Origin of the sequence: Sphingobacterium sp. LRF_L2 (assembly GCF_965644235.1) — a bacterium.
GTDB lineage: Bacteria > Bacteroidota > Bacteroidia > Sphingobacteriales > Sphingobacteriaceae > Sphingobacterium.
The window spans coordinates 57,672-173,014 of the sequence record NZ_CBFFRI010000003.1 but is presented as its reverse complement, the minus strand read 5'-3'; the positions used below and the strand labels follow the sequence as shown (position 1 = coordinate 173,014).

General features: G+C 42.4%; 70 protein-coding genes (2 of these 70 cut by a window edge). 55 read left to right on the top strand and 15 right to left on the bottom strand.

The window, feature by feature from the left end; genetic code table 11:
- The 4 genes in view from ACSZOX_RS06745 to ACSZOX_RS06730 are tightly spaced (at most 4 nt apart) and all read left to right on the top strand, a layout consistent with a single transcriptional unit that may run on beyond the window.
- Positions 1-1,130, top strand: partial view of an MGH1-like glycoside hydrolase domain-containing protein gene (locus ACSZOX_RS06745; RefSeq protein ID WP_437919093.1) — the 3' portion only. Its footprint begins 403 nt before the window's first position; 1,130 of the gene's 1,533 nt are visible here — the last part of the coding sequence; its start codon lies off the left edge, out of view; the stop codon is at positions 1,128-1,130.
- Complete coding sequence (locus ACSZOX_RS06740) at positions 1,127-2,698, top strand: glycoside hydrolase family 28 protein (protein WP_437919092.1); 1,572 nt, start codon at positions 1,127-1,129, stop codon at positions 2,696-2,698. The genes ACSZOX_RS06745 and ACSZOX_RS06740 overlap by 4 nt, the downstream gene beginning before the upstream one ends.
- 4 nt (positions 2,699-2,702) lie before the next feature.
- The gene (locus ACSZOX_RS06735) at positions 2,703-5,492 is read left to right on the top strand and encodes a glycosyl hydrolase family 95 catalytic domain-containing protein (RefSeq protein WP_437919090.1); all 2,790 of its coding nucleotides are present in this window, start codon (positions 2,703-2,705) and stop codon (positions 5,490-5,492) included.
- Positions 5,492-8,983, top strand: coding sequence for a malectin domain-containing carbohydrate-binding protein (locus tag ACSZOX_RS06730; protein ID WP_437919088.1), 3,492 nt, complete (start codon positions 5,492-5,494; stop codon positions 8,981-8,983). Before ACSZOX_RS06735 ends, ACSZOX_RS06730 begins: the two co-directional genes overlap by 1 nt.
- A 48-nt stretch (positions 8,984-9,031) precedes the next feature.
- On the opposite strand, the gene ACSZOX_RS06725 is transcribed toward ACSZOX_RS06730, so the two are convergent.
- Entirely contained in the window at positions 9,032-9,907 is an 876-nt protein-coding gene (locus ACSZOX_RS06725) for an AraC family transcriptional regulator (protein WP_437919086.1), read from the bottom strand.
- 396 nt (positions 9,908-10,303) lie between these two features.
- Here ACSZOX_RS06725 and ACSZOX_RS06720 point away from each other — a divergent pair, with 396 nt between their 5' ends.
- The 31 genes from ACSZOX_RS06720 to ACSZOX_RS06570 all read left to right on the top strand — a co-directional run bounded on the left by ACSZOX_RS06720 (position 10,304) and on the right by ACSZOX_RS06570 (position 68,353).
- Positions 10,304-13,378, top strand: coding sequence for a SusC/RagA family TonB-linked outer membrane protein (locus ACSZOX_RS06720; protein ID WP_437919084.1), 3,075 nt, complete (start codon positions 10,304-10,306; stop codon positions 13,376-13,378).
- A 12-nt stretch (positions 13,379-13,390) separates the two neighbouring features.
- On the top strand, positions 13,391-15,169 hold the full coding sequence (locus ACSZOX_RS06715) for a RagB/SusD family nutrient uptake outer membrane protein (protein WP_437919082.1): 1,779 nt from the start codon (positions 13,391-13,393) through the stop codon (positions 15,167-15,169).
- A gap of 504 nt (positions 15,170-15,673) precedes the next feature.
- On the top strand, positions 15,674-16,333 hold the full coding sequence (locus tag ACSZOX_RS06710) for a DUF3826 domain-containing protein (RefSeq protein WP_437919080.1): 660 nt from the start codon (positions 15,674-15,676) through the stop codon (positions 16,331-16,333).
- A 463-nt stretch (positions 16,334-16,796) separates the two neighbouring features.
- Positions 16,797-18,434 (top strand): DUF4957 domain-containing protein, encoded by a 1,638-nt coding sequence (locus ACSZOX_RS06705; RefSeq protein WP_437919079.1) that lies wholly within the window; start codon positions 16,797-16,799, stop codon positions 18,432-18,434.
- 49 nt (positions 18,435-18,483) lie between these two features.
- Positions 18,484-21,693, top strand: a complete 3,210-nt coding sequence (locus ACSZOX_RS06700) for a SusC/RagA family TonB-linked outer membrane protein (protein ID WP_437919077.1) — start codon at positions 18,484-18,486, stop codon at positions 21,691-21,693.
- 11 nt (positions 21,694-21,704) lie between these two features.
- Positions 21,705-23,561 carry a RagB/SusD family nutrient uptake outer membrane protein gene (locus ACSZOX_RS06695; RefSeq protein ID WP_437919075.1) on the top strand — a complete coding sequence of 619 codons (1,857 nt, stop codon included), beginning with the start codon at positions 21,705-21,707 and terminating at the stop codon, positions 23,559-23,561.
- Between the two features lie 31 nt (positions 23,562-23,592).
- Positions 23,593-24,555, top strand: a complete 963-nt coding sequence (locus ACSZOX_RS06690) for a hypothetical protein (protein ID WP_437919073.1) — start codon at positions 23,593-23,595, stop codon at positions 24,553-24,555.
- Positions 24,556-24,850: 295 nt separating this feature from the next.
- Positions 24,851-26,488, top strand: coding sequence for a polysaccharide lyase (locus ACSZOX_RS06685; protein ID WP_437919071.1), 1,638 nt, complete (start codon positions 24,851-24,853; stop codon positions 26,486-26,488).
- A gap of 1 nt (position 26,489) precedes the next feature.
- Positions 26,490-28,103, top strand: coding sequence for a polysaccharide lyase (locus tag ACSZOX_RS06680; RefSeq protein WP_437919069.1), 1,614 nt, complete (start codon positions 26,490-26,492; stop codon positions 28,101-28,103).
- A gap of 541 nt (positions 28,104-28,644) precedes the next feature.
- Entirely contained in the window at positions 28,645-32,049 is a 3,405-nt protein-coding gene (locus tag ACSZOX_RS06675; RefSeq protein ID WP_437919068.1) for a SusC/RagA family TonB-linked outer membrane protein, read from the top strand.
- 31 nt (positions 32,050-32,080) lie between these two features.
- Positions 32,081-34,042 carry a RagB/SusD family nutrient uptake outer membrane protein gene (locus ACSZOX_RS06670; protein WP_437919066.1) on the top strand — a complete coding sequence of 654 codons (1,962 nt, stop codon included), beginning with the start codon at positions 32,081-32,083 and terminating at the stop codon, positions 34,040-34,042.
- A gap of 688 nt (positions 34,043-34,730) precedes the next feature.
- Entirely contained in the window at positions 34,731-37,904 is a 3,174-nt protein-coding gene (locus ACSZOX_RS06665) for a SusC/RagA family TonB-linked outer membrane protein (protein ID WP_437919065.1), read from the top strand.
- An 11-nt stretch (positions 37,905-37,915) separates the two neighbouring features.
- Positions 37,916-39,712, top strand: a complete 1,797-nt coding sequence (locus tag ACSZOX_RS06660) for a RagB/SusD family nutrient uptake outer membrane protein (RefSeq protein ID WP_437919064.1) — start codon at positions 37,916-37,918, stop codon at positions 39,710-39,712.
- Positions 39,713-39,742: 30 nt separating this feature from the next.
- Entirely contained in the window at positions 39,743-41,353 is a 1,611-nt protein-coding gene (locus ACSZOX_RS06655; RefSeq protein WP_437919063.1) for a DUF5123 domain-containing protein, read from the top strand.
- A 184-nt stretch (positions 41,354-41,537) separates the two neighbouring features.
- A complete protein-coding gene (locus tag ACSZOX_RS06650) occupies positions 41,538-42,974 on the top strand; it encodes a pectate lyase family protein (RefSeq protein WP_437919062.1) in 1,437 nt (478 codons plus the stop codon).
- Positions 42,975-43,258: 284 nt separating this feature from the next.
- A complete protein-coding gene (locus ACSZOX_RS06645) occupies positions 43,259-46,393 on the top strand; it encodes a DUF6298 domain-containing protein (protein ID WP_437919061.1) in 3,135 nt (1,044 codons plus the stop codon).
- 3 nt (positions 46,394-46,396) lie between these two features.
- Positions 46,397-47,797: a glycoside hydrolase family 140 protein gene (locus ACSZOX_RS06640; protein ID WP_437919060.1), complete on the top strand. Its 1,401-nt coding sequence runs from the start codon at positions 46,397-46,399 to the stop codon at positions 47,795-47,797.
- The gene (locus tag ACSZOX_RS06635; protein WP_437919058.1) at positions 47,797-48,732 is read left to right on the top strand and encodes a glycoside hydrolase family 43 protein; all 936 of its coding nucleotides are present in this window, start codon (positions 47,797-47,799) and stop codon (positions 48,730-48,732) included. Before ACSZOX_RS06640 ends, ACSZOX_RS06635 begins: the two co-directional genes overlap by 1 nt.
- A 16-nt stretch (positions 48,733-48,748) precedes the next feature.
- Entirely contained in the window at positions 48,749-50,572 is a 1,824-nt protein-coding gene (locus tag ACSZOX_RS06630) for a six-hairpin glycosidase (protein WP_437919057.1), read from the top strand.
- Position 50,573: 1 nt separating this feature from the next.
- Complete coding sequence (locus tag ACSZOX_RS06625; protein ID WP_437919056.1) at positions 50,574-52,007, top strand: sialate O-acetylesterase; 1,434 nt, start codon at positions 50,574-50,576, stop codon at positions 52,005-52,007.
- 11 nt (positions 52,008-52,018) lie between these two features.
- Positions 52,019-54,796: a glycoside hydrolase family 2 TIM barrel-domain containing protein gene (locus ACSZOX_RS06620; protein ID WP_437919055.1), complete on the top strand. Its 2,778-nt coding sequence runs from the start codon at positions 52,019-52,021 to the stop codon at positions 54,794-54,796.
- A 6-nt stretch (positions 54,797-54,802) separates the two neighbouring features.
- Positions 54,803-57,541, top strand: coding sequence for a family 78 glycoside hydrolase catalytic domain (locus ACSZOX_RS06615; protein WP_437919054.1), 2,739 nt, complete (start codon positions 54,803-54,805; stop codon positions 57,539-57,541).
- A 9-nt stretch (positions 57,542-57,550) separates the two neighbouring features.
- Complete coding sequence (locus tag ACSZOX_RS06610; RefSeq protein WP_437919053.1) at positions 57,551-58,702, top strand: sialidase family protein; 1,152 nt, start codon at positions 57,551-57,553, stop codon at positions 58,700-58,702.
- Between the two features lie 96 nt (positions 58,703-58,798).
- Positions 58,799-59,950 carry an iron-containing alcohol dehydrogenase gene (locus ACSZOX_RS06605; RefSeq protein WP_437919052.1) on the top strand — a complete coding sequence of 384 codons (1,152 nt, stop codon included), beginning with the start codon at positions 58,799-58,801 and terminating at the stop codon, positions 59,948-59,950.
- Between the two features lies 1 nt (position 59,951).
- A complete protein-coding gene (locus ACSZOX_RS06600) occupies positions 59,952-60,890 on the top strand; it encodes a dihydrodipicolinate synthase family protein (RefSeq protein WP_437919051.1) in 939 nt (312 codons plus the stop codon).
- Positions 60,883-61,908, top strand: coding sequence for a 4-hydroxythreonine-4-phosphate dehydrogenase PdxA (pdxA, locus tag ACSZOX_RS06595; RefSeq protein ID WP_437919050.1), 1,026 nt, complete (start codon positions 60,883-60,885; stop codon positions 61,906-61,908). The genes ACSZOX_RS06600 and pdxA overlap by 8 nt, the downstream gene beginning before the upstream one ends.
- 6 nt (positions 61,909-61,914) lie before the next feature.
- Positions 61,915-63,024 carry a four-carbon acid sugar kinase family protein gene (locus ACSZOX_RS06590; RefSeq protein ID WP_437919049.1) on the top strand — a complete coding sequence of 370 codons (1,110 nt, stop codon included), beginning with the start codon at positions 61,915-61,917 and terminating at the stop codon, positions 63,022-63,024.
- A gap of 22 nt (positions 63,025-63,046) precedes the next feature.
- On the top strand, positions 63,047-64,627 hold the full coding sequence (locus ACSZOX_RS06585; protein WP_437919048.1) for a sodium:solute symporter: 1,581 nt from the start codon (positions 63,047-63,049) through the stop codon (positions 64,625-64,627).
- Positions 64,620-66,005, top strand: a complete 1,386-nt coding sequence (locus tag ACSZOX_RS06580) for an alpha/beta hydrolase family protein (RefSeq protein ID WP_437919047.1) — start codon at positions 64,620-64,622, stop codon at positions 66,003-66,005. The genes ACSZOX_RS06585 and ACSZOX_RS06580 overlap by 8 nt, the downstream gene beginning before the upstream one ends.
- A 3-nt stretch (positions 66,006-66,008) precedes the next feature.
- On the top strand, positions 66,009-66,902 hold the full coding sequence (locus tag ACSZOX_RS06575) for a sugar phosphate isomerase/epimerase family protein (protein ID WP_437919046.1): 894 nt from the start codon (positions 66,009-66,011) through the stop codon (positions 66,900-66,902).
- The gene (locus ACSZOX_RS06570) at positions 66,899-68,353 is read left to right on the top strand and encodes a glycoside hydrolase family 28 protein (RefSeq protein ID WP_437919045.1); all 1,455 of its coding nucleotides are present in this window, start codon (positions 66,899-66,901) and stop codon (positions 68,351-68,353) included. Before ACSZOX_RS06575 ends, ACSZOX_RS06570 begins: the two co-directional genes overlap by 4 nt.
- 31 nt (positions 68,354-68,384) lie before the next feature.
- On the opposite strand, the gene ACSZOX_RS06565 is transcribed toward ACSZOX_RS06570, so the two are convergent.
- The 14 genes from ACSZOX_RS06565 to ACSZOX_RS06500 all read right to left on the bottom strand — a co-directional run bounded on the left by ACSZOX_RS06565 (position 68,385) and on the right by ACSZOX_RS06500 (position 81,492).
- Complete coding sequence (locus tag ACSZOX_RS06565) at positions 68,385-68,768, bottom strand: DUF2750 domain-containing protein (RefSeq protein ID WP_437919044.1); 384 nt, start codon at positions 68,766-68,768, stop codon at positions 68,385-68,387.
- A 76-nt stretch (positions 68,769-68,844) separates the two neighbouring features.
- The gene (locus ACSZOX_RS06560) at positions 68,845-69,153 is read right to left on the bottom strand and encodes a DUF1493 family protein (RefSeq protein WP_437919043.1); all 309 of its coding nucleotides are present in this window, start codon (positions 69,151-69,153) and stop codon (positions 68,845-68,847) included.
- Complete coding sequence (locus ACSZOX_RS06555; protein ID WP_437919042.1) at positions 69,150-69,845, bottom strand: hypothetical protein; 696 nt, start codon at positions 69,843-69,845, stop codon at positions 69,150-69,152. Before ACSZOX_RS06555 ends, ACSZOX_RS06560 begins: the two co-directional genes overlap by 4 nt.
- The gene (locus tag ACSZOX_RS06550; protein ID WP_437919041.1) at positions 69,814-70,011 is read right to left on the bottom strand and encodes a hypothetical protein; all 198 of its coding nucleotides are present in this window, start codon (positions 70,009-70,011) and stop codon (positions 69,814-69,816) included. The genes ACSZOX_RS06555 and ACSZOX_RS06550 overlap by 32 nt, the downstream gene beginning before the upstream one ends.
- A 9-nt stretch (positions 70,012-70,020) precedes the next feature.
- Positions 70,021-70,560, bottom strand: a complete 540-nt coding sequence (locus ACSZOX_RS06545; RefSeq protein ID WP_437919040.1) for an STM3941 family protein — start codon at positions 70,558-70,560, stop codon at positions 70,021-70,023.
- Between the two features lie 6 nt (positions 70,561-70,566).
- The gene (locus ACSZOX_RS06540; RefSeq protein ID WP_437919039.1) at positions 70,567-71,403 is read right to left on the bottom strand and encodes a hypothetical protein; all 837 of its coding nucleotides are present in this window, start codon (positions 71,401-71,403) and stop codon (positions 70,567-70,569) included.
- A gap of 53 nt (positions 71,404-71,456) precedes the next feature.
- Complete coding sequence (locus tag ACSZOX_RS06535; protein ID WP_437919038.1) at positions 71,457-71,828, bottom strand: hypothetical protein; 372 nt, start codon at positions 71,826-71,828, stop codon at positions 71,457-71,459.
- A 167-nt stretch (positions 71,829-71,995) separates the two neighbouring features.
- A complete protein-coding gene (locus ACSZOX_RS06530; RefSeq protein ID WP_437919037.1) occupies positions 71,996-72,448 on the bottom strand; it encodes a hypothetical protein in 453 nt (150 codons plus the stop codon).
- Complete coding sequence (locus tag ACSZOX_RS06525; protein WP_437919036.1) at positions 72,433-72,993, bottom strand: hypothetical protein; 561 nt, start codon at positions 72,991-72,993, stop codon at positions 72,433-72,435. Before ACSZOX_RS06525 ends, ACSZOX_RS06530 begins: the two co-directional genes overlap by 16 nt.
- Positions 72,994-73,022: 29 nt before the next feature.
- The gene (locus tag ACSZOX_RS06520; protein ID WP_437919035.1) at positions 73,023-73,631 is read right to left on the bottom strand and encodes a hypothetical protein; all 609 of its coding nucleotides are present in this window, start codon (positions 73,629-73,631) and stop codon (positions 73,023-73,025) included.
- A 2-nt stretch (positions 73,632-73,633) separates the two neighbouring features.
- Complete coding sequence (locus tag ACSZOX_RS06515; protein WP_437919034.1) at positions 73,634-76,996, bottom strand: DUF6443 domain-containing protein; 3,363 nt, start codon at positions 76,994-76,996, stop codon at positions 73,634-73,636.
- Positions 76,997-77,031: 35 nt separating this feature from the next.
- A complete protein-coding gene (locus ACSZOX_RS06510) occupies positions 77,032-79,044 on the bottom strand; it encodes an RHS repeat domain-containing protein (RefSeq protein ID WP_437919033.1) in 2,013 nt (670 codons plus the stop codon).
- A gap of 102 nt (positions 79,045-79,146) precedes the next feature.
- Positions 79,147-80,472, bottom strand: a complete 1,326-nt coding sequence (locus ACSZOX_RS06505) for a hypothetical protein (RefSeq protein ID WP_437919032.1) — start codon at positions 80,470-80,472, stop codon at positions 79,147-79,149.
- Positions 80,473-81,216: 744 nt separating this feature from the next.
- Positions 81,217-81,492, bottom strand: coding sequence for a hypothetical protein (locus ACSZOX_RS06500; RefSeq protein WP_437919031.1), 276 nt, complete (start codon positions 81,490-81,492; stop codon positions 81,217-81,219).
- Between the two features lie 171 nt (positions 81,493-81,663).
- On the opposite strand from ACSZOX_RS06500, the gene ACSZOX_RS06495 reads away from it, so the two are divergent.
- From ACSZOX_RS06495 to ACSZOX_RS06400, 20 genes are all read left to right on the top strand, one after another.
- Complete coding sequence (locus ACSZOX_RS06495) at positions 81,664-84,426, top strand: family 78 glycoside hydrolase catalytic domain (RefSeq protein WP_437919030.1); 2,763 nt, start codon at positions 81,664-81,666, stop codon at positions 84,424-84,426.
- A gap of 11 nt (positions 84,427-84,437) precedes the next feature.
- A complete protein-coding gene (locus ACSZOX_RS06490; RefSeq protein WP_437919029.1) occupies positions 84,438-85,538 on the top strand; it encodes a glycosylase in 1,101 nt (366 codons plus the stop codon).
- Between the two features lie 22 nt (positions 85,539-85,560).
- Positions 85,561-87,954, top strand: coding sequence for a glycoside hydrolase family 2 TIM barrel-domain containing protein (locus tag ACSZOX_RS06485; protein WP_437919028.1), 2,394 nt, complete (start codon positions 85,561-85,563; stop codon positions 87,952-87,954).
- A 4-nt stretch (positions 87,955-87,958) separates the two neighbouring features.
- On the top strand, positions 87,959-90,463 hold the full coding sequence (locus tag ACSZOX_RS06480) for an L-rhamnose mutarotase (protein ID WP_437919027.1): 2,505 nt from the start codon (positions 87,959-87,961) through the stop codon (positions 90,461-90,463).
- A gap of 1 nt (position 90,464) precedes the next feature.
- Complete coding sequence (locus ACSZOX_RS06475; RefSeq protein WP_437919026.1) at positions 90,465-91,559, top strand: Gfo/Idh/MocA family protein; 1,095 nt, start codon at positions 90,465-90,467, stop codon at positions 91,557-91,559.
- Complete coding sequence (locus ACSZOX_RS06470) at positions 91,556-93,136, top strand: sodium:solute symporter family transporter (protein ID WP_437919025.1); 1,581 nt, start codon at positions 91,556-91,558, stop codon at positions 93,134-93,136. Before ACSZOX_RS06475 ends, ACSZOX_RS06470 begins: the two co-directional genes overlap by 4 nt.
- A gap of 37 nt (positions 93,137-93,173) precedes the next feature.
- A complete protein-coding gene (locus tag ACSZOX_RS06465) occupies positions 93,174-94,340 on the top strand; it encodes an ABC transporter substrate-binding protein (protein ID WP_437919023.1) in 1,167 nt (388 codons plus the stop codon).
- Complete coding sequence (locus ACSZOX_RS06460; protein ID WP_437919022.1) at positions 94,333-95,484, top strand: CaiB/BaiF CoA transferase family protein; 1,152 nt, start codon at positions 94,333-94,335, stop codon at positions 95,482-95,484. Before ACSZOX_RS06465 ends, ACSZOX_RS06460 begins: the two co-directional genes overlap by 8 nt.
- Position 95,485: 1 nt before the next feature.
- On the top strand, positions 95,486-96,628 hold the full coding sequence (locus ACSZOX_RS06455) for a CaiB/BaiF CoA transferase family protein (protein ID WP_437919021.1): 1,143 nt from the start codon (positions 95,486-95,488) through the stop codon (positions 96,626-96,628).
- Positions 96,621-97,844 (top strand): extracellular solute-binding protein, encoded by a 1,224-nt coding sequence (locus tag ACSZOX_RS06450; protein ID WP_437919020.1) that lies wholly within the window; start codon positions 96,621-96,623, stop codon positions 97,842-97,844. Before ACSZOX_RS06455 ends, ACSZOX_RS06450 begins: the two co-directional genes overlap by 8 nt.
- Positions 97,841-98,914 (top strand): Gfo/Idh/MocA family protein, encoded by a 1,074-nt coding sequence (locus ACSZOX_RS06445; RefSeq protein WP_437919019.1) that lies wholly within the window; start codon positions 97,841-97,843, stop codon positions 98,912-98,914. The genes ACSZOX_RS06450 and ACSZOX_RS06445 overlap by 4 nt, the downstream gene beginning before the upstream one ends.
- Before the next feature lie 45 nt (positions 98,915-98,959).
- Entirely contained in the window at positions 98,960-99,412 is a 453-nt protein-coding gene (locus ACSZOX_RS06440; RefSeq protein ID WP_437919018.1) for a MaoC family dehydratase, read from the top strand.
- Positions 99,413-99,445: 33 nt separating this feature from the next.
- Positions 99,446-100,744: an L-fucose:H+ symporter permease gene (gene fucP / locus ACSZOX_RS06435; protein WP_437919017.1), complete on the top strand. Its 1,299-nt coding sequence runs from the start codon at positions 99,446-99,448 to the stop codon at positions 100,742-100,744.
- Positions 100,745-101,353: 609 nt separating this feature from the next.
- Complete coding sequence (locus tag ACSZOX_RS06430) at positions 101,354-103,513, top strand: trehalase family glycosidase (RefSeq protein ID WP_437919016.1); 2,160 nt, start codon at positions 101,354-101,356, stop codon at positions 103,511-103,513.
- On the top strand, positions 103,491-106,781 hold the full coding sequence (locus ACSZOX_RS06425; protein ID WP_437919015.1) for a glycoside hydrolase family 2 TIM barrel-domain containing protein: 3,291 nt from the start codon (positions 103,491-103,493) through the stop codon (positions 106,779-106,781). Before ACSZOX_RS06430 ends, ACSZOX_RS06425 begins: the two co-directional genes overlap by 23 nt.
- Positions 106,782-106,817: 36 nt before the next feature.
- Positions 106,818-110,228: a glycosyl hydrolase gene (locus ACSZOX_RS06420; protein WP_437919014.1), complete on the top strand. Its 3,411-nt coding sequence runs from the start codon at positions 106,818-106,820 to the stop codon at positions 110,226-110,228.
- A complete protein-coding gene (locus ACSZOX_RS06415) occupies positions 110,194-112,236 on the top strand; it encodes an aceric acid hydrolase (RefSeq protein WP_437919012.1) in 2,043 nt (680 codons plus the stop codon). Before ACSZOX_RS06420 ends, ACSZOX_RS06415 begins: the two co-directional genes overlap by 35 nt.
- A gap of 11 nt (positions 112,237-112,247) precedes the next feature.
- Positions 112,248-113,666 carry a sialate O-acetylesterase gene (locus tag ACSZOX_RS06410; protein ID WP_437919011.1) on the top strand — a complete coding sequence of 473 codons (1,419 nt, stop codon included), beginning with the start codon at positions 112,248-112,250 and terminating at the stop codon, positions 113,664-113,666.
- Positions 113,667-113,671: 5 nt separating this feature from the next.
- On the top strand, positions 113,672-113,794 hold the full coding sequence (locus tag ACSZOX_RS06405; protein WP_437919010.1) for a hypothetical protein: 123 nt from the start codon (positions 113,672-113,674) through the stop codon (positions 113,792-113,794).
- 13 nt (positions 113,795-113,807) lie between these two features.
- Positions 113,808-115,343, top strand: partial view of a DUF5703 domain-containing protein gene (locus ACSZOX_RS06400; protein ID WP_437919009.1) — the 5' portion only. Its footprint extends 804 nt past the window's final position; the window shows 1,536 of its 2,340 coding nt (coding positions 1-1,536); it begins with the start codon at positions 113,808-113,810; its stop codon lies beyond the right edge, outside the window.

The window sequence follows — 115,343 nt, the reverse complement described above, 5'->3', positions numbered from 1 at the left end:
GGCTTTACCATGCCGATAAAGGACAAACAAAACCACGGTTTCATCAATTTAGCTCTTGGCTTCCAGACGCACTTTTAGCCTATTATATGGTTACAGGTGATAAACCATATTTGCTCAGTCGCGTAGACGATCTTGATAAAGATTATAAGGTGTGGGAAAAGGAAAGGCAGCTGAAAAATGGTCTTTTTTGGCAACATGATGTCAAAGATGGTATGGAAGAGTCTGTTTCAGGAGGACGACGAGAAGAAAATATGCGTCCGACGATTAACAGCTATATGTATGGCAATGCAAAAGCACTGGCCACGATGGCACAGTTAGCCAATCGACCAGAGATGAAACGTACCTATGATCTTAAAGCGGAGCATTTGCAAGCGTTACTGCTCGATTCCCTCTGGGATACGGATGCCCAATTCTTCAAGACACGTCTACACAAAGGTGGGCTTCACCCTGCCCGGGAGGCTATCGGCTTTATTCCTTGGTATTTTCATGCAGTACCTGACCATGCGAACTATGCTAAAGCCTGGTCGCAGGTAACGGACAGCGCAGGATTTAAAGCACCTTGGGGTTTGACGACTGCTGAGCGTCGGGAGCCGAGCTTCCGTACACGGGGCACGGGACATAGTTGTGAGTGGGATGGTGCAATTTGGCCTTTCGCTAGTTCGCAAACTTTGCGTGGGATGGCGAATCTGCTTGTGGATTACAAGAAAAAAGGCGGCCTTGTTCCTGCAGACTTCTATGAGGAGGTTGCACAGTATGCAAAATCTCATGTGATGTATGGAAAACCCTATATCGGCGAGTATCAGGATGAACGTACAGGCGATTGGTTGAAGGGCGACGATCCGCGCAGTAAGTTCTACAATCATTCTACGTTTGCGGATGTAATTATTCAAGATCTTATCGGATTTAAACCAATGCTTGGTAACCAATTTTCGATAAAGCCATTGGTTCCGACAGGTAAATGGTCTTATTTTGCATTACAACAGCTCTCTTACAAAGGAAAACAGATCGACATCTTTTGGGATGAAACAGGCGATCGTTATCAGCAAGGAAAAGGACTGCGAGTATATGTAGATGGCAAATGTGTGGCACAGTCAAAAAAAATGAAATCTTTAACAGTTAACTTAAAATGATAGGAAAGAAATTAGTCGCCTTAATTGCATTTATAGGCGTAGTTACGCTCTCGCAGGCACAGCCATTTTATAACGTGTTGAGCTATGGTGGAAAAAACGATAGTACAGGGACGAATACGAAGGCTATTGCACGGGCTATAGAGGCTGCTGCTAAAAAAGGAGGCGGTACAGTATATTTCCCTGCCGGAAAATACATAACAGGGCCCATACATTTTAAAAGCAATATCACCTTATTTATAGATGCTGGTGCGGAATTGCATTTTAGCGATAATTTTGACGACTATCTCCCTATGGTAGAGTCGCGTTGGGAGGGTACTGCAGTAACGAACTTTTCCCCCTTATTTTATGGCGCCGACTTGGAGAACATCGCTATTGTTGGTCGTGGAATAATTGACGGACACGGAAAAAAATGGTGGGGCTACTCGGAGGTAGAGGTTAAAAAGCAAAAAGAAGATAGTAAATGGCAAAAAGAATTTAAACGGTTAAATGCCAATGTACTTGCGCCAGATTTACCCGGTTGGATCGAACGCGGTTTCCTTCGCCCACCCTTTATACAGTTCCTCCGTTGTAAAAATATACAAATTAAGGATGTCAAAATTCAAAATTCACCATTTTGGACCATCAATCCTCAATACTGCGATAATGTGACTGTAGATGGTATAACGATTGATAACCCACCGTCGCCAAATACGGACGGCATAAACCCCGAGTCGTGCAGTAATGTCCGTATTGCAAATTGCCACATCAGCGTGGGGGATGACTGTATCACGATTAAATCCGGTAAGGATCGTTCTGGACGCCAGGTAAATATCCCTGCGGAGAATTATACTATTACGAACTGCACGATGCTACGTGGACATGGAGGAGTTGTCATCGGTAGTGAAATGTCAGGAGGGGTGAAAAATATTGTCATCTCCAACTGCATATTTGACGGTACAGACCGCGGCATCCGATTGAAGACCGCACGAGGCCGTGGAGGAATTGTTGAAAATATCCGCGTAAGCAATATTGTGATGCGTGATATTCGTGACCAAGCTATTGTTATGGATATGCAATATGCTAAAACGGATGTGGAAGCTGTGAGTGAGCGGACTCCCCTTTTTAGAAATATCTTCATCAGTGATATGACAGGTACAGCCAATCGCGTAGGTCTTTTACGAGGTCTGGATGAAATGCCAATTGAGAATGTGAGTTTCAATAATATTAATATGCAAGCCAAAGCTGGGTTTTCATTGGAAAATGCAAATAAAGTGCTGTTTAGTAATGTACAGGTGGATGTTGCAAACGAACCTTTTATTAAAGCCAAGCGTGTGGAACAATTGGAAATTCAAGGTATTCAAAATTACACACCTGTTGTAAATCGGCCCTTGTTGGTGTTTGAAGACGTAAAGAAAGTAAACATTCAAAATAATTCGCCAAGTGCAGGAACCGGTACTTTTTTAGCTCTTGAAGGAAGTGAGAATTTAGATGTGGTTATCCATGGGAATAATTTTAGTGAAGTGGCTAAAATTGTAGAAGGAGATGATAAGGCCGTCATCTTACGCTATAATATAGAACCAAAAAAATAAGACTATGCCGTTGAGACTCTTTCTTTTTTCGGTAGGCCTATTGTGCGTTGTGGTAACACACGCACAATCGCGTTTATGGTATAAGCAACCCGCTTTGTCCTGGGAGGAAGCACTTCCTATCGGAAATGGGAAATTAGGAGCTATGATTTTTGGTGGTGATCAGGAGGAAGAGGTGCAGTTCAACGAAGAAACATTATGGACGGGAGAACCTCGAGCATATAGCCGCGCCGGGGCACACCAGTATTTAGCGCCTATTCGAAGCTTGTTGGACGAGGGGAAGCAAGCGGAAGCCGAAGCTTTAGCTATGGAGCAGTTCATGGGACTTAAAAGTCTCTCTGAAGATAATAAAGCTTGGTTGCACCAAATCGAAAAAGAACGCGTCAATCCTAAGGGGCCCATTTCATATGATTTTGACGACGGAGGATGGAAATCTATTCCTGTTCCTTCATATGAGGGCTGGGAGGAAGTTGGGTTGGAAGGTGTTGATGGAGCGGTTTGGTTCAGAAACTCTTTTGAACTTACTGCTCAAGATATTCAAGAAGACTGGATACTGGATCTCAACAAAATACGGGAACAGGATTTTACCTATATCAATGGGAAATGGGTCGGTCATACAGAAGGAGATCAAGCCAAGCGTCTGTATAAAGTTCCAAAGGAAATATTGCAGGTTGGTCGAAATGTCATCGCTATACAGGTTATTAATCTCACAGGAAAAGGAGGTATTGCGGGATACAAAGACCCAAAGGAGACCATAGCATTGCGCAATGTGAAGCGTGGTTTTATTAGCCTGGCGGGTTTGTGGAAATATTGGATACAAGACGCCGATGTCCCCAAAGTAGGGACTTATCAGGCTTCTTACCAACCATTTGGCTCCTTGCGTTTTTCGTTTCCTGATGGGAAGACCGAAGATTATCAACGTAGTCTCGATTTAGATCGTGGTTTAGTTGAAGTGCATTATAAACAAGGAGATGTTTCGTTTTCAAGATCCTATTTTGCTAGCTATCCCGATAACCTTATTGGGATTCGATTGACAGCGGATAAACCCAAGCAAGTTTATTTCTCCGTTACGCTAGCTAGTAAACATGCGAACAAACGCTTGTGGCAGATTGATAAGCACAGCTTAGCACTGCAGGTGAAGGTCAAGGGAGGAGTGTTAGAGGCGACATCTTTTGTAACCTTGAAATTGAAAGGTGGAAAGCTCTACGAGCAAGACGGGATTCTGCATGTAGAAGCTGCTGATTGCGTCGACGTATTATTGACGGGAGCAACAAACTATAGTGACTACCTACATGTTCAGCCCGCTTATTTTGATAGCGCAGAAAAGCATCACCAAGAGGTTTGCCGCCAGTCTTTTGATCGTCTGTTTACCAGGCATCAAAAAGATTATCAACGTTTGTATAGTCAATTTGCTATTCAGATGGGGGATCAAGAGAACGATGTTCTACCGACTGACGAGCGCCTACAGCGTTTTACATCTCTAGCTGATCCAGGGCTGATTGCATTGTATGTTCAGTATGGACGTTATCTACAGATCGCGAGTTCTCGAAAGGGAACACAGCCCTCCAATCTGCAGGGGATTTGGAATCATTTGTTGGAACCCTCTTGGGGCAGTAAGTACACTACGAATATCAATCTGGAAATGAATTACTGGCCAACGGAAATGTTCAATCTGAGTGAGTTACATACTCCCCTTTTTCAAATGATACGTGAATTGAGTAAAGCGGGCGAAGAGACGGCAAAAGCATACTATAATGCAAGAGGATGGGTTTTACACCATAATACAGATATATGGCGAGGTACATCACCTATTAATAACTCCAATCACGGTATATGGCCAACGGGAGGAGCTTGGTTGGTGACCCACCTTTGGGAACATTATCGCTATAATCAAGATCCACAATTTATAAAGGAATATTATGATGTGATTAAGGGAGCAACATTGTTCTTCAAGGATGTGTTGGTGAAAGATACGCAGACAGGCTGGTATGTAAGTACACCTTCAAACTCTCCCGAACATGGTGGTTTGGTGAAAGGGCCAACCATGGATCATCAGATTATACGTGCACTGTTTTCCGTGTTTGTAGCATCCTCCCAATTAGTGGGAAGCGACAAGGAACTTCAAGATTCTATTGCAGCGATGATTCCACAGATTGCGCCGAATCAAATTGGTAAGTATGGTCAACTCCAAGAATGGTTGGAAGATAAGGACGATCCAGATAATAAACATCGGCATGTTTCCCATCTTTGGGGGCTGCATCCTGGGAATGAAATCAACCTAGATAAAACGCCCGGTTTGCTACAGGCCGCCAAGCAGTCGCTTCTGATGCGCGGTGACGATGGTACCGGTTGGAGTTTAGCCTGGAAGATCAATTTTTGGGCGCGGCTACAGGATGCGGAACATACTTATGCCATGATCAAGATGTTGCTCAGGCCTGCAGGCAAGTCTGGAGGTTCTTATCCAAATCTTTTTGACGCACATCCTCCTTTTCAAATTGACGGAAATTTTGGCGGAGCTGCTGGAATAGGTGAGCTGCTTCTCCAAAGTCAAGGAGATTACATCGATCTTCTGCCTGCTTTGCCTCGCGAGTTGCCTGACGGTAATGTGAAGGGCTTTAGAGCGCGGGGAGGATTTACCGTAGATTTCCAGTGGAAAGACCATGAGTTGACATCCGTATGTGTTCATTCCCTTGTCGGAAATCATTTGGCATTGCGCTACAAAGGAAAGACGGTCCAAATTCCAACAAAGAAAAATAAACTATACCGCTTCGATCCGGAGCTCAATTTACACAACTAATGCAAAAGCTCATTTTTCTCTTCATATTCTTTTTTTACGGGATATTATTTGCTCAATCGCAAGAACCTCGGCAAATGGTGAAGCTTGATGAAGGTTGGCGTACCACAATGAATGGTATAGACTCACTACACTATGCGGGATTTGAAAAACAAGATTTTCAGGAAGATGGGACATGGAAATCAGTAAACGTACCTCACAATTGGGATAGTTATGATGGATATCGCCGGTTGATCCATGGAAATTTACATGGTTATGCATGGTATAGAAAAACATTTACGATCATTAAAAAAAATAAACAGCAGCAATTTTATTTGTTCTTTGAAGGTGTAAGTTCCTATGCAACAGTGTGGCTCAACGGGAAACAAGTCGGGTATCATGCCGGAGGACGTACCACTTTTACCATCGACGTCACGAACTTTATTTACACAGATGGACGGTTGAACCTGTTGGCTGTCCGGGCGGATCATCCCGCGGAAATACGTGATTTGCCTTGGGTCGATGGTGGCTGTTCAACCGAGCGTGGCTTTTCGGAAGGATCTCAGCCTATGGGAATTTTTCGTCCGGTTAGCTTGCTCGTGAAGAATGAAGTAAACATAGCTCCTTTTGGTGTACATTATTGGAATGATGAAACAGCAACCGAAAAATCCGCTACCATACATCAGACCGTAGAGTTGCGTAATTCTTCGGGTAAAATGCGCAAATTGACGGTGGAAACGCATGTTTTAGAAGCCTCTGGAAAAAGAATAGGAAGCAGTTTCGACAAATTGGAGATCAGTGCGCTATCCACAAAGGTATTTGCATTATCGGCATTATACTTAAAAAATCTACACCTATGGCAGCCGAAGGAGGGATATCTTTATACATTAGAAACGGTTATCCGCGACGGAAGTCGTATACTGGATGTGGAACGTACCCCTTATGGGGTGAGGAGTATTCGTTGGCCTAAGGGATTAAAGCCTATGGGAACGAATCAACTGCTGGTTAATGGAAAACCAGTATTCATTCATGGTATCGCTGAGTATGAGCATAAGCTTGGAAATTCACATGCTTTTGCTGAAGAGGAAATAAGTGCGCGCGTGCGCGAAATGAAAGCCATGGGATTTAATTCTTTCCGGGATGCGCATCAACCTCATAATCTTCGTTATCAGCAATTTTGGGATGCAAACGGTATTTTGCTATGGACGCAAATGGCTGCCCATATCTGGTTTGATAGGGAAGATTTTCGAAATAATTTTAAACAACTATTGCGTGAATGGGTAAAAGAGCGACGAAATAGCCCTTCTGTTTTTCTATGGGGATTGGAGAATGAGAGCACTTTGCCGGCTGATTTTGCACAGGAATGTACCGATATTATTCGTTCGATGGACCCTACGGCATCGGTACAACGGTTGGTTACGACCTGCAATGGCGGGAGTGGAACAGACTGGGATGTGCCACAGAATTGGACGGGCACCTACGGAGGGGATCATCATACCTATGGAGAAGATTTAAAAAAACAATTACTGGTTGGAGAATACGGTGCTTGGCGAACACTCGAACTGCATAGTGAGGCCCCTTATTTACCTAATCATGTTGTGTATAGTGAAGATCGTTTTACATCGATATTAGAAACCAAGCTTCGTTTGGCTGATTCGGTGAAAAATGAAGCTATAGGTCATTATCTCTGGTTGTGGAATTCGCACGATAATCCGGGAAGGGTGCAGGGGGGGGAGGCACTCCGTGATCTGGATAAGGTTGGGCCAGTGAATTACAAGGGTTTGTTAACCCCTTGGGGAGAACCTACCGATGCTTATTTTATGTATCGGGCACATTATGGAGAAAGCGATCCGATGTTGTATATCGCTTCACACACTTGGCCAAACCGTTGGGAGGGGCCGGGAATAAAGAATGACATCCGTATTTATTCCAATTGTGAAGAGGTGGAACTATTTAATGATGTGCAACAGCATTCGTTGGGCATTCAGAAGAGTCCAGGTTTCGGTAGGCCTTTTGTTTTTGATGGTGCAGATGTGCGTTATAATGTGTTGTATGCTGAGGGACGAATTAATGGAAAAACGGTGGTTCGGGATACGATTGTGTTATTCAACTTGCCACCAAGTCCGAATTTTGATCGCATGGTAGATCACTCTTCTACGTTGTTGAAGGGAGATCAACACCTGACATATCTTTTTCGTGTGAATTGTGGTGGGGAGCGATATGTCGATCATTTTGGTCAGGAATGGGCAAGTGATCAACCTTATCAGGAGACCTCGGACTGGGGAAGTGCATCTTGGACAGATGCTTATGAAGGAGGGATTCAACCTTTCTTTGCTAGCCAAAGACGTGTATTTGATCCCATCAAGGGAGTTGCAGATTGGCCTTTATTGCAATCGTTCCGTTATGGACAAAATCAATTAAGCTACAGGTTTGATGTGCCAGATGGAAACTACCGGGTAGAGCTTTATTTCGCGGAGCCATGGATAGGAACCGGGGGAGGTGAAAATGCAGCAGGTAGACGACTTTTTGATATTGCAATTAATGAGGATATCGTCGAACGAAAGTTGGATATATGGAAGGAAGTTGGACATGATACGGCACTAAAACGTGTATATAATGTGCAGGTGAAAGGGGGCAAGTTATTGATTCATTTTCCTAACGTTGCTGCGGGACAGGCATTGATTCAGGCCATTGCGGTGGCTTCTACATCGGCTAATGGTCAAATTAAGGTTGTTGATAGACATTATAACTTACGCTTGTTAAAAGACAGTATTCCCGCTATTCGATCCTGGATGGACATCGGGCAACAGTATGATGCCGAAAATAAATATACGTTTCAGCATCTGCCTGGTATGCTTTATGGAGCCGATTTCTTTCCGGGTATGGTACGTGACGCCGTAGTTTCTTTCCGTTATCCTACCAATTTATATATTTTGGGGACGGCAAAGTCCGACTTTGCGGGATTTGAAACAACTGGCGATTCTGTTCGGAATAATGAGGGAAAGGTGTATCAGGTGTATCGTAAAGTGATGGCTAAAGAGGAAGAATTTGTTCTTCCTAAACTGCCTAAGGATGATTTTTTTGCTTTTCAGATTCAAAGTGGACTACAGCCTGCTTATGATTTAAAGAAGACAGATACGTATAAAGCGAATATGGTGACAACGTATACAGGCATGCATAAAGTCGATTTTCTGAAACAAGAACGGTTACAATTTCAGGAAAAAGATGGCCGCTTGGTCTTTGAAGTCAAAGTAGGTGTCGCAGATGTGTATTCGTTAACCTTAAAATACCATAACCCGTTTTCTGAAAGCAGGTCGCTACGCGTTGAGGTGCAGATGCCAGATGGAAAAGTCCTAAAGCCGGCCGAAGAATTGCAGTTGGATCCTACACGTGAGGGGAAATGGAATTATGTTAACACCAACACAGGGACGATGATTAATGCCGGAACATACTATGTGATTTTGCATGCTGTAGATGCAGAGGGGGTATATATTGATGGATTGGACGTTCAATAGATAAGCTTGTTAAGAAACTTATCTATTGACAACGGTTGTTTTTGTGTGTTAATTTCTGCTTAGGTATCTTTTTTTGTATTCTAGTGGCGTCAATCCCATAACCTTTTTGAAATGTCGATAGAAATTAGAGACATTATTAAATCCGCATTCAAAACAGATGACCTCCGTAGGAAGCTTATTCTCTACCAAAAGGCGGCAGGCGTGACTTATACGGATTTCTACTAAAAAGTCATAGTAGGTTTTTCGTGTCATCATTTTAAAGTAACGACAAAAAGAAGTGATACTTAGGTTTGCAATGCTTGCGACCTCTTCCAATGTGATATCGTCTTTATAATGCGCATGTGTGTAGTTGAAGATGTTGTTTAGACGGATATTGTCGGCTTCGTTGGATTGATGGAAGGTAGTCTGCGTCTTGACAATCGTTTCGCATTCTTCGCTTTCTGCCAACGTTTTAAGGATTTGTAGTAGAGAGATAATCTTGCCTAAGCCGGTTTCATTGACGCAGTCATACATCAACTGTGCGACTTGATGTTTGGTCTCGCCTTTTACGATGATGCCACTTTTCGCTTTTTCAAATAGTTTGGGAATTAGATAAGATTCAGGAAGTTGTAAAAGTTGTTTTCCCAAACAATCGGGCAAAAATTGTAAAACAATGGCTTCTATATTATATTCCGGATTGTTCTGGTAGTATTCATCTTTGCAACGCCAAGCATGTGACAACTTTTCGCCCACTAAAATAATTTCTCCTGGAGCAAAGGAGCTGATATTATCACCAATAAAACGTACACCTTCTCCTCGAATGGTATAGTGTAATTCAATTTCCTCATGATAGTGCCATACGTTGCCGAAATTAGGCATGACATCATGCCTTGCAGAGAAAGAATTCTCTAATTTAGCCGGAAGTTTTCTATATAAAGGTTTCATATGTCTATAATTACTTATCTGTATAGGATCTCATCCGTAATGCTGAGATCTTTACACTTGGTTTGCTTTTTAGCTTTTATATATCGAATATTCTTATAGGTCTGTTATTAGAAGCATGAGTATTCATATCGTGTGAAAGCGTTGTTTAGCAAATGGTTTACAATATTGATATCGGTCCGCTAATATACGTTTTTTATCTTTTTCAGATGCTAATATGCTATAATGAGTGGATAATGTTACATTGGAATGTCTTGTTAAGAATATGTTACTTTGAGGTCTACATCAATCTATGTTCTTCAAATTGTGCAGCAATATCCTAAGCGGAGTGTTGTGCTAATTTGTTGATTACGTGTAGGGAAGAGACTACGATAAACTATTTAAACCATGAATCACACTATGCTATTCAAGAGAAAATTGCTGAAGGGCGGTTTGCCGGCATTGCTTGTTCTCGCCATTTCTATTCCCGTGGCAGGAACTTCTGCTATAAGGATATCCCCCGAATTCATTGCGTCTAAGGAAACAATAATAGATGTTAAAGGTCGGGTTATAGATGCAGCTGGGCTTCCAATACAGGGAGCAACGGTACTGATCAAAGGGCAGAATGGAAATACGGGCACGCAAACGGGCAGCGATGGAACATTCAGCTTAAGTTTAAACGACGGCAATGAAATTCTTGTCGTCTCGTTTGTAGGCTATAAAACGCAGGAAATTGCAGTTGCTGGGCGTACGGCGTTTGATATAACGTTAGAACCAATAGATGTCTTAGAAGAAGTGGTTGTTGTGGGGTATGGCACGGTGAAGAAACGTGATCTTACGGGAGCCGTAGCTTCGGTGAAGCCAGAGGAGATTATGCGAACTCCAACTGCCAATGTGATGGAGGCCTTGCAGGGTAAAGTATCCGGTATGGATATTATGAAATCTTCGGGAAGGGCTGGGGCCAATGTAAATGTTACATTGAGAGGTAGCCGATCTATTTATGGAGATAACAATCCGTTGTATATCATTGATGGGATTCCTGGCGACTTCTCCCAATTGAATCCCAGCGATATTGAGTCGATTGACGTTTTGAAAGATGCATCATCGACAGCTGTTTATGGCTCAGCAGGGTCCAATGGTGTTGTAATCATCACAACAAGACAGGGTAAAGCTGGGCGGACCACCGTGGCATTTGATTCGTATTTTGGTTATAATGGATTTCCTAAATATCCACATGGTTTGACGGGCGATGCCTATCTTAAACTGAAGAGAGAGGCCTATCGTGGCGAACATGGGAATTACCCGGAGTTTATGAACAATATATTGACTAACCCAGCGCATCTGGCGGCTTATGAAGAAGGCAGATGGATAGATTGGGTTGATCTGATATTAGATGATGGTATTCAACAGAACTATAGTTTTTCAGTAAATGGAGGTGGCGAAAAAACTAATGCCTATTTATCGTTAAATTACAATAATGAACAAGGGATGATCAAAAATGATCAGTTCAAGAAATATGCCGTTCGTGCAAATATAGATCATAAGTTATCTAAGCTTTTTAAAGTGGGAACGAATCTGCAGCTAACCTATTCAGATAATGATCAGGCAGCACAAAATATCTTTGGAAATGCGCTCACATTTCTTCCTTTAGGAGATGCTTTTGATGCAGAAGGGAACATTCAGCATGTTCCTGTAGACGGGGTGACAAATCCGCTGTCTGATCAAATCAAGGATCAGTATGTGAATAATACTTTACGTACCTATTTTACAGGAAATGGGTATTTTGAATTTAGGCCGATAGAAGGTTTATCGTTTCGATCTGTACTTGGCGTCACGTTAAATTCCTCAAGGAATGGAAAATACTTTGGTACACAATCTATTGCGAATCCTGAGGCAGGTTTTTCTGTTCCGGCAGCAGTGATTATTAATGATAGGGAGTATAACTACCGCTGGGAAAATATTTTAAGCTATGAGTTTAATTTACTTGACGATCATCATTTTACCTTAACTGGAGTAACATCTTGGGCAAAAAATCAATCGGAACAGGCTTATGCAGGCGGTTCGGGTTTTGACTTGGATTCTTATTCCTTTTACAACTTGAGTGCGGCGACGAAATCCATTATACGATCTTCTTATGTCGGTAGTCAATCCATGTCTTATGTCGGTCGATTGAATTACAATTATAAAGGAAAATACCTACTATCATTGTCAAGTCGTTGGGACGGAGTTTCTCGTTTGTCAGCAGGAAATCGTTGGGACGTTTTTCCTGCGGGAGCTGTGGCATGGCGAATCAGTGATGAATCATTTTTTCAGCCCTTAGCGTCTAGCGTTTCTAGCCTTAAACTGCGTGTTGGTTATGGTATAACGGGGAACTCGGGAGGCGTTGGAGCTTACGGGACGCAAGCTGGAGGATATAATGCACCCAAACCTGTTGGATTTGGAGACAATGCAGGAGCCGCATTTATTCTAAACCAACAGTTAGCAAATGCCGATTTAGGATGGGAAAAATCGTATACCACGAATGTGGGGCTCGATGCAGAGTTCTTAAAAGGACGGATTAATTTAACTGCAGATTGGTATAATGCTGATACCAAAGATCTCTTGTATTTACGTGACATGCCAGCATCATTGGGTGGGTCTTGGGGATCTCCATTTAAGATGTGGCAAAATGTAGGTGCTACCAATAACAAGGGAATTGAGATTCTACTAAACACAAAAAATATAGAACGAGATAATTTTTCTTGGCAGACGACAATTACTTTTGCAGCGAATAAAGAGCGTATAGTTTCGTTACCAGGGAACAAGGATCTTATTTCGACTAATTTATTCTTAAACCATCCGATAGAAACGTTCTTTGATTACAAGTACTTAGGTATTTGGCAGGAAAGTGAAGCAAGCGAAGCCGCCAAGTATAACGCTTTGCCTGGCGATATTAAATTAGCTACAAATGGTATTTTTAATGAAGATGGAATACATGCTTATGGTGCCAATGATAAAGTCATTCTTGGATCAGCAGTCCCGAATTGGACAGGAGGTCTACAGAATAATGTTACTTATAAGGATTTCGATGCAAGTATCTTTGTAACGGCTCGTTGGGGGCAAATGATATCGAGTAACCTAATCACGCGATATAATCCAACAACTTCAGAAGCAAATAGTCCAGACGACATCGATTACTGGACTCCTGAAAATCCAAATGCCTATTTACCTAGACCTGGATTACATTCTACCACAAGTGGATATATTGGATTTGATGCGCTGAAATATGTTGACGGATCTTATTTTAAAATTAGGAATATCACATTAGGTTATAGTTTGCCGAAAGGATTGACAAAAAGGTTAGCCATGCAGCGATTCCGCATATATGCTACAGCTAATAATCCATTTATTTTTACAAAAAGCGACTTGTTGAAGTATCAGGATCCCGAATCGAATGGTTCGGATAACTTTCCATTGACAAAACAGTTTGTTTTGGGCCTAAACATCACTTTTTAAATTATGTTACACATGAAAAAGAAATTTTTATTTGGGAATATATTGTTTATTAGTCTATTTTTTGTCTCGTGTTCTTTGGAGGAAATTAATCCGTCCGGAGTAACGGTAGATAAAATAGCGACAACGAAAGAAGGGTATCTTAAATTAATCAACAGCTGTTATTTTGATTTGCCTCGATATTTTTATGGACGGAATTTGTTGCTCGTTACGGAAGGGGGGACAGATATTTGGACCGCGGATTTAAATTCGAATAATAACCAAAATTATATGAAGTATGCATCTGGCGGAGCGATGTCTATCGATATGGCAAAAGATTATTGGAATGGGGCTTATGATGCGATTAATTACTGTAATTTAGTTATAGATCGTGTAGATCAGGTCACGGATTTTAATAGTGATGAAGAAAAAGCGCAACGCGTAGCTGAAGCTTATTTTTTAAGAGCTCTTTATTATTTTCATTTGGTTGAACAGTTTGGTGCTTGCCCCTTAACGCTTCACGAAACAACTGCCGCGAATACGGAGTCGGTAAAGAGTCTTCCCTTAGAGATCTACGAATCAGCCATTATTCCGGATTTGCGTTTTGCGGTGGAAAACCTACCCGTCTCGGCCTTGGAAATAGGACGACCTTCGAAAAAATCAGCCTTGGGTCTTCTTGCTAAAGTTTGTCTCCAAACAAAAGAATATGGAAGTGACTCTTATTTGGAAGAGGCTTTAACTGTTGCAAAAGAGTTAATTGAAAATCCTGGAACTTATGGCACACAATTATACGACGATTTCACATTTAATTTTGACGAAACGCATAATAAGAATAACAGCGAGGCCCTGTATCAGATTACGTATTCGCAGAATTATGGGTCAACGAATGTCTACGATCACAATAATGATTTTAAACGTTTTTACGCTACACCAACGGCTTTTGGAGCTATTTTGTTGGCAGGTTATCAGTTGGAGATCGGAAGATGGTCGGGAGGAAATTTTATGCCTACAAAATATTTGATGGATGTTTTTAGAAATGCTGATGGATCATTGGATCCGCGCTATAAGATGTCATTTCAAACCAGTTGGACAGCGAATACTACATATAATTGGACGAGAGATGCAATCGTGCAATATGACCGCTCAGGTAACGCTGTACCTGAAGGAACGAATCTCGCCAATAGTGCTTTGGCGATAAAAATAATGCGGTCAGAAGAGGAATTATATGAAGCAGAGCGAGCGGACAAACTTTCGCAGAAATACTTGTGGGTTGATCTTGCGGATATTTATAGTGATGATAAAAGAGTAAAGATGAAATACACACGCGTCAATCAACAACCCGGAGAAGTGGATAATCCGTTTATACGGTTTTATCCTTCACTCACAAAGTTCAATTCGGGATCCCTTATCAGCCCGCGGACGAATAGCTATACAAGTGATGCTTATGCCACTGTTATGCGTTTGGCCGAGGTTTATTTAATTGCTGCGGAAGCAGAGTTTTATTTGCGTGGTTCGAATACAATTGCGGCATCTTATATCAATGTGCTAAGAAACCGCGTTGGTGGTCAGCAGATTTCTGCGACCGATATTAGTCTACAGTTTCTGTTGGACGAACGTGCTCGGGAGCTCTGCGGAGAATATGGCCGGTGGTATGATTTAAAAAGAGTAGGTAAATTGACAAAAGCTTATCTCACCGAAAAAAATCCTGATGTAGGACAATATTTTGTGGATGGAGTACATCAGGTACGGCCGATACCACAGGGACAAATTGATGCGATAAGTAACCCAGAAGGTTATCAAAATAATGGATATTAGTCGAAATTCAATAATAGCATCATAAACATCAGATTTGCGCCTAAAAGACCTTTGGCGCAAATCTGATGTTGTTTTAGTTGAAAACTTAATTTTTAACTGATGAATTTACAGTTTGTTTGATATGCTTGTCGGCGATTTCGGTGAAGTTCTCTTTTTCACCTGTATACCCTATATTTTGCTTGACTTGAATGAAATTTCATTCCGTGAAAATTACAGTAAGTAGAGCCAAAGGATTTTGTATTCTAAATTAGGTTTTGTGTTTAAGCTAATGGATTGGTATTCAGTTTGGTTTGTTATGTGTATCTGTGTTTTTCTGCTGATAATATCGTACAATAAATAGATAATCACTTATAAAGTTCCCATGTAAAGAATGCGTTACTTTGAATTAATCAATTATAGGTATAAACGGATTTGAAATTGTTTTGCAGAATTTATCCGCTATATTCTAAAAAGGCTAAGTGTGATATCCTATGGGATCTTAAATAAGAGATAAATTAAAGAGAGATGAAAAAAATACAAATTGTTTACTTTCTTTTTCTGGTAATGATCGGAAACGTGTCTATAGCACAAAATGCGAGACAAGAGTATCTAAAGGTAATTACAGAACGGGCAGATAAAATAGTGGCAACATTGGGCATATCTGATAGTGTGCAGTATTACAAGGTTCGAGGATTGGTTGTTAATGACTATGATCATGTCAATACGCATCACGAATCTAAACAGGAGAAAATCCAAGCTGTTAAGCAGAAATTTTCATCTGACAAAGAAACGCAACAAGCTAAAATTGCCAAAATAGAAGAAACAGAAGCAAAGAAATTGCAAAAGCTGAATGCTAAATATGTGCGCAGTCTTTCCAAGATATTGACAAAAGAGCAAGTTGATGGCGTGAAGAATGGAATGACCTATGGTGTATTACCAAAGACTTATGTTGCTTTTCAAGAAATGATCCCTAGCCTTACTGTTGTGCAGAAGGAATACATCTTGACAAATCTGACAGAGGCACGTGAATTGGCCATGGCGCAACCAGGATCAAAAGAAAAACACGCTGTGTTCGGGAAGTACAAAGGGAGAATAAATAATTACCTGGCGAAGGAAGGGTATGATTTAAAGGAGGAGGGAAAGCGATGGGAAGAGCGAATTAAAAATCAAAAAAGAGTACTTTAGGAGGCGTATTAGCGGAGTGATGTTTGTGTACGTTTGTAGCTAACCAACGTTCGTACACCGTGTCATCATAAACCTGTTTGTCGATATACGATTGATTAACCTGAAATCAGATATGTATCTGATGAGAATATTTGATTTCAGCTGTTTGTATAAATAAAAATTAATTAAGTAACCTATTATTATGATGTTTCAAAAAAATAATAAGCACTTGCTGTTTAGGACGTAGGGCAATGACAGATGTAAACGTCAGAGGCGCCTTTCGTGTGCCCTTAAAATACCAATGTTCAAGTACGATTTTTAACTAACCCTTGGTTCGTACATGAAAAAATGTATAAACCTGTTTGTCTATATACGGCTAATAAACCTTTATTCTTTTCTTATTTACTAAGAGTAAATCAGGTTCTTTCAGTTGTTTGGATAAACAAAAATTATAAATGCAAATTAATTAAATAACCTAATTATCATGAGATTTCAAAAGATTAATCCAATGAGGCTATTTTATGGGGCGTTGTTCTTGGCTTTTTTGGTCGTGAGCTTTAGCGCGTGTAACAAGGAGGCGACTTTAGGCCCGCCTACAAGCTTGACGGAGATGGGGAGCGGTATTACTATAAATCATGCAGATACGTCACTCGTATTGTCATGGAGTTCAGGGTTTGCGGCTTGGGAAGGCAAAGACCGTCCGACAGTGAATTTGTCGTATGAGGTTCAGATCTCTACGGATGAGACGTTTAAAGATGATAGTCAAACCGCATTAAATTTGGTGATCGACTCTACTTCTTTGTTTCTGAATGATGAACAGCTTACGCCATTGCAAAATTATTATGCTCGAGTGCGTACAGTGGCGAGTACAGGTACAGGCTCTTCGGATTGGGCGACAGCAGCGAGCTTCCAGCTTAGACCTATTGATATGTTTCGGGCTATAAAAGTGTGGAACCGGACGGACAAAGCCGTTATATTGGGCTGGGGCAGACACGGTGAGATGACGACCTTGGAGCTAGAAACAGCAGAGGGGACAGATAAACAGGAATTTAATATAAAAGATACTACCGTAATTTCCAAGCTAGTGGAAGGTTTGACACCAGGGAAGCAATACGTGGCCAAGTTGTTACGGTATGATGGCCGATCATTGGGCGTATTGGAATTCACCACTAAACCGGATGTGACGGGTGCGGGGTATTTAGATTTGCGTGCGTCTGCCGATCCGACGATTTTGCAGACAACCTTAAATACGGTGCCAGCGGGGAGTATCATTGTATTGAAGAGAGGGATGACCTATACGATCACAACGGCATTTCAGCTAAACCGTGATGTAACCATCATGAGTGAGCCGGGATTTGGTGCTCAGGCACTGATACAGATGTCATCCTCTTTTGGTGTTGCAGAAGCATCGCAAATTAGCCTCCTTAAATTCGAAGATGTGGAAATAAAAGGAGCTATTGGAAGCACTTACGTCCTCAATTTATCGCCTGCGGCAACCTTTGAAAAGATAGAATTTGAAGCATGTCGGATATCCGATCATGTTGGTGTATTGCGTTTGCAAAGTGCGGGCATAAAATCGGTGAAAGATTATGTGGTTAATAACTCTATTGTGCAGAATATAGGTGCGCAAGGAGTGCTACAGGTAGACCATGTGGATGCTGTTGTAAATAATGTTCACCTAACAAACTCTACGTTTATCAATGCGGCGTGGATTGTTCGATACAATAGTTCAGCCGTTAATCATTTGAATGCGATGAATATTGAAAGCTCTACCTTCTTTCAGGCGCCAAACGATAACAGATATATTCTCGACATGGCACGGACCGGAAGTACGATAGGTAGCTTTAATGTCAGGAATACACTATTTGGCTATACTGCAGGTGCGCGTTCGTTTAATACGCGGACCCCGACTTCAATTTCCGCAACGAATACTGTTGCTACGTCTGATGCAACATGGGGCACGTCAGCGACTCAGGGATTGGCAGCAGCAGGTATTGTACGTTCTTCGTTGTCTTCGGAACTAGTTTTTAAAGCACCGGATAAAACCAATTTCGCGAACAGTGACTTGACCATTATCAATGCAACACTGTTTACTGCCGGCGATCCAAAATGGAGACCATAGGTTTTTGGAGTGTATTTATCATCTTATTCATGTGTAAACTAAATTAATAATGCTAAATAACAATATAAATTTGCCAACTCCTTTTCGGAAATTGGTTAAGGGATTAGCGTTGGCATGTGTGCTTTCCACACCGGTAGCTGGAATCGCGGCGAGCAATACGTTGGGCGGTTATACGTCGAGAGCAGAGGCGTTGGTTAACGTTACGGGAAAGGTTGTGGATGCAAATGGCATCCCTATGGCTGGTGTTACTGTACTCGTCAAAGGGTCTAAGGCAGGGGTGCGAACAGATCAGAATGGGGTCTTTCGTATCAATGTTCCTGCAGAAAATCCTGTTATAATTGTCAGCTATGTCGGCTATAACGTAAAGGAAGTAAATGTTGCCGGTCAACAGGAGATCACCATAACATTAGAGGAATCAAATGCGGCAATCGATGAGGTTATCGTCACAGGATACGGGACGCAGAAGCGTTCGGAGATTGTTGGATCTGTCGCTACAATAAAAGGGGAAGAACTCATGGATATCCCTGCGCCGAATATTGCCGCCGCATTACGCAACCGTATTGCAGGACTTGGCGTTTCGGAAGCTTCGGGGCGTCCAGGTGCACAGATTACGTTGAATGTACGTAATTCCACAACCAGTACAGCCGGTCAAAGTATCGGATCAACCAGTGAACCTCTGTATATCATTGACGGTATTACCGTGGAAAGTGAGGTTTTCGATAATCTTGACGCTTCTATGGTGGAGAACATTACGGTGCTGAAGGATGCTTCCGCAGCTATTTATGGGGCTTCAGGTGCAAAAGGGGTTATCTTGGTCACGACCAAACGTGGTAAAGTGGGTAAACCCAGTATTTCCTATAATGGCTATGCAGGGGTTACAGATGCCGCTAGAAAACCGGATATGTTGTCGGCCTACGAGTTAGGCGTGATGTTGAACGAGGGCTATAGAATGAATAATGCCTCGTCTGAGAAATACTTCAGTGATGCGGATTTGGCATACTTAAAGGGCTTGAATGTGGATAGCTGGTACGACCAACTGTGGAAAGCTTCACTGACACAGAGACACAATTTGAGTCTATCGGGTGGTTCAGAAAAAGTAACCTTTTTTGTGGGTGGCGGTTATCAAAATGAGAATGGCAATTACGCCGGTACCAAGCAAGATAAGTACACGCTACGTAGCGGTTTACAGACTACCATTATTGATGGTTTAAAAGCGGATATTAATTTTAATATTGATAACCGTATCCGGAAGAGCAAAAATGGCTTGGGTAACGATACGGATCAGACGTTTTTTGAAACCGTGATTTCCACGCCAGACTGGATTCCAATGGAAATTAATGGTTTACCGGTCAACTTTGTCCGTACAGGAACACGCAATCCCTTGGGTTTGATAAACTCGGGTTACTATGATGAGCGTAATTTACAGGGCTATCGGGTGAATGCAAGCGTATCGTATGAACCTAAATTTTTGAAAGGATTGACGGCCAAATTACAGGTTTCAACGGGAGGCGATGCGAATAATAATACAACGTATTCGCCGCCGTATAACTTGTACACATTTGCGACTATGGGTAATAACGACCAGTTTTACTCTACGCAGTTAACTTCGAGCCCCGAATATGCAGCAGTGTCTGCAACAAGCTCGACTTTACAAACATCGGTGTCACGATTGAATAGTTCGCAAGGATTCTTGACCTTGTCATATGCGAATACCTTTGGCAAGCACAGTATTGATGCTGTTGTGGGGGCTGAGCAAACGAAGGCATACGGTGAGACTTTGGCATCGACATACAGTAATCAGCTGATATCGGGTTCGGACGAATATTGGGCTTTCGATATCAATACCCAACGTACGATTCGGACGATTACAGAACGAACAAAACGGTCCTTCTTCGGCCGATTCGCATATGATTATGACAAGAAGTACCTCTTGCAGATTGTGTCTCGTTTGGATGCCTCATCGAACTTTGCGACCGGTGAGCGTTGGGGATTGTCTCCAAGCATCGGTTTGGGATGGGTGGTAAGTCAGGAGAAATTTTTTCAAGAGTATGTGCCTTTCGTTAATTTCTTGAAATTAAAGGCTAACGTTGGTATCGCTGGAGATGACCGTGTTGACGAAAGGTTGTGGCAGGATCGCTACGCCATAGATGCCGACAACGGTTATCTTTTCGGAACCGAATATGGTGTTGGGCTTAATCCAACTGCTTATCCAAACCCATCCATAACCTGGGAAAAGAAACGTACTGTCAATGTTGGTGTCGAAACGACCTTGTTAAATAACAAGCTAAATATTAATGCCGAGTTTTTCCAGAATAAAGTTTTTGATGGTTTTGACCAAGGGGCAACCCTCATGAATCCCTTGTATTCCGGTATTATTGCGCCTCCTGTTAACTACAGGGAAGCATACAATTGGGGTTCTGAGTTTTCTGTGGGTTACAACACGCGTATTGGCAAAGATTTTAGAATCGGAGCGAGTATGAACTTTGGCTGGGGGAATTCTATTGTAACAAAAATGATCTACCCAACCGCTAATTTTCTCGAGACCGATCGCTCGGACGGTAAATGGTTAGCGAATCAATTCGGTACAGATCCGCGCACGTATAACAGCAGTAACGTGGGCTATAAAGTGTTGGGTATGTTCCGCACGCAAGAACAAGTGGATGCTTTTTTATCTGAAAATCCAAATTATCGTATTGGCGGACAGGTACCTCAGCCAGGTTGGTTAATCTATGAGGATACTAATGGTGATGGTTTAATAACGACATTGGATCAGACGTATTTGTTTGATAAGACGAATTCGTTTTTTTCTACAGGGATTACACTTAACCTAGGGTATAAAGCGTTGAGTTTGAGTACCAATATTTACGCTAGATTTGGAGGAAAGGTGTTTATTGATGGTAGTTCCAGAGCCGCTCCTACAACAACAAAAAATGTGATGGCTTTTTGGAGAGATCGATGGACACCGGATAATCCGATGGAAGGAACTTTCCCTCGTGCAGATGATCCACTTGTTGGTGCAAATGCAGATTTCTGGGCTTTAGATGCAACAACTATACGGATCAATAATATGACCTTGAAGTATGCTGTTCCTGCTGCTGCAGCTAAACGCCTCGGTTTATCCAATGCAAGTATCTTGTTGACAGGTAACAATCTTTGGACTTTGGTAAACCCTTTTTCCTATAAAGATCCCTATACGAATAATGCGTATTACTACCCAACGGTACGGACAATATCAATTGGTTTAAGTGCTGGTTTATAAATGAAATTGTGATGAAAAAAAATATAAAGGCAATATTAAAAAAAGGCTTCGGTATCCTGTTGGTTTCAGGTGTACTCACAGCCTGTAATGATGATAAATTTTTTCTGTTAGAGGATCGTAATGGATTGGGGAGTGAAGTGGTTTGGAATTCTGAAGGATCTATTGATTTTCATTTGAATAAAACATACGAACTGATTATTCCGAAGTGGCCACATCAGGTGATTCCAAATCGTTGGGAGATCCATTTGGCAAATGATGAATGTTATTTTGCCTCTGAAGCCGGCCATGCTGCACGTGCTATGGGGATTAATGGAGACGCGTTGACGAATCACGATGTGTTTTATGTTGGAAACTTGTATACCTTGAATTATGGGAGCAACCGCTATTTGGATATCGCACGTTGTAATAACGCGATCAAATATATCCCGGAGAGTACCATAAGTGAGGAGGCTAAGCGTCGCTTTTTAGGGCAGTACCATGCTATGCGTGCCATGGTCTATCTGGAGTTGGTAAAAGTCTATGGAGGAACTACTTTAGTGTTGGAGCCTCAGGATCCAGACAATTTGCAGGTTAAAGGACGGGCAAGTGCACGCGAATGCTTTAATGTAATTATCGATGATCTGACGAAAGCGGTGGATTACTTGGATGGTGTAACGCATAGTGATTGGGGACGCATTACACAGGAGGCGGCAGCATCATTGAAAGCAAAAGCATTATTGTATTGGGCTAGTCCGCAATTTAATCCAACCAGCGACCCGAAACATCCCTACGATGCGTCAAGGTGGCAGGCTGCCTTAGAAGCCAACAAAGCAGCGTATGATCTATGTATTGCGAAGGGACATAGCTTGGTAGAAAATTATGGACAAATTTGGCAAACCAAAGGATCGGCGAACAAAGAAACCATTATTTCCAGATCGTATTCCACTACATTGGCGAAAAGAGGGCATAACGAAGAACGAAAAAATCGGCCACAGACCGAGGGAGGTTCTCCAGACAAGGCCTACAGAGCAACATGGAAGCTCCTTCAGGCTTATCCGATGAAAGATGGTAATCGCATCGATCAAGCAGGCAATTATACCTATGATGCGGTCATGTTCTGGCAAAATCGCGATCCGCGTTTTACGGCAACATTTGCCTACAATGGCAGTGTTTATCCGTTAAGTGGCAATACGAGTCGAAGACAGTGGACCTACGTAGGTGCTAAAGTTGGTGATGTCGCTGAAGGAGCCAACTGGGGGGTATACACCAAAAAGTTTACCACACCTACTTTGGCAGCAACGAGTGTGCCGGTAACGAACGATATTGGCGGAAGTGGTATGGATTGGATTGAGATGCGCTTGGCGGAGGTGATGTTGAATTATGCAGACTGTGCCAATGAAACGGGTGATATGGCCACGGCAAAAAACATGGTGCGTACTATTCGACAACGAGCCGGTATAGAACAAGGAAGCAATGATTATGGACTAGGATCCATTGCAGGTATAGCGGATATGCGTGATCTGATTTTGAATGAACGTATGATTGAGTTCGCTTTTGAAAACAAACGTAATTCTGATTTACGCAGGATGCGCAGATGGCATCTGTTATCAGGTGAATCATTAGAAACGATTCGCATTGAATTACAAACTGATGTGAGTGTTGATAATTTGAATAAGGGAGATCGGGACACAATAAGTATCGAGAAGAAGCCGAACTATCAGAAGTATTTTAGAATGTCTATTCAAGCACAGAATACGGGCTTTGGGGCAATAAATATTCCGGAATATCACAATTTTTATACCTTCCATAATGATTATGTCTGGAGAGGGGTAGATATCTATCCAACGATCGGCTGGTCAGGTGGCACATTTGATCCTCTAGATAATTAATACGGTGTTCAAGAAAATTTAATCAGGAATTATGACAACGAGAAAAATATTAGCGTTTTTGACTGTCCTCGCCTTAGCGACGCTGGGGTCATGTAGCGTGGAGTCGGAGAATATCTTTAACATGTTTGAGGATGTCAAAATAACTTTTCACGACGATAGTGACTATACGGTTACCGATTATAGAAAATACAATGACGGGGATAGTGTACATATTAGTTTTACCATTACATCGGCCAATAAAGATATGATAAAATTGGTCGTAGATAGTACGATTGGAACCGGTGCAACAAATGGAAAAAGAGAATTTGCACTTAAAGAAAGTGAGCGAAGATCTTATACTGGGCGAATCCGTTTTAAAATCCAACGCGACGGTAAAGCTACGTTCCGCATTTATGCGTTGGATGATATGAATGTGTATATGGGGGATGGCTACAAATCGGTAACAGTAGAAGGGGCTCCAAGTTATACGCTTTTAGCAGATAGAAAGGTTTACCGACCAAATCCGGATAAGCCAGAATTGCCGACTTTTTATTCTATTGCCAAAGGAAAAGCATATACCTATGCAGAGGGCTTAGCCAATGCTGCAGATATTGATTTTGGAATTTATTATGGAGTAGACACGACGATATCGAATTTAGGTCGTGTCGTGTATAATTTGTATTCTACGACTACAGAACCAAATCCTTACCCAGCTTTTGATATCTCGAATTGGGAAAAGCGACCAACCTTGTTTAGTGCCATGATAGAAAGTAGTGCTGCATCAATATTTAATAATTCTCTTATTTCTTCCAGTAGAATAGAGGAGGAGGCCAAAAAGCAAGTGATTGATCAGACACATACAGATTTTGACACATATGCTAAAGCGATAAAAGCTGATCGGATGTTTTATTTCTTAACACCTGAGGGGAAATACGGTGCGTTGTATATTAAGCAAAATACGATTGATGCGAATGGGGATGATTATCTTAGTATTCTAACGAAGATTCAAAACTAAGTATGTGCATTGTCTCTTAGTAGAGGAAATTCCTTCATTATTCGAATCCCTATCAGTAATCGAGCTGATAGGGATTTTTTGTTTGTAACAATAATGTATTATCTTGTTTGTTTTAACCGATATATTTGGTTTATCATGCTAATATGGTAGAATAAAATGATAACCATAGCTATTGTACGCGGCAAAAATCTGCGTTACTTTGGTTATACCATTTATAAATGAGGCCCTGTTTATGATCCTCAATTGATTGGTGCGTAGGAAAGAAATAATGTCAAATTTTAATTAGAATTCGAAAATGAGATTTTTAGTAGCTCCATTTATGTTAATGGTGTTTGCTTGTTTAGTGACGTTCGAGGCAAGTGCACAATACCCTAAAATTCCAGCAGAAGTCAAGAAGGCCTCTGATGATATGATGAGCGCTGCAAGAAAGCAGTCTGATGAAGCATGGGCAAAGGCATTGCCTGTTATTGAAGAATATGCAAAACAAGGAAAGCCTTATATTCCTTGGGCGGGTCGCCCTACTGATCTTCCGCAAGCGGAGATTGCTGCCTTTCCAGGTGCTGAGGGCGGGGGCAAATATGCTTTCGGCGGTAGGGGCGGCCGTGTTATCGTTGTGACAAGTTTGGAAGACAATGGGCCGGGGACGTTACGTGAAGCTTGTGAACAAGGCGGTCCACGGATTATTGTTTTTAATGTGGCTGGTATTATCCGCTTAAAAACCCCGTTAATGATCCGCGCACCATACATCACGATAGCTGGTCAGTCGGCTCCAGGCGATGGAGTATGTGTGGCAGGAGAATCGGTTTGGATTGATACGCACGATGTCATTATACGTTATATGCGTTTCCGTCGTGGAGAAACTTTTGTAGGACGCCGTGACGATGCCATTGGTGGAAACCCTGTTGGTAATATTATGGTTGATCATGTTTCGGCGAGTTGGGGATTGGATGAAAATATGTCTATGTATCGTCATATGTACAACGATAGTACCGGAAAACAAGAAGAAAAACGCGGAACAGTTAATATTACGATTCAGAATTCCATTTTTTCGGAAGCTTTGGATACTTGGAATCATGCGTTTGGTAGTACCCTCGGTGGCGAGAACTGTACCTTTATGCGTAATCTTTGGGCAAATAATGCCGCGAGAAATCCGTCTATAGGATGGAATGGGATATTCAATTTTGCGAATAATGTTATTTACAACTGGGTACATCGTGCTATCGACGGTGGCGACTACCAGGCGACGTACAATATTTTTAACAATTATTTTAAACCGGGGCCGGCAACACCGAAAGATCAAGCTATTGCTTACCGTATTTTGAAGCCAGAATCGGGAAGAAGTAAATTGCCTTATGTGGTTTTTGGTCGTGCATACGTGGCTGGTAATGTTGTTGAAGGCAACGAGAAAGTAACTGCAGATAACTGGAATGGTGGCGTTCAATTGGAGAATAAAGCCGGTAATGGTATGACCTTCGATGAAGCTACACCGTATTTTGCAGCCATGAAAGCAGCCAAGCCTTTTCCTCATGCCGAATTCAAGGTGATGACAGCTGAGGAGTCGTACGATTATGTATTGGCTAATGCGGGTGCCACTTTGCCTAAGCGGGATCCTGTTGATCTACGGATCGCTAAAGAAGTGCGGGAGGGAAAACCCACACCTCTGAAAAATGTAACACTTCCTGAAAAAGACTTTGAACATAGAAGATTGCCAAAAGATTCCTATAAAATGGGTATTATAACTGATATTTCCCAGGTGGGAGGTTATCCTGTTTACAAAGGTAAGCCATACAAAGATTCGGACAACGACGGTATTCCAGACGATGTGGAAGTGAAAATGGGGTTAAACCCAAAAGATGGCAGTGACGCCGCGAAAATCACCGCTTCGGGTTATGCCAATATTGAAGTTTATTTGAACGAGTTGGCTGTTAAATAAGATGATGCGCTTTTCAATAAAATATGGACTTCCGTTGCTACTTGCTTACTTGCCAACCGTTCTCTGTGCACAATATCCTGTCATACCTGATTCGTTAAAGGCCGTCGCTGCGCAACGGGAGCAATTAGAACAACTCCGTGCAGATAAGATTTGGGAACAAGCACAAGCTATGATGAAAGAGGAAGGCAAGCCTTATATCCCCGATGCTGCAAAGCCGGAAGATTTGCCCCAAGCGAAGATACCAGCTTTCCCTGGCGCCGAAGGTGGCGGTGCATACACCGCGGGTGGACGAGGCGGACGCGTATTGGTTGTTACGAGTTTGGCAGACAGTGGACCAGGTACATTGCGTGAAGCTTGTGAAAGCGGCGGTGCTAGGATCATTGTTTTTAATGTCGCAGGCATCATTCAGTTAGAAACCCCCATTACGGTGCGTGCACCGTATATCACGATAGCAGGTCAGACGGCACCAGGCGATGGTATCTGTGTGGCTGGTGAATCTTTTCTGATCGATACGCACGATGTTGTTGTTCGGTTTATGCGTTTCAGAAGAGGTACAACAGAAGTTACACGTCGAGACGATGCGCTTGGGGGTAATGGCGTCGGCAATATCATGATTGATCATGTGTCTGCCAGCTGGGGATTGGATGAGAATATGTCGATGTATCGACATGTTTACGATCGGGAAGGAAAGAATCTAAAACTACCGACCGTTAATATTACGATTCAGAATTCCATTTTTTCGGAGGCATTAGATACCTATAATCATGCTTTTGGCAGTACGATTGGAGGTTTGAATAGTACTTTTATGCGAAATCTGTGGGCGTCCAATATTAGCAGAAACCCTTCGGTGGGCATGTATGGCGATTTTGGTTTTGTGAATAATGTCGTATGGAACTGGTGGAACCGTACAGCGGATGGAGGAGATCACCGTTCGTTATATAACTTTATCAATAATTACTATAAACCTGGACCGATTACACCTGTTGGTGAACCGATTTCTTACCGTATCCTTAAGCCTGAATCGGGAAGGGAAAAGGAATTTGTAAATACCTTCGGTAAGGCATATGTACATGGCAATGTGGTTGCTGGAAACGAGAAGGTTACAAAAGACAATTGGGACGGAGGAGTGCAGCCAGAGGGTGATAAATCGATCTTAACGAAAATAAAAGTAGATAAACCGTTTCCCTTGGCGGCATTTGGTAAGATACTTTCTGCACATGACGCTTACGATTATGTGCTGGCAAATGTTGGTGCAATTTTACCAAAACGGGATGCAGTCGATGAACGAATTGTGAAACAAGTAAAAACAGGAAAAGTCTTTTATTCCGCTGCAGCGGCACAATCGAAGCCATCACCTTATGTGAAGAGACGTTTGCCAATAGATTCTTACAAAAAGGGGATTATTACGGATATAAGCCAAGTTGGTGGTTATCCAATGTATAAAGGAAAACCTTACAAGGATACCGATAACGACGGGCTTCCCGATGCGTACGAACGCAAGATAGGCTTGAACCCCAATGATCCGCATGATTCTGCTCAGATTAGTGATAACGGGTATGCACATATAGAAAATTATTTGAATAGTGTTGTCCCATTAAGACAAGTTAAACCTTAACAAGGTATTCCGAATAGAAAGAGGCTGTATACATCAATACAGCCTCTTTTTTTGTGTAGTAAAAATAGAGTACGGGACTTTTTATTGCCTGTTATACGTCATGTTTATCTATTTTATGTGAAAAAATAAATGTGTGTTTTCGAGATTAAATGCATTGTAATATTCTTGTGGTTAGCTGATAATATTTTATAGTAAATGGATAATGCACTATAATATCTACCCTTTTGTTTTCTGTTACTTTGTTTGCGAAGAATTGTTGGTTGTTTAAAGTATTTTCTTGATTTCGATTTTTTTAGTTGAATTGAGGCTTTTTTTGATAAGACTAATCAATTTTATTGTTGAGCAAACTAAATGGTTTTTCTAAAATTATTTTTATATCAATACTATTTATCTATATGAATTATACATTATTGTCATTTTATGAAGGCCTGTTTCCTTTTAAACAATTTCTGAGAAGGCGTAGATCTAGACCATAGCGTGTACAGTAATTTTTTATTTAAACGATTTTTTAAACCTATTAGATAAACACAATTTAGAACCAATGAATTACAAAGCTTTTTTTAAGAAGAGGCTTCTACGAAGAAGTTTACAGTATCTGTGTTCGCTTGTAGCCTTGTCTTCCGTGACTTTACAGGCTTCGAAGCTCCATGCAGAACCGTCTTTGCATGCCATGAATTTGGTAGGTATAACAGGTAAAGTACTTGGCCCTGATGGTAAGCCTATTGCGGGAGCGACTGTAATGGTAAAAGGGAGTAAAGCCGGCGTGAAAACCGATGAGCAAGGAGCTTTTAATATTAATGTTCCACAGGGCAACAGTATGCTCGTAATAAGCTATGTTGGATTTAAGGTACAGGAGGTGAATGTTGCGGGTCAATCGACGGTTACAGTGATTTTAGAGTCATTAGAAGCCTTGGATGAAGTAGTCGTGATAGGTTACGGCACACAGCGCGCGAAGGATATTACTGGATCTATTGTTTCTGTAGACATGAAAAAAATGGAAGATATTCCTGTGGCTTCAGTTTCTGAGGCCTTGCGTGGGCAAGTTCCTGGGCTGAATGTTACAGGAGGGAGTACGAGGCCAGGGGCGATGGCGTCGCTGAGCATTCGCCAGCAGTTCAACTGGGGAAAAGATGGAGGAACAGAAACGCCACTTATAATCATTGACGATGTGATTCAGGTGGATCCCCAAAACGGCCAATCAACCTTAGAGCGCTTTAATATGTTGGATCAGTCGGAGATCGAAAGTATTACGGTGCTACGTGATGCCAGTGCTGCTATATATGGTGCACGTGCTTCTCAGGGAGCTATCGTGGTTAAAACGAAAAGAGGACAAGCAGGAGCTCCGCGTATTTCCTACAGTGCAAAATTCCAAACCAATGATGCGGTGAGCCACGGGAAAGTGATGAATGCCCGACAATACGGTGAATTCGCGAACAGCTTTGGGCGCGCGCTTGGATGGAATGATAATTTCTACTATTCCGATACAGAGTTAACCCGGATGGATTCGCTCAATTACGATTGGTTGGCAAATGACTGGCGCGCTGCAAGTGCGATGCAGCATTCCTTAAATGTGAGTGGTGGTTCGGAAAAAGCAACATATTTCACCGGCGCATCTTTCTACACACAAAGTCCTAATCTTGGTCGTCAAGATTTCGACCGATGGACCTTTCGTGCAGGTTCAGAAGTGAAAGTAGCTAGCAATTTGAAGCTAGGAGCAACCATTGCAGCAGCCAATACCAGCGTAGAAAAATCCTTTACGAAGATCAATATCAATGATGGTTCTTATGCTATAGGAGGCGAACAGAATGACTATAATATTTTGCTGCACATGCCGAAGTATATTCCTTGGATGTATACAATAAACGGTGTGGATCAATATGTATCGCCTGCGTTAGGACCAAATAAGCTTGGCAATGTTTCGGGTAATAACTCCTTGAGTAACTGGAATTATTATGATTTATTGAATAATGGATCAAAAACAACGGATAAAGATTTTAATTACAACGCCAATTTCTCGTTGGATTACGAGGTCCCTTACATAACAGGGCTGTCCCTTAAATTGAATTACGGTATCACCCAGTCTGCAAGTAATACGGAACAGGTGATGATGCCCTTGTTGCTTGCCCGAGCAAATAATATAAACACTTTAGGGAATCATTTGTATGGAAATACCACAACCTGGGATCCAGCAACCTTAAATAAATCGAATTCGCGTGTAACCTACGACAATACAACTTCGAAAAGTGATCAGCTTAACTTTTTTGCAAATTATAGCAGAAAATTTGGTAATCATGATATAGGTGCAATGTTTAGTGTAGAAAAAACCACTTCAAATTGGGAAGATCGTTATCAGATATACGATAACCCAACTCGAGGAGTATATAATGGTACTTCTATATCTGCAGGAACCTTAAATGCATCCAACTCTATCACTTATCGTACGGTTAGCGGAACGTTGTCTTATTTAGGAAGATTAAGTTACAACTATAAAAGTAAATATCTTTTACAGTTTGTTTTTCGTAGTGACGCTTCCACAAAGTTTGCTCCTGAGAACTATTGGGGCTTTTTTCCCGGAGTCTCTGCTGGTTGGGTTATTTCCGATGAAGAATGGTTTCAGGAAAACCTCAATTGGATGAGTTATTTGAAATTGAGAGGGTCGTTGGGAATAACAGGAAACGCTAATGTTAAGCCTTGGAAATGGACGCGCCTGTATACCGCGGCTACCGATAAAGGGATGGCATTTGGGTCTAACGGTGGGCAATACACCATCGGTATTACACCGGATGCCGATCCAAATAGACTCTTAAGTTGGGATCGCACGGTGCAGCGCAATCTTGGATTGGATATGTCGTTCTTGAAATCGCAATTGAGTGTTACCTTAGATGGGTACTACAACACAACATCCGATATGTTAACAGATATGTCCGGTGCTATCGACGTGCCGATCTCCGTTGGGGGAGCCTTTGCCGAACAAAATTATGCGGGTATTAAAACTTGGGGAGGCGAGATTGCTGTTACGTGGAAGAGTAATGTCAACGAATTAAAATATTCCGTGGGAATGAATTTTGGTATTGGGAACTACAAAACCACGCGTTACTTTGATCAACCCTTTGATTATCCTTCTGAAATGACCACTAGACGCGCTGTTGGGAATACAGGCGTTAATAATCCGATTTGGGGATATCGTACCTGGAAGCAAACCTCTGGGGGCGACGGAATGCTTCGTACCGACGAAGATATTGATAAATACTGGGCTTACCTTTCCGAAAACGCCGCCAGTTCGGGTGTAGATGGAGCAATGCCTAGTTTTCTTGGTATTACCGATAAATCACAGATGAAAAAAGGGATGCTCGTATACGAAGACGTACGTGGAGCACTGGACGCTGATACTAAAACATACGGTCGTCCCAATGGTATGATTGAAAAAGGAACCGGACAGGATTTGGATATCTTGAAAAAATCAGACTTAACTTATGGAATTACAACCAACTTAAATGCAGAGTGGAAAGGGATCTCGTTGCAAGCACAGATAAGTACAAGCTGGGGAGGTGCAAATTATATCGACTATATTAAACAAGGCACAAGCAGTACCCATAGTTTATGGTCGCAACCGATTTACCTGACGGATATGTATGATGCGGATACGAACCCGAATGGTGCTTATCCTAATTTGGCCTACTATGATCAATTTGGAGGCGTAAATTCTGATTTCTTTTTGCTTCCTACATTTAGAATGTTTGTACGAAGCTTAAGTGTTGGCTATTCTTTGCCCAAAGCATGGGTAACAAAAGCTAAAGTGCAGAATGCACGAGTATTTATTTCTGGAAACAACCTGTGGGATTTCTATAATCCCTATCCAAATAAGTACCGCAATATGTACGATAACCCGCAAACCGGCTATCCTACGTTGAGGACTTGGTCGCTGGGTGTTAACTTAGGATTGTAATCAGATGGTATATAGTATAAAAAGTATGATCATGAAAAAAAAGATAGTGTTTCTTGCAACTTTTATAGCTACAGTTTTCGCAGGTTGCAAAACAGATTTTCTGGAAGAGATGAAAAGCTTCGATAAATACGATGACAGTATTTTTGAAAATGAACTTCAAACCGGCTGGTATATTGATCGGATGTACAACTATTTTTTTGTGAACTACAGAAACCCACAACAGTCGGTTGTTGGCCTTTACAACGATAATAGGGCCAAGATGACGGAAGAAATCGGTGGTACGGTGACGAACTATACCAATCCGACCACAACATTGCAACAAGCCTCGCAAGCGGATGGTTATTATGGAAGTTCGGTGACAGCCAGCGTACAGAACAACCCCTATACGCGTATACGCTTTGCTAATTTTCTTATCGGAAGAATTGACATCGCAGGTCCTGGACTTTCGGAATCGTTCAAAAATACAGCGAAAGGACAAATGTATTTTTTACGCGCTTTGCAATATTTTGATCTTGTCCGTGTGTATGGTGGCGTGCCCTTGGTAACTACGGTACAAGAAAATAGCGCTACCGATGAAACAATCCGCCAGCCGCGGGCAACTTCTTCAGCTTGTTTTGAGCAAATTGTAAGTGACTTAGATTCGGCGGCTTTATTGCTACCTATGCAATGGGAATCCGCTGCAAGCAATTATGGTCGATTGACAGCAGCAGGAGCACTGGCTATGAAAAGTAGAGTGCTGTTAACCGCCGCTAGTCCTTTATTTAACAAAGACTGGGATAATTCGGGAAGCCAGAAATGGCAAAAAGCCTTGGCCGCAGGACTTGAGGCGGAATCTAAGCTAACAGCTGCTGGTTATGGTCTATTTGGCTCAAACGCGAAAGATTGGGCGGAAATGACATTTAGAAACGATAATGCTTTTAACACAGAGGCCTTGATGGTGTTTTTATTGTCAACGAACTCGACAAGTTCTGCTGGTTATAACAACGGTTGGGAGAACGCGGTACGCCCTACATCTTATAAAGGAGGCGGAGGTGTTGCCGCAACAAAAGAGATGTTAGATTTGTTTCCGCTTGCCGATGGTACGCGTCCTACGACAACCAATTATGTCGATACGTTCTTTTTTGAAAATAGAGAGCCTAGGTTCTATCGCACTTTCGCATTTTCCGGTTCAAAATGGGGGATAAAAGGTAACGATAATAAATCCACTTGGTTTTACAGGTGGAAGGCAAATGCAGCCGCTACGAACGCAACATTTTATGGAAATAACCAAACGAATAGCCCTGCACTTGTTCGCAAGATGTCGAATCCGGCAGCGGATAGTACGTCATTTGCATTTTCAGGTACCGACATATTTGAATATCGTTACGCAGAATTGCTCTTAAACATTGCCGAATGTTATGCGGCGACGGGCGACGTCGCTAATGCAGTTGCTTATATTGGGAAAGTACGGGCAAGGGTAGGTATTCCTTCTGCAAATAATTATGGCGTTGGCACATTGTCGTCGAAATATGCTGCACTGGAAGCTTGTTTGTACGAGCGACGGGTTGAGTTGGCGTATGAAGGAAAGCGCTTTTGGGACGTACAGCGATGGATGCTTTATGATAATATCAACGAGTCAGGGAATTCGGTACAAAAATTAGGTTTGCAACCCATAAATGGGACGAAGCGTTCGGGGTATTATTGGCAATCAAAGACCTATGGTGCTGATCCCCTAACAGCAGCTTTACGCAATATCTTGATAGATCCAGATGCGTCGAACTTCAATACAGAAATTGCTAAGTTGAAACAGGTGTATAAAGACCATTTTGTGATGACGCCTTTAGATCAGGAATGGGATCGGGTGAATAATGCAGGCGTTACTATTCTTTTCCGTCCGAATTACTATCTTTCGGGCCTATCTTCGACAGTTTTAGGTAATAACTCTTGGCTGGAACAAACGAAAGGTTGGTTGGATTATTCTGGCGGTGCAGGTACCTATGATTACCAGCAATAGGTTTTATTTCAAAAGGATATAATTAAAAAACATTTTTTAATAAAAAGAGACCGACTAAAAAGTTTCAAACAAAAAGTCCCCGATACGTAAGAGTGTCGGGGACTTTTTTTTGTTTGCCCTAAAAAGGGCTATTTTAAGACTCTTCCTACCATCTTTTCTCGACCGATAAATTGTATGTGGCAGACTATTAGAACAGCTATCATCTCTTGTTTTTTATAGTTTTAATTATTAGTTGTTTTTATTCTATGTTGACCTGTTCTTAAAAGGGGGTAAATTTATGTTGAACAAACCATTTGTTAACCAATGTAACATTTTTGTGATAATTTGATAATATTTTATAATGATAAGACAACGGGATATAGTGTTTGGTTCCGTGTTTTCCCTTATTTTGTTTTAACGATATTCAATATATTTATTTGATTACTAGAATAGGTGATGTATATGTCGACTATTTGATCCTATTACTAAGTTAATTTCTTAAGAGTAGCCAATTAAAGAAAGCAAAAGTATGATTGAATATGATTAATGGAAGGGAATAGTAAGTCATTTTAGATTGTACGTTATTAACTTCTTTTAAATCGTAATTAGATGTAAAAATTTAACATATAATTTATAAACCGGTCAAGTTATAAAGCTTGATTATTAAGTGATTTTTTAAACCTATTTTTTTAAACACAATTTAGAACCAATGAATTATCAAGCTTTTCTAAAGAAGGGGCTTCTGCAAAGAAGTTTACGGTTTTTGTGTCCGCTAATTGCATTGCTCCCCAGTACTGTGCTTGCATCTAAGCTTATCATAGAATCATCTATACATTCCCTGAATTTTGTGGGAGTCACGGGTAAGGTTTTAGGTCCAGATGGTAAGCCTGTAGCAGGAGCAACCGTTTTGGTTAAGGGAACCAAAGCGGGTGTGAAAACGGATGAAAACGGGATTTTCCATATTAATCTGCCCATGGGCAATGAAATAATCATTGTAAGCTATGTCGGTTACAAAGTGCAGGAAATAGATATGACAGGGAAATCTGAGATTACTGTTCGACTAGAATCTACGGATAGTATCGATGAGGTTGTTGTCGTTGGATATGGAAATCAAAAGAAAGATTTGCTCACCTATAATGCCCAATCTGTTAATATGGACGCAATTAAAGACCTTCCTGTTGGGAGCCTCTCAGCCACATTAAGAGGGCAGATGGTAGGCGTAAGCGTTTCCGGAGGACAATCTAGACCTGGAGATAATGCTGCAATAACAATTAGAAATCCTGCAATATATTCAAAGGACGGAGGTGATCTTAGGCCGATTTATGTAATAGATGATGTCGTAAAAACGGAAGACGATTTCAACAACTTAGACGCCTCCGAAGTGGAAAGCATGACCGTTTTGAAAGATGTCGGTGCAGCTATTTATGGGGTTAGTGGAAGCCAAGGGGCTATTGTGGTTAAAACGAAAAGAGGAAAAGTCGGGATACCGCAGATTAACTATAGTGGTTCATTGGGAGGTGCAGATGCAGTAATGCTCTCAAAAATGATGACTGGTTATGAACAAGCCTCTTACTTAAATGATTACTATGATCAAAATCCGAGTGGCACTAGCTCAACTTCTTATTACACAGACGATGAATTGGCTTACTTCAAAGAGCATAATTACAATTGGTTAGATATGGCTTGGAAACCATCTTTGGTTAGTCGACATAATGTTAATGTGAGTGGAGGAGGTGATAATGCGACATATTTCGCCGGAGCATCTTACAATAAGCAAGATGGTAATCTAGATAATATTAATGTAGAAAAATGGTCTTTTAGAGCAAGCTCAGATGTGACTCTTGCTAGGGGGCTCAAACTTGGATTACAAGTTAGTGGAGATTTATATAAAAAGAATATGTACTGGCTAAAACAGGGAGGTGAGAGTGCTGAAAAAGATGTATTAAGTCTCTTGCAGATGCCACAATTTATTCCCCCCTATATCAATGGATTACCAGTCTTAACGACAACTAGTACAAGTTCTTCCACGCAGAATTTTCATTTTTTTGAGGTACAGAATTCGGACAACTACACGAAAACTAACGATAATTCCTTAAATGTCAATTTTAACCTGAATTATGCTGTTCCTTTTGTCAAAGGTTTAAACGCTAAGATTTTGTATAATAAAAATATAGCTAATTCATTTGGTAAACAATATGGAACCACATACCAAGTATATAGATTTTCAGGACTTGGTACGAACAATCATATTTATGGAGGAGATGTTGCGAGTACTGTTACGTTGACAAATGGTGATATGATTCGTTTTAACCCTACATACACAACGAACTATCAATTAAACGGATCGATAAATTACGCAAACTCTTTTGGGAAGCATCATGTGTCAGCAATGGCTATGTTTGAACAAAGAGAATCTTATTCTGATGGAGTTGCTACTTATAAAGAAGATCCAATCTTAGGCGGATCTGATAATGTGAGCTATGCGGTTGGAACGAGTGTGCTGCAAAGTGAATCGGAATCGGAGTCTGGCTACTTATCTTATATAGGCCGGGTAAACTATAATTATGATGATAGATATTTATTTGAAGCGACATTGAGAGTTGACGGCTCCACGAATTTTTCTCCAGAAAACAGGTGGGGATATTTTCCATCCTTCTCAGCCGGTTGGATTGTAAGTAGGGAATCATTCTTTTCGGATAATATAAGCTGGATGGACTTCTTTAAAGTGAGGGCGGCACTCGGTTTTAGCGGTGCAGATAGAACGAGAGGCTTTCAGTGGTATGACCGTTATAAATCCGAAACCGGTAAGGGTGCTGTCTTTGGAGGGAATGCAGATCGAACGTTAACCATAGTTCAAGATGGAATTTCGAACAGGGATGTTACCTGGGACAGTATGCGTAAGTATAGTGTGGGCATAGAGTCGCGGTTTTTAAAAGACAGATTATCCTTTTCATGGGAAGGATATTTTGATCATGGTTATGATATGTTGACACAGTTGACATCCTCTATATCATTGCTGGTAGGACAGCAGCTACCTTCGGAAAATTATACCAACAGAAATGCGTTTGGGACTGAGTTTAGCCTCAGTTGGCACGATAAGATAAATGAAAATTGGAAATATAGCGTGAATTCATTTTTTGGTTGGAGTGACGATAAATTACTGAAGGGAGATGTTTCTAGTGGATTGATTGGTACTTTTCGAGATCCAATTGGAAAATCTACGGACATGGGTGTGTTGGGGTTCGATTATCTGGGTATGTTCAGAACGCAGGAAGAGGTGGATAACTACCTGTCGGCTAACCCTGGATACACGATTTTTGGCGATACACCCAAGCCGGGAATGTTGTACTATCGTGATATCGACGGCGATGGCGTCATTACAGAAGACGGTGATTTGACATATATTGCGCCAAAGTCTAGTAATCATTACAACCTTGGTTTCAATTTCTCTATCGGTTACAAATCCTTGAATCTTGCAGTAACTTCTGGAATGTCTTGGGGTGGCCAATCATTGGTTGAAGGCGACGCGCGTAAGGTCGCTACGGTAAATATCAACCGACCCGCATTCTGGGCCGACCATTGGTCGACAGAGAATACGGATGCCAAATATCCAGCGCCTTATTATTCCAATACCTACGATCGCACTTCTCAATTTTGGTTTAGAAGTTCGACAACGGTAAGTATTTCGAATATCAACCTGTCATATACTTTGCCTACATCCATCAATAAGCGGATTGGAGTCAACAGTGTCCGGGCATTCTTAGTTTCGACAAATCCTTTCGTGTTGTATAATCCTTATAAAGATTATCGCTCTAGTTCTAGTTCATATAATGTATACCCTGAACTCAAAACCTGGTCTTTGGGTCTTAGTATTGGTTTTTAAAATAATTAAAGATGAAACTCGATTATAAAATTTTTAACCTGTTGCTTCTCGCATTTTTTGCTGTGAGCTGTTCCAAAGTGTTAGATAAAACAGATCTTTCTACATTGGATGGAGAACTTATTTATAGTGATTCAACCTTGGCTTTCTTAAACTTAAGTTATATATATAATGATAATTTACCAAGTTGGTTTGGGAATACCGGAGGAAGTATTTCTGGTGCAGGTAGTTATTCGGAAGAGTCTACGGGATCGTCTATTTATTTTTTAGGCACAGTAACATCAGCATCTGTCACTGATTTTGGAACGGGGCTTAGTACGTCTAATAATTGGGCGAAAATCCGTAAGATTAATGAATTTATCCGTGATATCGATGCGGGGACGCTGCCTACTTATACAAAAAATAAGATGAAGGGTGAAGCGCTATTCTTTCGCGCCTATCGTTATTTTGATCTGATTCGCTTGTATGGAGGAGTTCCTCTCGTTTTGTCTCCCCAGAATCCGATTGGTGAAGAAAATAGGGAAGAAATCCTGCTAGCTAGAAACTCTACAACAGAATGTATTAAGCAAATTGTTGCGGATCTAGATTCGGCAATAGCTTGGACACCTGGGAAATGGAGTGCGACGACTGACTGGGGTAGAATTACTAGAGGTGCAGCAGCGGCGTTTAAGGGACGTGTGTTGCTGACCTATGCGAGCCCACAATTTAATCCAGATGATTTGGAGGAACGTTGGCAAGCAGCCTATGATGCGAATCTGCAGGCCAAAACATTGTTGACAGCTGCTGGTTTTGGGCTTAATAGCTCGTACCAGAATATGTGGTTTACAGAAGCAAACAACGTTGAGGCTATATTGGTAACAGGCTATAATACTTCGACAACCGATCAGTATAAGAAAAATAATTCCTACGATAACCAGACGAGACCTGCTTACCTTGGGACTTCCGGAGGCTCCAATCAGCCAAGTTGGGAGTTGGTACAGGCCTACCCAATGAAAGATGGTAAGAAGATATCTGATGAAAATGGGGGCTATGCTTATGATGAACAACTATTTTATAAAAATCGAGATCCTCGATTCGATGCGACTATTGCTTATAATGGATGTACCTGGCCTATTTTGGGTAATACAAGCTATCGACTTTGGACCTATCAAGCGCTGACATCGGGAGCCTATAAAAGTGTTGAATCTTCTGCTACTAACACTGGATTTTACTGTCGGAAAGCTATTGATCCAAGCATATCGGAAAGTAATGTTGCTTACAGCGGAACTGATTGGATGGAGATTAGATATGCAGAGGTTTTGTTAAACCTGGCGGAAAGCGCCTGTGGAATAAATCGATTATCTTCGAGCCAAGAGGGATATCAGGGAATAATTGATGTGCGTAAAAGAGCAGGTATAGAAGCAGGATCGGATGCGCTTTATGGTCTGTACAAAGGTATGTCTAGAGATCAATTATTTGAGGCTATATTATTTGAGCGTCAAATAGAATTTGCTTTTGAAGGGAAACGTTTTTGGGATCTAAGGCGCTGGAAGAAAATCGAATCCACACTAAATGGTACAAAAAGACATGGTATTGTGATCAAGTTAAGTAGTTCGACTGATGCAAGTACCTTTGCTAGTACTAGAGATGCACAGAATTTGGATGATTTGTATGCAAACTACTTTACTATTGAAACAGTAGAAAAGGATTCTGAAACTATTAACTGGAAATCAGAATACTACTTTTTTGCCATTCCACCTGCAGCGATAACGAATAATCCTAATTTGTTGCAGAATAACACCTGGGACGGTGCCTTTAATCCCTTGTTATAATCGATTTTGCAATATAATATAATCTAGAATATGAGAAATTTACTTAGATATTTGGCCTTTATTTGCTTTCTGATAAACTTTAGCAGTTGTGAAAAAGCAATAGGTCCTGATATGAATTATTACATAGCCTCACCAGAAAATATCACGTTGGAAGCTGTTCAGAAATCACTGGAAGTATCATGGGATTACACCGGTATTGAACAAGTCGGTTTCTTAGCCGAGGTTTCTTACGTGTCAACCTTCGCCACTGTTGTACAATCTGATACACTGGGAGCCGATGTAAGGGGGATAACGTTTGAAAATTTAGGCTATTTTGCAGAAGCTTACGTACGAGTGAAAGCTTTATCGAGTAATTTAGTATTACACTCGTCTTTTGTACAAGCTTCTATTGTGCCTGAAAGCATCCTTAAGACAATTCTAAAATCGGAACTAACGGCGACCTCTGCTATACTGCGTTGGGATAATCCCAGTTCGGGGACATTAACTTCTGTGTTAGTGATAGATAATATAAATAATACCGAACGCGAAATCATTTTAAGTGCAACGAATCTTAGCGAACAGTCTCTCTTGATCGAAGATTTGGAATCAGCGGGAAATTATACCGTGGTGATTTTTGCCGGCGAGGATCGAAAAGGTGTGTTGACGTTCAATGCTGTGGATTTAAATGCAGCGATTTCTATTGAAGGTCAGACGGACGTGTATGAAACTTTACAGGATGCAGTTGATGCCGCGGAGTCTGGAGATGTGATCAATATTGGCGGAGCGAAATATGATTTTTCGTCAACAGCCTTAGAGACGTTGACGATAATAGGAAAATCACTAACCTTTAGAGCTAATCCGGAAAGTGAGTCAGTTCCTGAAATAACAATAAAAAATTTCTGGTTAAAAGGGGCTATTGCATCGATTAAGCTTTCAGGATTAAAGATTTTGAGTACAAGTAAAGCAAATACGAATGCAACAAATGTAGATTATAACAAACATTTATTAGGGATTTCTTATGTAACGGGAAATATAGACGTGACTGTTGAGGATTGTGATATCTCAGGCGTAGAATCAGGCTTAATTTTTACGCAATCAGCTAGTTCAACAAACTTGCCCGAGGGAGCATTGACACCTGCAACAATTAGTTTGACCGTTACAAATTGTCTATTACATGATTCGGGCAATGCGGGAGGTGATTACATTGATTTCAGATCTGGTGCAGTAGGAAATATTGTATATAAAAATAATACATTTTGGAATGGCGCAAGAGCATTTTTAAGGATGGATGCCACAGCAACGTGGGTTTCAGGAAGTACTATTTCTATAGAAAACAGTACATTTTATAATTTTTGTAATGGGGGGATTTTTTTACGTAACGCTATTACCACAGGGGTTAGTTTTGTCATGAATAATAATATCGTTATGAACAAAGTAAGTAACAACGGTAACTCTATTGGTACAAATGGTACATTAAAACTGAGTAATAATAATATTTCGGGAACAAATGCCGCAAATATTACGAATGGTGTGACATCTGGTTTTAACATTGGCACCACAGCGTTGGATCCGGAATTTACCAGTGCTTCTACTGGCGATTTTACGGTTGGAAATGCAACAGTCCGTGTTGCTCTACAAGGCGATCCTCGTTGGTTAAAGTGAGTTGTTATTACGTGTTAGGTCTGTGATATTTACAGGCCTAACTTTTAATGAATTATTTTTGATTAAATATTTTGCAAAATCAATATAGTGGATACTGTCGATGTATAAGGAGGTTTGCTAAGTTGTAAGTAACTGAATTTTGTCTATCGCAGTGCTACTCTTTGTTAACAGAGAATTTACATAGATGAAAAAGAGATCATTTGCCTTTATGCTCACGCTCGCGGTATTTTTTGGATGTTCAAAAAATACAGATGCAGAACAGAAAGAAGAAAAAATACCTTCAAACATTGAAGAAATAAAACTTAGCGCCTTTCCTGGCGCCGAAGGATTTGGTAAATATGCAACTGGAGGTCGGGGAGGAAAAGTGGTGGAAGTCTTGAATTTGGAAGACTCGGGATATGGATCTTTTAGACGGGCGTTTAGTGAATATCCAGGAGAACCTATTACTATAGTCTTTAGAGTTTCTGGAATAATTGAATTGAAAAGTGCGATAAAGGTGAATAGATCCAATATTACAATAGCGGGGCAAAGTGCACCAGGAGATGGGATATGTATTAAAGGGCATTCTTTTATTATCAACGGAGCTCGTACGGGTGGAAATCATGGAAATATCATCATGCGTTATCTTCGTTTCCGCCCAGGTGGTACAGATCCTTCAGGAATCTATGGGCTTGATATGGAGAATTGTCATGATGTGATTGTAGACCACTGTTCTTTTAGTTGGGCTAATGAAGAGTGTGCGGCATTATATGATACGAAGAATACTACGGTGCAATGGTGTATAGTGAGTGAAGGTCTTTGGAATGCTGGACATGCCAAAGGAACGCGTAGTTATGGAGGTGTTTGGGGAGGACAATATGCAAGTTTTCACCATAATTTGATTGCACACCAAAACTCCAGAGCTATTCGATTTAATGGAGCAAGAGCACATGATACATTAGCCGTCGTAGATTATAGAAATAATGTGATATACAACTGGGGGAATAACAATGCATGTGCGGGGGGAAGTATCGAGATTGTAGGTGGGAAATCACAGATAAATATAGTCAATAACTATTATAAGCCAGGGCCAGCGGCCCCTAACGTAATCAAGTTCTGTCAGGCAGATTACAATGAAGAAGGTACATTTGGGGTAGGACAATGGTATATGTCAGGAAATGTGATGGTAGGATATAATAATTTGACACAGGACAATTGGGCGGGATTGGACCTCGCGAAAATACCAGAAGCAAGCCAAGCCTTAGCAGTATCAAACGAAGCCTTTTCTGTTGAGTTGGTAGAAACGGGAACGGCGTTGGAGGCCTATGATAGTGTACTGTCGCAAGCTGGAGCAAATTTACCTCAACGTGATATCGTAGATGAGCGGGTGGTTGCGGAGACAAAAGCTGGTACAGCGACGGGGAGCGGGAGCTTTGGGAAACTTGGTATTATCGACGATCCAATCAGTGTCGGAGGATGGCCTACCTATATATCTAAAGAAGTGAAGGACTCTGATCATGATGGCATTCCAGATGAATGGGAAGAACTCAATGGATTGGATAAATATAACCCTGCGGATAGAAACCAATTGGATAAGACAGGATATACCATGTTGGAGATTTATTTAAATAACATAAAATAGGAAGTGCTTTAAAGCGAATCAATTAATAGGCTGTCAAAGGATAGCCTCTTTTTGTACTATACTTGCCGAAAAAACGGATTTTACCCCGATTTAAGTGATTCGCTAAGAAAAAATAATACAATAGCTAGAGAAGATGATATAACCATGTCCCTCCCTTTTTAATTATGTTTGTAGAAGTGATAAAGACCTAATTTTTGTATCATTTTTAAGAGATAGAAAATGTGATTTATTTTATAAAGTCTTTATTTTTAGCTTTATAAGCCTTAATTAAATTACTGTTGACGTTGGGAAATTTATATAAATATAACGGGTTGTTGCGGAGGAGATGGATCATGCTCAGTTCCCTGCTTTTTGCGTGTTGCTTTGTAGGATATGCGCAAGAGCCGTTATCACCTATTCAAATACAGAAGGATGGTACCCTATCCTATTCAACCGATTCGTTGGGAAACCGTATTCCCGATTTTTCTTATGCAGGATACGATGGTGGTAATAGTGCTATTCCTGATGCTCCTGTTAAGATCTTTGTGCCTTTAAAACAAGGTGATGCAACACAACGTATTCAACGTGCTATCGATTATGTGGCACAGCTGCCCCTCGATTCAAAGGGGTTACGTGGCGCTGTTTTGCTCGAGGCTGGGACTTACTTGGTGGAAGGATCTATTCATCTACACAGCTCAGGTGTCGTACTAAGAGGTGCAGGGTTTGTAGAAGGTGGTACAGTCATAAAAGGAGCTGGTACGACGCGGGAAACATTGATTCGTATTGTCGGAAAAAACGATGCACAATATAGCGATAAGCAGGAAGTTCAAGAAAACTATATACCAGTCAACTCCAACACCTTGGTTGTCAAGGATGCCAGCAAGTTTAAGATCGGTGATTTTGTGGTTATAACCCGTCCCTCAACAGATAAATGGATCTCCGCTCTCGGCACCGATCATTTTGGTGGAGGCATAACATCGCTAGGATGGAAGCCAGGCACCCGTGATGTGTTGTGGTATCGTCAGGTCAAAGCTATTGAAGGCAATAAGTTGCTGTTCGATGCGCCGTTGACGACAGCATTAGAGGCTGTATATGGAAGAGCGACAGTGGAAAAATGTATATGGAAAGGACGCGTTGAGCAGATCGGCGTAGAGAATATTGCCTTGGAATCCACTGTTGATGCCACTAATCCAAAGGATGAAGACCATCGCTGGATGGCGATAACCATAGAAAATGCAAGAAATGTGTGGGTAAGACGGATGCAATTTAAGCATTTCGCAGGATCGGCAGTATATGCATTAGCAACAGCAAGTAAATTGACGGTAGAAGACTGTATTTCATTGACTCCTGTATCAGAAATTGGTGGGCAACGTAGGCATACCTTTTATACCAAGGGACAACAGACCCTATTCCAACGATTATATGCAGAAGCCGGTTATCATGATTTTGCTGTCGGTTATCTTGCCGCAGGCCCCAATGTATTCGTACAATGTCAAGCTGTAGAACCATGGAGCTTCAGTGGTGCTGTGGATAGTTGGTCGTCAGGCTCATTATTTGATATTATTGATATCGACGGACAAGCGCTGAGTTTTAAGAATAGAGGTCAAGACGGGCAGGGTGCGGGATGGACGGCTGCAAATAGTGTTTTTTGGCAGAGTACGGCAGCATTGATTGAATGCTATCAACCGCCTACCGCCCAAAATTGGGCTTTTGGTAGCTGGGCACAGTTCCAAGGAGATGGTTTTTGGGATCAGTCTAATGAATATATTAAACCGAGAAGTTTATACTATGCGCAACTGCATGACCGTTTAGGACAACAAGCTGCAGATAGGATGATCCTGTTACCGGTATTGACGGAGGCGTCGAGTAGCCCACCGGTATCTGTTGCCATGGAGCTCACAAAGCAAGCTACTAAGACAACATTACAGCTAAAAGATTTTATCATACAGGCACCGACGCGTGAGCATTTAACGACTTCCATAGCCCATATTAAATCTGTCGATCAGTTACCGCTGGTAAAGAAAGCTGGACCATTGTGGGCAGAAGCAATGCAGGTGCGTTCCGGTTGGTTGGTACGGGGTGATGAAGTATTGGTTGGAAAAAAAGCAGACATCCAATGGTGGAATGGAAGTGCTCGACCATTTGCACTGCCGAAAATGAAAGCACATATTACCCGTTTTGTTCCTGGAGAGGAGGGGATAGGGCTGACAGATAATTTGGAAGAAACTGTGGACAGCATGTTGGCCGACCATACGCTTAGTATGGATCATAATTATGGACTATGGTATGAACGTCGGCGTGATGACCACGAACGTATTCGACGGATAGATGCCGATGTATGGCCGCCATTTTATGAACTTCCTTTCGCGCGAAGTGGTCAAGGTCTGGCTTACGACGGACTTTCTAAATATGATTTGACGAAATACAATGCGTTTTATTGGGGGCGTTTAAAGCATTTCGCAGATTTAGCGGATCAGAAAGGGTTGGTATTAATTCATCAGAACTATTTCCAGCACAATATTATTGAAGCTGGTGCACACTATGCCGATTTCCCTTGGCGGTCAGCGAACAACATCAATGATGTAGGCTTTCCGGAACCTGTTCCCTATGCGGGTGACAAACGCATTTTTATGGCGGAACAGTTTTATGATATCGATCATCCAACAAGACGTGCATTGCATCGCGCTTATATCCGTCAATGTCTGGATAATTTTAAAGATAACACCGGAGTTATACAGATGATTAGTGCCGAGTATACCGGGCCTTTACATTTTGTTCAGTTTTGGATCGATGTCATTGCTGAATGGAAAAAAGAAACCGGTAAGCACCCGATTATTGCCTTAAGCACAACGAAAGATGTACAGGACGCGATTTTGGCTGACACATTGCGGGCAAAAGAAATCCAAGTGATCGATATCCGTTATTGGCATTATCAAGTTGATGGAACAGGCTATGAGCCCAAAGGAGGGCAAAATCTGGCGCCTAGACAACATGCACGCCTGCTGAAACCTAAGAAAACGTCGATGGAGCAGGTGTATCGTGCGGTCTCAGAATACAGAGAGAAGTATCCGCAGATGGCGGTACTTTATCATGCTGATAATTATCCCGAAATGGCCTGGGCGGTGTTTATGGCTGGAGGCTCCATGGCGAATGTGCCTAAAGTATCTGAAAGCAGTTTTTACAAAGAAGCTTCGGCGATGAAGGCGCAGCAGATTGACGGGCTGTGGACATTGCAGCATGAGCAACAGGGCGCAATTATTTATAGTACGAAAGGAAAAGCACAGCCGTTTGATGCCTCGGCTTGGAAAGGGATATTTCAAGTTTATCACATTGATGTGAAAACTGGCGTTACACTCGGCAGCGAGCGCATAAAATTGGGAAAGAAAGTAACCTTCAACAAGTATAAAGACACAGAAATTCTGTGGATAACTAAAAAATAAGCAATGACGATCGGTAAAAAATTAATACCTATTTTTTTAGCAGGAGCTTTATTCTCCTGCAACTCTCCGAAGCAAACCCAGGAAGTAAGTCTACTTAAAGTGTCTGAAAATGGCCGTTACCTCACTACAGAAGATGGTAAGCCTTTTTTTTGGCTTGGCGATACCGGCTGGTTACTTTTTAACAAACTTAATCGAGCGGAGGCAGAGCAGTATTTAGAAGATCGTAGAGCAAAAGGATTTAATGTGGTACAAGCAATGGTGCTACATACGGTGCCATCTGTGAACGTCTATGGCGATTCGTCTATTGTGAATCAAGATATCGCGAAGCCTTTGGTAACCGAAGGTAATAATCCGGAAATCGACGCAGAATATGATTATTGGGACCATATCGACTACATCATTGATAAGGCTGCCGAGAAAGGAATATATATGGCGCTTGTTCCTGTCTGGGGATCTCCGGTAAAGGATGGTAAGGTATCTCCAGAACAAGCAAAAGTTTATGCGCGTTTTTTGGCAGAACGCTGGAAAGATCGTAAAAATATCGTGTGGTTGAATGGTGGTGATATTAAAGGAAGTGATTCTATTGCGGTATGGCAAGAGATTGGCAAGACAATTAAAGAAGTCGATACAAACCATCTGATGACATTCCATCCGCGTGGACGTACGGCATCTTCCGACTGGTTTCATGATGCGTCTTGGCTAGACTTCAATATGGTGCAGTCAGGGCATAGACGATACGATCAGGATACATCCGTGAAAGAAGACAAACATTACGGCGAAGATAACTGGCGGTTTATGGAAGCGGATTGGAAGCGGACTCCTGTAAAACCAACGATTGATGGAGAACCATCGTATGAAGGCATACCACAGGGTCTCCATGATATTAAAGAGCCTCGTTGGACAGATGCTGATGCTCGTCGTTATGGCTACTGGTCAGTTTTTGCAGGTGCTTTTGGGTATACCTATGGACAAAATTCGGTAATGCAGATGCATGCGAAAGTGGATACAACAACAGCCTATGGTTCCACCGAACTCTGGTCTGAAGCAATCAACGCTCCTGGTGCAAATCAGATGAAACACCTCAAGGATTTGATGTTATCGAGAGACCACTTTTTCGAACGTGTGCCCGACCAAAGTCTAGTCGCTGAAAACAGCGAACGCTATAATCGCTTGATTGCAACACGGACGGATTCTTATGCCTTTATCTACTCCTATAATGGACGTGAAATAAAAGTCAATATGGGAAAAATAAAAGGAGATCAGGTAAAAGCCTCTTGGTTCAATCCGCGGACAGGCGAAATAACGGAAATAGGTAAGGTTGCCAATACAGGCGTACAGACCTTCCTTCCTTCTGCTGGTCAAAAAGATGGAAACGATTGGGTATTGATTTTAGATAGTATATAATGAACTTGTTTATTAAGTCTTTAGTTTTTGTGTTAGTTACATCCCTTTTGGCGTCCTGCCAGAGGGATGTTTATCTGTTTACGTCTTTTCGTGAACCCGCAAATGAAGGCTTACGTTATTTATACAGTACAGATGGGCTCCACTGGGAAAATGTACCTGGTGTTTTTTTAAAGCCAACGTTAGGAACACAGCAGATTATGCGCGACCCTTCTATGGTTCGCGATAAAGATGGAATTTACCATCTCGTGTGGACAATCGCATGGAAAGGAGATCAAGGAATAGGTTATGCACAATCCCGAGATCTGATACATTGGGAAAATCAACAAATTCTTCCTGTCATGGAACATGAGCCTACAGCGGTGAATGTTTGGGCTCCAGAGCTCTTCTACGATGAGGATAATAACCGTTTTATCATTATTTGGGCATCGACCATTCCGCATCGATTTGCTAAAGGTGTGGAGGCAGAAGACAATAACCATCGTATGTACTACACATCCACGACAGACTTCAAGACATTTAGTCCCACGAAATTATTTTCTGATCCCGGATTTAGCATTATTGATGCAGTTATTGTCAAAAAAGATAAAGAGGATTTTGTCTTGGTCTTGAAGGATAATACACGGCCGAACAGGAACTTAAAAGTGGCTTTTTCAGATAATCCACTCGGACCTTTTAACCAAATTTCAGAACCCTTTTCTGATTATTTAACCGAGGGCCCTTCGGTTGTGAAAATTGGCAATGAATGGTTGATCTATTTCGATTCTTACGGAAGCAAGAGCTATGAAGCGGTGTCGACAAAGGATTTTAAACACTTTGAAAAAGCAAACAGTCGGATTGCAGTGCCCGAAGGGCATAAACACGGGACGATTTTTAAAGCTCGAAAGAAAGATCTGAAGAAATTATTGAAAGAAACGTCGTCAAGCGACACGTTTTAGGTGAAAAAAGAAAGACATGAAATCAACCCTACTCGGTATAACAATGTGCTGCGCAGTGCAGATGGTCTCCGCTCAAGATACGGTAAAATATGTTGGGCAGACACTTTCCAATGTGGACTATCATCATGGACAACTGACTCCTGCTGTCGGTACGCATAATATTCAGGTATTTCGAGCCAATAGAGAACACCCTGATTTCAACGCTGGACACGAGTTTACCTATAATCATCAACCCTTTTTAGCGTATTGGAATAATAGGTATTACCTCCAGTTTTTGAGTAATCCCGTGGGTGAGCATATTGCGGAAGGAAAGACCTTGTTATTAACGTCAAAAGATGGATATAATTGGTCGACCCCAATGGAATTGTTTCCGCCATATCTTGTGCCGGAAGGTTTTACAAAACCTGGACGTACGGATAAAGCAGGTAAGGATCTATATGCGATCATGCATCAGCGTATGGGATTTTATACGGCTAAGAATGGGAAGCTCCTCACCATTGGATACTATGGAGTGGCCTTGGATGCGAAAGATGATCCAAATGATGGGAATGGTATCGGACGTGTGGTGCGGGAAATTAATGCAGACGGCTCCTTTGGACCAATTTATTTTATACGGTTCAACTCCTCGTTTAATCAAAAACTAGCAACCTATCCTTTTTATACGAAGAGCAAAGATAAAGCATTTGTTGCGGCATGTAATGAACTTTTAGGCAATCCTTTGATGATGCAACAATGGGTAGAGGAAGCGGATCGTGATGATCCTTTGGTTCCCTACAAACGCCCGATAAAGGCATTTGCTTTTTATCATTTGAAAAATGGAGATGTTATAGGGCTATGGAAACATGCGCTGACTTCCATCAGTAAGGATGGTGGTAGGAGCTGGGCTTACAATCCCCTACGCGCACCAGGCTTCGTAAACAGTAATGCTAAAATCTGGGGACAACAAACGAGCGATGGACGGTATGCAACAGTATACAATCCTTCCGAATTCCGTTGGCCGCTAGCCGTTTCTACCAGTAATGACGGACTGACCTATACCGATCTTTTATTGGTCAATGGAGAAATTACAACCATGCGTTACGGTGGAAACTATAAATCCTATGGCCCTCAGTATGTGCGTGGCATTCAAGAAGGGGATGGGATTCCCCCTGATGGCAACATGTGGTTGAGCTATAGCATGAATAAAGAAGATATGTGGGTCGCTAAAGTTCCTGTTCCAGTTACAGGAAACGTACAGGGAAAGGTATCGGATGATTTCTCGCGGGAAGGAATAGAGGCCTATAACAGATGGAATATTTATAGTCCGTTGTGGGCATCTGTAAGGTTGGAAAATAATGCGTTGCTTTTGCGGGATAAGGACCCCTATGATTATGCGAAAGCAGATCGAGTAATTGAATCAGCGAAAAAGGCGAAACTGTCCTTTACCGTAACGCCAAAGCAATCGGATACAGGCGTGCTTGATATCGAATTTACAGATGATAAGGGACTTGCCGCTGGTCGATTGATCTTCGATTCCGATGGCTTTTTGAAAAATAAAGCAGGCTACAGAAATGCAGCCGTGCAGTCGTATAAAACGGGTGAATCTTATCAAATCAATGTGCTGATAGACGTTGAGACGCGCTCTTTCCATCTCACAGTCAATGGTGTCGATAGGGGGACGAAGCTGTTTTTTCAACCTGTAGCACAAATTAGTAAGGTGTCTTTCCGTACGGGGGAGGTGCGTCGCTACCCGAATGCAGATACTCCGACGGATCAAGATTTTGATGTTAAGGATGCAGGCGAATCCGTGAAAGAAGCTGCATTTGCCATTTCTTCGTTTGAGGCAGAAAATTTGGATTAGGATGAATAGGATCTTACTTCTTTGTTGTTTTTGCATCGCTATGCAGTGCGGATATGCCAGGGTGATTTTGCCGAATATCTTCGCACATCATATGGTGTTGCAACGGGATGAACCGGTAAATATTTTTGGTACAGCAGCAACAGGTGAAATAGTTACCGTTAAATTTCATGGGCAAGTCAAGCAGACTAAAACGGCCGCAAATGGGAATTGGAAAGTTACCCTATCTCCCTTGGCGGCTAATGCGAAAGGAGAAGAATTAACTGTTCAGGGAACCAACAGTATCGTCTTAGCGGATGTCCTGGTGGGCGAGGTGTGGTTGTGCTCGGGACAATCCAATATGGAGTATCAAATGCGCAAATTGGCCAAGCTAACAGCGGCAAAAAATAACGCCTATTTTCCGAAAGATGAAGTAAAAGAAGCAAACAACCCCAATATTCGACTTTTTTTGGTTCGACGTAAATTCCTCGAAAAACCAGATAGTGCGTATGCAGGGTGGAGTGTCGCGCAGGATTCTGCTTTACGTCAATTCTCTGCAGCGGGATATTTCTTCGCTAAAACCCTACAAGCAGCATTAGGTGTACCTGTGGGTATTATTTCTTCGGCAGTTAGCGGCAGTAGGATCGAACCTTGGATTCCTGAACAAGAACTAAGAAATACGCCTTATTTCCGAAACAAGAAAATATCGGGTGACCCCGGCAAATTCTTTAAGTCGATGATTGAACCTTTAGCTCCTTATACGATCAAGGGCATTCTTTGGTATCAAGGTGAAACGAATGTCTTCTTGCAAGAAAACATCAGTTATACCTATAAGTTTAAAGCGTTGATTGACAGTTGGCGGGAAACCTGGGGGAATCCGGATTTACCGGTCTATTTTACCCAAATAGCACCGTTTCAGTACTCGCTTGATGAGAAAGGAAATAAGCGAATGGAACGCACAGTGTTGCCTGAATTTCGCGAAGCGCAGGATCTTGTACTTCAGATGAGAAATACAGGCCGTATTGTCACGACAGATTTAATTGATGATGTGAAGGACTTACATCCCAGTTATAAATGGGAAATCGGTCGTCGATTAGCGTTGCAGGCATTAGCGAAAACGTATAAGCACGCGCTGGAAGCTGATGGACCTACTTACAAGGCAATACAACTTAAAGGTAAACAAGTATGGGTGGCTTTTTACCATGCAGAGGGCTTACATGCTATAGACGGGAAGAACATAACAGGATTCGAGGTTGCGGGGAAAGATGGTGTTTTTGTGCCAGCAGAAGCCAAAATAGCAGGTAAATCTGTGCAACTTGCTGCTCCTGCTGTCCCGCAGATTGTCCATGTTCGATTTGCTTGGGACGAAGCTGCACAACCAAATTTAGTCAATGAAGCTGGCTTACCAGCGATACCATTTCGGAGCAATAACCCTTATCGAAAGTTAAAACTAAAATAATTAAATACGGAATGAAATCGTACGTATATATTCTATTGTCCTTATTTTTTATGTCCTGTGCCTTAACGTCTACTGCACAAGAAACAGTGCGTCGTTATCTTTCCGGTACTGGAAAAGATGATACCGTGCTATGGGATTTCTCGGTGTCTGCTGGTATGAAGGCTGGTCAATGGACGAAAATACCTGTTCCATCGAATTGGGAATTGCAAGGTTTTGGAACGTATAATTACGGTTTCAACAAAGAAGCGGATAAGGGGAAAGAAATCGGTAGTTACAAATATTCGTTTTTAGCAGATAAAAATTGGAAAGGAAAGCACGTTAATCTGGTTTTTGAAGGTGTGATGACTGATGCAGAAGTGAAGATTAATGGACAATTGGCCGGTGAGATTCATCAAGGAGCTTTCTATACTTTTAAGTACGATATAACCAAACTCCTTAAATGGGGGAAGCAAAACCTATTGGAAGTCAAAGTTGCAAAGCATTCCGGCAATAAATCTGTCAATGCGGCAGAGCGTGAAGGCGATTTCTGGGTGTTTGGTGGCATATTCCGTCCGGTTTTTTTAGAAGTATTGCCTGCTGTCCATATAGAGCGGGTGTCTTTAGATGCAAAAGCGGATGGCACTTTGCGCCTGAAGCTGAAAACGAAAGGTATAGCGGATGAAGCTGTCGTGCAGGTGTATGATGCAGCAGGAGAGAAATTTGGACTGCCTATACGTTTGCCTGTACATCAGGGGGAAGCATCCGGAGAAGGGCATTTTGAGCGACCTCAACTTTGGTCGTCGGAATTTCCAAATCTTTACAGGGCGGAAGTGCTGTTGATGAATCGAGGCCAAGTGCAGCATCGCATGTCTTCTAAAATTGGGTTCCGTACAATCGAAGTTCGAGAACGGGATGGGGTTTACATCAACGGGGTCAAAATGAAATTTAAAGGTGTCAACCGGCACTCTTTTTCCCCAGAATCAGGAAGAACGACAAGTAAGGCGCTTAGTATCCATGATGTCGAATTAATCAAGGAGATGAACATGAATGCCGTGCGTATGGCGCACTATCCGCCAGACACGCATTTCTTAGCGGTATGTGATTCATTGGGATTATATGTAATGAATGAGTTAGGAGGCTGGCATGGGCACTATGATACACCTACTGGTCAGAAGCTTTTACGGGAAATGATCGCTGTATCAGAAAATAATCCTTCAATCATCTTTTGGGCAAATGGAAATGAAGGAGGACATAACTCAGCCTTGGACTCGACTTTTTTTAGCGAAGATTTGCAAAGACGGCCATTGATTTATCCGTGGGCTGTATATGGAGGTTTTGAAACCACACATTATCGGGAATTTAACTATGGTATAGGAACATATGATCATGGGCATAATATTATCATGCCTACAGAATTTCTTCATGGAATGTTTGATGGCGGGCATGGAGCAGGAATTGAAGATTATTGGAAAGCAATGTGGAGTAATCCCCTGTCTGCGGGAGGCTTCCTTTGGGATTTTCAAGACCAAGGGGTGGTGAGGACTGATAAAGGCGGGATTCTCGATACGGATGGAAACCGAGGAGCTGACGGCATTGTTGGCCCACATTACGAACGTGAAGGAAGTTTTTATACCATCAAAGAAGTTTGGAGTCCTATTTTCTTTGAACGACGAGAAATGACGCCCGAATTCAATGGCGAATTTATCCTTGAAAATCGCTACGCATTTACGAATCTTGATGCATGTTCTTTTACATACACATTACAGCATTTGGGAATGGATGGCCGCGCCGATGTGCGTAAAACCGTGGCAGTTCCCGCTCCGCATATTAAACCCTTTGAAAAGGGACGACTAAAACTCAATTTGCCAACAGATTGGTATGCATACGATGTATTATATATAACGGCGAAAGATAGCCGTGGGCATGAAATTTACACATGGAGTTTTCCTATTGCCAGGCCCGATCGGATTGCGAAGACGCTGCTGAAAAAAGATGCTTCTGCGGTACAAATGGAGGAAACAGCTACTGCTTTTTTGGTGAAAGCAAATGGAATAGAATACCAAATTAATAAAAATACAGGCTTGTTAGAAATGGTCCGTAATCAACAAGGGACAATTCCTTTCGGTAAGGGGCCGGTATTGCAGGAAGCTGTAAATAACTACAAGAATTTTAGCATGCGGAAAGAACAGGATACTGTGATTATTGAATCGACCTTCGACAAAAAGGAAAGTTACAATACATTACGTTGGACGATCTTCCCCTCAGGGCAATTGAAAATGCATGTGCAATATTTTCCTGATAACTATTTTACACGTTTTGTGGGGGTGAATTTTGATTTGCCTGAATCAGAGATCAAATCCGTAGAATATATGGGGATGGGACCTTATCGTGTATGGAAGAATCGCATGAAAGGAACGCAGTTTGGCGTTTGGGATAAAGTTTACAACGATGTCGCTACAGGAGAAATCCCTTTTCAGTATCCAGAATTCAAAGGATATCATGCCAATATGTATTGGGCTACATTTAAGTTGAAGTCACAGTCGTTCCGCGTATTTACAGATCGCGAAGATGTGTTTCTTCGATTATATACACCAAAAGAACAGCAAGATACGGAGTGGAAGAACATGGAACCTACGTTTCCTACAGGCGATGTGTCATTTATGAATGGCATATCCGCCATCGGAACAAAGACACAGAAGCCCGAAACAACAGGTCCTATGGGGATGAAGCATGTGTATTATGATTTTGAGAAGGAGCCTATCCGAGCGTTACATATGGTCCTATATTTTGATTTTTCGAATAACCGATAGCATAAGATGAGAAGTTGGTCGATCTTTTTAGTTCTATTCTTAACCGTGGTTTCCGGTCATATCGTCGCAAATCCAATCGCGGCAGATTTGCGTTGCGAACTCTTGTCCAATCCACTGGCAATTGATGTGCTTCAGCCACGTCTAGGATGGAAGATTGGAACTAGCGAACGCAATGTCATGCAGCAGGCTTACCATGTTATTGTTGCATCTTCTATGGAGAACATGAACAACGATATAGGCGATTTATGGGACTCTGGAAAGACTGTATCTTCGAATTCTACAAACGTCATTTATCAGGGAAAGGGCCTAGCTTCCCGTGCGAAGGTCTATTGGAAAGTTAAAGTCTTTACGAATGCTGGTACGTCCGATTGGTCTACACCGGCAACGTGGACAATGGGTTTGCTGTATTACAAAGATTGGACTGGACGTTGGATAGGGTTTGATCAGTATTTTGAAAACGACGATGAAGCAACAGGGCAATTGGCTGCTCGTTATTTTCGAAAGGAATTTACGGTACAGAAAAAAGTCAAACAAGCTACGGCCTACATGATGGGATTGGGATTGTATGAATTACAGATCAACGGTCAAAAGATTGGTGAGCAAGTGTTGGCTCCAGTTCCGACAGATTATACCAAGAATATCCAGTACAATGTCTTTGACGTTACGGCAGCCTTAAAAAAGGGCCAACAAGCTCTTGGTATCATTCTAGGAAACGGTCGTTTTTATGCGATGCGCCAAGCGAAACCGTATAAAGTGAAGACTTTTGGTTTTCCAAAGGTGCAATTCCAGCTGATGATAACCTACGAAGATGGTACCTCAGAAATAATTAAGACGGATGATAGCTGGAAAGGTACTGCAGATGGACCAATAACTGCAAATAATGAGTATGATGGTGAAATCTATGATGCAAGGAAGGAGCTCATCGGATGGTCTACTGTAGGTTATGAGGATGGAAGTTGGCAACGGGCGGCTTATGTACAAGAGCCCGGAGGTACTTACGAGGCTCAACGTATTGGCGGTATGAAGGTCATGCAGGATATCCAACCTGTATCTATCGTAAAAAAGGAGGATGGAAAGTACCTTATCGATTATGGACAGAATTTCTCGGGCTGGGTGAAGATGCGCGTCAAGGGCAAGCCTGGACAGCAGGTTACTTTACGTTTTGCCGAGTCTCTCGATGAAAATGGCAACCTATTTACTACAAATTTGCGCGACGCTAAAGCAACAGATATATACATTATAGGGAGTGATCAGCAAGAGGAATGGGAGCCACGCTTTACATACCACGGTTTTCGCTATTTGGAAGTTGAAGGCTATGCTGACGTTGCTTTGAAAGAGAATTTTATCGGTCGTTTTGTTTATGACGATATACCAACTATAGGTCGCTTCTCTTCTTCCAATACCTTACTGAATCAGATTCATCAAAACGCGTGGTGGGGGATTGCATCGAACTATAAAGGTATACCTGTTGACTGTCCTCAACGGAATGAACGCCAGCCTTGGTTGGGCGATCGGCCTACAAGCGCTTATGGTGAGAGCTTCCTATTTGATAATGTAAATTTCTACAACAAATGGTTGGAAGATATTCGCCTATCGCAAAAAGAAGATGGTGCTATTCCCGATGTCGCGCCTGCTTTTTGGCGCTATTACAGTGATAATATCAGTTGGCCTGGAACATATGTCATGATTGTCGATATGTTATACCAACAATCGGCGGATACACGTGTTGTAGCAAAGCATTATGAGGCGATGAAAAAATGGATGGACTACATGCGCATCCGCTATAGCAACGAAAAAGGCATTATTACAAAGGACAGTTACGGTGATTGGTGTTTCCCTCCGGTAACGATAGAAGAGGGGCGAGGCAAGATCGCTGATAAGAAATACCCAAGTGCACTTATTTCTTCGGCTTACTATTACCATCTCCTAAACCTTATGACCAAATTTAGTGGGCTGCTTGGAAACGCTGCCGATAGTGTTCGATTTGAAGAGGTCGCAAAGCAACTGAAACAAGACTTTAATCGGACATTCTATAACGGCGATGGGAATTATGGAACGAAGAGCTTGACGGATAATCTCCTGCCGATGTATTTCGGATTGGTCGAAGAGCACGAAAAAACGAAACTAGCCAATCGTATTGTGGAGATTATCGAAAAAGAAAATAAAGGGCACCTCAGTACGGGAGTCGTCGGAACGCAGTGGATTATGCGGACCTTAACCAATATGGGGCGAGCAGATCTGGCCTATCGCTTGGCGACAAATACCACTTATCCTTCTTGGGGATATATGGTAGAAAATGGAGCTACTACCATTTGGGAGTTATGGAATGGCAATACTGCTCATCCGAAAATGAATTCCCAAAATCATGTGATGATGTTAGGCGATTTGTTGATTTGGTATTATGAACATCTCGCTGGAATAAAGTCTGCTGAGAATGGTTTTCAGACGATAGAGATGAAACCCGAATTTATAACGGGATTGCAACATGTAGACGCAACCTATACCTCCCTTTATGGAGAAATTGGTTCGAATTGGCGTAAAAGCAAAAATGTGACGGAATGGATTATTCGGATTCCTGCGAATACAAAAGCAAGCGTGTTTATGCCCGTATCTGATGTAAAGGCTATTACGGAAAACGGTAAAGCTTTACTTCCCAACAACACGATCCAAATTGATCGAGACGACAAGGGCAATGTCCTGTTGGTCATAGGGTCTGGAGAATATCATTTTAAGATTAAAAGATAGTATAACGATATGATAGTACAAAAACAGACAATCCTATTCATCGTAGGACTTTTGTTCTTTTCAACTTTACAGGCGCAGGAAAATGCGTTGCAAAAATGGAGAAAGGGAATCGTTAAAGATGAGTTTATTTACAATGAAGCGTCGTTCCCTTCGTGCCATTCGGCCACACTTGCTGAAACACCTACGGGCTTGGTATATGCATTCTTTGGAGGTACGAGGGAACGTCACCCAGATGTTGAAATCTATGTTTGTCGATTGGAAGATGAGCAGTGGTCGACACCTGTCTCTGCAGCGGACGGCGTGCAACCGGATGGCACTAGATTACCAACATGGAATCCGGTGCTTTACCAGATACCAAACAGCGACCTATTGTTGTTTTATAAAATTGGGCCAAAGCCATCGGAATGGTGGGGGATGTTGAAACGTTCAACAGACGGAGGCAGGACTTGGTCGGCGGCAGAAAAATTGCCAGAAGGCTATATCGGGCCGGTGAAAAATAAACCGGTACTGCTTAGCAATGGAAATCTTATTTGTCCAACCAGTACGGAGGGAAATGGATGGAATATTCATTTTGAGATAACGCCCGATTTCGGTAAGACATGGCGCAAGGTGGGGCCTATTGATCGGGGCAAGGATAACCTCAATGCGATACAACCTAGTATTTTGGATCACGGAAAAGGGAAACTGCAGATTTTGGCAAGGAGCCGGAATTGGGCAATTGTAGAATCTTGGTCTTATGATAACGGAGAAACATGGACAGCACTTGAGAAAACAACATTGCCAAATAACAATTCCGGAACTGACGCTGTCACGACGACAAATGGTAGTCATGTATTGGTTTACAATCATGTATTGCCTCCCAAAGAGAATCCTAAAGGAGCGCGTACGCCTTTAAATGTGGCTGTGTCGAAAGATGGAAAAAAATGGGATGCCGTTTTGATTTTGGAAGATTCTCCGATTAGCCAATATTCCTATCCGGCCGTAATACAAACCAAAGACGGACTATTGCATTTCGCCTATACGTGGAGAAGGGAAAAGATGAAACATGTTGTTGTGGATCCATCCAAGTTAAAGAAAAGAAAGATAAGAGATGGGATCTGGCCTGCAGTAAAAGGATATACGCTTCCAACATTAGAAACATATAAAGCGGAAGAAGAATAGTGTCACCGAGAAGCATTCGTGACATTACAGTATTGGCCGTACACACGCCAATGCTTGACAATCATTGAAGACAAAAAATTGTAGAAAGAAAGACATATGTCAGTAGAACGCATATTAAAAATAAATTTTCCTGGTAAACTCGTTTTTGGGAATGGAGTACTGAAGCAACTTGCCGAAGATGTGGTTGCGCTCGGCTGTCGGTCAATCCTCTTGATGACAATCAAGCCGTTAGTGCAACAATTGGACGCATTGGTAAACGATTTAGAAGGGCATCAGATTCAGGTTTTGATCGATACCAGCATCGAACAAGAACCCTCATTTCAGGATTTTAAGCGGGTATTGGATCAATATAAAGCTATCGCTATAGATACCGTTATTGGCATTGGAGGTGGAAGTGTATTGGATGTGGCTAAGCTTGTTGCCGCACAGCTTGAAAGCGATCAAACACTAGAAGATATTGTTGGCAATGGCTTATTAAAAGGCCGGTCGAAACGATTGATTTGTGCGCCTGCCACCTCAGGTACAGGAAGCGAGGTTTCTCCAAATGCGATTTTGGTAGATGATGAAAATCAGAAGAAAGGGATCATCAGCCCATTTTTGGTTCCCGATGCTGTTTATGTAGATCCGTTGCTGACGGTGGGTTTACCTCCTGCCATAACAGCGGCAACAGGGCTTGATGCATTAACACATTGTTTGGAAGCTTATACAAATAAATTTGCCCAGCCATTTATCGACATGTATGCTTACGAAGGAATGCGTTTGATTGCTTCAAATCTAGTGGAAGCTGTAAAAAATGGAACAAATACGCAGGCGAGACAGGATGTGGCAATGGGAAGCCTATTGGGTGGCTTTTGTTTGGGACCGGTAAATACCGCGGCAGTGCATGCCCTATCGTACCCATTAGGAAGCATGTTTCACTTGGCGCATGGGCTTTCGAACGCTCTATTGTTGCCCTATGTAATGGCCTATAATTATAGTGCTGCCCCCAAAAAGTATGCAGAAGTTGCAATTGCTCTAGGATGCGCACGCCGCGATACAGATGAAGAAACAGCACTGGCCGGCATTGAGAAAATAAAAGAATTAATAAGAGACTGTGGTATTCCTGCTCGCTTGCGAGATGTGAATATTCCGCAGGAAGCTATTCCACAAATGGCTGAGGATGCCTTAAAAATTACAAGACTGCTTGTTAACAATCCGCGTGAAGTAACATTGTCGGATGCCCTAACCATATTTAACGAGGCCTATTAAAATGAAAGACGAAACAAAATTAAAAGAGACGATTGTCCCGGTGGTAGCACCATTGCGACATGATTTGGAGCTCGATCAAGATGCCGTGGCGCGGATATTTTCCTACCTGTATGCAAATGATGCTATTCCATTTATATTAGGAACGACGGGTGAATCGGCCTCACTTTCGAACGCGTTTAAGGAAGAATACTTGCGTGCGGCAGTTGCTAATAAGCCACACGATAGAAAACTGTATGTGGGCATATCATCCAATATATTACAGGACTCAGTATCGTTTGCAAACCTTGCGGCTAGTTTAGGTGTAGAAGAGGTGGCAGCGACACTTCCAACCTACTACAAATTGTCAGAAGTGCAAATGGAGAAATATTTTCTGGAGTTGGCTGAAGCTATCGAGACAAACCTCATCGTGTACAATATACCGGCGACAACACACATGTCTATCCCGTTGGAAATGCTTGATAGATTAAGCTACCACCCGAAGATTGTAGCGGTTAAAGATTCTGAACGTAGCATGGAACGGTTGGATAGATCTTTAGCATTATGGAAAGATAGAACAGATTTTAAACACTATATGGGTTGGGCAGGCGCTTGTGTGTATTCCCTGTTGAATGGTAGTGATGGTATTATCCCGAGCTCGGGCAATTTTGCCCCGGCGGTTTATGCAGACATGTGTAGGGCGGTAGAGCAGGGAGACGTAGCACGTGCAGAAAAGCTGCAAGAACAGTCAGATCGATTAGGTACACTTTATCAGGCCAATAAATCTTTGGGTGAGTCTTTGTGGGCATTAAAAGTTTTGATGAAACAGCTAGGCCTTTGCGAACCCTATATGATGCCACCTTTGTATGCTTTGGGAACGCAAGAAGAGAATAAATTGATTGAAGAATTTCAAGCATTAATTGTTAACGAAAATATTAAACTGAATATTGTAAATCATGTATAAACCTATCATTGGTATTACCATGGGCGATCCGGCAAGTATCGGTCCCGAGATTGCATTAAAAGCTTTATTGGATGAACGTGTACAGCATATTTGTAGACCTATTTTAGTCGGAGATGCAGCGGTATTTCGGCAGATAGCAATACAATTACAGCTGCCGATTTCTATACATGCGATTGCGGACGTAGCTGATGCAGCTTTCATCAAAGGACAGGCGGATGTATTCGATTTACAAAATACAGATTTATCCAAGATAACATTTGGAAGCATCTCCGCAGAAGCAGGAAACGCTTCCTTTGAATCGGTAACAAAAGTTATAGATTTGGCGCTCGCGGGTGCTGTCGATGCAACAGTCACTGGACCTATAAATAAAAAATCAATAAACGAAGCAGGGCATCACTTTGCAGGACATACCGAGATCTATGCACATTATACCGGCACAAAGAAGTATGCGATGTTGTTGGTGGAGAAAAATATGCGCGTCATCCATGTATCTACCCATGTATCCCTTCGTCAGGCCTGTGATTTAGTTAAACAGGAGCGTATTCTGGAAGTGGTAGAACTCTTGCAAAATGGTTTGGTTAGTCTAGGAATTTCTAATTTAAAAATTGGTGTTGCAGGCCTCAATCCGCATGCCGGTGATTCGGGGCTTTTTGGAACCGAGGATGATGAAGAGATTGCTCCAGCAGTAATAACAGCTAAGGAACGCGGGTATGATGTGGAAGGGCCAGTTCCGGCGGACACGTTGTTTGCAAAAGCCGCAACGGGCTATTATGGCGGTATCGTTGCCATGTATCATGATCAAGGACATATCCCTTTTAAACTGACAGGCTTTAAATGGAATGCAGAAAAAAAACAAATGGATAGTGTCAAAGGCGTAAACATAACGATGGGGTTGCCAATTATACGCACGTCTGTGGATCATGGGACAGCTTTTGAAATTGCGGGCAAGGGTGTGGCGAGTCCTGATGCCATGATCTTGGCCATAGAATCAGCTGTACAATTGGCGTTAAATAAATAAGTTGGTATGAAGCCGATTTTGGTGATAGCAGATGATTTGACAGGCGCAGCAGAGATTGGCGGTTTAGCGCTCCGTTATGGTCTGTCGTCACAAATTGTCCATACGCTGAAAGGCGACTTTGACACGGCCATCGTTATACTTAATACCGATTCCCGGTCGCTAAAAATAGACAAAGCCTTGTCACATTTGGGGGCATTATTTCCTCCACAAGCGAAGTCTGATTGGGAATGGGTATACCTTAAATTTGATTCTGCACTTCGTGGGCATATAAAACAGGAAATTCCATTTTATAAGGAGATTTTTGGAGATAACCGCGTGTTTTTTTGCCCGGTGAATCCGAAGCTAGATCGGGTGATTCAAGAAGGGAAATACCTCGTAAATGGCATTCCTATCGCTGAAACCGACTTTGCCAATGATCCTGAATTTCCCATACGTAGAAGCTCTATTTTAGAGCTTTTGGGAAGTACGGTTTGGCAATTGTCAGATCAGCTGTCGGATGTTGGAGACGACGACGTCTATATTATTCCCCATGTTTCCGATGCAGAAGGTCTGCAATATTGGGGACGCCAGGTTTTGGAAAAGACGCTATTTGCAGGGGCAGCAGCTTTTTTTGAAGAACTGCTGCGAAACCATATCGATGAAAAAAAGCCCCTCGTATTTAATGTGGAAAATCGACAGGGAAATCGGGTATACATCTGTGGTTCTAAGCATGAGGAAAGTGTGGAACGTGTAAAATCGTTGTCTACAGCTCATGTTATCTACTGGCATAAGCCAGGTGGCGAATGGAATATTGCAGGGCAGATGAAAGATATCCTGATGAAACAGCAAACCCTGGTGTTTGCCATTGCTTCGGATGTTGCTAGTGAAGCCCGTGTGATTCGAAAGAGTATGGCGACAAGTATCGCTATGTTACGCGAGCAATGTGTGCTAAGTGAATTAATAATCGAGGGAGGAGCGACTGCGCGAGCGGTGCTGAAAGCGCTCCATATTGACGCCCTTTGTCCCAAGCGTGAGTTTGGTCCCGGTGTCATTCAATGTGAGGTTCCTGGACAAGAGCTTTGGATAACAATGAAACCGGGAAGTTACAATTGGACAAAGGAATTATGGGTATTTTAGCCCAGTAAAGAAAAACCGAATAATGATGAATAAACCTATTTTGAGCATTGTTGACTATGGTATAATTGTAGCCGTTCTGTTGGTTACGTTATATTTTGGATTGAAATATGCCAAAAATCAAAAATCTACAGAAGCCTATTTTTCGGCAAAAGGACGTGTGCCCTCTTGGGCAATAGGCATGTCTCTTCTCGCTACATTGATTAGTAGCGTAACTTTCTTGGGTTATCCAGCGGAAGGTTATGCACATAATTGGATTTTATTGGTACAGGGCTTAATGGTTCCTATTGTCTTGTTGGGAACCGTCTGGTTTATTGTGCCTCTCTATAGAAAGGTTATCGGGCTAAGTACCTATGAATATTTTGAAAAACGATTCGGAAGTTTTGCCCGCTATTACAGTTCTATTGCGTTCGTATTACGGCAATTTTCTGGAATGGGAACCGTGCTCTATCTACTTGCGGTGGCTTTGTCAAGTATGACAGAAATTAATACGTATTGGATTATTATTGTTGTGGGGACAATTATTGTGGCCGTAAATTTATTAGGTGGTATCGAAGCCGTGATATGGCTTGATGTCTTTCAAGGATTTATGTTGTTCGCAAGTGGCATTCTCTGTCTTTTGGTTATTATCTTTTCTGTACAGGGCGGGCTTCCTGAAATTTGGAAGGTGGCAACAGAAAATGGACGTACAGGCTTCGGTCCGTACGACTTAGACTTTACAAAGCTGACATTTGTAGTTATGGCTATCAACGGGATGTTTTATGCGATCCAGAAATATGGAACTGATCAAACCGTTATCCAGCGCTACCTGACAGCGAGATCGGATAAATCGGCTATTCGTGCTTCTTTAATGGGGATTTTATTAACGGTACCTGTCTGGTCGCTTTTTATGTTTATCGGTACCGCACTGTTTGTGTATTACACGCAACAACCTCTTCCTGATCATGTAGGCCCCAACAGTGTTTTTCCCTATTTTATCATGAGTCATTTACCGATTGGTGTAGTTGGATTTATATTGGCGGCGATGGTCTCGGCGGCAATCTGTAGCCTTAGTGCAGATCTTAATTCTTTGGCAGCAGTGGGTATCGAAGATTACTATAAAAAAATCCGTCCCAATAAAGTTGATAATGAGTATTTGAAAGCAAGCCGCTGGATGGTGGCTATCGCGGGACTGATCTCCATGGCGATCGGTTTCGTTTATATTGAACTTGGCAGTGAGAGTATTTTAGGTGTTATTTTTACTTTATATGCCATTTTCTCAGGGGGTATTGTGGGCGTGTTTCTCTTGGGGATATTTTCGTCTAGAGCAAATAAACAGGGTGTCAATATTGCGATTATCGTGTGTATTATTTTTACCGCTTACGCTTTCTTGACGAGTACCGAAATTGAGCTCAATGGTACCAAATCCATTCTCTTAGATCTAGGTGCACTCAATTTTACACACAATAAGCTTATGTTGGGCGTATATAGTCACCTTATTGTTATTGGGGTTGGTTATGTCGCCAGTTTATTTTATCCTAAACCTGAATTGGATACCAACTTGTATTACTCTGGTTGGAGATCTAATCGGAAGTTAGAAAAAGAAAGAGGGGTAAAACATGATTAAACGAATATTTTTCCTATTGCTTTGCGGTACGCTGTATTTGGGACTTTCAGCTCAATCGTCAGATAACCAATATAGAAAGCCGCTTAAGGAAGTCTTAACGCTACTGCAAGAAAAATACGGTATTACCATAAAATACCAAGAAGAACAAGTAAAAGACAAGTGGTTAAATTATGCCGCGTGGCGTTTTCGATCTGATGTAGACGAAACTTTGCATCAAGTATTGGCTCCGCTGGATTTAAAGGTAAATAAAGAAGGCGATAAGAAATATAAACTAAAAGAATATGAATACTATCGCTGGGAGGTTAAGGATGGTTGGGAATATCTTGATCAGCTCGCTTTAGCTTATCAGGACAAAGCGAGTTGGGAGCGACGTAAAGAGGCTATAAAGCCTCAATTATATGAAGCATTGAAGTTGTCACCTTTGCCTACAAGGCCTGATACAAAACCTATCCTTTCCAAGAAGCGTAGTTTCGATGGATATGTTGTAGAAAATTTTGCCTTGGAAATCCTGCCTGGTGTTTATGTAAATGGCTCTATTTATAAGCCTGCAAAGACAATGCGAAAAATGCCCTTGGTGCTTAGTCCTGATGGACATTGGGGTGGGCATCGTTACCGTAAAGATGCGCAGATTCGTTGTGCTATGTTAGCAAAAATGGGTGCTGTTGCGGTGAGCTATGATCTTTTTGCATGGGGAGAATCGCTTTTGCAGTTCGAGCCGGAAGACCATCGGAAAAGCCTTTCGATGACTGTACAAACGCTCGGCGCTTTGCGGATTTTAGATTACATGTTGAAAAACCAATCTATTGATACCGCGCGCGTTGGTATATGTGGCGGATCAGGAGGTGGTAGCCATGCCGTACTGATGACGGCGCTCGACGATCGTATAACGCTCAGTATTCCGGTGGTTTCACTTTCTTCTTATTTCTTTGGCGGTTGCCCTTGTGAGAGTGGTTTACCCATTCACGCGAGTGCGGGAGGAACGAATAATGTAGAACTGGCGGCGATGGCTGCTCCCCGTCCTCAGCTTGTGATCTCCGATGGGAAAGACTGGACAGCACACATGCCTGAACATGATTTTCCATACCTCCAGAAGATGTATGGATATTATGGTAAGGCCGAATATGTGGAAAATGTGCACCTTCCGAACGACGGGCATGATTTCGGATATTCCAAACGGAAGCCCGTATATGAATTTTTAGTTAAGCATTTTGGCTTGAATAATCGTTTTGTGAAGAAAGAAAACGGCGAGTATGACGAGTCTAACTGTACGATTGAAGACGAGAAGGCATTGTATAGCTTCGGTATGCATGGCGAGCATCTGCCAGCGAATGCTTTGCACGGATATGAAAACCTAGAGAAACTATTTCAAAACGATTAAAGAATGGATAGAAGTAGACGTCATTTTATTGGCAGTGCTATCGTGTTGGGGGGAGGAATGTTACTTCCGTCGACATTGTGGGCACAAGCGAAAGAAAAGCATCGCTATAAAGTAGCGGTGATCGATTTAATGATTTTGAAGCGCCAGAAAATAAGTGCGTTTGATCTTGCTAAAGATATTGGAGCCGATGGACTGGAAGTGGATATGGGAGGGTTAGGAACGAGAGATACCTTCGACAGTAAGTTGGCCGATGCTACAACGAGAAATGAATTCTTGGCTCAATCGAAAGCAACGGGCGTAGAGATTTGTGCCCTTGCAATGACAGGTTTTTATGCACAGTCGTTTGCAACGCGTCCGACCTATCAACAAATGGTTGGCGATTGTTTGGATACCTGTCGGAAACTTGGCGTGAAGGTCGCATTTTTACCTTTAGGTGTACAGGGTGATCTTGTAAAACAGCCGGAGCTACGGCCTGCTATTGTCGAACGTCTACGTATTGTAGGTAAAATGGCAAAGAAAACAGGCGTTATAATTGGTATTGAGACAGCACTCGATGCCGAAGGTGATGTCGAATTATTAAAGGAAATAGGGGAAAAAAATGTGCAAATATATTTCAATTTCTCCAACCCTTTAAAAGAAGGTCGTGATCTCGTTCAGGAACTTAAAATTTTAGGTAAGAAGAGGATTTGTCAAATTCACTGTACGGACGAGGATGGCGTATGGTTGGAAAATAATAAACGTCTAAATATGCCACTTGTGAAGCAAACGTTGGACGAGATGGGGTGGAAAGGATGGTTGGTGATCGAGCGGTCTCGTGATGCGAACTTGTCGCCACGATCGGTTAAAGAGAACTTTGGTGCAAATACCAGATACGTAAAATCTGTTTTTCAGTCATGATGAAAATCTGGTTCTGGGCAATTGGGATGCTATGTTGTGCCTGCACATCGACGACGTTGAAAGAACGACTGGAGGGACGTATTCCTCAGTACAACGAAGTAGGTGCAGCTGTAATGCCCGACAGCATTGCGCCGATTCAATCGCCTTATTTTGACTATGACTTTAAGCGTCCAACATTCCCACAGCGTGTCGATTCCCTGTTTCCAGGTGAATCGAACATACAAGAAGGAATCGATCAGTTGGCGGCAGCAGGAGGCGGAACTCTTCTATTGACGAAAGGAGAATATTCATCCGGAAGAATCGAGCTCAAATCGAATATCAACCTACAGCTGGAAGAAGGCGCGGTACTTACCTTTAAAAGTGAAATAAAGGATTTTTTGCCTGTTGTTTTTACACGTAATGAGGGTGTTGAGCTTTACAGCTTAGGTGCTTGTATCTATGCAAATGCTGCGGAAAATATAGCCATTACCGGAAAGGGACGGATTATCGGCCCCGGAGAAGGTGAAGTACGACAGAAGACAATGACACACGATGTTATTGAAAATATAGTGGATAGTCAAATGCCTGTGCAGAAGAGGATTTACGATGGAAAGACAGCCGATTTTATCTTTCCACCGGCGTTGATTGCGCCGATAAATTGTAAAAAGCTGTGGATAGAAGGTGTTTCACTAGAGCGTTCTGCATTTTGGAATATTGTCCCCACATATTGTGAGGACGTCGTTATCCGTGGAGTTCGGATAAATTCTATAGGAATACAACGCGGTGACGGCATTGATATTGAATCCTCACGTAACGTCTTGATCGAATACTGCACGTTGAACACTGGAGATGATTGTATTGCTATAAAAGCAGGACGAGGATATGATGGTGTTCGTGTGGCGAAGGCTGCGGAGAATATTGTGGTACGTTACTGTCTCGCTGAAAAAGGACATGGAGGTTTTACCATTGGAAGTGAAACTGCAGGAAAGATAAAAAACCTCTATGTACATGACTGTGCTTTTGACGGCACGGACGTAGGGATACGCTTTAAGACACGCCGTCCGCGCGGAGGAGGTGGGCATGATATTACCTTTGAAAATATCCGAATGAACGTGATCCATTCGGCGTTACGTTGGGATATGTTGGGAAGTGCAGCGCATGTCGGAGCGCAGGCAAACCGGGAATTTGTCGTGGAGGTCAATGTATTGACACCGACATTTTCAGATGTAAACATGAACAACATATTAATCGAATCATCAACACATTGTATCAATGTCGAGGGGATTCCTGAATCGCAATTGAAGAATGTTGAGATTTCAAACTTGCTGGCGACGGGGAAACATTACCTCGCCATAAAGGATGCAGAGAATTTCGTGATTAAAAACAGCGAAGTGCATTGTGAGGAATGTGCTATCGATAGTGTGCATGTGACTGGGTTGAAAGAGGAACATGTTCAGTTGATGCAACGATAATTATTCTTAAGATATAAATCAGAAGGTTTAACTATGAATAATTCTCTAATTCTTCTTTCAAATCATCTGCAAATTCATCTAAATTTACTACAAAGCCTGTCCTATCATATACAGGAAATACATTTATCAGATAATTAGAGCTGGCTATCATATCAAATATTTCATTTTCTAAATCATCAAAATTTAGTTCCTTTATTAGGAGCGACTCCCAACCGCTAATCTTGCACAAGTACGCAAACTCTTTAGATGACCACATCGGAAATAACTCTTGATTATCGATCGTAGAAATAATATATCTATTGTTAACGTCTACAAGCGTATAAACTAGCTCACTATCAGCAATCTTTTTTATAAAATATTTATATCTTTCAAAAGGCTGTAAAGACGATACAGCTTCTATCTCTTTTGTATGCATAATTTATATTTATTGTATAGGTCTTTCTTTTTTCGTTGTTATCATATTGTGTTGATTTCTATGATATATTCTGATCTTATTCCAAATAGCCTATATCAATGGCTTTGTTTAATTTAGATAAAGTAAGCGGCTCATATTCCTTTGGCTTTTTACATGTCAAAAAACGAAAAAGACTTGGTAATATCCTATCGCCTTCACTGGGAAAGTAATCTGTAAAGCGGAATTTGGAAAGATCTACTCTAAACTGTTCTCCGAAACAATTCAACAATTCAGTTGCATCATCGCCATAGATTTTTAGATCATGGTATAGTCTCACGTTTTCGTCGAGAAACATATCAGTGAAATTATATTCTTCCAATAAATTAATCAGCCTCGTATCCATCATTTGAACCATTTTGTATCATCCTTTCCGTACCATTTACTTGGACCATAATGTTTACCAAGCTCATAACTTAAGGCCGTAATGGTGATAACCCATCCGGCGTAAGGTACCATACGACCTGCTGCCGCACCCACTCCTCTGGTTCCAAGGGCCCGATGCAACAGACCTTTCGCTGGCAACTTATAATTAGTTCCCAAAGCGCCCTGAACAACCCGATCTGTCCATCTCAAGGACTTAGAAGCTAAAGATGTCCATGAACCAGTAGCTCCTTCTCCAGATTTAGGAACCAACTTGCTTCCCAAAACAATCAAGGAAGGTCCTACTGGATTTATCCTAAACCCTCCGCCTTCTCTGGTTGAATTCTCTGACACACTAGGAATAGCATCTTGAACTCCTTTACCTGTGAGTGACGTAACAGCCCAATCTTGAACCATGTCTCCGGGATCAGCATACATACCTTCACCATAACGCCGAATCCAACCTTTATTACTCATTATCGAGTTTTGTGTATTCTGTCTTTCCGAATATTTAAATTCTTTTAAAAAGTCTTTAATTTTTTCATAAGGTATAATGACAATTGCATCATTTCCATCGTAGGTTTCTTTTATGAGGTTACCGTTTTCGTCCTCATATCTGGTAAAGAAGCCTTCAGTTCTCATCCCGTCAGGATCGATAAAATAAATAGGACCATTCATACCATACTATATTGCTACCCCAACGAATCCACCACATTCCATCTACCGATCTCGAGGTCGTAGAACCTTGCCCCGCGTAACCGACCGGAGGGAGCTCATTCATTCCTTTAATGACCAACACGAATAATCCTGCTATTCCCTTTGTAATGTTTTCGCAAGTTAGCATCCTACATGATCATTCCTTGATAGTGGATTGCTTATAGGACTCCCATTCTTCCTTTAGCTGACGTTCCAATGTATCTACATAAGAATTTAGAGCAAACATAGGAATAGCAATCGGAGTACCGTAGCTTCGGTAATTCATTTTAAGCGACAACTTATTCCACCAACCGCTTTTTTTAGCTATAAAATCCTCGGGGTCTTTTATAAAAACTAAAACTGCTGTGCCTGCGTTACAAATATCAACAACTTGTTCCCATTGTATCCGACCTGCTTCTCCTCCTACACTTGAATTATCTGTAATACCTTTTTCATCGATGATTAAGGCTACTTTTTGAAAACTTAATCTCAAAAAGAGAAGTATAAAACAACTTGACACCAAAAAGGTTACTATGCCTATAATCTGTAGTAGCAATGCACTTTTTATTATCCAGATCGTAGTCAACGAATCTGCTTTCAAAATAAAAAGTAAACCTAAAAAAGTAAAAAACAAAAAAACGAACAAAATAAACCCCTTACGTGTTCGATTAAATGTAATTACAATTTTTTTATCCATAATGCATTATTTATAAATATAATCAACAATCCAAGATGCACCTAATCCTCCTCCAATTCCTCCTCCAATTCCTCCTCCTATTCCTCCCACAATTGCTCCAATTGCCGCACCAGGAGGACCAGCGATAGCTCCACCTCCCATACCAAAAGCGGTTGCTCCAATCTTTGCTCCAGCTGAAGCAGCAACCCAACCTGTAGCGGCCTTTGACATGGCTATCTTCGTTTGCCGACCAATATGTCCCTCTTCAGCCCATGTAGTCCCTATAGTTGCGGCATTCACAGCAAGCGAAAGGTATGTGTTTCCTCTAGCCCATGGAGAAGCTTGCATAGCATTCAGTATGGGTTTACTATATACATTAACACCATAAGCCTGACTTGGACGAATTGTACGAAGATAGTGTTTATAAGTTGATCCCTCTAAAATTCCTGAGGTAAAATTCCCTACATTACCTGCAAAATCTAATCCGCTCAATGGCGTTTGCATCCTCCCGTTTTGTTGCTGACCAACATTAATCGAATTAATATTACCCAATACCCCTTGAGCATCTCCTAGCCGTCCCCAAAAATCCCCTATCCAATCCCCTTGCTCATATGAACTCATGCTTCCAGTGACGGTGACCGGATCAAGTTCCCAAGAAAAACCATTGTCTGCTTTTATATGATTAAACATATCGTTAACGGATGCTCCACTATTATTACCCAAATAATTGAAAAAGTTAGAAATTTCATCAGGGTTATCTATGGTTATGTTGCCGTTAGCATCCACACGGTACATACCGTTAGGATCGTGGAAAAGGATAGGATCATTACCAACATACGCATAAGGAGAATATATAGAATACATCTCCGCATCGTAAAACCTCGCCCCGTAATCCAGTTATTGGATACAATTCTTAATTAATCGAACAGACGATATTTAACTAGTTTATTAAGTTCAAAAGTATCCTTTTTTATCAACTGGCGAGGTGTCACTTCTATATTGTACGCCTCAATATAAATTCTTTTGTCTTCACATTTATAATTTAATTTTTCTCTAGAGGAATCATATGTCATCACATATTTACGGAAATTTGTGGAATCTGTTATGTAATCTGATAATAGATCTCCACCAAAGGCTCCGCTTCCAAAAACCATATATCTTTCCACTTTCAAATTGGAACAGATTTCGTATTTGGCATACAATCTACTTTTGTCATGTTTATCAATCTCGGTACAGTTGAAAAAAACAAAAATGGGTAGAAGACAGATTATTTTAATTAAATGGCCCATATTTTATTATTATTCTTGTATTTACACCGAAAACTCGATTCCTTTGAGCATCTGCGATTTATTTTAAGTACTTTTTTAAACGCACAGATTACATCAAAACAGGTAAATCTACCATTATAATTATACGACCCCTATTACAAAAATTTAAAGGTTATTAGTAATAGAAATTACCATCCAATAATACCTATAAAAACCTTCATCATTACACCTAAAAAATTAACAAAAACAATTGATATTAATAAATAATCAAATATTCGATTCTTAATTTCCTTACGAAAATTATAAGCAGAAAGAATAGCTGCTACAAGTAAAACTATAGAAATGGGGAGTCCCAACGATGAGTTATATATAGAAGTAGCTTTTCGATGACACTCAAACGACAAGCTATCATCAAAATAAAATGTTCTATGCATTATAAATATTACAAATATTAATAAGCTGCCGATAGTAGGAATTTTTATTTTTTTCATCATATCTAAAACCTCATCCATATTTTCATATCCTGCTCGTATAGCCTTTTGATCACCTTCGGAATCTCCTCCTGTACTAATTTCATTCAAATTGGATCCAAGAAAAACTTGTGGAAATGTAAAACCATTCGCTCTCATCCAAGCCCCCATATATATTGACCAGCATCTGATGGATTATAAAGAACATTTCCTCCGTTTATTCTAAATGGTATACCAGTCACTTCTGCATGTTTACCATTAGGAGATAACTTTGATCCTAAATTATACTTTCCACTAAACCATAGCACATAAGGAAAATCCGCTTCTCCATTTTTACTTAGTTCTATCGTTTTCATATATGCTTTAAATCTTCCGTTCCATCCTTCACTTTTAAGTTTACTCGGCTCAAATCCCGCCTTTTTTATAAATTCCCAAACTTCCATGTGACTCATGTTTTGAAAAACCTGATCGCCCACATTGTAATTCTCTTCTAGCATTTTATTATCAACTGGGTTATTTTCTGAATCATTTAACACCAATTCTTCTCCTGACTTTTCATCAAAAAAACGATTAGGTTGATCAATTCTAACAACTCCGTTCTCATCGAGATAAATATCATCCACTCTCATTCCATCCGGATCGATAAAACGGATAGGATTATCGAAAGCATAGTTGTATGGCGAGTGCCTTGTCATCTCCTCCGCCAGCGGATCCATCCTGCTAAACCAGAGGCGATGCTAAACAATCATTTTCGATATAAACGGGCTGTATCTATTGCTTTAATCTTTATTAACTCTTCAATGTCCCTATCATCAATATTTTCAACTTTGACAGGAATAGAAAAAGATAAATACTCATAGGAATAATTACTTACCTGGGTTGCTGCAAAAGCACCTTTACTATATCCTTTTATCTGTTTAGTTATATTAATCTTCTTTCTAAATATCCTTGGATAAAACCCGTTGTCAAAAGTATTTTTATCTATATAACCAACACCATATTTATTAATAGTAAAATCGTTTCTGGCTTCATTAGACACAAATAATCTAACCTCTCCAAAATAGTTGTCAGGAACAATAATTTCGTATGTAGGCTTATATTGACTGACATAAAACACAGAGCAGATGATGATTATAAATGCACAGGAAAATGTTAAGATGTGCCAGTCTGATTTTAGTATCTTTTTTAACAGGAGACCCAATACAAAAGAAATACATATGGTAATGAAAGAATAAAACAAAACCAAATAAAAGGGGGACAATATCATCGTTGTTATCTGCAAAATCTGCCAAATACCAAGTCCCAATGATAGTATCCCTAAAATTATAATAATTGATTGTAATTTAGATTTCATAACTAACGTCTATAAAATTTAGATGGGTAATATGAAAAATCACGGATAGGTAGACTTCCTGATGATGGAGATGACGATCCAATAAACGGAGCAGCATGAGTTCCAGGAAATGAAGGCTGATTATACCTCATTATAATACCTCCATTCACCTTGAGAGTAGCTGATGGAAAAACATTCGTAGAAGCTGTCACCGAAAGATTTCCATTGCTGTTATTATAGCTGATGTTCAGTTTCTGGGCTACGTCCACAATTTTAAACCCAATAGCATTTAGAGAGATCTCTTCTAATTTGGAGACGCTTGCGTGTTGTTCAAAATTAATATTTGTTCCTTGTGCAGTTGTAGATTTTGTGAGTACATTATTACTCCCACCTTCTCCTGGGTAATAACCTCTTGCTTCGCCAAAAGGTGTATCTCCAACTTTTACAGATTTAGAAGCAGACAAACCCGTCAACTCCCCATTTTCATTCTCACTCGCTCTTAATGTTACTGTGCTAGTCAACTTATCACCAGCAGGGTCAATTAACCCTCCCATCGTTGGTCCATCCCAAAGCTTTCCATCAATGTAACTATTAAATTCAAATTTTAAGGTTTTTCCTAAATAAGTTTCTTCGGATTTTGTACTGGCTTGATCATTAGCGTTATTATCCCAATAAATACTTCCATCATTTCTCTGAACAAAATCATTCGGTCCCCTTCCATCGGGATCAATAAACCGTATAGGATTATTGAAAGTGTAGTTGTAAGGCGAGTGCCTGCGCATCTGCTCCGCCAGCGGATCCACCACATTCCACCGTCCTATCTCAGGATCATAAAACCTCGCTCCGTAATCCAGCTGGTCACCAAGTTCCGTCTGAACTTCCTTACCGTTATAAAGATACTTATTATTACCGCCCGTTACAATAGATCTTGTCTTACCGAATGGATAATAATCCTGCTGCTGTACAATATCCACCGTAGTAGCTGAAGCTGTTCCTCGTTTGATAACCGCTCGAACATTGCCCAGATGATCTTTGAGATTGTAATGGTAGCTATAGGTTCCACTACTGTTCTGCAGATAACCTTCCTCCGTCAGGATCATATCGATTGTACTGCTTCCCGTCCCGGTCTTACTGTATTCGATCCCCCCTATATAATCACGCTGGGTTAGGATCGTACCTACTGTTGCTGTCTTACGGAGTTTTGTCCCAACCGCATCATATAGGTAAGCCACGTTCACGCCTGTCTTTGTCGCAGTACGAGGTAGATTAAGGTGACTGTAGGTAAAAGTCATACCTGTCCGGTCTCTTGTCGCATTTCCGTTGGGATCATAGGTATAGGTTCCGCTCAGTCCTCCCGATAGCCCCATCAAACGATTACCCGTATAGGTATAGCTTATTGGTGTTCCGCCATCACGAGCCAACTTTGTAATGTTACCCATCACATCATATTCTGGCAATTCTCGCATTACATCATAGTATACCTCTCCTTCATCAATATCCAACAGGTCTGCACTTGCTGAGATTAGACGATTTACTATGTCATAGCCATATTTCCAAGTATATACCTTGTTCTCATTGAACCACCAGTCCATGGTACTGATGTTACCGTTATACTGCGGAGATGCGACCCCTCGGCCATTTTCATAGCTAAGTGCCTGGCTGAAATGGGGTGAGATTATACGTGTGCCCCAGTTGCGTTCATTGTAGGAATAATCCATCGCTGTTAGAAACGAAAGCCCCCCGTTTTCACTATGTAGTTTTTTCTGCTTCAACTGGCCGATCTCATTGTATAGGAGCCGGCTTTGCAACACTTCCTGTTGGCTATTGACCTTGATCTTTGTATCAATAGGACGCCCGGCATGATCATAGGATCTGGTAAGCAGCACTGTTGATACAGCCCCAGTTGCAGAAGGTTTATGTTCACGTTTGCTCGTAATCAATTCACCAGTAAAATTATAGGTATTAGTTTGATAATCAGTACCTCCGATATGGTTCTGGGATGCCTGTTGTATCAACCTTCCTTCGTTATCATAAAAGTTAACTGTAAGTAGCGGCGCACTGCCATCTTCGCGAAAGACCCTTCTGCCCGTCAGGCGCCCTCTGACCATCTGGCTTTCCGAAATGTCTTTCTTAGGAAGGCCGGATGCACCTGTGAATGTATAGTCGTCGTAAAAGTCTGAGGTAAGTTCCTGTATCTGGTTAACGGTAGATGGAAAAGCCAGGTTTGTATACTCCGCCGTCGCAATCCTTTCTTCCCATAATGTGGCAACAGCTTCTACAAGAGTCCTGACCTCACTATAGCTTTTTTGAGCTGTATTTGTATAGAGCCCTGTCGATATAGGTCTATGAAGACCATCGTACTTGATATAGCTCCACTTCCCCGTCAGTCGTTGGACAGAGTCCTGTTTTAGGACAGGAAGGTCATTCCTGTTATAAATGATTAGTTCCCTTCCCTTTCCAGGAATCTTTTTTTCAATAAGCCTCTGACGTTCGTCATATCTATAGCTATATATGTAATCCCTGAAAGAGGGATCAGAAGAATTCTCGGAGAAACTGGAAACTGTGACTGCAGCGGGGACCACATATCTTAAATTTCCAAAATCATCATAGACATAATAGGTATCCAGTGCAGATTCCTCCCCAGTCGTCGGTTTGACGTACCATTGTCGGTTGAGGATAACCCTATCTTCAAAATCCGTATACAGATCAATTGTTCCGGCCCTGCCCGACGTCCAGTTCTCATCCATCGTCGTCGTTCTCTTAAGCCTTCCCGTAGGGAATGCTCCTGTTGTTTCCGCTCCGCCACTGGTAATGACCCTCCAGAGTTTCACATCGGTTCCATTGGTGCCATATACGGTTTTTACGGTATGTCCCGATCCCGCTATCTGGGAGTTTAGAGGTTGCCAAGCAGCCCCAGCAAAGCCCTGTTGTGCTACACGGCCTAGGGGATTGGGTTCAAAAACTGTCAGGGATAGAGGGTGGTTACTCCGTATAATCCCGTTTATATCCGTCCCGGTAGTTCTGCTATAGAATGTTCGCACAGCTGTATTTGCTGCAGACCTATAGGAGGCACTTGTTTTGTCGTCAACATAGGGAAGATAGCGACTCTTAAGTCTTCCGAGACTGTCATATTCCATGTGTACGATGATATCCTTTCCGGAAGGGCTTGTCTGCCACTCGATTTCCTGGGTAGGTCTCCCTATACCATCGTAATATCTGATTGTACGGTTGGCCCAATATACAGAGAGCCGGTTCATGGTTGCGACCTGTTTAATACCCTTCTGTGTCACCACCGTTTCCATGACGTAGTTTTTATCTGCACTAATCTGTGCATCCAGTCGCAAATTGAAAACAAGCAGTGCGACGATTATTATATATATTTTCATTATTGCGCTATATCTATGGTAGAAGATTCTGTTTCTTAATAGAATACCAATAGTTCCATTATTTCTCCGTTAACCTCAAAATTCTCCAAAATGCCGCCTACGGGATCTACGCCCTCAAGTATAATAACATAGTCTGATATATCGGTCCCGTCATTCGTCGTGAAGCTGATGTTATAGGTCGCGTGTGGAATCGGTCCTATAGAGGGACCGCTTTCCTCGTCCAGAATAAAAGATAGTTGCTGCCCAGTAGCGACATCTGTCAATGTCATGGTCAGGGAATTGGGAAAGAAGCCCGTAACGGTATTCTCAAAATAGGTTTCGGGTGGTCTATAAGCAGGAAGCTGGCTGCCGCAATCGACCTGCTGTCCAGCATAGTTGTAGCAATAACCTTTTACAATATCGCCGTTAAGATCCTTTATGACGCTCAACCGTCCAAAAGTGTCGTATTCGTATCTCTGGATATTACCACTGGGATCCGTTATACTTGTTAGGCCCCTTGTAGGAACCAATGTGTAAGTAGTCATAGAGGCCGACGCCGGACGGAGCTTGAGTTCATCGACTAATTTCGTACCGCTAACGGTTACGCTGTTTACATTCTTTACCAGATGTTCAAAGTAACTCCACCCGTTTATTGTCGCGCCCATTTTTATGTTACCAACTGTCCCGGAAACTGTCAATGGAGACGTCGCGTTTGTCCAATAGGAGACCAGATAGGTTTTGGATGTAGACAGATCATATTTATTCAGTCCATTTGTGTTAAGTGCTAGATTAAAGGATTTTCCTCCCATAAAAGATTGCGAAACAGTGGAATAAAGTACGAAAGCAGTCCGCCATCCCCCGAGGAAGCTGTCCTCGAAACCGGCATAGGCAATATCAGTGAACGGACTGTTCTCTACTGACGCGATAAGATGGCTGTTCCAATAACCGTAAATCGCAGAACTAAGTGTTGCACCGTTCGCCTTCTGTTCTATACTGAGTCCATTTATGTTATAGCGCGTATACTCCAGAACTTCCTCTAGACGACTGTCATAAACGGTATTAACTTGGTCATACGATAGTTTCACATAGTTATCTAACGCAGAAGCCGTTTTTAACTTCAAGACCTTGGAAAGTAGAGGAAAACTTGTACTGGTATCAGAAAGGTTCATCGTTTTATAAAGATGGACTTCAGCATCAATAACCTTACTTGAGTTACCTTTTTTCAGATAAGTTATCCGTTCAATGGGTAGCGAGATATTGTAGGGGATCATATCCCATACCACACCATAACCATTTCTGTTAGAATATGTATATTCATTGATAATGGTGTCTCCATCCGATTTACCGACGATCTCACGGATAAGTTGGTGGGCATTGTATACATATTTTTTGGTAGTGGTGGTGCTATTGTTATTCTCATGGAAATCTGTTGTTTCGCTTTTTATAAGGTGGATATTCTTTACGCTCTCATTGATCAGCGATGCCATCGAGGAAGAGAAAGATACCCCATTGATTCCGTCGGCGACGCTTTTGGTCCCCACAGCTACTGCTCCCGGTATCTTCCGATATTCCCTGACATCATAGGTATTGGTCAGGCGCTGTACCAAAGTGTTTTCTGTAGAATACAGCCTTTTTTCCTTCAAAAGTCCCCGGCAGTAGGCAGGTAGCGGCTCCGCTATCTGACTATATTCCTGATCCCCTCCATTGCTGATTTCAGACCCATTTTGGGAATTCGTGACCGTTAATATCCTATAGATATCGGGGTAATCCTGCTGATCTGTAAAGCGATATTCTGTCCGTTTCTCTCCTCTACCTGGTTCCTCGATGATCTCGGTAACCTTTGAATAGCCTGTAGATATCCCTTTGGCATCCTCCATCGCATTCAAAGGGATGTCGAACTCGTATTCGCGGGGATCATTGATGAGATACCATGCATACAGGGGTACAAATGTCCAAGCGAACACCGATCGGTAGACAGGGGATACCCTGGCGTTCGATAGACCACTGCTTTTTCCGTTTTCTGCAAGGTAGAGATATTTCTTACGCTGGAGAACATTATTTCCTTCCATATAACTGACTGATGCTATGCGGAAACCTCCGGCGATCTGTTCTTGCCCATCTTTTAGGTAGCGGTGGGCCTGATAACCAAAGACCGTACGTCCACCGGTGGGCTAGGTTACTTGTTTCAGTATTCCTGCCTGCCCCCTGATCGTATCCGGAGTTTTTACGGCACCCTGCGAGACGAAGGAAGACGAGGAAGGATTATTGTTGGGATAGCCCCAATGGTCAAATTTAACGGAAGAACGGGCCGGTAGTGACACAATTTCGTCATAGGCGAAACTTGCAAGTACCTGTCTGCTATTATTTCCGTCATATTGGTCTATTCCAATAAGTTTGAGTCTGTAACGCTGCTCTCCCGTAACTTGAGGGTTCTCAAAATACCCCATATTAAACACGATTCTCTTGACCAACACTCCTTGACTATCAAACTCAGTGATATCATAGATGTGCTTGGCTCCTGGCAGATCAAGCCTATCTCTATAAGAAAGCACGTAACGGCTCCCGTAAGACGTCCGGATCTGTGTGCAATAAAGAGGGTTAGGCTCACGAATCTCTGAATTATCCTTAGGAGGTACAAGCCAGGGGCTCACGACATTATATCCAACGAGTAACTGGGTCCGTTTATAGTTGAGATAGCTATAGGATGCTCCGCGCTCATAGGAAAAAGAAATTTTAGATCGATGCCCTGGTATCGATATTTCATCAAGCATCCATGCACTGATAAAGGGCTTCCAGAAGTAACCCTCCCATGTCCTTGTGTTAAAAAATTCGAATGCCGAATGCGATCGGCTATCTGCCGTACTTCCGTATCTATATCTTGTCCCATTTACTGTAACAAATGTCCATGAGGAATCCTGTGAATGGATACCTGGTGTACCTGTTCTTATCCCCCTAACGTCCATAAACCCTGTAGATCTATCAGCCCCGACAACCATTTTCCCAGTAAGAACAGAATTGAAGATGTCCGGTATAGCATCGAAATTTCCCGAAGCTGCCCCTAAGCTCCAATTCGCCTGAGAGCGTAATTCTGAATTACCTGTAATCTGGCTATAGGAGTAAAAATTGAAAAGATTCAATCCATCGGCGAGCTGCGTATCCGGCGCTCCCGTTGATGCATTTTTTACCGAACTGTAGCCGAATCCCTGGTCTCCCGAATGTTCATCTGAAAGTCCCCTGAGGTTTCTTACTACAGCATCTCCGATTTCCAGTTGCCAACCGGTGCCCGCTATACCGGCGACATCCTGCACCTTTATCCCGTTCCCCCCAACGTACCGGAGTGTAATGCTTGTCCCGATCTTTCCATCCCTGATCTCAAACAGGGGAAAGTCAAGAGAGACCCTTCCAACATAGTGCTCGGCGGATTCCTGTATGAGGCCATTCAGCTTGGCAACAGTCGGACTTCCATTTATGTCCTGATAACGTGGATCCTGTTTCATTCTCACCTCTTGGCCAAAACAGGAAAAGGAGACCATGTAGAAAAGAGGTAAAAGTATACCAACTAGTGCAGTTGCGCATCTATTTCTATAATGCATAATATTATTTAAATGAAAATTTCGCAAACAAAGAATCTATTAATTTACAAAAGGAAGATTTACTAAATTCCTTACATTTTACGTTGAACGTATTAAAAACTGACCAGTGAGCCCGTGGGTTAGTTTTGTAGAGGTTTGATTTATTCATAAAAAAGCTAATTAAACACAGCAAACTTACTGTATTTATTTTTATTTATAATAATTAAAAATAAATATTTAATTAGGAAATAACTATTGGGGTACGGCTTTGTGCTTAGATAAACTTACAACCCATCCAAAATTGGGTTATTATTTTACTATTCTGAAAACGTGCCGCCTCCTGCAACCATCGAAAGAATTCCAACTCTATCCGAGTTTATTTCCATATCCAATAGCGAGTAGCAACTCCAAAAATCCCCTGCCTGTAAAACGAAGGACTTGGGTCGACGGAATGATCTCAAAAAGCCAAAATCTACTCCCTAAACTCAAATATTCCTCATGTATCATCAGGGATAGAGCTATTGCAAAACAGGAAATTTGTGCCAGAATCGGTGGGTGGGCCAAATACTTTTTGGCACAGATTTCCTGTTTTTAGGAGGTAAAAAGAAGCTGTTTTCCTGTTGAAAAGTTTGTTTATTTTAATTAAACGATGTTTTTAAGCTAATTAATTTAGTTTTTACGTAAAAGTACAACTCCTGTGATTTTGGCAAAACCTCCTGTGATTTGGGGAAAATCACAGGAGGTTTTGTTCTGCGCTGCTGTTGTTTTGTTCGACTCTGCAGTGATTCTGGGAAAATCACAGGAGGTTTTGTTCTGCGCTGCTGTTGTTTTGTTCGGCACTGCAGTGATTCTGGGAAAATCACAGGAGGTTTTGTTCTGCGCTACTGCTGTTTCGTTTGGCACTGCTGTGAGTCGGAGAAAAGCAGGTGAGGTTTTCGTCTGCAAGCTGGGCAGTATCGCGTAAACTGTGTAAGTTTTTACGCATAGAAAGATGAGAAAAAAGGAGCGATTAACAGGACAGTACAGGATGCCCGAATATGGGCTTTTTAATACTTTAACTAGAAAATCGCGTTTTTATTTGATCCGTCGATTTCTATGATAAGATGATATAGCTAAATGAAAACTTTATATAAACGAAAGAGCCTCCAACCTTATCAAGAGGTGTTTTTTTGCATATTTTGTACAATTATTTTAATAGTGCTATCAAGTTATTCCACGCCAAAAAAATTGCAGGTAGAGAAGGTGCTGGTAGAAAGTCGGGAAAATCCGATGGGCATTAATACCTTAACTCCATCCTTTAGTTGGAAGCTTCGAAGTGATGCACATGATGTGCTGCAAACCGGATACAGAATAGCAATCGGAACACAGCCCGACCTGTCCAAGGAGCACGTGATTCTATGGGATTCCGACTGGGTGCAATCGGATCAATCGTTATATCTGATCTACAAAGGAAAACCGTTGCAGGCGGGCCGTTCGTATTACATGCGTGTATCGGTACGGGATAATTATGGGCATACCGCAATCAGCAGCATACAACGGTTTCACATTGGTTTATTGCAGGGGGCAGATTGGGGAGATGCAAAATGGATAACGAAAGACCTGCTGCCAGATTCCTTGGTGAATCCCTTACCATTAAGTTCGAGTAAGCTTCGTATCGATAAAAGTTACGATTTACCTGTTTTCCGTAAGTCGGTGCACCTGCGAAAAAAGCTTAAATCTTCGATTGCTTACATTGCTGGTCTAGGACATTATGAGTTGCTCCTGAATGGAAAGAATGTGGATGATGCGGTATTGCAACCAGGATGGACCAAGTATGATAAAGAAGCCTATTATGTTGTTTATGATCTAACCAAGGACTGGAAACAAGGAAAGAATACATTAGCGGTGTTGTTGGGCAATGGCTTTTACTACATTCCTCCGATCAAAGGGCGGTTTCAAAAACATAAAGTTGCCTTTGGTTTGCCTAAATTGAAAATGAAGATCGTCAATACGTTTACAGATGGAACCGAAGAAATTGTTGTGACGGATACAGGCTGGAAGACCCATCGATCGCCGATCACATTTTCCAGTATGTACGGAGGTGAAGATTACGATGCGAACATACTCCCTGACAACTGGCCATCAGCAGATTATGATGATTCGACTTGGCAATCGGCTGTACTAACAGATGGGCCCTCGCTTCAGGCACAGGAAATCGATCCTGTACGGATTATGCAATATTTTGTACCCAAGAGAACCATGGGCTTGACTGATGGAAAAAGAACAGTCTATGATTTTGGTCAAAATGCTTCAGGAATCACAACGTTGACCATGAAAGGAAATCGTGGGGATACCGTACGTGTATATCCAGCAGAATTACTGACAGAAGAAGGGCTGCCAAACCAGAAGCATTCGGGTAGTCCTTATTATTATCAATATATCTTTGATCGAGATGGTCAAGTTGAATGGCGTCCCCGTTTCACCTACTATGGATTTCGGTATGCCGAGGTGCAGTTACGACCGAGCAGTTCGAAGCCAATAAAAATTGTAACGATAAAGGCAGCACATATCCGTAACGCAGCCCGTCAGATCGGTACATTTCGGAGTTCAGATACCTTATTTAACCAAATCCATGAACTCATCAACTGGGCTATAAAAAGCAATATGGTCAGTGTATTCACGGATTGTCCGCATCGGGAAAAGTTGGGCTGGCTCGAACAATTGCATTTAATGGGGCCATCTGTACATTTCAACTTTGATGTCGAAAGATTATTTGCAAAATCATTGCGTGACATGCGCAACTCGCAAACAGAAACTGGTCTTGTTCCCGAGATTGCGCCAGAATATGTGCAGTTTGATTGGGGAGGAGATATGTTTCGAGATTCACCGGAATGGGGATCGAGTTCTATTCTATTAGCTTGGTATGCTTACCAATGGTATGGAAATAAAGCCTTTTTAACAGATAACTACGATATGATGAAGAAGTATATATCGTATTTACAGCGAAAAGCAAAAGACAATATCCTCTATCAAGGGTTGGGCGACTGGTACGATCTGGGGCCTGAGCGTCCGGGCGTTTCGCAGCTGACACCAGCGGGTATAACGGGTACAGCTATTTATTACTACGATCTCACCGTGCTGACAGAAATCGCGGGCATTCTCGGTGATGATGCTGGTCAGGTAAAGTTTGATTCCTTGCGCCATGAAGTCTATCAGGCATTTAATAAAACATTTTACGATGCGAAAAAAAGTAGCTACGGAACAGGAAGCCAAACAGCTTTATCCATGGCGCTTTATATGGGATTGGTGGATGAGAAAGCGCAAGAACAGGTGTTCGCAAATTTAGTGCAAGATGTTGTCTCACACGATACTTCTTTTACTGCGGGAGACATCGGGCATCGTTACTTGTTGAAGGTTTTGCAAGCGCACAAACGTGATGATTTGATCTTTGCTATGCACCAAGACGACACACGCCCTGGCTATGGTTATCAAATTAGGAAGGGCGCTACGGCGCTGACAGAATCCTGGGCCGCTTTGCCCAATGTGTCAAATAATCATTTTATGTTAGGACACTTGATGGAATGGTTTCATGCGGGGCTTGGTGGACTTGGACAGGTCGAAGGGTCTATCGGTTATAAACATGTACGTATAGCCCCACGTCTTTTGGGAGATATCGCGCGTTGTAGCGTCGGTTTCGAAACGCCTTATGGACAAATATCATGGAAAGGAGATAAAGGGGTATATCAACTGGAAATTCCCGTCAATAGTACCTGTACGATGGTATTGCCTTTGTCTAAACAGTATAGCATAAATGGTAAATCCTTAGCTACCTACAATTATAAGACCATAGCGGATGCTGTCGAAATTACCCTTGGATCGGGGATTTATACGATAAAGTAAATTGGAAAGAGATGAATAGAATACTGCTGTTTTGTTGTTATTTATTAACTGCGACTATCTTATATGGGCAAGCTAAGGTCGTGCCTGAGGCGACGATGGAGAAGCTCTATCAAGAGGTAAAAACACCTCATAAATTTGGATTAGTGCTTACTCCGAGTACGAAAGAGCAGCTGATGGACTGTCCGAGTATTTACAGAGAGGGCAAGAAGTGGTATATGACATACATCGTCTTTGATGGTGTGGGGTATGAGACCTGGCTTGCTGAAAGTACGGATTTATTGCAGTGGAAGACATTAGGTAAGCAAATGTCAAAATTGGATGACGGGCGCTGGGATGCTAAGCAACGCGCAGGTTACAATGCCCTCATTGATACCAAATGGGGCGGCAGCTACCGATTAAATACATTTCAGGGAAAGTATTGGATGTCTTATTTTGGTGGCTCTACAGCGGGTTACGAGCCAGAACCCCTATCCATTGGCATGGCTTATACGAAAGAGAAGCCCGTAAAGCCAATAACATGGACGCGTCTTGAACAACCTGTACTCCGTAGCGATGATCGCGATGTGCGCTGGTGGGAGAACAGGCATAAGCTCTTTAAAAGCTATGTGATAGAGGACCCACAACGAAATACAGGCCATCGGTTTTTGATGTATTATAATGCAGTAGGAGATTCTTTAGCGAACAATAAGCCTACACGGTGGTACGAACGTATAGGGATGGCCGTTTCAGACGATTTGATAACCTGGACGCGTTATCAAAAAGATCCGGTTGTACACCATCCGGTGGGAATAACAGGCGATCCGATGATTCAACGGATCAATAATACCTGGGTGATGTTTTATTTCGGGGCATTTTGGAAAGACCGAAAGGGTGCTTTCAACCGATTTGCAGCCTCCAATGACCTTATTCATTGGACGGACTGGGAAGGCGATAATTTAATTGACTCATCTGAAGATTTCGATAACCAGTACGCACATAAATCTTTCGTTTTAAAGCATAAAGGCGTGGTGTATCACTTCTATTGTGCCGTAGATAAGGACGGGAATAGAGGTATAGCTTTAGCAACGTCGAAGAATTTAGGGAAAAGCAACTTACATTTTGTAGCTCAGTAATTTATAGCCATTAGTGATAGATATGATTAGGATTTTTTACGCGTTCATCTTTTTTTTAAGTATTAGCCAGGTTTATGCACAAGGCCGCAAAGTACAGGATTTTAATGCGGGCTGGCAGTTTACGTTAAACGATAGTCTGCAGTTTCGTCATGTGGATTTCAATGCCAACGATTGGAAGGAAGTTACATTGCCCCACGACTGGAGCATAGCGTTTGATTTCGGTGCTGACTTTCCTGCTGGAAATGCAGGAGGAGCCCTTCCGGGAGGCATTGGATGGTATCGGAAAGAATTTCAAGTTGCCACAACGGAAAAGGGGAAGAATCTAAGCATAGATTTTGGAGGAGCCTATCGTTATACAGAGGTGTGGATTAATGGACAGTATCTCGGGAAACATATCAATGGTTACCTCTCTTTCCGCTACGATTTGACACCTTACTTGCGCTATGGGGCGAAAAATGTCATTGCAGTTCGCGTAGATAACAGTTTGCAACCCAATTCCAGATGGTATTCAGGCTCCGGGATCTATCGTGATGTACACTTGGTATGGACCAATCCTATATATGTAGAACAGGACGAAACCTTCATCACAACGCCTCTGGTTGCGGAGGACAAGGGAATTATTCGCGTTCGTACACAGATCCACAATCCAAACAATAAGGGTTTATTCTTGCAATATCGCGTATTGGATAACCAAGGGAAAGTTGTTGCACAGAAGAAAACAGCGCTAAAGAGAAATACGGTTGATGAGCAAATAGCAGTTTCCTCACCTCAGTTATGGGATGTCGTGTCTCCTTACTTGTATACAGTTGCTTTGTCTGTCCAAGATGATAAAGGTGTAACAATAGACCATTTGGATTATAGAACGGGGTTTCGAACAATTGCTTTCGACATAGACAAAGGGTTCGTTTTAAATGGGAAGCCACTTAAGCTATTGGGCGTGTGTCTGCATCACGATTTGGGGGCGCTAGGTGCTGCCTTTAATAAGTCCGCAGCCAAGCGTCAATTGCTGATGATGAAGGATATGGGCGCAAATGCGATACGTACAGCCCACAATCCTCCAGCAACTGAGTTGCTGGATCTTTGCGACGAACTCGGGTTATTGGTATACGATGAGGCCTACGACATGTGGCAGAAACGCAAAAATAAATTCGATTATCACCTCGACTTTAAGGAACATCACATTGCCGATTTAAAAGCATTTATAAAAAGAGACCGGAACCATCCCTCGGTCATCCTATGGAGTATAGGTAATGAAATTCGGGAGCAGTTTGATAGCACAGGAACCGTTTTGACACAGGAGATGAGCAGCGTAGTGAAACACCTTGATGATACAAGACCGGTGACCGCAGCACTTACGGAGACCAATTTTGATAAGAATTTTATTGCGCAGGCGAAAACGTTAGATGTGTTGGGATTTAATTATAAATATGAAGATTACGATAAGTTACGGAAGGAATTTGTAGGTGTACCGCTTATTGCTTCAGAAACGACTTCCGGCTTACAAACGCGCGGCGTATACGATGCACTACATGATACGATACAGTTTTGGCCAGCTTCGAGCAAGGATAAATTTGTCACCACAGGGAATGCTGATTTTACCGTATCTGCTTATGATAATGTGGCTGCTTATTGGGGAACAAGCCATGAAAGAGCCTGGTTGGAGGTTAAAAAGAGGGATTTCATGGGGGGGATCTTCGTGTGGACAGGGTTTGATTATTTAGGAGAGCCGGTTCCTTATCCTTTTCCTGCCCGTAGTTCATATTATGGAATTGTAGACCTTGCCGGGATTCCAAAAGATGTGTATTACATGTATCAATCGGAGTGGACAGATAAAGAAGTGCTCCATCTGCTACCACACTGGAATTGGAAAGCCAAGGATGTTATTGACGTATGGGCATACTATAACCAGGCGGATGAGGTGGAACTATTCTTAAATGGTAGAAGCCTTGGTAAGGCGACAAAAACAAATGAATGTTTACATGCGAGTTGGAAGGTTCCCTTTGAATCGGGAGAACTGAAGGTCGTAAAATACCGGGGAGGAAAGGTGGTGCAAGAGTGTATACAACGTACTGCAGGACAGGCGAGCCACTTGCGGACCCAGGTAGATCACGAAAGGTTTGCTACAGGGGATAAGCGAGATCTTTACTTTGTTACCGTAGAATTGTTGGATGCCAAGGGCGTGCCGGTGGTACAAGAAGATGTGGAACTCACTTTTGTTGCTGACGGCAACCATGAAATCCTTGGTACAGATAATGGATTCCAAGCTGATTTGCGTGGCTTGACCAATCACAAACGTCAAACTTTTAAAGGAAAGGCTGTCGCTGTGGTGCAGAAGAAAGAGCTTGCAAAAGGAGGATATATCCGTGTCCTCTCTGCACTAGGAGAAACGAAGGTAGAACTCCCTGAAGCAAAATAAAAAAATGAAAAGGTTAAGTGCAATAGCAATAGTTTTTTTTCTCTTGTGCGGCTCTGTAGGCTATGCAGGGGATATTTACGTGCGTCAAAGTGCCTCTGAATCTGGAGATGGAACCCGATTGGCTCCTTTTTCAACACTGGAACAAGCTTTAAGAGAAGCGCGAGAATGGCGGCGGCTTGGTGACGAACGTATACGTGGCGGAATTACGATATGGGTAGAAAATGGCGTGTATACATCGGCACAAACAATTCTGATACGACCAGAAGATAGTGGAACGGCAGATAGTCCGACGCGTGTACGCGCTGTTTCTGATCAGGTTGTTTTTTCGGGTGGACTTCCTGTTTCGGGCTGGCGTCCTGCCGGTAAAGTGAAGGGTGTACCTGCGCATGTTGCGAAACGTCTTTTCGTAGCGGATGCGCCGAAAGCAGGAGGTAAATTTTTTCCAGTTCGCCAGCTCTGGGTGGATGATCAAAAAGCGGTTCGCGCCGAAAGCCATGATGATAGCAGCCTGCCCCGTATATTAAACTGGGATTTTAAGAAAGGAACGGCCACAATTCCCAATATCTTTCCCGATTTTCAGTTGACAGCAGGTGTCGAGTTCTTTATTCACCAATGGTGGGCCGTAGCACAGCTTCGTGTTCGCGATATGCAGGTTTTTAAAGATAGTATCCAACTCGCTTTTCACGAACCGGAAGCCCGTATTCAAAACGAGCATCCATGGCCCAAGCCTTGGTTGTCCAAAGAACATGGTAATTCGGCATTTCGCCTCGTAAATGCAATAGCGTTTTTGGATCAGCCGGGCGAATGGTTTTTGGATGAAGATACGCACCGGATTTATTACTATCCCAGAGAAGGACAAAATATGACTACAGTAGCCGCAATGGTGCCCTACCTGGAAACCATCGTGCAGGTTGCTGGTACCTTAGAAAATCCGGTAAAATATTTTACCATGGAAGGGATTCAATTCCGCTACAGTGCGTGGCTTCGTCCGCATACACATGGTCATGTAGCCCTGCAAGCAGGTATGTATTTCGTGGATGCTTATAAGTTGGCAAAACCGGGAACCCCTGATAAAGCAGGCTTGGAAAATCAAGCATGGGTAGGCCGGCCCAAAGCATCGGTTCAACTCGAAAATACCGCTTATACCGCTTTTCGTAACTGTTCATTTACCCACCTTGCCGCTACGGGAATTGACTACCGTTCAGGAAATTATAGCGATACGCTGGAGGGAAATATGTTGCAGGATATCGGTGGTTCTGCTATACTTCTCGGCGAATTCTCAGCAGAACAATTTGAAGCACATCTCCCTTATCAGCCAAAAGACGAACGCGTACTTTCCAATGGTATTTACGTCGCTAACAACCTGATTCAACAGATCGGTGTAGAGGATTGGGGGGCAGTTGGTATAGGTGCGGGATTTGTCCGTAATGTGGAAATAAAACATAATGAGCTTCTCGACTTACCCTACACGGGAATAAGTTTGGGATGGGGCTGGACTCCTACCCTAAATAGCATGCAAAATAACCAGGTTTTCGAGAATAAAATTACGCGATACGGTAAATTTATGTATGATGTAGCGGGTATTTACACCCTCTCGGCACAACCAGGTACAAAAATACAACGCAATCTGATAGACAGTATCTATCGGTCACCCTATGCTCATATTCCCGATCATTGGTTTTATCTCTATACAGATGAAGGATCGGCTTATATGAATATTTCCGATAATTGGTTCCCTTCAAATAAAATTCTACAAAATGCAAATGGCCCGAATATAGCATGGGTAAATAATGGTCCAGATGTAGATAAGAAGTTGGTGAAAGATGCGGGGTTGCAGCCCGCTTTCGCCCGGCTGAGAAAGCAGATTTTACCATTGGATACAGCGCTAAGGTTCAATGCCTATATCCCGTTTACCAAGCCTGTTTTCTTTCAGATTTACGATCCGCAACGGCAGCTCACGCAAGAGGAAATTGAGACTTTTCTGGTGAAGCAAGGTGGAGAGCCAACGAACGTGTTCCACTGGAAGAACTATACCCTGTTACTGACAACAGATGAGTTAAGTAAAAAAATGGCGGGTGCCTGGTTAGCAACCTATCCTCAGGTGGAGTATAAGCTGTTTAATAACCTCTTTTACAGTTTTGATCGATCACGTTGCGACGTGCAAACCGAAACACAGGATACCGACTTTGTGTTACTCACAGCACAGTTGCGTGACGATAAAAGCAAAGAAGAAGCCTATTTAGAAGCCCATAAAAAACAGTATGAAGAATGGCCAGAGGTGGCGAAAGGTTTCTGTCAGGCGGGATTTGAAGAGGTTTTGTTGTATCGAAATAACCGACAGCTGATGCTTTACATATCCTTCCCCAAAGGGAAAAAGTTCGAAGATATAGATCCGCTCACGCTGAAGGATAATCCTCGCGTTGAGGAATGGAACCGTTTGATGGGGACTTATCAAGAAGGAATAGCGGGCACAGCAGCAAATGAAACTTGGATTTTTTATAAAAAATAACATGTTACCAATAGAAAAGTTAAGATTAGGAATTTTAGGACTGGGAGAAGGTCGTAGTACGATGTCTGCCGCATTACAAAGTCCACACATCGAATTAATTCAGATCTGTGATTTGAATGAAGAGCTTGGACATAAGCGGATGAAGGAGTTTGATTTTCATCACTACACAAAACGCTATGAAGATCTCCTGGAAAATAAAGAGATTGAGGCAATTGCTATTTATACACCAGATCACCTCCATGCTTCCCATATTCAGCGCGCTTTAGAACATGATAAACATGTGATCTGTACGAAGCCCTTCATTGATAATTTGGCGGATGCCAATCGTTTGTTGGACTTGGCAGCGAAAAAGAATAAACGTGTGTTTGTGGGGCAAAGCTCGCGTTTCTTTGAGCCCGTTAGAAAACAAAGACAGGATTTCGAAGCAGGATTGATTGGCGACTTAATCACGATCGAAGGATATTACCATGCGGATCATCGTTGGTTTTTAGAAAAACCATGGTCACTGCAATCGTCTTTTAAGTGGTTGTATGGTGGATTAAGTCATCCTGTAGACTTTATTCGTTGGTATTTACCAAACATAGAAGAGGTGATGGGTTATGGTATGTTGAGTGCAAATGGAAAAAAAGGAGGATTGCAAAATGTCGATACGATGCATTTTATTTTCAAGGCTGAAGATGGACGCATCGCTCGTGTGAGTGGAGCCTATACAGGTCCTGTACAGCCGGTAACAAGGGATAGTGAAATGAGTTGTATTCTTCGTGGAACAGAAGGGGCCAGCCAAGCTGATTACATGGATCTTCGTTACGCGATAACAGACAAAACGGGAGAAGAACGTATACTTACTTGGGAACATAAACTGAAACACTATTTCCGTTTCGAAGGAAAGAGTCACCATGCCGGAGAGTATCAAAACTATCTGGAGTATTTTGCGCAGGCTATCCGCACAAACGAACCTGCATTTCCTGATATGAAAGAAGGCATTGGCACTATTGCCTTATTGCAAGCTATGGATGAGTCACTTGCTACAGGAAAGCCTGTAAAACCAAAAGATCTGCTCGCAAAGTATGGTGTGAATCTGGATAGACAACCATGAACAATATCGTAGATAAATTAACCATTGTTGATTACAGTATTGTTGTCGTTTATTTGTTGGTCTTGTTGGCTATCGGCATTTTCTCTTCGCGTAAGCGGGCTGATGGTGCGGAACATTTTTTAGCGGGAAAGTCCCTGCGATGGTATAGCATAGGCTTTAATATGTGGGCAACAAATGTAGGGCCTTCCATGTTACTTGCTTTTGCAACGGTGGGGTATACAACAGGTATTGTCGCTGTCAATTTTGATTGGTATGCTTTCGTCTTTTTGTTCCTGTTAGCCGTAGTTTTTGCGCCACGTTACTTAGTATCGGGTGTACGTACTCTTCCTGAATTTATGGGACGTCGATTCGGTTCTGGCACACAGACAATATTAGCTTGGTATTCCTTAGTGAAAATGTTGATTTCTTGGCTTTCGCTGGGCTTGTTTGCAGGAGGTTTTTTAGTACGACAGATTCTGGGAATCCCAATGTGGCAATCGGTTACCGTTTTGGTGGCTTTAGCAGGACTATTTGCCTATACCGGAGGACTGAAAACCGTCGCTAAGATTAATATTTTCCAGATGATCTTGCTTATTCTCGTATCCGCGCTGCTGACATTTTTGGGGCTATCCAAAATCGGAGGCTTTCAGGTGTTGTTAGACAATACACCAGGAGATTATTGGTCACTTATTCGTCCTGCCAGTGATCCGGATTATCCCTGGTATGCTATCGCCTTAGGGTACCCTGTTGCCGCTATAGCATTTTTCTGTACCGACCAAGCTATGGTGCAATCGGTATTGGGCGCTAAAAATCTGGAACAAGGCCAGTTGGGGGTAAGTTTTATCGCTTGGTTAAAGATACTTTCTTTGCCATTGTTTATTTTGACTGGAATCATTTGTTATATTCTCTTTCCAGACTTAGAAGATCCTTCTTTAGCCTATATGACGATGGTAACCAATTTGTTCCCTACGGGATTAAATGGTTTGGTGATTGTTGTATTGATTGCCGTGCTCGTTGGTACTATAGGTTCCTCCCTGAATTCCCTAAGCACGGTGTTTACGATGGATATTTATCTTAAACATATCAAGCCTGATGCAAACAATCAGCAGGTGACACAAACTGGTCGTTACACCATTATTGTAGGCTGTATGGCTGCCGTGTTGATCGCTATCGCTATTGACCAAATAAAAGGGCTGAACCTTTTTGATGTCTTTCAATCAATATTGGGATTTATTGCCCCACCGCTAGCCGTTGTATTTTTATTAGCTGTCTTGTGGAAACGAACGAATAAAGTTGCTGTAAATACCATTCTCACCGTAGGTGCTGTCTTAAGTTTAGGTACAGGCGTTCTTTATTTATGGGTTTTTCCGAAAGATAGCTATGATTTTTGGCCACATTATCTGTTGCTTTCTTTTTACCTTTTTTTAGTGTTGATGGCACTTGGGGTTGGTATATCGCTGTTGTTCAAAAAGTCTGATTTTGAAAAAGCGAATGAAACGGCCTATGCGTTTCAGATCGAGCCCCCTACCAACAGGGTAAAGTGGGCGTGGGCCATCCTGTTTCTGGTGATGGCAAGTTTGTATATTTTATTTAAATAGACTGAAGCATATTATAAAAGAAGATTAGAGGTTGTATATGACAAAAAAAATTCAGCTGAAGGGTATAACTTGGGGGCATTCCCGGGGATTTATACCGATGGTTGCTACAGCTCAACGTTATGAAGAACTCCATCCAGAGGTTGAAATTATCTGGAAGAAACGTACATTACAAGAATTTGCAGATAAATCAATAGAGCAATTGGCAGAAGAATATGATCTGCTTGTTATTGACCATCCTTGGACGGGGCATGCGGCAGCAAAAAAGATGGTTGTTCCCTTTGATGATTATCTAGAGAAAGCATATTTGGATGATCAGCGCGTGCATAGTGTGGGGCATTCCTATCCTAGCTATAATTTTGAGGGGAAACAGTGGGCTTTACCTATTGATGCGGCGACACCGGTTGCAGCGAGTAGACCTGATCTCATCCTCGAGCTAGGGTTATCATTGCCGAAGACCTTTGATGAGGTACTGCTTTTAGCGGCTCAAGGGCGTGTAGCATTCTCCCTTCTACCTATAGATGTGTTGATGAGTTTTTATATGTTCTGCTGCTCTTTGGGGGAGGCTCCCTGCACGGGGACGGATGTTGTGGTGAGTGAAAAGACTGGCGTCCGAGCGTTGCAACTTTTCAAATCCCTGGCCGATTTAACCGATGTGAAATTCTACAGCAAAAATCCTTTTATGGTTTTTGAGGATATGGTTAACAACGATCAAATTGTGTATTGCCCTTTTGCGTATGGATACTCAAATTATGCACGAAAAGGCTATGCCCGAAAACAGCTTCATTTCCATGATCTGGTATCCTTGGCGGATAATGGACCAATGATCAGCACACTTGGCGGTGCGGGATTGGCGGTATCAGCACGCAGTAAACATATTGATGTCGCTGTCGATTACGCGCGCTTTGTGGGAGATCCTGCTGTTCAGTCGTCTTTGTATGTGGAAAACGGTGGGCAACCAGGACATTTAAAAGCCTGGGAAAGTGATGTGGTAAATGAGCGTACCGCGGATTTCTTTAGAAATACATTACCGACATTGCAGCGTGCATTTTTGCGTCCTCGTTATTTTGGACATATGCATTTTCAAGATCATGCCGGCGATGTGGTCGTCCAATACCTGAAAGAAGGTGGAGACGAACAAAATGTGTTGGCGGAACTTAACCGTATGTATAAGGAATCACAATTATTAGAAGGTGTTCATGGATAATAAACCATTGGCAGGCCTATTGGTATTGGAGTTTTCCCAATTTATGGCCGGCCCAACAGCAGGACTTCGTTTGGCAGATCTGGGAGCAAGGGTGATTAAGATTGAAAGGCCTGGTGCAGGAGAAGGGGGACGGCAGATCGCGATAAAAAATCTCTTTGTCGACGATAGCAGTCTCGTATTTCATACGATAAATCGAAACAAAGAGTCTTATGCGGCAGATCTTAAAGATCCGGAAGATTTGTCCAATGTCCGTAAACTGATTGCAAAGGCTGATGTTATTACGCATAATTTTCGACCTGGTGTGATGGAAAAAATTGGACTGGATTACGCTAATGCCCGCGTATTGAATCCCAAGATTATCTATGCAACAGTTACAGGTTATGGACAGGAAGGTCCGTGGGCGAAAAAGCCGGGACAGGATTTATTGGTACAGTCTATGTCTGGATTGACATGGCTGTCGGGCAGTGACGGTGATAACCCTACACCTTTCGGTTTAGCAGTAATCGATATGTATTGCGCAACGCATTTGACACAGGGTATTCTGGCGGCATTATTAAAACGTGCGCGGACGGGAGAAGCGGTGCTGGTGGAAGTGAGTTTGTTGGAGTCTGCGTTGGATATGCAATTTGAGGTGCTGACCACCTACTTTAACGACGGCGGAAAGCTCCCTCAGCGGGCTAAAACGAGGGGCAGCGGACACGCTTACCTCAGTGCGCCTTACGGCGTTTATAAAACAAGAGATGCTTATCTCGCGCTAGCTATGGGGGACTTGCCGAAGATTGCTGAAAAGATTGGTCTGGAGACGACCAGGTATAACGATAGAAAGGTATGGTTTTCGGATCGTGACCAGATTATGCAGGAACTTGGTTCGGTATTGATCCTAGAGGATACAAAAACATGGATAGCGTCTTTAGAAGCTGTGGGTATTTGGTGTGCGCCAGTTAATGATCATCGTGATTTTTTTGGGAGCGAAGGTTTTGCAAACACCCAGATGCTCCAGGAAGTAAACTTGCACGATGGGAATAGGTTAAAAACGACGCGTAGCGTATTCCATATCGATGGACAATACCTTTTTGCCGATAGGCCTGCGCCACAGGTTGGACAGCATAATGAAAAGATTAAAAATGATTATTTAAAGGATTGATATGTTACCCTTAGCAGATTTTACCGTAATAGACTTCAGTCAATTTTTATCTGGACCTTTAGCGAGTTTGCGCTTAGCCGATCTTGGCGCACGTGTGATTAAGATTGAAAAACCCGTGACGGGAGACATTTGTCGACATATGTATACTTCCGATACCGTATTGAATGGAATGTCAACCGTGTTTCATGCGATTAACCGAAATAAGGAAAGTGTAGCGCTCGATCTAAAAAATGATGAAGATAGAAAGGTTATTCGTGACTTGGTTGCAAAGGCCGATGTGGTCATGCATAACTTTCGTCCAGGTGTTATGGAACGCCTAGGCTTCGATTATGCCGCTGTACGGGCCATCAATCCCAACGTCATTTATGGCGAAATATCAGGCTATGGCTCAACAGGGCCATGGTCGAGCAAGCCCGGACAGGACTTATTGTTGCAGTCATTGACGGGCATGACTTGGCTGAATGGAGATGCCGATCATGGGCCTGTTCCCATGGGCTTATCTATTGTAGACATGTTTGCAGGAATGAACTTATGTTCAGCATTGCTATCCTGTTTATACCGTCGTGCAATAAACCATATTGGCGGCCATGTGAAAGTGAGCATGTTAGATTCTGCTGTAGATATTCAGTTTGAAGTGGTAACGACTTATTTTCGGGACGGAAACCAATTACCCGAGCGCACGAGCATCAGCAATGCACATGCTTATCTAGCAGCACCTTATGGTATTTATAAAACACAAGACGGATTTTTGGCGTTAGCCATGGGCTCCATACCGTTGTTGGGCCGTTTGTTATCGTGTTCGGCTTTGGGCGAATTTAGCGATGGTGAGCAGGCTTTTCAAGAGCGAAGCACGATCAAGCGTATATTGGCTGCTCATTTGGCGACGGAAACCACCGCATTTTGGTTGGCTATTCTTGAAGCGGCAGATATATGGTGTGCGGATGTGCTAAATTGGGATCGATTGGTTGCACACGACGGTTTTAAAATGTTGGATATGATCCAGCGGGTATATATGCAGGATGGCTTTGGCTACGATACCACACGTTGCCCTATCCGTATCGATGGTGAAAGGCTGCATGCGGAGCGCGGTTCGCCACAATTGGGAGAACATACCTTACAAATCAAGGAGGAACTTTATGGCTAAACTACGGTTTGCAGTTCGAAAGTTTGACCCATTTGAGCGTGCATTAGCCGATTGTTGGGCAAAATATCAGGCCTTCGCGCCAGCGGATATGTCGATAGAGTTTGTACCTATGGATCTTGAAGAGTTACACGATGACCTTTTTGTCAAAGAGGGGCTCCGCAATGGTTCCTGGGATATCGCACATATCAATACCGACTGGATGGCAGAGGCTTATGAAACAAACAGCGTCGAAGCGCTGAATGAATTTATAACAAGAAAACCGCCCGAAGGCGGCATACAGGCATGGTCGCCGAGCTTGATGGGTTTGCAGCAGTTTGACGAAAAGCTATATGGTTTTCCTTTTCATGATGGACCCGAGTGCCTGGTAATACGCAAAGATTTATTCGAATCGCCACAGGAGCAAGCTCTTTTTTTTGAACGTTACCGGCTTGAGCTGAAGGTTCCGCAAACCTGGGATGACTTTCTCCGGGTTTCCGAATTTTTTCACCGCCCTGACCAGCGATTGTATGGAACAGTTTTCGCTGGATATCCCGATGGGCATAATGCTGTTTTCGATTTCTGTATACAGCTTTGGGCACGTGGCGGAGAATTAACAAATGCCAAGGGCGAGTTGTATCTCGAAACGTCTCAAGCTGTGGAGGCATTGGATTTTTATCGTGCATTTTTTCGATCAGATTTTGCTGTTCATCCGCAATCGCAGGTTTATGAATCTGTACAGGCAGGGCAGGCGTTTGCCAGGGGGGAGGTGGCCATGATGGTCAATTGGTTTGGTTTTGCTTCTTGGGCACATATTGACAAGGAATCGAAGACAAGAGGGAAGGTCGATATTGCGCCTATTCCTACCTGTGCAGGGGGAACAGCTCCTTCCCTAAATGTCTACTGGTTATATAGCTTGGCTTCCGGGAGCCAGCATAAGGGAATTGCGTATGATTTTTTATGTTTTGCTGTGAACGCAACGAACGACAAAAATCTGACGTTAGCAGGAGGTGTCGGCTGTCGGCAAACGACTTGGTCGGATCCGGAAGTCAATGCTCAAATTCCTTTTTATGCCAAACTAGCTCAGTTGCATGAAACGGCTCGTACGCTGCCTCGCCAAAGTAATTGGGCGTCTGTTGCGCATTGTATAGACAATATGGTCAATGAAGCTGTGCAGACAGATATCCCGAGTCAACTACTCTTACAAAAAACACAAAAAGAAATAGACGTATTGTTATGATCAACATTCCATACCAAAGTATATTACCAAAGACCAAGTTACCCATTATCATTATAGGTGCTGGCGGGATTGTGAAGGATGCGCATCTACCTGCATATAAAAAAGCCGGTTTTGAGGTACATGGTATCGTCAATCGTACCCGATCAAAAGCAGAAGCTTTAGCGCAAGAATTTGGTATACCTCATGTTTATGACAGTGTGGCGGAAGCTGTTGCTCATGCGCCTGCGCATTGCGTATATGATATCACGATAATGCCCGACCAATTTATAGCGTCGTTAGAAGCTTTACCTGATGGATCGGCTGTTTTGATTCAAAAACCTATGGGAGATTACTTTTCGGAAAGTGAAGCCATTTTAGAGGTTTGCCAACGTAAGAGATTGGTTGCAGCTATCAACTGTCAGTTGCGTCAGGCTCCTTTTGTAAATGCCGCGCGTTGGTTGATTGAGCATGGATACATCGGTGAATTGTATGACATGGAGGTGCGCGTAACGGTAAATACGCCGTGGGAACTATTTCCGCATGTGATGGTTCATCCTCGTTTGGAAATTCTTTACCACAGTGTACATTACATCGATTTGATTCGTTCTTTTTTAGGTAATCCTACATCCCTATATGCAAAAACGCTAAAACATCCAGCAAAGTCTTTATCTTCTAGCCGGACTACCTTGCTCTTTGATTATGGAGATACGATGCATGCGGTGGTCAATACCAACCACGACCATGATTTTGGACCGAAGCACCAAGAAAGCTATATTAAATGGGAGGGAACAAAGGGGGCTATAAAGGCAAAAATGGGTCTTTTAATGGACTATCCGCATGGCGTTCCTGATGCGTTTGAATATTGTATCCCATCCGAGCAGGGAATAGCCGAGTGGATAAAAGTTCCAATTGATGGCTCATGGTTCCCTGATGCATTTATTGGAAGCATGGGTAGTCTTATGCGCTATAAGTTGGGGGAAATCGATGTATTGCCCGCAGCTGTCGAAGACGTCATCCATACGATGGCGGTCGTTGAAGCAGCCTACCAAAGCACAGCAAAAGGTGGGCATCCTATAGAATATAAATTTTAAAGAGAAAACGAGCCTTTGCGCTCCTTATAAATTAGTTATTACGATATGCATTTTGAATCTATTTTTTTTGAAGATTATCCGTTGAACGATAAACGTGTAACCTTGGGACGTACTATTACGGAAACGGATTTTGTGGTACATGCAGGACATACAGGCGATTTCTTTCCTCATCATATGGATGCAGCTTGGTGTAAAACACAACCTTTTGGACAGCGGATTGCACACGGAACCATGATCTTCGCAATAGGTATTGGTCTAACCGCATCAGTTATCAACCCTGAAGCTTTCTCCAAGGGATACGATCGGTTGCGGTTCGTGAAACCTGTTTTTATTGGAGATACCATCCATGCCGAAGTTACCATTTCTGAAAAATCTTCAGCAAAGAACCCCGCATTCGGAACCGTTGTTGAGCATGTGGAGATTCTCAACCAACATGGGGAAGTTGTTCTAGTGGCTGACCATATTTTGTTGGCCAAACGTAAGGATAGCACGTCCTAAATTTATCACACACAATCTTAGATACCTCATACTATGGAAATCAACAAAAGCGGCTATCATATAGCAAAAGATGCTGTTGTTAAAAACTATCTTTTTCCCTTTATTTTGGTGGTTAGCCTCTTCTTTCTATGGGGAATTGCCCATAACCTCAACGGAGTTCTTATTCCCCACCTGAAGAAAGCTTGCCAATTGGATAATAGTCAGTCGGCATTGGTGGATACGTCTGTCTTTTTCGCGTATTTCGTGATGGCGATCCCAGCCGGTTACCTGCTTCGGAAATGGGGATATAAATTGTCTATTATTATCGGTTTAGTGACCTTCTCTTTGGGGGCTTTCCTGTTTATTCCTGCTGCCGATATGCGTATGTATGAGCTATTTCTATTAGCTTTATTTATCATCGGCTGTGGACTGGCTGTTCTGGAAACAGCTGCTAATCCTTATGCCGCTATTCTAGGCCCATCCGAATCGGCAACACATCGGTTGAACCTTGCCGCTTCTTTTAACGGCTTGGCGGCGATGGTGGCGCCTATTGTTGGAACTGTATTTATATTATCGGGAACAAGCTATTCTGCTGCAGAGTTGCAGGCAATGCCTGAAGCCGACAGACTGTCGTACCTGGCACACGAAGCCGCTTCGGTAAAATTACCTTATTTCACTTTGGGACTGCTATTATTGCTGGTCGCTGTACTTTTTATTTTTGTCAAACTACCGGAAATTCAAGACAACGAATCCGCGAAAGAACAGTCGCAGAATAGCAATTTTTTCTCTGTTCTTCGACATAAACACCTTGCTTTCGCTGTGGTTGCCCAATTTTTTTATGTGGGCGCACAGGTGTGTGTGACGAGCTTTTTTATCCGTATGGCACAGCAAGGAGCTGGAGTGGATGAAAAAACTGCTGGCTATTATCTTGGTGTGTACGGTCTACTTTTTACCGTCGGACGATTTGTCGGAACACTATTGTTACGCTATACTACCGCGCAGCGATTACTGGCTATATATGCTTTTGTTTCGGTTATTTTAGCTGCTGTCGCGATTTTTGGCTCGGGAATGATGGTTCTCTATGCGTTGGGCGGTTTGGGCTTCTTTATGTCGATCATGTTTCCGACGATCTTTTCGCTAGGTATCGTGGGGCTAGGTAAGGATACTAAGCAGGCTTCGTCTTGGTTGATTATGTCCATTGTCGGCGGTGCCGTTTTCCCTTTTCTAACAGGTGCTGTTATCGACCGTGCGGCAGATAACACACAAATGGGCTATGTTGTGCCTTTAATTTGCTATTTGGTGATATTCTGGTATGCAAATAGAGGATACAAAGTGCGCTCAGGGCTGATTTGAGGTAAACAATACCTGTTTAAAATAGATGTATACCGAATGCTGGCATAAAAAAATGCCGTATAATAACTGTAGCGTGCACAATTTTTAGCTTGTTGTTGGCGCAGCATTTTGTTTCCCGCTTTCGGGCAACTTTCCGGAAGTAAAACATGGCAGATCCCTAATGAAAATAGGTTTAATTTCATTAGGGATTTTTTCTTTCTGGAAATAAAAAGAAGCCTTTAAAAAAGGAATGACTTTTCTTCACGGGAGGGGGCTGCCTGATATTCTGCGGGGAGGCTGTCAAGACCTTACGATAGATTGTAGAAAGAAGAGATACGTTAGAAATTCTGAAGTCATTTTTTGAGAGCGTGTTCGGAATGTGGAAGCTAAGAAAATTGGAATGGCAATATCTTACAGTAGCTAGAGAAAATATCATAAATACAGCTTTTACTTTTCGAGTATGTTTGTAATTGGCATCCTGTGGAACGTATAATCATAATTGAAAGCTCAACTGAATCGTGGTCTTGCGATTGCAAACACCATGCCGCCGACCTATATTCGTAGCACGTTGGAATTATTAGCTGTACAATCTTGTCATCGTTTCGGTTGCCGATAGCATTACAAAAAAACATGAAAAGACTTTTCCTACTCATCGGCTGTATTTGTTATTCGGTCGTTTCATTTGCTCAGCATCGAGCAACCTGGATTTGGTATCCTGGAGATTTTGAAGTTTGGCTTAGCAATGATATGCAGAACCGACGAACTGAACGTGGTACCTTCTTCCCCCCTTTTTGGAAAATGGACAGTCATTATGTACTGGTAGAATTTCATAAGGAATTTGACTTGGCCACAGCGGAGGAAGTCCGTATTCATGCTGAAGGAAAATACAATGTGAAAGTCAATGGAAAGATGCTCGCCGGAATGCCTTCTACGTTGAAGCTTGCGAAAGGAAAGCAAAAAATCAATATTAAGGTCTACAACCAAGGTCATGTACCTGCTTTGTTTATCGAAGGCAAGCAGGTATTTACGGATAAAAGCTGGTTGGCCACTTTTGAAGATAAGGAATGGATAGATGAAACAGGAAAAGCTTCCGACCAATCGGGTACGACGTATGTGCAAGCGGGCTATTGGAACTTTGATCAACCGCAACAAAAACCTTCTCAGTTCCATCTGCCAACAAAACCGCAACAAGCTGTTCAGCAATCAAAGCAATCGAATGGCACCTTGGTAGATTTCGGAAAAAATACTTTTGGATTTCTTAAATTACATCAGCTCAAAGGAACGGGAACACTAAAAGTCTATTATGGAGAATCGAAGGAAGAGGCACTGGCTACAGCAACCTGTGAGACATTAGACCTGCTCGATTTGAACCAGCCGAATCCAAAGGATACGACGCTTAGCTTATCCAAAGCCTTTCGATTTGTATACCTAGAACCTCAAGGAGAAATAGACTGGAGCGAGGTGTCGATGTTGTATGAATACTTACCTGTAGCTGATCGGGGAACCTTCCGGAGCTCCGACGAAGAATTGAATAACATTTGGAACGTTGCCAAGTATACCATGGAGCTTACCTCGCGCGAGTTCTATATTGATGGTATAAAACGTGATAGGTGGATATGGAGTGGTGACGCTTACCAGTCCTACGCGATGAATTATTATTTGGGGTTTGATGCTGAAACAGTTAAAAGGACCATTTTAGCCCTGCGTGGAAAAGAACCCACGGTAAGCCATATTAATACGATTATGGATTATACCTTCTACTGGTTTTTAAGTATTTACGATTACTACCGGTATACAGGCGATAGGGAATTTATTGCCGCAATTTATCCACGGATGCAATCGTTGATGCAGTTTTGTTTGAGTAGGAGAAATGCCGATGGGTTGATGCAAGGATTATCTGGCGATTGGGTATTTATCGATTGGGCAGACGGTCTAAGTAAGCAGGGGGAAGTCAGCTTTGAGCAGTTACTCCTTTGCAGAAGTTTAGAGACCATGGCATTGTGTGCTGATTTATTACAGCGACCTAACGATAAAGCACAGTATGCTGAAGAAGCTGCTAGCTTGAAAAAGAAGTTGTTTAATTACTATTGGAATGAAAAGCAGGGCGCATTTGCACATAGCCGTATCCAAGGGGTACAGACGGAAAACATCACACGCTATGCCAACATGTTTGCGATATTTTTTGAGTACTTGTCGAAAGAACAGCAGCAAACGGTCAAGTCGAATGTGTTGTTGAATGATGATATACAGAAAATTGTGACACCCTATATGCGGTATTACGAGTTGGAAGCGCTTTGTGCATTAGGAGAAAAAGACTATGTCATGACGGAAATGAAAAATTATTGGGGAGGTATGCTTAAGTTGGGTGCGACAACCTTTTGGGAGGAATACAACCCCTCCAAAAGTGGTGCGGATCATTATGCGATGTACGGAAGGGAATTTGGGAAAAGTCTCTGTCATTCTTGGGGAGCTAGCCCTATCTATCTTTTAGGCAAGTACTATCTCGGGGTGAAACCTACGGAAGCGGGGTATAAGCAGTACGAAATACAACCTTATTTGGCTTCCTTAAAATGGATGGAAGGAAAAGTGCCTACACCAGCTGGGGAGATTTCCTTGTATATTTCTAAATCAAAAATTACGGTCAATTCGCCAATAGGTATAGGAACGCTTAAGTTCAAGAGTAGAAAGAAGCCAAAAACAAATCATGGCGAGATCATAGCAGCGGGTGGGGATAATTATACCCTGCTGTTGGAGAAGGGCATTAATTATGAAGTGGAGTATGCGAATTAATAAGCAACAATTACAACAAGGGCTTGCCCTCGGACTTCTTCTTTGTTACGCTGCATTGCCTCTTCGAGGACAAACGGTGGACGGTAAACCAGCCGTTATTCCTCCTGTACCTGATGGAAAGATTGCCACAGCATGGGAGAATCCCATGATTACTGCGATCAACAGAGATCCATCTAGAGCTACGGGATATTCTTACGCGTCGGTTGAAGCTGCGTTGGAGAATGACAGGACCCTAAACAATCGTTTGCTATTCCTTAATGGTGAATGGGACTTTAAATTTGTCGAAAAGCCAGCAGACGCGCCAAAGGATTTTCACCGCACGGATGTAAAAGGATGGGACAAGATAACCGTACCTTCCAATTGGGAGATGAAGGGGTACGATATTCCGATTTATCGTTCGGCTGTGTATCCTTTTCAGCCGATAGATCCTCCACGTATCCCTACAGATTACAACGCCGTAGGATCTTATCAGCGTTCGTTTGATTTGCCAGAGGATTGGGATGGGATGAACATTACATTGCATTTTGGAGGTGTTATTTCAGCTTATCACTTATGGGTCAACGACGCCTATGTAGGATATGCGGAAGACTCCTGTCTACCGTCAGAATTTAATGTAACGCCCTATGTAAAAAAAGGAAAAAATAGAGTTTCCTTGCAGGTTATCCGTTGGAGCGATGCGTCTTACTTGGAAGATCAGGACCACTGGCGGATGAGCGGTATACATCGGGAGGTTTTTTTAATGGCCGAACCGAAGGTGCGTATTGCTGATTTTCATTGGCAGGCCACATTAGATTCGGCATTTCGGGATGTTAAATTTTCACTGCGCCCAAAAATTGATAACTTTTCCGGTGATAGCATTCGGGGATTTGTGGTAAAGGCACAATTGTACGATGCAGATAACCGGCCGTTGCTCAAAAACGCGCTTCAAAAAGATGCGGCTGACATATTTAATGAAATCTATCCACGTCTTGATAATGTGAAATTTGGTTTGTTGGAAGCGCAGATTCCAAATCCAAAAAAATGGTCTGCAGAAGAGCCAAACCTTTACAGGCTGGTCGTGAGCCTGTACGATAAAAACAACAAACTATTGGAGGCCAAGACCTGTCAGGTTGGTTTTCGTCATATCGCCTTTTCAAAAGAGACTGGAAAACTGCTGATTAATGGTAAAACCACCTATTTATACGGCGTGAATCGGCATGATCATCATCCAGAGCGCGGAAAAGCGCTTAACCGTGCAGACATGGAGGCGGATATCCGTCAAATTAAGCAGTTTAACTTTAATGCTATTCGTACCTCCCACTATCCGAACGATCCTTATATCTATGAGCTTTGCGATAGCTACGGGCTGATGGTTATGGACGAGGCGAATTTAGAGACACATGGGCTAGGGGGTAAATTAATGAACGATCCTACCTGGCTCGCGGCACATATGGAACGCGTAACGCGCATGGTGGAGCGTGATAAAAACCATCCTTCTATTGTGATTTGGTCTTTAGGAAACGAATCCGGAAGAGGGCCAACCACTGCGGCTATGGCTGCTTGGATACATGATTTTGATATCACAAGACCGGTACATTATGAGCCCGCAATGGGAAGTCATCAATTGCCGGGGTATATAGATCCTTCTGACCCACGATACCCAAAATCCAATGATCATGCGCATCGCTTACAAAATGTGCAGGATCAATATTATGTGGATATCGTATCCCGATTCTATCCTGGAATTTTTACGCCGGAACTGTTGCTGAACCAACAAAATGGTGACAAAAGACCTATACTATTTGTAGAATATTCTCATTCTATGGGTAATTCAACAGGGAATATCAAGGATTTTTGGGATATTTTTAGATCCCATCCACGATTGATCGGTGGTTTTATTTGGGATTACAAAGATCAGGCGCTCATTCGCCGGGATAGTACTTATGGCAGGGTATTGGCCTATGGTGGGGATTTTGGAGAAAAGATTCACAATGGTGCATTCAGTCTTAACGGTATCGTTGATGCTTGGAATCGGCCTAAAGCTGCGATGTACGAAAACAAACGGATTTACCAACCGGCGGAGGTTATTCTACAAGATACAGCGACACTGCAGGTGAAGATAAAAAATCGAGCGGCACTAGTCAACTTGAGCCACTATGACGCGCGAATGGTCATTCGCGAAGATGGTGTGCCCATTCGGGAGGTGAAGTTGCCTCAAATCGACGTCGCAGCGGGTGATTCTATCGCGATGTCTTTGCGCTCTTTTATTCCTGTAAAACAGAAGCCTGAAAAAGAATATCAACTTGATATTCAGTTTAGGTTGCCAGATTCTACAGCATGGGCCGCTCGTGGTTTTGTTGTTTCTTCGTCCCAATTACGTTGGAAAGAAATCCAACAACGTCATTTATCGTTGTCACAATCGGCAAAAGGGCCGACACTTGTCGAGAAGGATACCTGCTTTCAGGTGCTGGGGAAAGATTTTGTCGCAATCTTCAATAAGGTGACAGGGGCACTGGAGCAATACCAGTATAAAGGACAACAGATCATCAATAATCCATTGCTGCCAAACTTTACAAGGCCTGCGACAGACAATGATCGGAGAGGTTGGAAGCCGCAGCTCAAACTGAAATATTGGTATAATGCTGTCGCCCCTCGTGAGGTACAAGCTAAACAAGATGGAGCGGATGTTCATATAACGGCTGTATACGCATTGCCTGCCGATTCGGCGCAGGTTCACGTGCAATATACGATTGGCGGAGCGGGAGTAATTATCGTGGATTATAGCTTGCAGGTGCAGCCAGGCTTGCCAAATATTCCTAAAGTAGGCATGCAATTAGGGGTAAATCCAACTTTTGAACAGATCCACTATTACGGTCTCGGTGAGCAAGAAAATTACCCGGATAGAGCTTATGGATTTGATCTTGGGGTATACCAAGGCAATATTGATGATTTGCTGCAGGATTACCTTTACCCGCAGGAAACTGGAAACCGTATGGATGTACGTTGGTTTAGGTTGCAAAATAAAAACTATGGCCTTCTTGTGGAAGGTAACCAGCCGCTCTACATGAGTGCGTTGCCCTTTTCACCGCAACAAATCAGCAAAACCAAGCATTGGTTTAAACTTAAAAAGGAAGATAAAATCACCGTAAATATTGATCTGAAGCAGATGGGTATAGGAGGTAACGACACGTGGACGGATGTTTCGCAGCCCTTGGAAAAATATCAGATTCCAGCGCATAATTATCACTATGCGTTTCGGTTGACACCATTTGAAGTAAAGAAAAAGTAATAATTAGCCACGAAGATAAGGCGATACAGGATAGCTATGCAACAACGATTCTTGATTATAACGGCTATATGGCTGGTCTGGACGACTGGTTTTGGACAAATTAAAGGAATACCTTCCACGCTGGTTGCGTTGGATAAACACACTTACGAAAATGCCAAACCCTGGGTGGTCTGGTATTTTATGCATGCCAGTTATTCGAAGGAAGGAATTAAGGCTGACCTGGAGGCTATGGCGGCGAACAATATTGCAGGGGCTTATTTTACGCCTATTAAAGCAAAGACTGATCCGCCGTTGTTTGAGCCGACAACGGAGACGCTCACACCGGAATGGTGGGAGATGTTTCGTTACCTTGTCAAGGAAGCCCAAAAATACAAGATCCAGATTGCGATGTTTCCAAATGATGGCTTTGCAACAGCAGGAGGGCCTTGGATTAAACCCGAACAATCCATGCAAAAGGTGGTGGCTGTTGATACGATAGTAAACATACGTAAAAAAGGGAAATTTAAGCTGCAATTGCCCGAGCCACAACGAACCGCAGGCTATTACGAGGATATACAATTGTTTGCTGTTCCTGTTTCAAAGCTGTACCATACGAGTAGAGATATTGTGCCAACGGTTAGTAACAGTTACGGCGAAGATCTGCAGCGTTTGGCGATTACTAACAATAAGAAACCTTTTGCCAGTAATCAGCCGGGTTGGATTCAATATACATTCCCCGAGCCTTTTGCTGCAAATGCATTGAAGATTGAATGGAATGCATCCAACTATCAGGCGAACCGACTGCACATTTTGATAAGTGACGATGGGGTCAATTTCAGGGAATTGACCCGTTTGCAATCACCACGTATGGGATGGCTTGATTGGGATAACGGCGTGACACATGCGATTCCCTATACAAAAGCGAAAGTGTATCGATTTGTTTACGATCCTTCTGGAAGCGAGCCAGGAGCGGAGGACTTAGATTTTGCCAAATGGAAACCTTCTCTCAAGCTGTTGGGGATAACACTCTTCGAAGAACCGCGCGTCAATCAGTATGAAGGGAAGACAGGGGAAATATGGCGGGTGTCCCTGCCAACAGATCCGAATTGGATCAATAATGAGCATACCATAAAGCAAAAGGATTTAAGGCTATTAGCCAAGCCTTCGCTAAATAATGAAGTTGAACTGGATCTGCCCAAAGGAATATGGAAAATATTGCGTATCGGACATACCAGCACGGGGCATAAAAACGAGACAGCGGGAGCTGGAAAAGGTTTAGAATGTGATAAACTGGATGCGGAGACTGTGGCTTTCCAATTTGAACAGTGGTACGGTAAAGCAAAAAAAATGGTAGACCCTACCTTAGCAAAGGAAGTCCTAACGGTATTTCATATTGACTCTTGGGAATGCGGAAGTCAGAATTGGACAAAGCATATGCTTGCAGAATTTCAAAAGCGAAGAGGTTATCCGCTAGATCGTTTCTTGCCGGTATTGGCTGGATTCGTCGTAGAGGATGTGAATACATCAGAAGCTTTTTTACATGATTATCGTGAAACCATCGCGGAGTTATTGGATCAAAAAGGGTTTCAGACATTACGTGAAATGTGTGATCAATATGGCGTGCAGTTTACTGCAGAAACAACAGCTCCTGTCATGACGAGCGATGGTTTGTCCCATTTTCGTTTTACAGATCGTACGATGGGGGAATTTTGGTTCAGAAGCCCTTCTCATGATAAACCGAATGATGTACTTGATGCGGTTTCGGGAGGACATATTTATGGGAAAAATGTGCTGATGTCGGAGGCCTTTACACAAATTCGCATGCAGTGGGATGAACATCCCCGTCTGTTGAAGTCCTTGCAAGATCGTAATTATGCTTTGGGGATCAATAACCTTGCTTATCATGTCTACGTACACAACCCCTGGATGGATCGTAAGCCGGGGATGACACTGGACGGTGTGGGAACGTATTTTCAACGCGATCAAATTTGGTGGAAGCCTGGTCGGGAATGGGTAAACTATGCCATACGGACGCAACAGCTTCTTCAGCATGGTACACCTGTACGGGATGTTGCCATCTTTATTGGTGAAGAAATACCTCGGCGGTCACTGTTACCCGATCGATTGGTGCATACCTTGCCCGGTATCATTGGAAAGGAGCGTGTGCAAAGAACAGATTCTTTATTGCGAAATGTGGGACAGCCCTTACAAAAAATAGCAGCAGTAAGTACCTCTGCCAACATGTATGATCCGTTGGATTGGATTGACCCCTTGCAAGGATACGCTTATGATTCCTTTAACCCGCAAGCATTGCTGCAGCATACCAAAGTGAAAGATGGCGCGGTTGTTTTTTCAGATCATATTGCCTACCGCTTGCTTGTTGTTCCCGGAAAGCATTTACTCAATCCAATCGGAGATGCCTTTTCATTGCCGGTGCTTGAAAGGTTTGCTGCGCTAGCGGAAGATGGTGCCTGTATTCTGTTTCAAGATATTCCTCAGAAACAGCTGGGATACGTATCCCGGAAGGATACGCTTGCTTTTAATCAGGTACTTTCGAAACTTTTTGGCAATCTGAAAAATGAGCAAGGTTTACGTTTTAAGACCTTAGGAAAAGGGAAGATATATGTAGGGACCTATGAAGCCACTGATTTTACCTCGTTTGGTATAGAAAAGGATATCCTAATTAATGGCGGGTTGAATACAAATTTTGCATGGAACCATCGTCAATTTGAGGGTGGAGATAGTTATTTTATCGCAAATCAGGATAGCATGGAGCGCGTGGCCACAATCTCGTTGCGCCAGAAGTCTGCCTATGCTTATGCCTATAATGCGGTGACGGATCAATTGATGCCGCTATCCTTGCAGACGAAAGAAGGACGTACGTTGGTGACTTTAAATTTTGATGCATATCAATCGCTTTTTGTATTACTGAGTGAACAGAAGGTATCGTTGGCAAATTGGAAGGTAAGTAAAACGCTTACCCTACAAGGGAAATGGCATCTCCAGTTGGAGGGGGTATCACATCTGCCGATCGTACAGGAGCAGCCTGATTTTTGGACCAATATCACGGTTGATAGCTTGCGTTATCATGCTGGAACGGTGTCTTATACGATGTCATTTCACCAACCTTTCTCTAAAAAGGGGAAACGTGCGGTGTTACGTTTAGCGGAGGTAGAGAGCATGGCGGAAGTTATTTTGAACGGATCGACTGTCGGTGTTATTTGGACAAAACCCTATGCGCTTGATGTGACAGATTACATCAAGGAGGGAGATAATTCCTTAGAAATAAAGGTGTACAATACTTGGGGAAATCGGTTTGGGTACGAAACGAATAATAATACGACGGAACGGCTCGTGAAAACAACCGCTACGGCTAAGTTTTTAAAAGAAATGCAACCAGCAGGTATCAGTGGTGAAGTGAAATTGATTTGGTATGAGACAACGTATAATAACGATGAATCGAGATAAAAAATTATATAGTTTAGGATTGGTCTTCGCCTTTTTGGCGACAGGTCTGTCGGCACAGCAGAAAGCTATTACGAATACGGCTGAAAGTCCTTTTGCCGTGCAAAAATCTGTAGACATGGGTGATGTATCCTGGACCAAGGGTTTCTGGGCAGAGCGTACGTCTACATGTTATGAACGTATGGTGCCCAACTTATGGGATGTTTATACGGATGCCGCGATCAGCCATGCGTACAGGAACTTTGAAATCGCGGCAGGATTGCAACAAGGGGAGCATAAAGGTCCGTCCTTCCATGATGGCGATTTTTATAAGACATTGGAAGCCGTTTGTGCACTTTATGCACAAAGCAAGGACGTGAAATTATTACGGATGCTCGAGCAGGTTATTCCGGTCATTGCAAAAGCACAGCGTGCCGATGGTTACATCTATACGAAAGCAACAATTGACCAGCGAAACTCTGGTGAAAATATTGAATTTCAAGATCGCCTCAGTTTTGAATCGTATAACATTGGTCACCTGATGACGGCCGGATGTATACATTACCGCGTGACAGGAAAGAGGGATCTTTTAGATATTGCGATTAAAGCTGCCGATTATTTGTATGGGTTTTACAAGAAATCCAATCCTACTTTGGCTCGAAATGCGATCTGCCCATCACATTATATGGGTACGATAGAGCTCTATCGGACGACGAGAGATCCCAAGTATTTAGAACTTGCTAAGCATCTTATCGATATCAAAGGCGAAATTGAAGATGGAACGGATGATAACCAAGATCGTATTCCTTTCCGCCAGCAAAATAAAGCTATGGGGCATGCCGTGCGGGCCAGCTACCTTTATGCGGGAGTTGCCGATCTTTGTGCTGAATTGCAGGATACAACGCTGAGCAATAGGTTATTTGCGATATGGAATGATGTCGTGCAACATAAAATGTACATCACAGGAGGGCTTGGCGCCCTGTATGACGGAACCTCTCCTGATGGAACATCTTACGATCCTACAGAGGTGCAAAAAATTCACCAAGCTTTCGGACGCGATTATCAATTGCCAAACTTGACAGCACACAATGAAACCTGTGCCAATATTGGGAATATGTTGTGGAACTGGCGAATGACGAATTTCACAGGAGATGCAAAATATATGGATGTGTTGGAGCTGGCACTATACAATAGTGTATTGTCTGGCATTAGCTTGGATGGGGATAAGTTTTTATATACCAATCCGCTAAGTTATTCCTCTAAACTGCCTTTTCAACAACGGTGGTCGAAAAAGAGAGTACCTTATATTTCTTTGTCAAACTGCTGTCCGCCGAATGTAGTACGGACCATTGCTGAGGTAGCGAGTTATGCTTATGGTGTTTCCGACGATGCCGTATGGGTAAATTTATACGGAGGAAATGTATTGCAGACAAGTTACAAGAACAAAAAAATTAAGATCATCCAAGAGTCCGACTATCCTTGGAGTGGCGATGCCAGTTTGCTTATCGACGAATTGCCGAAAGGATACGCCTTAAAGCTGAGGATACCGGCTTGGGCAGAAGCGGCTGAAATTACTAAAAACAACAAAAAAATAGCCTTTAAAACCGAGAAAGGGTATGCTGTTCTGTTGGGGGATTTTAAGAAAGGAGACCGCATTCGTTTGCAGTTGCCGATGAATGTTCGGTTTATGGAGGCGAATCCGTTGGTGGAAGAAACGCGAAATCAAGTAGCTGTGATGCGCGGACCGGTCGTCTACTGTCTGGAAAAGGAAGATGTGGCCGCACCGGTTGATATTTTTGACCTGAGAATCAGTTACCAGGATACTTTTGAACCGGCACATGAGTCGGTTTTAGGGCAGGATATCGTTTTCTTAAAGGGAAAAGCCTATGCAGACACTGTACAAGGATGGAGTTCCTTATATCGACCAGCGGGCAAGAAAGCCTCAGAAGTTGTAGCTGTGCGTCTCGTTCCTTATTTTGCATGGGGCAACCGCACCTTTGGAGATATGGCGGTTTGGTTAGGCAAAAATTAACAGCATACGATATGAGAAATATAGTCCTCTTTTTGTGTATACTGTCCTCCTTTGCGGCACATGCAGAGGTACGGCTGGCAGCACTTTTTACCGATGGAATGGTTTTGCAACAGCAGAAGTCCGTTCCTGTGTGGGGATGGGCAAAGCCGATGGCAACCGTGCAGGTGCAGACATCTTGGGATAATAAGAAATACCAAGTAAAAACCGATGAGAAAGGACGTTGGCGTTTGTTTGTGCAGACAGCTCAGGCCGGAGGTCCCTATCACATACGCGTATCGGAAGGAAACAGCATAACATTACAAGATGTTTGGGTCGGAGAGGTTTGGCTCTGTTCTGGACAATCGAATATGGAAATGCCCTTAAAGGGGTATCCTGGTCAACCTATTATTGGTAGTACAGAAGCTATGTTGGAATCGAACGATGAGCAGTTGCGTCTATATACCGTACCTCGAAATCCGCAATTACATCCAGCTGAGGATACCAAGCCATCGACATGGAAAAAAGCAAGCCCGGAGACCGTTACTAATTTTAGTGCAACGGCTTATTTTTTTGGGAAAAGACTTCGTCAGGTTTTGAAGGTTCCGATAGGGTTGATACATAGCAGCTATGGCGGATCTAATGTGGAGGCTTGGATGGACGTTTCTTGGTTGGCCGATCAACAGGATCTGGATATTCCACGAAAAGAAGAAGGCTTAAAGGATAAGAATAGAGTACCTACAATGTTATATAATGGTATGATCGATCCTTTGGCGGGCTATGGAATAAAGGGGATAATCTGGTATCAAGGTGAATCAAATTATGAGCGTCCCGATGCTTATGAGATCCTATTTCCTCGAATGGTTGCTAAATACCGGGAGCAATGGAATAATCCACAAATGCCTTTTTATTTTGCACAGATAGCACCGTTTAACTACGCTTCATTACCTCCATATTACGTTGGAGGAAAATACAATTCGGCTTTTTTACGTGATGCGCAACGAAAGGCCTTAGCTCAAATGGAACACAGTGGTATGGTGGTAACGTTGGATCTGGGTGAGGAACAATGTATTCATCCCTCGCGAAAGAAGGAGGGTGGAGACCGATTTGCACTACTTGCATTGGGCGATGCCTATGGTATGAAAAGTATCCATGCGAGAAGCCCGTTATATGATAGCATCGAAATAAAGGGGAGTACAATTGTCGTACATTTTAAAGATGCTCCTTTGGGGATCTCGTCTTTTGGTAATGAGGTAAAGGCATTTGAGATTGCAGGCGAGGATCAGGTTTTCTATGCGGCAACAGCCGTGGTACAAGGAAAAACGGTTAGCGTTTCTTCACCGAGAGTAAGCTTACCGGTGGCTGTACGTTACGCATTTAAGGATTTTGTTGTTGGAAATCTATTTGGGGTAAATGGATTGCCCGTATCTTCCTTCCGATCAGATAATTGGTAGCTAGTATGCGGCATAGGTTGCGATGGCTTCCGTTTGGACATATGGAAGGAATTGCCCTTTACGGGATAGATATTGAAGGGCAAATGGGAAATGCGATCAGCAGCATGAAATGGGATAGCCGCAAATAAGGTTTGAAAAACTATGAATACACCTATAAATCGAATTATACTCTTACTCACCTGTGTCGTGATGGTACAGGGCTTATTTGCACAGGATTTCGCCTGGGAAAAGTATAATGTAACTTGGACGGCCCCTAGTAAAAATGCAGCAGAGTCTATGCCTGTGGGCGGCGGTGATATCGGATTAAATGCCTGGGTCGAACAGGGGGATATCCTTTTTTATTTGGGTAAAAGTGGTGCTTTTGATGAGCACAATACCTTGTTGAAATTGGGACGGGTACGGTTGAAATTGTCTCCTAATCCATTCGAAGCTGGCGATTTCAAGCAGGAGCTTCAATTGGAACAGGGTCGTTTATTGATTCAAGGCGAGAGTAAAGGCTTGAGGGCTAAAGTATTACTTTGGGTCGATGTGCACTCCCCTAATGTGCATGTAGAAGTGGACGCTAACCGTCAGATAGATGTTGAGGCAACCTATGAAAGTTGGCGTTATAAGGATTTACATCCTCGGAAGAAAGAGAACAACGCTAATTCCTGGAAATGGGCACCTCCGAAGCCCGTCGTTACGTATAAAGATAGTGTGCGGGTGCAAAGAGATGCGATCGTTTTTTATCATCAGAATAGAGATAGTACCGCTTTTGATATTGTCGTCCAGCAGCAACAGCTTGATGCCGTTAAAGATTCGTTGTTTAATCCGCTTTTTCGATTGACTTCCGGAGGCATGTTGCAGGGAGATGATATGTTTTTCGCTGGAAAACAAGAAGGAAAGTATCTGGATACGGATTTCAAAGGTTGGACACTACGAAGCAAAAAACCGCGAAAGAAACACCATGTTCAGGTGACCTTGCTTGTGGATCAGGTCGACGAATTTGCCGAATGGGAGAAACAGCTTTTACACTTGGCCTCACCAAAGACAGCATTGGTGGTCCGTAGAAAACAAACGGAAACCTGGTGGGAGGACTTTTGGAAGCGAAGCTATATTGTTATTCAGCCGGACATGCAACAAGGGCGTGGAGACGCTTGGAAAGTGGGACGCAACTATCAATTATTTCGATATATGTTAGGTTGTAATGCATATGGCGAGTATCCAACAAAGTTTAATGGCGGGTTATTCACTTATGACCCTAGTGGAGTGGATAGTAGTTTTAGGTTTACGCCCGATTTTCGTAATTGGGGGGGAGGAACGCATACGGCACAAAATCAACGGTTGGTCTATTGGCCCATGTTAAAAAGTGGTGATTTTGATATGATGGCGGCACAATTTAAGTTCTACCAACGCCTGCAGAAAAATGCAGAATGGCGTTCCAATGTCTATTGGAAACATCAAGGTGCTAGCTTTACCGAACAATTAGAGAATTTTGGTTTGCCTAATCCTGCAGAGTACAATTGGAAACGCCCAAAAGATTATGATGCAGGACTGGAATACAATGCCTGGCTTGAATACCAGTGGGATACGGTATTGGAGTTTTGCATGATGATGTTGGAGACAGAAAACTATAATAAAGAAGATATAAGAGCCTATATTCCATTTGTGGCGAGTTGTCTGCGGTTCTTCGATGAA

What these genes read in the sequence shown, in the direction of transcription:
- ACSZOX_RS06650 (WP_437919062.1), top strand. Translation starts at nt 41,538, where the DNA reads ATGAAAAAGAGATCATTTGCCTTTATGCTCACGCTCGCGGTATTTTTT.
- ACSZOX_RS06525 (WP_437919036.1), bottom strand. Translation starts at nt 72,993, where the DNA reads ATGGATCCGCTGGCGGAGGAGATGACAAGGCACTCGCCATACAACTAT.
- fucP (WP_437919017.1), top strand. Translation starts at nt 99,446, where the DNA reads ATGGAAATCAACAAAAGCGGCTATCATATAGCAAAAGATGCTGTTGTT.
- ACSZOX_RS06585 (WP_437919048.1), top strand. Translation starts at nt 63,047, where the DNA reads ATGATGAATAAACCTATTTTGAGCATTGTTGACTATGGTATAATTGTA.
- ACSZOX_RS06600 (WP_437919051.1), top strand. Translation starts at nt 59,952, where the DNA reads ATGAAAGACGAAACAAAATTAAAAGAGACGATTGTCCCGGTGGTAGCA.
- ACSZOX_RS06545 (WP_437919040.1), bottom strand. Translation starts at nt 70,560, where the DNA reads ATGGATAAAAAAATTGTAATTACATTTAATCGAACACGTAAGGGGTTT.
- ACSZOX_RS06565 (WP_437919044.1), bottom strand. Translation starts at nt 68,768, where the DNA reads ATGCATACAAAAGAGATAGAAGCTGTATCGTCTTTACAGCCTTTTGAA.
- ACSZOX_RS06730 (WP_437919088.1), top strand. Translation starts at nt 5,492, where the DNA reads ATGCAAAAGCTCATTTTTCTCTTCATATTCTTTTTTTACGGGATATTA.
- ACSZOX_RS06520 (WP_437919035.1), bottom strand. Translation starts at nt 73,631, where the DNA reads ATGAAATCTAAATTACAATCAATTATTATAATTTTAGGGATACTATCA.
- ACSZOX_RS06735 (WP_437919090.1), top strand. Translation starts at nt 2,703, where the DNA reads ATGCCGTTGAGACTCTTTCTTTTTTCGGTAGGCCTATTGTGCGTTGTG.
- ACSZOX_RS06405 (WP_437919010.1), top strand. Translation starts at nt 113,672, where the DNA reads ATGCGGCATAGGTTGCGATGGCTTCCGTTTGGACATATGGAAGGAATT.
- ACSZOX_RS06560 (WP_437919043.1), bottom strand. Translation starts at nt 69,153, where the DNA reads ATGATGGATACGAGGCTGATTAATTTATTGGAAGAATATAATTTCACT.
- ACSZOX_RS06620 (WP_437919055.1), top strand. Translation starts at nt 52,019, where the DNA reads ATGAAATCGTACGTATATATTCTATTGTCCTTATTTTTTATGTCCTGT.
- ACSZOX_RS06680 (WP_437919069.1), top strand. Translation starts at nt 26,490, where the DNA reads ATGATGCGCTTTTCAATAAAATATGGACTTCCGTTGCTACTTGCTTAC.
- ACSZOX_RS06740 (WP_437919092.1), top strand. Translation starts at nt 1,127, where the DNA reads ATGATAGGAAAGAAATTAGTCGCCTTAATTGCATTTATAGGCGTAGTT.
- ACSZOX_RS06485 (WP_437919028.1), top strand. Translation starts at nt 85,561, where the DNA reads ATGATTAGGATTTTTTACGCGTTCATCTTTTTTTTAAGTATTAGCCAG.
- ACSZOX_RS06625 (WP_437919056.1), top strand. Translation starts at nt 50,574, where the DNA reads ATGAATAGGATCTTACTTCTTTGTTGTTTTTGCATCGCTATGCAGTGC.
- ACSZOX_RS06710 (WP_437919080.1), top strand. Translation starts at nt 15,674, where the DNA reads ATGAAAAAAATACAAATTGTTTACTTTCTTTTTCTGGTAATGATCGGA.
- ACSZOX_RS06430 (WP_437919016.1), top strand. Translation starts at nt 101,354, where the DNA reads ATGAAAAGACTTTTCCTACTCATCGGCTGTATTTGTTATTCGGTCGTT.
- ACSZOX_RS06660 (WP_437919064.1), top strand. Translation starts at nt 37,916, where the DNA reads ATGAAACTCGATTATAAAATTTTTAACCTGTTGCTTCTCGCATTTTTT.
- ACSZOX_RS06415 (WP_437919012.1), top strand. Translation starts at nt 110,194, where the DNA reads ATGAGACAACGTATAATAACGATGAATCGAGATAAAAAATTATATAGT.
- ACSZOX_RS06530 (WP_437919037.1), bottom strand. Translation starts at nt 72,448, where the DNA reads ATGGGGGCTTGGATGAGAGCGAATGGTTTTACATTTCCACAAGTTTTT.
- ACSZOX_RS06515 (WP_437919034.1), bottom strand. Translation starts at nt 76,996, where the DNA reads ATGAAAATATATATAATAATCGTCGCACTGCTTGTTTTCAATTTGCGA.
- ACSZOX_RS06715 (WP_437919082.1), top strand. Translation starts at nt 13,391, where the DNA reads ATGAAAAAGAAATTTTTATTTGGGAATATATTGTTTATTAGTCTATTT.
- ACSZOX_RS06575 (WP_437919046.1), top strand. Translation starts at nt 66,009, where the DNA reads ATGGATAGAAGTAGACGTCATTTTATTGGCAGTGCTATCGTGTTGGGG.
- ACSZOX_RS06505 (WP_437919032.1), bottom strand. Translation starts at nt 80,472, where the DNA reads ATGAAACAGGATCCACGTTATCAGGACATAAATGGAAGTCCGACTGTT.
- ACSZOX_RS06665 (WP_437919065.1), top strand. Translation starts at nt 34,731, where the DNA reads ATGAATTATCAAGCTTTTCTAAAGAAGGGGCTTCTGCAAAGAAGTTTA.
- ACSZOX_RS06690 (WP_437919073.1), top strand. Translation starts at nt 23,593, where the DNA reads ATGACAACGAGAAAAATATTAGCGTTTTTGACTGTCCTCGCCTTAGCG.
- ACSZOX_RS06540 (WP_437919039.1), bottom strand. Translation starts at nt 71,403, where the DNA reads ATGTATTCTATATATTCTCCTTATGCGTATGTTGGTAATGATCCTATC.
- ACSZOX_RS06675 (WP_437919068.1), top strand. Translation starts at nt 28,645, where the DNA reads ATGAATTACAAAGCTTTTTTTAAGAAGAGGCTTCTACGAAGAAGTTTA.
- ACSZOX_RS06605 (WP_437919052.1), top strand. Translation starts at nt 58,799, where the DNA reads ATGTCAGTAGAACGCATATTAAAAATAAATTTTCCTGGTAAACTCGTT.
- ACSZOX_RS06635 (WP_437919058.1), top strand. Translation starts at nt 47,797, where the DNA reads ATGAACTTGTTTATTAAGTCTTTAGTTTTTGTGTTAGTTACATCCCTT.
- ACSZOX_RS06615 (WP_437919054.1), top strand. Translation starts at nt 54,803, where the DNA reads ATGAGAAGTTGGTCGATCTTTTTAGTTCTATTCTTAACCGTGGTTTCC.
- ACSZOX_RS06480 (WP_437919027.1), top strand. Translation starts at nt 87,959, where the DNA reads ATGAAAAGGTTAAGTGCAATAGCAATAGTTTTTTTTCTCTTGTGCGGC.
- ACSZOX_RS06510 (WP_437919033.1), bottom strand. Translation starts at nt 79,044, where the DNA reads ATGGAAGGAAATAATGTTCTCCAGCGTAAGAAATATCTCTACCTTGCA.
- ACSZOX_RS06470 (WP_437919025.1), top strand. Translation starts at nt 91,556, where the DNA reads ATGAACAATATCGTAGATAAATTAACCATTGTTGATTACAGTATTGTT.
- ACSZOX_RS06640 (WP_437919060.1), top strand. Translation starts at nt 46,397, where the DNA reads ATGACGATCGGTAAAAAATTAATACCTATTTTTTTAGCAGGAGCTTTA.
- ACSZOX_RS06700 (WP_437919077.1), top strand. Translation starts at nt 18,484, where the DNA reads ATGCTAAATAACAATATAAATTTGCCAACTCCTTTTCGGAAATTGGTT.
- ACSZOX_RS06610 (WP_437919053.1), top strand. Translation starts at nt 57,551, where the DNA reads ATGATAGTACAAAAACAGACAATCCTATTCATCGTAGGACTTTTGTTC.
- ACSZOX_RS06460 (WP_437919022.1), top strand. Translation starts at nt 94,333, where the DNA reads ATGGATAATAAACCATTGGCAGGCCTATTGGTATTGGAGTTTTCCCAA.
- ACSZOX_RS06695 (WP_437919075.1), top strand. Translation starts at nt 21,705, where the DNA reads ATGAAAAAAAATATAAAGGCAATATTAAAAAAAGGCTTCGGTATCCTG.
- ACSZOX_RS06450 (WP_437919020.1), top strand. Translation starts at nt 96,621, where the DNA reads ATGGCTAAACTACGGTTTGCAGTTCGAAAGTTTGACCCATTTGAGCGT.
- pdxA (WP_437919050.1), top strand. Translation starts at nt 60,883, where the DNA reads ATGTATAAACCTATCATTGGTATTACCATGGGCGATCCGGCAAGTATC.
- ACSZOX_RS06630 (WP_437919057.1), top strand. Translation starts at nt 48,749, where the DNA reads ATGAAATCAACCCTACTCGGTATAACAATGTGCTGCGCAGTGCAGATG.
- ACSZOX_RS06590 (WP_437919049.1), top strand. Translation starts at nt 61,915, where the DNA reads ATGAAGCCGATTTTGGTGATAGCAGATGATTTGACAGGCGCAGCAGAG.
- ACSZOX_RS06465 (WP_437919023.1), top strand. Translation starts at nt 93,174, where the DNA reads ATGACAAAAAAAATTCAGCTGAAGGGTATAACTTGGGGGCATTCCCGG.
- ACSZOX_RS06555 (WP_437919042.1), bottom strand. Translation starts at nt 69,845, where the DNA reads ATGAATGGTCCTATTTATTTTATCGATCCTGACGGGATGAGAACTGAA.
- ACSZOX_RS06535 (WP_437919038.1), bottom strand. Translation starts at nt 71,828, where the DNA reads ATGGGCCATTTAATTAAAATAATCTGTCTTCTACCCATTTTTGTTTTT.
- ACSZOX_RS06570 (WP_437919045.1), top strand. Translation starts at nt 66,899, where the DNA reads ATGATGAAAATCTGGTTCTGGGCAATTGGGATGCTATGTTGTGCCTGC.
- ACSZOX_RS06670 (WP_437919066.1), top strand. Translation starts at nt 32,081, where the DNA reads ATGAAAAAAAAGATAGTGTTTCTTGCAACTTTTATAGCTACAGTTTTC.
- ACSZOX_RS06440 (WP_437919018.1), top strand. Translation starts at nt 98,960, where the DNA reads ATGCATTTTGAATCTATTTTTTTTGAAGATTATCCGTTGAACGATAAA.
- ACSZOX_RS06410 (WP_437919011.1), top strand. Translation starts at nt 112,248, where the DNA reads ATGAGAAATATAGTCCTCTTTTTGTGTATACTGTCCTCCTTTGCGGCA.
- ACSZOX_RS06495 (WP_437919030.1), top strand. Translation starts at nt 81,664, where the DNA reads ATGAAAACTTTATATAAACGAAAGAGCCTCCAACCTTATCAAGAGGTG.
- ACSZOX_RS06420 (WP_437919014.1), top strand. Translation starts at nt 106,818, where the DNA reads ATGCAACAACGATTCTTGATTATAACGGCTATATGGCTGGTCTGGACG.
- ACSZOX_RS06685 (WP_437919071.1), top strand. Translation starts at nt 24,851, where the DNA reads ATGAGATTTTTAGTAGCTCCATTTATGTTAATGGTGTTTGCTTGTTTA.
- ACSZOX_RS06550 (WP_437919041.1), bottom strand. Translation starts at nt 70,011, where the DNA reads ATGCTAACTTGCGAAAACATTACAAAGGGAATAGCAGGATTATTCGTG.
- ACSZOX_RS06475 (WP_437919026.1), top strand. Translation starts at nt 90,465, where the DNA reads ATGTTACCAATAGAAAAGTTAAGATTAGGAATTTTAGGACTGGGAGAA.
- ACSZOX_RS06725 (WP_437919086.1), bottom strand. Translation starts at nt 9,907, where the DNA reads ATGAAACCTTTATATAGAAAACTTCCGGCTAAATTAGAGAATTCTTTC.
- ACSZOX_RS06655 (WP_437919063.1), top strand. Translation starts at nt 39,743, where the DNA reads ATGAGAAATTTACTTAGATATTTGGCCTTTATTTGCTTTCTGATAAAC.
- ACSZOX_RS06490 (WP_437919029.1), top strand. Translation starts at nt 84,438, where the DNA reads ATGAATAGAATACTGCTGTTTTGTTGTTATTTATTAACTGCGACTATC.
- ACSZOX_RS06580 (WP_437919047.1), top strand. Translation starts at nt 64,620, where the DNA reads ATGATTAAACGAATATTTTTCCTATTGCTTTGCGGTACGCTGTATTTG.
- ACSZOX_RS06720 (WP_437919084.1), top strand. Translation starts at nt 10,304, where the DNA reads ATGCTATTCAAGAGAAAATTGCTGAAGGGCGGTTTGCCGGCATTGCTT.
- ACSZOX_RS06425 (WP_437919015.1), top strand. Translation starts at nt 103,491, where the DNA reads ATGAAGTGGAGTATGCGAATTAATAAGCAACAATTACAACAAGGGCTT.
- ACSZOX_RS06455 (WP_437919021.1), top strand. Translation starts at nt 95,486, where the DNA reads ATGTTACCCTTAGCAGATTTTACCGTAATAGACTTCAGTCAATTTTTA.
- ACSZOX_RS06705 (WP_437919079.1), top strand. Translation starts at nt 16,797, where the DNA reads ATGAGATTTCAAAAGATTAATCCAATGAGGCTATTTTATGGGGCGTTG.
- ACSZOX_RS06445 (WP_437919019.1), top strand. Translation starts at nt 97,841, where the DNA reads ATGATCAACATTCCATACCAAAGTATATTACCAAAGACCAAGTTACCC.